This window comes from Phocaeicola sp. GP0067 (genome assembly GCF_031119655.1).
GTDB classification, from domain to species: Bacteria; Bacteroidota; Bacteroidia; order Bacteroidales; family Bacteroidaceae; genus Phocaeicola; species Phocaeicola vulgatus.
In genome coordinates, this window is sequence record NZ_JAVHZY010000019.1 from 1 (window position 1) to 88754 (window position 88754).

Annotated in this window: 99 protein-coding genes and 4 pseudogenes; 35 read left to right on the top strand and 68 right to left on the bottom strand. The window is 43.0% G+C overall.

The features are described from left to right. Nucleotides 1-334 precede the first annotated feature (334 nt). Nucleotides 335-745, top strand: coding sequence for a PcfK-like family protein (locus tag RE317_RS14060; RefSeq protein ID WP_005868911.1), 411 nt, complete (start codon nucleotides 335-337; stop codon nucleotides 743-745). A gap of 1 nt (nucleotide 746) precedes the next feature. Next, nucleotides 747-1994: a PcfJ domain-containing protein gene (locus tag RE317_RS14065; RefSeq protein WP_005868910.1), complete on the top strand. Its 1248-nt coding sequence runs from the start codon at nucleotides 747-749 to the stop codon at nucleotides 1992-1994. Between the two features lie 99 nt (nucleotides 1995-2093). Here RE317_RS14065 and RE317_RS14070 read toward each other — a convergent pair whose 3' ends face one another. From RE317_RS14070 to RE317_RS14190, 25 genes are all read right to left on the bottom strand, one after another. Next, a complete protein-coding gene (locus RE317_RS14070) occupies nucleotides 2094-2579 on the bottom strand; it encodes a hypothetical protein (protein WP_005868909.1) in 486 nt (161 codons plus the stop codon). Between the two features lie 53 nt (nucleotides 2580-2632). Further along, the gene (locus RE317_RS14075) at nucleotides 2633-3658 is read right to left on the bottom strand and encodes a toprim domain-containing protein (protein WP_005868908.1); all 1026 of its coding nucleotides are present in this window, start codon (nucleotides 3656-3658) and stop codon (nucleotides 2633-2635) included. Nucleotides 3659-3793: 135 nt separating this feature from the next. Next, nucleotides 3794-4213, bottom strand: coding sequence for a hypothetical protein (locus RE317_RS14080; protein ID WP_005868906.1), 420 nt, complete (start codon nucleotides 4211-4213; stop codon nucleotides 3794-3796). 22 nt (nucleotides 4214-4235) lie between these two features. Beyond that, complete coding sequence (locus RE317_RS14085) at nucleotides 4236-6182, bottom strand: type IV secretory system conjugative DNA transfer family protein (protein ID WP_005868904.1); 1947 nt, start codon at nucleotides 6180-6182, stop codon at nucleotides 4236-4238. An 11-nt stretch (nucleotides 6183-6193) separates the two neighbouring features. Then, on the bottom strand, nucleotides 6194-6577 hold the full coding sequence (locus RE317_RS14090; RefSeq protein WP_007564694.1) for a single-stranded DNA-binding protein: 384 nt from the start codon (nucleotides 6575-6577) through the stop codon (nucleotides 6194-6196). Next, entirely contained in the window at nucleotides 6555-7748 is a 1194-nt protein-coding gene (locus RE317_RS14095) for an ArdC family protein (RefSeq protein WP_005868899.1), read from the bottom strand. The genes RE317_RS14090 and RE317_RS14095 overlap by 23 nt, the downstream gene beginning before the upstream one ends. Before the next feature lie 3 nt (nucleotides 7749-7751). Beyond that, nucleotides 7752-7937: a hypothetical protein gene (locus tag RE317_RS14100; RefSeq protein ID WP_005868897.1), complete on the bottom strand. Its 186-nt coding sequence runs from the start codon at nucleotides 7935-7937 to the stop codon at nucleotides 7752-7754. 18 nt (nucleotides 7938-7955) lie between these two features. Further along, entirely contained in the window at nucleotides 7956-9428 is a 1473-nt protein-coding gene (locus RE317_RS14105; protein WP_005868895.1) for a DUF3945 domain-containing protein, read from the bottom strand. Further along, on the bottom strand, nucleotides 9425-10537 hold the full coding sequence (locus RE317_RS14110) for a DUF4138 domain-containing protein (protein ID WP_005868893.1): 1113 nt from the start codon (nucleotides 10535-10537) through the stop codon (nucleotides 9425-9427). Before RE317_RS14110 ends, RE317_RS14105 begins: the two co-directional genes overlap by 4 nt. A gap of 12 nt (nucleotides 10538-10549) precedes the next feature. Next, nucleotides 10550-10735, bottom strand: coding sequence for a hypothetical protein (locus RE317_RS14115; protein WP_007564699.1), 186 nt, complete (start codon nucleotides 10733-10735; stop codon nucleotides 10550-10552). Next, complete coding sequence (traM, locus tag RE317_RS14120) at nucleotides 10732-12015, bottom strand: conjugative transposon protein TraM (RefSeq protein ID WP_005868892.1); 1284 nt, start codon at nucleotides 12013-12015, stop codon at nucleotides 10732-10734. Before traM ends, RE317_RS14115 begins: the two co-directional genes overlap by 4 nt. Continuing rightward, complete coding sequence (locus RE317_RS14125) at nucleotides 12002-12700, bottom strand: hypothetical protein (RefSeq protein WP_005868891.1); 699 nt, start codon at nucleotides 12698-12700, stop codon at nucleotides 12002-12004. Before RE317_RS14125 ends, traM begins: the two co-directional genes overlap by 14 nt. Nucleotides 12701-12704: 4 nt before the next feature. Beyond that, nucleotides 12705-13760: a hypothetical protein gene (locus RE317_RS14130; RefSeq protein WP_005868890.1), complete on the bottom strand. Its 1056-nt coding sequence runs from the start codon at nucleotides 13758-13760 to the stop codon at nucleotides 12705-12707. A 6-nt stretch (nucleotides 13761-13766) separates the two neighbouring features. After that, on the bottom strand, nucleotides 13767-14363 hold the full coding sequence (locus RE317_RS14135; RefSeq protein WP_005868889.1) for a hypothetical protein: 597 nt from the start codon (nucleotides 14361-14363) through the stop codon (nucleotides 13767-13769). A gap of 5 nt (nucleotides 14364-14368) precedes the next feature. Further along, nucleotides 14369-14590 carry a hypothetical protein gene (locus RE317_RS14140; protein ID WP_005868888.1) on the bottom strand — a complete coding sequence of 74 codons (222 nt, stop codon included), beginning with the start codon at nucleotides 14588-14590 and terminating at the stop codon, nucleotides 14369-14371. Further along, nucleotides 14583-17189, bottom strand: a complete 2607-nt coding sequence (locus RE317_RS14145; RefSeq protein WP_005868887.1) for a TraG family conjugative transposon ATPase — start codon at nucleotides 17187-17189, stop codon at nucleotides 14583-14585. The genes RE317_RS14140 and RE317_RS14145 overlap by 8 nt, the downstream gene beginning before the upstream one ends. Continuing rightward, nucleotides 17186-17497, bottom strand: coding sequence for a hypothetical protein (locus tag RE317_RS14150; protein ID WP_005868885.1), 312 nt, complete (start codon nucleotides 17495-17497; stop codon nucleotides 17186-17188). The genes RE317_RS14145 and RE317_RS14150 overlap by 4 nt, the downstream gene beginning before the upstream one ends. Before the next feature lie 12 nt (nucleotides 17498-17509). After that, nucleotides 17510-17854 (bottom strand): hypothetical protein, encoded by a 345-nt coding sequence (locus RE317_RS14155; RefSeq protein WP_005868883.1) that lies wholly within the window; start codon nucleotides 17852-17854, stop codon nucleotides 17510-17512. 18 nt (nucleotides 17855-17872) lie between these two features. Continuing rightward, nucleotides 17873-18217, bottom strand: coding sequence for a hypothetical protein (locus RE317_RS14160; protein ID WP_005868881.1), 345 nt, complete (start codon nucleotides 18215-18217; stop codon nucleotides 17873-17875). Next, entirely contained in the window at nucleotides 18214-18426 is a 213-nt protein-coding gene (locus RE317_RS14165) for a hypothetical protein (protein WP_005868879.1), read from the bottom strand. The genes RE317_RS14160 and RE317_RS14165 overlap by 4 nt, the downstream gene beginning before the upstream one ends. A gap of 18 nt (nucleotides 18427-18444) precedes the next feature. Then, nucleotides 18445-19023 carry a conjugal transfer protein TraO gene (locus RE317_RS14170; RefSeq protein WP_005868877.1) on the bottom strand — a complete coding sequence of 193 codons (579 nt, stop codon included), beginning with the start codon at nucleotides 19021-19023 and terminating at the stop codon, nucleotides 18445-18447. 309 nt (nucleotides 19024-19332) lie between these two features. After that, nucleotides 19333-19926, bottom strand: coding sequence for a Crp/Fnr family transcriptional regulator (locus RE317_RS14175; protein ID WP_303266252.1), 594 nt, complete (start codon nucleotides 19924-19926; stop codon nucleotides 19333-19335). Between the two features lie 244 nt (nucleotides 19927-20170). Further along, entirely contained in the window at nucleotides 20171-21301 is a 1131-nt protein-coding gene (locus tag RE317_RS14180) for a hypothetical protein (protein WP_005868874.1), read from the bottom strand. 692 nt (nucleotides 21302-21993) lie between these two features. Next, nucleotides 21994-22476 carry a DUF3408 domain-containing protein gene (locus tag RE317_RS14185; RefSeq protein WP_005868873.1) on the bottom strand — a complete coding sequence of 161 codons (483 nt, stop codon included), beginning with the start codon at nucleotides 22474-22476 and terminating at the stop codon, nucleotides 21994-21996. A gap of 4 nt (nucleotides 22477-22480) precedes the next feature. Continuing rightward, nucleotides 22481-23179, bottom strand: a complete 699-nt coding sequence (locus tag RE317_RS14190; protein ID WP_005868872.1) for a ParA family protein — start codon at nucleotides 23177-23179, stop codon at nucleotides 22481-22483. A 403-nt stretch (nucleotides 23180-23582) separates the two neighbouring features. Here RE317_RS14190 and mobC point away from each other — a divergent pair, with 403 nt between their 5' ends. Genes mobC through RE317_RS14205 form a run of 3 tightly spaced genes read left to right on the top strand, consistent with a single transcriptional unit; the run spans nucleotide 23583 to nucleotide 26329 of the window. After that, complete coding sequence (gene mobC / locus RE317_RS14195; RefSeq protein WP_008770294.1) at nucleotides 23583-23921, top strand: plasmid mobilization relaxosome protein MobC; 339 nt, start codon at nucleotides 23583-23585, stop codon at nucleotides 23919-23921. Continuing rightward, on the top strand, nucleotides 23918-25318 hold the full coding sequence (locus tag RE317_RS14200) for a relaxase/mobilization nuclease domain-containing protein (protein ID WP_005868870.1): 1401 nt from the start codon (nucleotides 23918-23920) through the stop codon (nucleotides 25316-25318). The genes mobC and RE317_RS14200 overlap by 4 nt, the downstream gene beginning before the upstream one ends. Nucleotides 25319-25345: 27 nt before the next feature. Further along, on the top strand, nucleotides 25346-26329 hold the full coding sequence (locus tag RE317_RS14205) for a hypothetical protein (protein WP_005868869.1): 984 nt from the start codon (nucleotides 25346-25348) through the stop codon (nucleotides 26327-26329). A gap of 44 nt (nucleotides 26330-26373) precedes the next feature. On the opposite strand, the gene RE317_RS14210 is transcribed toward RE317_RS14205, so the two are convergent. From RE317_RS14210 to RE317_RS14310, 21 genes are all read right to left on the bottom strand, one after another. Further along, nucleotides 26374-26529, bottom strand: a complete 156-nt coding sequence (locus tag RE317_RS14210; RefSeq protein ID WP_005868867.1) for a hypothetical protein — start codon at nucleotides 26527-26529, stop codon at nucleotides 26374-26376. A 611-nt stretch (nucleotides 26530-27140) separates the two neighbouring features. Then, nucleotides 27141-27788 carry a hypothetical protein gene (locus RE317_RS14215; protein WP_005868866.1) on the bottom strand — a complete coding sequence of 216 codons (648 nt, stop codon included), beginning with the start codon at nucleotides 27786-27788 and terminating at the stop codon, nucleotides 27141-27143. Nucleotides 27789-28143: 355 nt separating this feature from the next. Beyond that, nucleotides 28144-29484 (bottom strand): sugar phosphate nucleotidyltransferase, encoded by a 1341-nt coding sequence (locus RE317_RS14220; protein WP_005868865.1) that lies wholly within the window; start codon nucleotides 29482-29484, stop codon nucleotides 28144-28146. A 5-nt stretch (nucleotides 29485-29489) separates the two neighbouring features. Next, a complete protein-coding gene (locus RE317_RS14225) occupies nucleotides 29490-30626 on the bottom strand; it encodes a glycosyltransferase family 4 protein (protein WP_005868864.1) in 1137 nt (378 codons plus the stop codon). Continuing rightward, entirely contained in the window at nucleotides 30623-31201 is a 579-nt protein-coding gene (locus tag RE317_RS14230; RefSeq protein ID WP_005868863.1) for an acyltransferase, read from the bottom strand. The genes RE317_RS14225 and RE317_RS14230 overlap by 4 nt, the downstream gene beginning before the upstream one ends. After that, the gene (locus RE317_RS14235) at nucleotides 31182-32096 is read right to left on the bottom strand and encodes a glycosyltransferase family 2 protein (protein ID WP_005868862.1); all 915 of its coding nucleotides are present in this window, start codon (nucleotides 32094-32096) and stop codon (nucleotides 31182-31184) included. Before RE317_RS14235 ends, RE317_RS14230 begins: the two co-directional genes overlap by 20 nt. A gap of 27 nt (nucleotides 32097-32123) precedes the next feature. Further along, complete coding sequence (locus RE317_RS14240; RefSeq protein ID WP_005868861.1) at nucleotides 32124-33212, bottom strand: EpsG family protein; 1089 nt, start codon at nucleotides 33210-33212, stop codon at nucleotides 32124-32126. After that, nucleotides 33209-34309 carry a glycosyltransferase family 4 protein gene (locus RE317_RS14245; protein ID WP_005868860.1) on the bottom strand — a complete coding sequence of 367 codons (1101 nt, stop codon included), beginning with the start codon at nucleotides 34307-34309 and terminating at the stop codon, nucleotides 33209-33211. Before RE317_RS14245 ends, RE317_RS14240 begins: the two co-directional genes overlap by 4 nt. Then, the gene (locus RE317_RS14250; protein ID WP_005868858.1) at nucleotides 34296-35198 is read right to left on the bottom strand and encodes a glycosyltransferase family 2 protein; all 903 of its coding nucleotides are present in this window, start codon (nucleotides 35196-35198) and stop codon (nucleotides 34296-34298) included. Before RE317_RS14250 ends, RE317_RS14245 begins: the two co-directional genes overlap by 14 nt. Before the next feature lie 234 nt (nucleotides 35199-35432). Further along, entirely contained in the window at nucleotides 35433-36608 is a 1176-nt protein-coding gene (locus tag RE317_RS14255; RefSeq protein WP_005868857.1) for a glycosyltransferase family 4 protein, read from the bottom strand. A gap of 2 nt (nucleotides 36609-36610) precedes the next feature. Then, on the bottom strand, nucleotides 36611-37945 hold the full coding sequence (locus RE317_RS14260; protein WP_005868855.1) for a glycosyltransferase: 1335 nt from the start codon (nucleotides 37943-37945) through the stop codon (nucleotides 36611-36613). Further along, nucleotides 37942-39474 carry a lipopolysaccharide biosynthesis protein gene (locus RE317_RS14265; RefSeq protein ID WP_005868853.1) on the bottom strand — a complete coding sequence of 511 codons (1533 nt, stop codon included), beginning with the start codon at nucleotides 39472-39474 and terminating at the stop codon, nucleotides 37942-37944. Before RE317_RS14265 ends, RE317_RS14260 begins: the two co-directional genes overlap by 4 nt. 564 nt (nucleotides 39475-40038) lie before the next feature. Further along, nucleotides 40039-40482: an acyltransferase family protein gene (locus RE317_RS14270; RefSeq protein ID WP_005868848.1), complete on the bottom strand. Its 444-nt coding sequence runs from the start codon at nucleotides 40480-40482 to the stop codon at nucleotides 40039-40041. Further along, complete coding sequence (locus tag RE317_RS14275) at nucleotides 40469-41737, bottom strand: nucleotide sugar dehydrogenase (RefSeq protein WP_005868845.1); 1269 nt, start codon at nucleotides 41735-41737, stop codon at nucleotides 40469-40471. Before RE317_RS14275 ends, RE317_RS14270 begins: the two co-directional genes overlap by 14 nt. A gap of 22 nt (nucleotides 41738-41759) precedes the next feature. Next, nucleotides 41760-42737 carry an SDR family oxidoreductase gene (locus tag RE317_RS14280; RefSeq protein WP_005868843.1) on the bottom strand — a complete coding sequence of 326 codons (978 nt, stop codon included), beginning with the start codon at nucleotides 42735-42737 and terminating at the stop codon, nucleotides 41760-41762. A gap of 238 nt (nucleotides 42738-42975) precedes the next feature. Then, the gene (locus RE317_RS14285; RefSeq protein WP_005868841.1) at nucleotides 42976-43692 is read right to left on the bottom strand and encodes a tyrosine-protein phosphatase; all 717 of its coding nucleotides are present in this window, start codon (nucleotides 43690-43692) and stop codon (nucleotides 42976-42978) included. An 87-nt stretch (nucleotides 43693-43779) separates the two neighbouring features. Further along, entirely contained in the window at nucleotides 43780-46170 is a 2391-nt protein-coding gene (locus tag RE317_RS14290; protein WP_008782414.1) for a polysaccharide biosynthesis tyrosine autokinase, read from the bottom strand. A gap of 16 nt (nucleotides 46171-46186) precedes the next feature. Beyond that, nucleotides 46187-46978 (bottom strand): polysaccharide biosynthesis/export family protein, encoded by a 792-nt coding sequence (locus RE317_RS14295; protein ID WP_005868837.1) that lies wholly within the window; start codon nucleotides 46976-46978, stop codon nucleotides 46187-46189. A 12-nt stretch (nucleotides 46979-46990) separates the two neighbouring features. Beyond that, nucleotides 46991-48112: an MraY family glycosyltransferase gene (locus tag RE317_RS14300; RefSeq protein WP_005868835.1), complete on the bottom strand. Its 1122-nt coding sequence runs from the start codon at nucleotides 48110-48112 to the stop codon at nucleotides 46991-46993. A gap of 74 nt (nucleotides 48113-48186) precedes the next feature. Next, a complete protein-coding gene (locus tag RE317_RS14305; RefSeq protein ID WP_005868833.1) occupies nucleotides 48187-48765 on the bottom strand; it encodes a UpxY family transcription antiterminator in 579 nt (192 codons plus the stop codon). Nucleotides 48766-49635: 870 nt separating this feature from the next. Then, on the bottom strand, nucleotides 49636-50856 hold the full coding sequence (locus tag RE317_RS14310; protein WP_005868829.1) for a site-specific integrase: 1221 nt from the start codon (nucleotides 50854-50856) through the stop codon (nucleotides 49636-49638). A 566-nt stretch (nucleotides 50857-51422) separates the two neighbouring features. Between RE317_RS14310 and RE317_RS14315 the strand changes: the two genes are divergently transcribed. From RE317_RS14315 to RE317_RS14335, 5 genes are all read left to right on the top strand, one after another. Next, nucleotides 51423-51734 carry a DUF2958 domain-containing protein gene (locus RE317_RS14315; RefSeq protein ID WP_005868826.1) on the top strand — a complete coding sequence of 104 codons (312 nt, stop codon included), beginning with the start codon at nucleotides 51423-51425 and terminating at the stop codon, nucleotides 51732-51734. A gap of 73 nt (nucleotides 51735-51807) precedes the next feature. Next, nucleotides 51808-52044 carry a hypothetical protein gene (locus RE317_RS14320; protein WP_005868824.1) on the top strand — a complete coding sequence of 79 codons (237 nt, stop codon included), beginning with the start codon at nucleotides 51808-51810 and terminating at the stop codon, nucleotides 52042-52044. A gap of 13 nt (nucleotides 52045-52057) precedes the next feature. Continuing rightward, complete coding sequence (locus RE317_RS14325) at nucleotides 52058-52306, top strand: hypothetical protein (RefSeq protein ID WP_005868823.1); 249 nt, start codon at nucleotides 52058-52060, stop codon at nucleotides 52304-52306. Between the two features lie 43 nt (nucleotides 52307-52349). Next, a complete protein-coding gene (locus tag RE317_RS14330) occupies nucleotides 52350-52787 on the top strand; it encodes a hypothetical protein (RefSeq protein WP_005868821.1) in 438 nt (145 codons plus the stop codon). Nucleotides 52788-53054: 267 nt separating this feature from the next. After that, nucleotides 53055-53564, top strand: a complete 510-nt coding sequence (locus tag RE317_RS14335) for a hypothetical protein (RefSeq protein WP_007569216.1) — start codon at nucleotides 53055-53057, stop codon at nucleotides 53562-53564. A gap of 415 nt (nucleotides 53565-53979) precedes the next feature. On the opposite strand, the gene RE317_RS14340 is transcribed toward RE317_RS14335, so the two are convergent. From RE317_RS14340 to RE317_RS14355, 4 genes are all read right to left on the bottom strand, one after another. After that, nucleotides 53980-55506 (bottom strand): type II toxin-antitoxin system HipA family toxin, encoded by a 1527-nt coding sequence (locus RE317_RS14340; protein ID WP_005868817.1) that lies wholly within the window; start codon nucleotides 55504-55506, stop codon nucleotides 53980-53982. Then, nucleotides 55496-55816: a helix-turn-helix transcriptional regulator gene (locus RE317_RS14345; protein ID WP_005868815.1), complete on the bottom strand. Its 321-nt coding sequence runs from the start codon at nucleotides 55814-55816 to the stop codon at nucleotides 55496-55498. Before RE317_RS14345 ends, RE317_RS14340 begins: the two co-directional genes overlap by 11 nt. Nucleotides 55817-55915: 99 nt before the next feature. Continuing rightward, nucleotides 55916-57505 carry a type II toxin-antitoxin system HipA family toxin gene (locus tag RE317_RS14350; RefSeq protein ID WP_005868813.1) on the bottom strand — a complete coding sequence of 530 codons (1590 nt, stop codon included), beginning with the start codon at nucleotides 57503-57505 and terminating at the stop codon, nucleotides 55916-55918. Next, entirely contained in the window at nucleotides 57498-57848 is a 351-nt protein-coding gene (locus RE317_RS14355; RefSeq protein WP_005868812.1) for a helix-turn-helix transcriptional regulator, read from the bottom strand. Before RE317_RS14355 ends, RE317_RS14350 begins: the two co-directional genes overlap by 8 nt. A gap of 129 nt (nucleotides 57849-57977) precedes the next feature. On the opposite strand from RE317_RS14355, the pseudogene RE317_RS14360 reads away from it, so the two are divergent. Next, nucleotides 57978-58137, top strand: a pseudogene (locus RE317_RS14360) (helix-turn-helix domain-containing protein). A 126-nt stretch (nucleotides 58138-58263) separates the two neighbouring features. Continuing rightward, the gene (locus RE317_RS14365; protein ID WP_005868811.1) at nucleotides 58264-59544 is read left to right on the top strand and encodes an ATP-binding protein; all 1281 of its coding nucleotides are present in this window, start codon (nucleotides 58264-58266) and stop codon (nucleotides 59542-59544) included. 305 nt (nucleotides 59545-59849) lie between these two features. On the opposite strand, the gene RE317_RS14370 is transcribed toward RE317_RS14365, so the two are convergent. Further along, on the bottom strand, nucleotides 59850-60911 hold the full coding sequence (locus tag RE317_RS14370) for a LuxR C-terminal-related transcriptional regulator (RefSeq protein WP_005868810.1): 1062 nt from the start codon (nucleotides 60909-60911) through the stop codon (nucleotides 59850-59852). A 296-nt stretch (nucleotides 60912-61207) separates the two neighbouring features. Between RE317_RS14370 and RE317_RS14375 the strand changes: the two genes are divergently transcribed. Genes RE317_RS14375 through RE317_RS14385 form a run of 3 tightly spaced genes read left to right on the top strand, consistent with a single transcriptional unit; the run spans nucleotide 61208 to nucleotide 64539 of the window. After that, nucleotides 61208-62440 (top strand): DUF3575 domain-containing protein, encoded by a 1233-nt coding sequence (locus RE317_RS14375; protein WP_005868809.1) that lies wholly within the window; start codon nucleotides 61208-61210, stop codon nucleotides 62438-62440. Then, nucleotides 62437-63357: a DUF5119 domain-containing protein gene (locus tag RE317_RS14380; RefSeq protein ID WP_005868808.1), complete on the top strand. Its 921-nt coding sequence runs from the start codon at nucleotides 62437-62439 to the stop codon at nucleotides 63355-63357. The genes RE317_RS14375 and RE317_RS14380 overlap by 4 nt, the downstream gene beginning before the upstream one ends. Before the next feature lie 45 nt (nucleotides 63358-63402). After that, nucleotides 63403-64539 carry a fimbrillin family protein gene (locus tag RE317_RS14385; protein WP_303266251.1) on the top strand — a complete coding sequence of 379 codons (1137 nt, stop codon included), beginning with the start codon at nucleotides 63403-63405 and terminating at the stop codon, nucleotides 64537-64539. A gap of 188 nt (nucleotides 64540-64727) precedes the next feature. On the opposite strand, the gene RE317_RS14390 is transcribed toward RE317_RS14385, so the two are convergent. Together RE317_RS14390 and RE317_RS14395 are read right to left on the bottom strand one after the other, a co-directional pair. Then, entirely contained in the window at nucleotides 64728-64985 is a 258-nt protein-coding gene (locus RE317_RS14390; RefSeq protein ID WP_005648607.1) for a hypothetical protein, read from the bottom strand. 4 nt (nucleotides 64986-64989) lie between these two features. Further along, entirely contained in the window at nucleotides 64990-65748 is a 759-nt protein-coding gene (locus RE317_RS14395; protein ID WP_005868802.1) for a ParA family protein, read from the bottom strand. Between the two features lie 286 nt (nucleotides 65749-66034). Here RE317_RS14395 and RE317_RS14400 point away from each other — a divergent pair, with 286 nt between their 5' ends. The 3 genes from RE317_RS14400 to RE317_RS14410 all read left to right on the top strand — a co-directional run bounded on the left by RE317_RS14400 (nucleotide 66035) and on the right by RE317_RS14410 (nucleotide 68084). Continuing rightward, nucleotides 66035-66364: a hypothetical protein gene (locus tag RE317_RS14400; RefSeq protein ID WP_005868799.1), complete on the top strand. Its 330-nt coding sequence runs from the start codon at nucleotides 66035-66037 to the stop codon at nucleotides 66362-66364. Nucleotides 66365-66367: 3 nt separating this feature from the next. Then, the gene (locus RE317_RS14405) at nucleotides 66368-67204 is read left to right on the top strand and encodes a virulence RhuM family protein (RefSeq protein WP_005868798.1); all 837 of its coding nucleotides are present in this window, start codon (nucleotides 66368-66370) and stop codon (nucleotides 67202-67204) included. A 241-nt stretch (nucleotides 67205-67445) separates the two neighbouring features. Beyond that, nucleotides 67446-68084, top strand: a complete 639-nt coding sequence (locus RE317_RS14410) for a recombinase family protein (protein WP_303266250.1) — start codon at nucleotides 67446-67448, stop codon at nucleotides 68082-68084. Between the two features lie 274 nt (nucleotides 68085-68358). Here RE317_RS14410 and RE317_RS14415 read toward each other — a convergent pair. The 4 genes and pseudogenes from RE317_RS14415 to RE317_RS14430 form a co-directional block, all read right to left on the bottom strand. Next, nucleotides 68359-68850 (bottom strand): annotated as a pseudogene (locus RE317_RS14415) (sensor histidine kinase); the annotation flags it as partial. Next, the gene (locus RE317_RS14420) at nucleotides 68851-69726 is read right to left on the bottom strand and encodes a radical SAM mobile pair protein B (protein WP_004329298.1); all 876 of its coding nucleotides are present in this window, start codon (nucleotides 69724-69726) and stop codon (nucleotides 68851-68853) included. It lies immediately after the preceding pseudogene. Then, nucleotides 69723-70391, bottom strand: a complete 669-nt coding sequence (locus tag RE317_RS14425; RefSeq protein WP_004329299.1) for a radical SAM mobile pair protein A — start codon at nucleotides 70389-70391, stop codon at nucleotides 69723-69725. The genes RE317_RS14420 and RE317_RS14425 overlap by 4 nt, the downstream gene beginning before the upstream one ends. After that, on the bottom strand, nucleotides 70388-71164 hold the full coding sequence (locus RE317_RS14430) for an MBL fold metallo-hydrolase (protein ID WP_004329300.1): 777 nt from the start codon (nucleotides 71162-71164) through the stop codon (nucleotides 70388-70390). Before RE317_RS14430 ends, RE317_RS14425 begins: the two co-directional genes overlap by 4 nt. 130 nt (nucleotides 71165-71294) lie before the next feature. Here RE317_RS14430 and RE317_RS14435 point away from each other — a divergent pair, with 130 nt between their 5' ends. Next, complete coding sequence (locus tag RE317_RS14435; protein ID WP_004329302.1) at nucleotides 71295-72194, top strand: AraC family transcriptional regulator; 900 nt, start codon at nucleotides 71295-71297, stop codon at nucleotides 72192-72194. A 47-nt stretch (nucleotides 72195-72241) separates the two neighbouring features. Here RE317_RS14435 and RE317_RS14440 read toward each other — a convergent pair whose 3' ends face one another. Then, complete coding sequence (locus RE317_RS14440; protein WP_005775886.1) at nucleotides 72242-72430, bottom strand: hypothetical protein; 189 nt, start codon at nucleotides 72428-72430, stop codon at nucleotides 72242-72244. A gap of 23 nt (nucleotides 72431-72453) precedes the next feature. Between RE317_RS14440 and RE317_RS14445 the strand changes: the two genes are divergently transcribed. Beyond that, entirely contained in the window at nucleotides 72454-73113 is a 660-nt protein-coding gene (locus RE317_RS14445; RefSeq protein WP_004329304.1) for an AraC family transcriptional regulator, read from the top strand. A gap of 21 nt (nucleotides 73114-73134) precedes the next feature. Here the strand turns inward: RE317_RS14445 and RE317_RS14450 are convergent, their stop codons facing one another. From RE317_RS14450 to RE317_RS14460, 3 genes and pseudogenes are all read right to left on the bottom strand, one after another. Then, nucleotides 73135-74082: a relaxase/mobilization nuclease domain-containing protein gene (locus RE317_RS14450; RefSeq protein WP_005868790.1), complete on the bottom strand. Its 948-nt coding sequence runs from the start codon at nucleotides 74080-74082 to the stop codon at nucleotides 73135-73137. After that, nucleotides 74079-74471 (bottom strand): MobC family plasmid mobilization relaxosome protein, encoded by a 393-nt coding sequence (locus tag RE317_RS14455; RefSeq protein WP_005868789.1) that lies wholly within the window; start codon nucleotides 74469-74471, stop codon nucleotides 74079-74081. The genes RE317_RS14450 and RE317_RS14455 overlap by 4 nt, the downstream gene beginning before the upstream one ends. Before the next feature lie 114 nt (nucleotides 74472-74585). After that, nucleotides 74586-75845: pseudogene (locus RE317_RS14460) on the bottom strand (IS1380 family transposase); the annotation flags it as partial. On the opposite strand from RE317_RS14460, the gene RE317_RS14465 reads away from it, so the two are divergent. The 5 genes from RE317_RS14465 to RE317_RS14485 all read left to right on the top strand — a co-directional run bounded on the left by RE317_RS14465 (nucleotide 75827) and on the right by RE317_RS14485 (nucleotide 80254). Next, nucleotides 75827-76000, top strand: coding sequence for a hypothetical protein (locus tag RE317_RS14465; RefSeq protein WP_224201638.1), 174 nt, complete (start codon nucleotides 75827-75829; stop codon nucleotides 75998-76000). The pseudogene RE317_RS14460 and the gene RE317_RS14465 sit on opposite strands and share 19 nt — an antisense overlap. Before the next feature lie 203 nt (nucleotides 76001-76203). Next, on the top strand, nucleotides 76204-77412 hold the full coding sequence (locus RE317_RS14470; RefSeq protein WP_005868786.1) for a hypothetical protein: 1209 nt from the start codon (nucleotides 76204-76206) through the stop codon (nucleotides 77410-77412). Nucleotides 77413-78293: 881 nt separating this feature from the next. Beyond that, nucleotides 78294-78920 carry a RadC family protein gene (locus tag RE317_RS14475; protein WP_005868785.1) on the top strand — a complete coding sequence of 209 codons (627 nt, stop codon included), beginning with the start codon at nucleotides 78294-78296 and terminating at the stop codon, nucleotides 78918-78920. 176 nt (nucleotides 78921-79096) lie between these two features. Beyond that, nucleotides 79097-79507, top strand: a complete 411-nt coding sequence (locus tag RE317_RS14480) for a hypothetical protein (RefSeq protein WP_005868783.1) — start codon at nucleotides 79097-79099, stop codon at nucleotides 79505-79507. 348 nt (nucleotides 79508-79855) lie between these two features. Then, nucleotides 79856-80254 carry a hypothetical protein gene (locus RE317_RS14485; RefSeq protein WP_005868782.1) on the top strand — a complete coding sequence of 133 codons (399 nt, stop codon included), beginning with the start codon at nucleotides 79856-79858 and terminating at the stop codon, nucleotides 80252-80254. 112 nt (nucleotides 80255-80366) lie between these two features. On the opposite strand, the gene RE317_RS14490 is transcribed toward RE317_RS14485, so the two are convergent. The 3 genes and pseudogenes from RE317_RS14490 to RE317_RS14500 all read right to left on the bottom strand — a co-directional run bounded on the left by RE317_RS14490 (nucleotide 80367) and on the right by RE317_RS14500 (nucleotide 82203). Continuing rightward, on the bottom strand, nucleotides 80367-80963 hold the full coding sequence (locus RE317_RS14490) for a recombinase family protein (RefSeq protein WP_005868781.1): 597 nt from the start codon (nucleotides 80961-80963) through the stop codon (nucleotides 80367-80369). A gap of 41 nt (nucleotides 80964-81004) precedes the next feature. Continuing rightward, nucleotides 81005-81334 carry a hypothetical protein gene (locus RE317_RS14495; RefSeq protein ID WP_005868780.1) on the bottom strand — a complete coding sequence of 110 codons (330 nt, stop codon included), beginning with the start codon at nucleotides 81332-81334 and terminating at the stop codon, nucleotides 81005-81007. A gap of 16 nt (nucleotides 81335-81350) precedes the next feature. Next, nucleotides 81351-82203: pseudogene (locus tag RE317_RS14500) on the bottom strand (virulence RhuM family protein). Between the two features lie 433 nt (nucleotides 82204-82636). On the opposite strand from RE317_RS14500, the gene RE317_RS14505 reads away from it, so the two are divergent. The 5 genes from RE317_RS14505 to RE317_RS14525 all read left to right on the top strand — a co-directional run bounded on the left by RE317_RS14505 (nucleotide 82637) and on the right by RE317_RS14525 (nucleotide 84316). Then, nucleotides 82637-82885, top strand: a complete 249-nt coding sequence (locus RE317_RS14505) for an AbrB/MazE/SpoVT family DNA-binding domain-containing protein (RefSeq protein WP_005868778.1) — start codon at nucleotides 82637-82639, stop codon at nucleotides 82883-82885. Beyond that, nucleotides 82879-83199 (top strand): type II toxin-antitoxin system PemK/MazF family toxin, encoded by a 321-nt coding sequence (locus RE317_RS14510; RefSeq protein WP_005868777.1) that lies wholly within the window; start codon nucleotides 82879-82881, stop codon nucleotides 83197-83199. Before RE317_RS14505 ends, RE317_RS14510 begins: the two co-directional genes overlap by 7 nt. Nucleotides 83200-83248: 49 nt before the next feature. Next, a complete protein-coding gene (locus RE317_RS14515) occupies nucleotides 83249-83647 on the top strand; it encodes a hypothetical protein (protein ID WP_005868776.1) in 399 nt (132 codons plus the stop codon). Nucleotides 83648-83746: 99 nt separating this feature from the next. Continuing rightward, complete coding sequence (locus tag RE317_RS14520) at nucleotides 83747-84031, top strand: HU family DNA-binding protein (protein ID WP_005868774.1); 285 nt, start codon at nucleotides 83747-83749, stop codon at nucleotides 84029-84031. Nucleotides 84032-84043: 12 nt separating this feature from the next. Then, entirely contained in the window at nucleotides 84044-84316 is a 273-nt protein-coding gene (locus RE317_RS14525) for a hypothetical protein (protein WP_005868772.1), read from the top strand. Nucleotides 84317-84377: 61 nt separating this feature from the next. On the opposite strand, the gene RE317_RS14530 is transcribed toward RE317_RS14525, so the two are convergent. The 4 genes from RE317_RS14530 to RE317_RS20990 all read right to left on the bottom strand — a co-directional run bounded on the left by RE317_RS14530 (nucleotide 84378) and on the right by RE317_RS20990 (nucleotide 85794). Next, nucleotides 84378-84755, bottom strand: a complete 378-nt coding sequence (locus tag RE317_RS14530) for a hypothetical protein (protein ID WP_005868770.1) — start codon at nucleotides 84753-84755, stop codon at nucleotides 84378-84380. Between the two features lie 14 nt (nucleotides 84756-84769). Further along, complete coding sequence (locus RE317_RS14535; RefSeq protein WP_005868769.1) at nucleotides 84770-85096, bottom strand: hypothetical protein; 327 nt, start codon at nucleotides 85094-85096, stop codon at nucleotides 84770-84772. Between the two features lie 45 nt (nucleotides 85097-85141). Beyond that, nucleotides 85142-85396, bottom strand: a complete 255-nt coding sequence (locus tag RE317_RS14540; RefSeq protein WP_005868768.1) for a hypothetical protein — start codon at nucleotides 85394-85396, stop codon at nucleotides 85142-85144. 197 nt (nucleotides 85397-85593) lie between these two features. Next, on the bottom strand, nucleotides 85594-85794 hold the full coding sequence (locus RE317_RS20990; protein WP_007564649.1) for a hypothetical protein: 201 nt from the start codon (nucleotides 85792-85794) through the stop codon (nucleotides 85594-85596). 410 nt (nucleotides 85795-86204) lie between these two features. On the opposite strand from RE317_RS20990, the gene RE317_RS14550 reads away from it, so the two are divergent. From RE317_RS14550 to RE317_RS14570, 5 genes are read left to right on the top strand one after another with little or no spacing between them, the layout of a single operon-like run. Then, the gene (locus tag RE317_RS14550) at nucleotides 86205-86684 is read left to right on the top strand and encodes an LPD28 domain-containing protein (RefSeq protein ID WP_005868767.1); all 480 of its coding nucleotides are present in this window, start codon (nucleotides 86205-86207) and stop codon (nucleotides 86682-86684) included. A gap of 56 nt (nucleotides 86685-86740) precedes the next feature. Next, nucleotides 86741-87004: a hypothetical protein gene (locus RE317_RS14555; protein ID WP_005868765.1), complete on the top strand. Its 264-nt coding sequence runs from the start codon at nucleotides 86741-86743 to the stop codon at nucleotides 87002-87004. Between the two features lie 15 nt (nucleotides 87005-87019). Further along, a complete protein-coding gene (locus tag RE317_RS14560; protein ID WP_005868764.1) occupies nucleotides 87020-87745 on the top strand; it encodes an N-6 DNA methylase in 726 nt (241 codons plus the stop codon). Nucleotides 87746-87774: 29 nt separating this feature from the next. Beyond that, a complete protein-coding gene (locus RE317_RS14565) occupies nucleotides 87775-88098 on the top strand; it encodes a hypothetical protein (RefSeq protein WP_005868762.1) in 324 nt (107 codons plus the stop codon). A gap of 44 nt (nucleotides 88099-88142) precedes the next feature. Continuing rightward, nucleotides 88143-88451: a hypothetical protein gene (locus RE317_RS14570; RefSeq protein WP_224263218.1), complete on the top strand. Its 309-nt coding sequence runs from the start codon at nucleotides 88143-88145 to the stop codon at nucleotides 88449-88451. Nucleotides 88452-88754 lie beyond the last annotated feature (303 nt).

Consider the following 88754-nt stretch of genomic DNA (forward strand, 5'->3'; position numbering starts at 1 on the left):
GCTCATAAACTCAGATGGGGCATGAAAGCTCAAAAAAAAAGTCGGCAGAAAGAAAAGGCCATCCCGGAAAGGGGTTTTAAAAAAAGGTCTTTAAATCTAGCTGAAGCATAAAATTAGAAGTTTAACAAACTAAGTAGCAGAAGTATATGCAAATCATTCAATTTGTTTTTTCGGTCATCATCGCTCTTTGTGCAGTGGCTATGTTTGTCGGAGCGGTAATAACGCCAAGTCCGATAAAGGTTGTGTCGGTTACGTTGTTGGCTCTTATTTGCCTATTCTCCTTGTTTCTCGTGAAATTGGCTTATTGTGAAATGAAATCTAAAAATGATATACTATGAAAGTGTCAGAACAATTTAAAAGTACCATCAAGGCATACCTTGATAATATGGCAGCGGTGGATAGTCTGTTTGCTCCAGTCTATCAAAAACCTACAAAGAATATAGATAATTGCATTACCTATATTTTAAACCAAGTGAAGAAAAGCGGTTGCTGTGGTTTTAGTGATGATGAAATTTTTGGTATGGCGTTGCACTATTATCAGGAAGATAATATTGAGGTGGGTAGCCCATTGAAATGTAATGTAGTCGTAAATCATCATGTTGAATTGTCAGAGGAAGAAAAGAAAGCGGCTCGTGAGGCTGCTATCAAAAAATTGCAGGAGGAAGAATTGGCAAAGTTGAAGAAGCGTCAACAAGCTAAACGTGAGAACAACACCGAAGTACAAACCCAGTTAACTCTTTTTTGATATGAAACCCAAGACAAAATTACAAATGGAAATCGTGAATGGGAGCAGGAAGTTAGCTCCCGTTTCAGAGGCTCAAAAGCGTTATGCCTATAAACATTGCTTTGTGCATTATTTCAAGCGTGATGCAAAGGGGAATTGCTTTTGTTTGGATTGTGGGCATACATGGCGGGATAAGGAAGATAAGAAAAACTGTAAATGTCCTCATTGCGGTATGAACCTGAAATTGGAGAATAGCAGGAAAAGGACGGCTGTATATAAAGAATATTTTTGTGTGATTACTACATACAAGCAATATCAAGTTATCCGTTTTTTTATGGTGGACTGCCGGCTGAAAAAAGGGTCTCCGGCTAATTACTTTATAATTGAGGCGGTACAGTGTTGGATGAATAAAGAGGGCAAGACAGAAACGCTGTCTTTGCTGCGGGGCATGTCTATATTTTATTACGATGCATGGATATATGGAAGTTCTTTGGAATTGCGTAAGCGGAATGTGCATCATGACCGTATTTATGATATTTGCCCGGCAGTTATCTATCCGAGAATGAAAGTGATACCCGAACTTACGAGGAATGGATTTAAGGGTGCCTTTTATGATATTTGTCCGAGTTCCTTCTTTATGACATTATTAACTGATAATCGGATGGAGATATTATATAAGGCAGGGCAAATGAATTTGTTCTTGAGATTTTTAGAGAGAAAATACGGTATAGATAAGTATTGGACGTATGTAAAAATCTGTTTAAGACATGACTATGTGATACATGATGCGGACTTGTGGCTGGACTATGTGGATATGCTGATAGAAAATAAATTGGATGCGAGAAATCCTCATTATTTGTGTCCGTTGAATGTAGAAGAAGCGCATGATTGGGTGATGGGGAAATGTAAGAAAAAATATTCTGAAAAGGATGAAAAAGACTATATTGCTGCCAAATCACGTTTCTTTAATCTTTCGTTTGCGGATGGAAATATTATGGTTCGGGTATTGGAAAGCCTTTCGGACTTTTACAAAGAGGGAAAGTTGCTGCATCATTGTGTATTCAGCAACGCCTATTATAAGAGAGAAGATTCGTTGATAATGTCGGCAACGGTGGATGGAAGGCGCATGGAAACGGTGGAGTTTTCACTTAGCAGGATGGAGGTGTGCCAGTGTCGTGGAAAGTCTAACCAATTATCAGCCTATCATGACCGGATTCTGAATTTGGTACGGGATAATATACCGTTGATAAGGGAAAGGATGGTAGTGTAATGAATAGCCCACACATCTAAATGTGTGGGAGTTCTTTTTTGGAAGACGCCCAAAAAAGAACCCCAAAAAACGTTGTCGCTACACATCGTTACGCTCGGATTATTTGCTTGTCGGCTTTAGTTTGCCGATACATTTTTCCATGTCGGGGGACAATAGGAAAGAAGCCGTCTTTTTCTGCTGCACCCCTGAGTGTGGCTGGACGATGGCATACCTGCATTTTAATATCTTGCCGATAACTTCCGTACTGTCACGGTGCAGGTACATGGCTTTCATGGCATCCGTTGCTTTCAGGCTTTTTTCGGCTTCCATATAGGCGGAAAAGGACGGTTTGAATAAGGCACGGGGACTTTCCGCTTTCTGTATGACAGCGGATAATTGTGCGCTTTTGTTGTTCAGGTAGCACAGGCTGTCCGATACGGTGACGTCTTCTGTTTCCAACACTTCCAGTAGTTCGAACTTTAAATCCGTCCAGGTGCCGTGAGAATCTGTCTGAACCCATTCCGCAATGGCCTTCTCATAGCCGGGTTTGCTGCATGAGGAAAAGGCAATGAGCAGCATACAAAAAAATAAATGCTTGATATTCATATTGATCTGATTTTATAGGTTGTCGTATTATGTGATGGAGCAAATCTATGAGGTTACTGGCCGTCCTCCGTGGAGGAACAGATGCCACACGAGATTTTCAGATCATCGTTCCAATCCTTGTTTTCCGAAAGTTCGACGTTCTTCAGTTTCCGTACCTTGTTGCGGAGTTCATCGTTACTCAGGCTCTCGACATCAGTCGTATCGCCATGAAAGTAACGATGCAGCCATAGAGTGTACTTGTGCCCTTGTTTGTCGTTGTCAAAGATGCTCCGGAGCTCCTTTACCTGGTTCTTGTCAAGAATCAGGCGTAATAGCCTCATTTGTCCTTCCGTGAATGTCCCTTCCGTAGATACATATACAAGATTGAGGTCGTTTCCGGAATGGCGTAATTGATAGTGGGAGATACAGTCTATAAATGACTCCCCAATGTAGAGAATGTCTATCGGGCGGCTTTTGTCATGGTTGCTGGTCGCCAGACAGTCGAACTTGCCACCGATAATCCCTTTGAATGTTTCATTTCGTTGAGAAATGGCTTGCACACCGTTTTCATTGTACATCTTGATGCACACGTTGCGGTAAACACTCCCTTTGTTCTTTACCTCACGGATAAAGAAAGTGTCTTTGAAGAACCGGCTTTCAATGCTTTCTTTCAGGATACCTCTTTTCTGGAGATAATTGCCCTTGTAGGGTTGTAGCTGGCTCAAGTAGAATTGAAGTTCGTCCGCTCTCATGCTTGTGTTACCTACTTCATACCGGCTTTTTTCGGGTGTCGTGATGCGGTTGGTGTTGATGTAGTTCTGAAGGATCTCCCCCACCTCGCGCAAGGACGGCATTTTTCCGGTTGTTTCAAATAGATGTTCCTGCATCAGATCCATGATACTGCGGCCACGCACGCTGTCACTATGCACGTCCCAATAGGTGTATTGGTTCTGCGAGTTCCGCTTGATGACGATGGTATGCGTTCCGTTGCTCATTTTGGGACAGGAGTTGGAAGAGCCTTCCACGATTTTCCATCCTAGTTCCAGCAGGAAATCGGGCAGAGAAATGGTTGTTTTTATCTGATTGAAATCGACTTTCATAACGTTGACTGGATTAGTTGAATCTCATTTTATCTGAGCTTAGATTATAAATGAGAAAGATTATCTTTCATAAAGATAAGAAATATCATCTAAATATGGAAGAGAAAGTATATGTTTTTTGATTCGTCTGCATTTTTATTTCAAGGTACTGTAAACCAAATCAACAGTAGTGTCTATACCGGGAACGGCCTCCAACTGTTTGCTCTGGTTGAATACGCTTTCCCCGTCTTTTTTTATCTGCATGGTGATGATAGCACTCTCTTTTGAATAGAGAATGCCTTGCACGGTAATTTGGCTGACAGGCTTTTCCGTGCTGTATTCCGCTTTATCGGTGAAACTCTCATCTACGGAAGCTGCGGAGGTACCGGTGCGTTCGTTCCTGAATCTCACGCCGTCAAGATTATATATATGCACACTGCCTTTGGGTGAGGAACCGGTTACGGCTACGGTGATGTGATACATGCCGGCTTTGTCTGTTTCCGATTGGATTTCCTCTTTGTTGCATGAAGCGGCCAATAAGCAGGCTGCCGCTAATAATGAATGAATTTTTCTCATGGTAGGATTCTTTTGTTGAATGTTATCGGATGATTTTTTGTTCTGTCTTGTGTGTCCCGGTTGGCGGAACTGCTGACTTTTCTTTTAATTTGTCCTCTATCTTTTTGAGGATGGCGTTGACATCTTCAATGATTTTGATGTAGTTCTGCTGGATAATCTCTTCCAGGATTTCCAGTTCCATCTCTTCTTTGCCGTTGCCCAGTTTGACCGGTAAGGAGAAACGGGGTATCTCCTTCTCTTCAAAACGGCACATATCCATCTGCACGCTGAAGAATGGCGGCTTGCCTCCGGCAATCTTGCCAATGAAGTGTCCGGCTGCTTGTCCGGCAATGTCCCTTGCCTTTAAGACTTTTTCTTTTTGCAGGCTCTCCGTGACACTGTTATTGCCACCGGCTTGGTGTGAATAAGATTCTTGCGCTTCTTTCTTCTCCCCAAGCAAGTTCTCGATGTCTTTGGCGGTCTTCTCATTTCCGGTCATACCGTAAGCCTGCGTTCCGCAGGAGGCTTTCAGGATGTTGGCACTTTTCTCTCCATAGTCCCTGACCGCTTGGTTGAAGTCCTGAACGGCGAGAATGGTAGCGACATTGTGCTTCCGGGCGGTTCCGATGAAAGTGTCAATGCCTTGCAACAGGATGGTCGGAAATTCATCTACCATGAATATGCTGGTCGCTTTGCCGGGATTGTTCATCTGTGACATCAAGACGCTGCCGATGCAGGAAATAGCAGGGGAAACGGCTTCCTTGATGGTGGGCGCATTGCCTACGCATAACAGCGTTGGGTGTTCCTTGTTGGTTATATCCAAAGAGAACTCTTCTTCGGGAAGTGGCGACAACACCCAGAAGATGTATTTGTTGTTCAGGAGTACCAACGGAGTCTGTGCGGATGATACGGCTCCGGCTGTCTGCTGTTGTGCACCCAGTTTCCAGGCGGTCAGCATGGAGGACATGTTCAATGCGATTTCAGGATCTTCCGACAGCCAGTGGAATACTAGGTTGCTGTCAGAAAGGGCAAGGGCTATCACATGGGGCAGCGTACAGATACCAAGCTTCCTTTCCTTGAAACATTTATAGGCGATTGAATAGACGTAGTTGATGGCATTGTTGGCCCAAAAGTCGGTCTTTTCCTTCCAGCTTGCTTCCAGATTCTTCATCAGTGTCATGATGATATTGCGGATGAATAGCGATTCGTTTCCCTTTGACATGTATTGCGGAGAAAGTACGTTCACCCTGACCGTGCGTGACATATCCACAAAGTTGATATAGGCGAAACGGGGTGTTTCCATCCCCTTGTTCCGGAAATGTTCGATGCTTCCGTATGCGATACGTGAGAGGATGGGTGACTTGTCCTTGGTGGGATCACCCTCCCAATCGTACACGAATCCGGCATAGTTGCGCTCGGCGCACTGGTAGATGATTCCCTTGATCCAGCTCTCTGATTTACCGCTTCCCGGACCGCCGTCGATATAGACATTCTGCTGCGGCTTATGGATGACCAGCGGCCCGGAGGCGGTTTCAAAGCGGAAGTAGAAAGCCGATTCTTCCCGGCTTAACCCGAAAATGCTATCATCGGATTGGGCATGACGCCGGATGAAATAAGGCAGAGTCTTGATGACAAGCAGCGTGTACGCTACGAATAGAATGGGAAATACAAATAGGTTATACCACGCTGATAACCGGCTGAATCCGACAACCAGCATGGATGCCGTAACCAGTGTCATACTGGTGTAAACCCATTTCTTGTTTTCGTCTTTCACTTTGCCAACCGGAAAGAGAAAAGCGAGGCCTCCGATCAGGATAACGTAGAGAAACCGGAATAGGATATCCTTCTCCATCAGCCTTTCCCACATGGCCGGATTACGTAGTGGAGCGTATAATCCCGTAACGATAGCCCACTGAAACAGTACGGCTGTCCCGATGAGCGTGGATAGCAGGATCAGGATGAATGACAGGTCTTTCTTCTCTCTTTCCATGGCCGTTGCTGTTATTGGGGTTGTCCGGATGCCGTTCCGTCACCGCTCTCTTTTTTCTCTGCCTTTCCCAGTAACTCAATGCGTGAGACGGTCAGGCTGACGGATGGGATGTGGCTACCGTCATCCTTCTGGAATACATCGGCATACACATCGCCGCAGACATATACCTGTGTCCCTTTTTTCAGATACTCAAAGACTTTACTCTCGTAATTCACGAAACAGCATACCCATAGGGTCTGTTCCTCGTTGTTCACGTTCTTGTACTTGGTGGATACATGGAAGTTGAATCCTTTTCCGTTCTTGTTCTGCCGGGCATCCGCACCGACATAACCGATAATTTGTCCTGTAAACATAATGATGGTTTTTAAAAGTTTATAATCCGAGCTGTGGCTCATTCATATTTTTCATGGCTGGCTCCGCTTCCATGGAAGGCAGCGAAATGCCGAAAGTGCTGTGTAGCGTTTCAAGGTTGTCGGCTGTAGGATGGTTTGCCGCAACACTTTCCAATAACCGTGATGAAGGGGTAAAACCTTCGTTTTTCATCTGCTCCAATACCGGACGGTTGTCTTGCAGGACGGCCTGCGTGAACCGTTCCTCCGGTGTGAGGTACTGTTCCATCCGTGCGGTATGTTCCTGAATCATATTGCTGGCTTTTCCTACATCGGCAAGGATGTTGTAGATGAATTTGGGATCTTCTTTCAAGGCTCCCAGCCAGTTTTTTAGATACATGGCATTTTCTTCCCGGATATGGGTGGATATTCCCAGGCTTTGCCCGACGGTAGCGGAGGTGAGTTCGGCAACCAGTTCCTCTTTGGCATATTGCTTGTCTCCGAAAATCACGCCTTTTTCCCGGTTCAGATGCTCAGGTTCTCCAGTCGAGTGCGCCATCTCATGCAGTAGTGTGGAGTAGAAATTCTCTCCGTCCTTAAACTGCCCCTTCAGGGGTACGACGATATGGTTATCTTCTCCCCTTGCATGGTAAGCACTATTTCCTTCCTTGGAATAAATGGGGCAGATCCATTGCTGTTCCCGTACCATCGCATCAATCAGAGGCACGGTGAGCATCCCTTGCTCGTCCTTGATGGCCGGTATCTTGAATTGCTCCTTCAATGCTTCCCATTTCTCCGGTTTCGTTTCCTGAAGATTGGTCTGCTGTACGTTGAACACATTGTATGTCTTCAGAAACGGCGTGACCTTATATTCCTGCTGCTCGTTTTTATCCAGGTTCTTATATACGTCGAAAGGTATTTTCTTTCCGTTCTTGTCTCTTACTGAGAAATTCCAGTAAATGACTGGGAATGACTTTTCTCCTTTCAGTATGTTAAGGCCGTTGTCTTTGGCTTGCATGAAGGTCATATAGACCGGCAGGCTGTACTGCTCTTTTTCCGAAAGTAGAAACAACATGAAGGAATTTACTCCGTTGTAGGTTCTTCCCTCGATATTTTGCGGAAGTCCCCCACCCTTTATCCCGAACCAAGGCTTTTGCCAGTTGTCTTCCACCTGCTTTATCTTTTCGATCATCAGTTCGGCGAAACGCTGTAATGCTTTATCACTTGCTGTATCCATGATTTATTGGTATAGATTTCTGTTCTCGTAATCAAGCAGCCATTCTCTGGCCGTTTGGTTGTTTGTCTCTTGCTGCTTGGCAGCCATCTCTTCTTGATAGGCTTGTGCAAGCTCTTCCTGTGCAAGTAGAAACTCTAAGTCACTGATTTCTCCTGCAATGTTTTTCTGTACTAATTCATCGTAATCCATAATTCCTGATTTTTTAGGTTATAAGTCATTGAAAGCCCGGTTGATGGTGCTGGCTATCGGACGGGCCATTTCCTTGCTGTTGTCGGGTTTGGGTGTGCTGGCCAGTTTGACATCTCCCAGTGTCTTTGTGCTGCCTTCCATCCCGAAAATCTTTTGTACGGCTATCAGTGTGTTGGCTTGCACACCCGTTTCACGCATCCGGGTAAGGTCTTCTTGAGTGAGCCGGTACCCTTCTTTCTGTATCTCTTGGATGACATGAAAGTTGTCGGTCTGTGCGGCATCCAACAGACGTGCGGCCTGCCTTTCATGTTCGCCCTGTTCTTCCGGCTTGGTGCCGAACAGCTGGATGACTTCATGGGTTTGCCTTTCATCCAGACCGTGTTCCTTACCGATTCCTTTGATAAACTCTTCACTGGGTTTATATCCTTCCTCTTTGAGCTTCCCGATTTTTTCAAAGTCATGTTTGCCCACCGCTTCCTTAAACTCGGCTTCCATATTGCGCCCCTCTTCGTGTTTTTGCTCTTTTGCAGCTTCTATGTTGGCCGCATGGGCTTCCAGTTTGGGGGTCATGGCCTTGATCAGCTCTTGTGCCTTGCCGGGAGTGATACTCTGTATGTTCTGTATCATGACTCCTTTCCTGTCATCCGTCAGTTGGATGTCGGCAATGAAGTAGCCTTCCGGACTGTGCAGCAGCTTGTTCTCCAGTGCATGGCCGTTGGCGAGCAGGTATTTGTCGGCTTTGGTTAACTTGTAGCCGCCATATTCGCTGGTCTGCCCGATGATGTCGGGAATCTTGATTTCCTGGTTGGTGCGCAGGATGACGGAGTTCAGATCCCGGTCAACTTGCAGCAGGATGTCCTTCTTATTTACGGTGATGGGTACGATGTCACCGGCAAGCAGCTGTTCTTTCTCTTTCTTGCCCAACTTCTTTCCCAGCACCTTGTCCGGGATAACCAACGCCTCTTTGCGGTAGAATACGGAGATTCCGTCATCGTTGAAACGGAGCTTCCCCGGTTTGCCGTGTATCTCCATCAAATCAGACATGACACCCTTTTCCAGCTTGGTGCCTTTCCCGTCGAGGATGTTCCCTTGCTTGTAGGCGTATTCATAGAGCGACTGTCCGGTGTAGCATACCTTCAGGCGATGGTCGATGACGGTAAAGCCGTCCTTGTCATGTCCCTTCAGGTTCTCCCACCGCTTGATGCTGATGCCATCCTTCTCCAGCTCGGCGACATATTTAGGATCATTGGCACGTTCCTTGTCAAAAAGGGCGGATACACGTTCTTTTGATTGGTCACGAAGGCTTTCATCGTACTTTGCTCCGGCTTTTTCCCTGATTTCGCTTACGCTCATGCTCAGCTCTTCCCCGTCTTTGCGGAACCGGAAATATCCGTCCCGGTATTCGGTCTGATAGCCCAGTGATTCGGCGATGCCGCCGAACTGTCCCACGTTGTCGAACATATAGGTGTCTAATGCTTCTCTCAGTTTCATGGCTGTGGCTTGTATAAGGGTTCTGCGGAAAGGATGTATTCGTTCAACACGGCCAGCTTGATGTGCCGCCCGCCGTTTCGCTCGTAAATCTCGATCTCGAATACCTTATCATCGGGTATCGTGAATTTGTCGAAACCAAGTATCAGCCGGTTCCGGCTCTTGCCCTTGATTTTCGTATCAAAATCTTTCTGATAGATAGGTTCGATGGTCGTTTCTTGCTGGATGGCGTTCTTGCTCTTCTTTTGGTCACGCTGGAAACATTTGACAAACTCGATGTCGTAGTCGATGTATGATTTGTTTTTCAGGTCAAAGATGAAAAACATGAAGTCCTCATGCACATACAGATTGGCCATTGACAACTCAAACTTGTTCTCGATGACCCCCAGGCTGTAGATGTTGCGCTTCTTGGTGCGCAGCTCTTGGATGCATCTTTCCATTTCCTCGCTGTTCACATCCACATGGGCGGTATATTTGCGCTGGTCATCAAAATTGTAGGTGAATACGGAGGTATTGCCCCGTTTGATGGTGATGTGGTAAGTGTTCATGGCCTTATCCACCACAAACAGGTTGGAATATGCCACGGCATCTTTGGCGGTTGATACTTTCAACTGGTTGTTGTAGGCGGCCAGAGTGAAGGACACCTCGTTGCCGGGCGTTCCGTAAGCGATGTCCTCCGGAAAGAAGAACTCGGCCAGATGGAGGTCGCTGACTTCTGCCTGATAGTCATGGTGCTGCCATTTCCCGTTGTCCTCGTAAATGTTCGGGTACGAATCCGTGCCGCCTTCGGGAAGGTAGCGGATGTGATAGGTGTAAACGCTTCCGTCGATGCAGACTACGGTCAGGTTGGTCTCTTCGGTGAATCCTTCCGCTTGCGCCGAGAGCCTGACGATATGGGGCGCCTCTTCTACCCGGCTGGCCATGACAAGCTCCTGTTCGCCGATGGCGATATCAGATACTTGCACAGGAAATACCAGGTGTTTCACACAGTCGAAAGAGATAAAGATGTCTTTTTGGCTGATGGCTTGTTTCCGGGGAGTGCCGTTTTCCTGAGCGAAGAGCGGCAGACTGCACACAAAGCAGTAAAACAGTAGATAAATATATTTCTTCATGTTGTCGATATGTTAAACGGTTCTTGAAAAAAAGGCGGTGAATACGGTAATGCCCCATAGAAGAAGCAGGGTAATGCCGAAAGAAACGGTCAGCGGACGGATTTCTTTAAAGGCTCGTCCGTTCCGGCGTGATACGTAGATCCGATAGCCGAAAAAGACCGCTGACAGCGCAAGCAGGTAATTGAGAATGTCTATCATAATTTGTCTATCAATGTTTGAAGGGGATGATTTTTCTTGTTCGTTTTCTCTTGTTCCATTTGCTCATAGAGCTTCTGTAACTCCGCTTGCACGGCTTGCCTACGCAACTTCGATTCCTGACTCTCTTCTTGGATATACATTTCGTAGTTGGACTTGAGATGTACCTTCACTTGTGAGAGGCTCATGTTCAAGATTTGCTTGGCTACCTGGGTGGTGGCGTTGACTACGCTGGTCACTTCGCTGGCCATCGTGCCGATGGAAGAGAGCGGCATGTCAATGTTCTGTACAAGACCTTGTTCCATACGCTTGGCTGCACTGGCTTTCAGGTTATTGGGCAGGTTCAAACCTTCCATGGCATCATTGTCGAAGACAACCACCGATACGGGATTGAGGTTGTCTCCTACCTTCAGGTTGCTGACTACCACATCGAGGCGGTTGGCTCCCAAAGTGGCGATACCGTAAAACAGCGTGTTGGCCGGTATCTTCATGCCGGATAGGGTTACGTCCTGAAGCAACCGCATCCGTACCGTACTGCCCGTGACTACGGTCTGGTCGCCGTGGATGCAAGCCCTGAAGAGGTTGCTGTTTCCCGGTGCGGAGGTCGGTTGGCGGCGTACCCGCTTGCCGTTTTCGGCATGGTAGATCGGGCCTTTTTGCATCAGGCTGTCGGCGGATGGATGGCCGGAAGGGTTGGCAGCGGCTTTCTCCGTTTTTCCCTCTTGGTCATAATTGACAATCCGTTCATACATGCGCTTGCGGTATTTGTCGGATTCTTCCAGTTCCTTGCGGATGCGTGAGTTCTTCTTGGCTTCCCGGATAATCTCGTTGAGCGCCTGCTCGTCCTCCAGTCCGTCCAGTTGGCTTTCCAGCTGATGAGAGAAGCGTCCGTTCCGGCCACCTCCGTATTCTGCCATGACTTCGCTGTACGGATCGTTCTGCATACGGCGGATGCGCTCCAGTGTGGCACGGTCATACCGCTCCTGCTGGTTTTGCAGCTCGAAGTAAAAATCAGATCCTTTGACCTGAGACTCTTTCAGGATGCGTGCCTTCTCCTGCTCTTCCAGTTTGTCCTGCTTATAGGCTTCCATCTTGTCGTTCACCTTGTCGGCCATTTCCGACTGTGGTTCCAAAAAGGCTTGCGAGGCGGCCTGTCTGTCACTCCCTGACGGCACGTTCCCGTCCTCACGGATGAAGAATACATAAAGGAAGAGGATGCCCAGGATTACCGGGATGGCCATCAACAGCTTGTTCTTGTCTTTGATAAGTTTATTCGGTTCCATGGTCGGTTGGTTTAGAGGTTTCTGACTGGTTTTCATTCTTGCCCGGAGAAGCTGCCTGCGATGTGTTGGTGCCGTTGCTTTCCACGGGTTCGGAATAGCGGACAATCCAATCTTCTATCTTGGCTCCGTGCGCATTTTCCTCGCTGCGGGACAGCATATCATAGATGGTGAACTCCGCTTCGATATTACGTGAGATGCTTCCCCGTGCCCGGTACCCGGTCTGCGTGAAGATTATCTTTCCGGAAACGGGTATCGTTTGTGTGTTAATCTCTACATCCTTGATGCGTACCCCGTAACGGATATTCTTTTGTATGAGTGAGTTCAGCATATTCACATCGTTGTACTCGTTCAACAGCTCCTTCCCCTTGTTGCCTATGAGGTTGAGCGCAAGCGAAATGTTCTTCTCGTAGCTGCTCTCGTCAAAGGCATACCAGTGGGTTACGAAGGTCTTTACATGGTTCATGTATTCGTATTGCCGCATATCGCTGGCAGACAGGCTGCTTGCCTCATAGACTTCTCCCTGCCTGTCGATGACGAGAGCCTGGCCGTATGCTTTTTCTATTTTGTTGATAAGGAAGATGATACTGCTGGCAAAAGCGATAGTCAGAATGATGCAGTACCCGGCTGAAAGCCGGATAGTCAGCTTGACCGCATCATCTGCTCCTTTGAATTTCATCAGATTCATAGTTCTATTTTTTATTGTTGTCGTTTATGAAACTTGCCCCGATAGAGGCGGCACCGCCTACGTTGGTCAGCTTGCCGCCTGCCGCTGCGCCTCCCATCAGGGCGATGGTGGCCGCCGTGGTGACGATTGACACGGTTTTCGAAATGATTTTCCCGGCATCGCTGTGTCCTACGATTTTGGAGGATAGCCAGAAACAGCTGCAATAAGCACCAATCAGGGCGAGATCCATTCCTAAATATTGTATCTGCTGCGTAGCTGCGTCCACCATGTCGGCACTTTCCGTATAGATGGCCTTGAAGGTCTGCCATATGATTTGGTTCAGAATATTGATGACGGTGAATACCATACAGGCGGAGCAGAGCGTACCGAACCAGATACTCAACTGTTTCTGAAAGACCGGCAACATGCTTACGGCAAAGACAAACGGGCCGAGAATGACCAGTAGCTTGACAATGACCACGCCGATACCCAAGATGACTACTTGTATGATTCCTACCAATAGGGCGGAAATGCCATGAAGCACAAGGGTGGCGAGGTTGGCGGGGTTGAGCAGCTGCACAATCTTCTCCACGCTGGAGCGTACACCGGTCATTTCGTCCTCTTCCATCTTTTTATCCAGTTCGTGCTGCATGGCGCCGGTGCTGTCTTCTCCGGCTGCTACCTCCGACTGGAGGCTGTGTTTGTCGTATTCGGCAATCATCTCTCCTTGTTCGATGGCTGATTGTGCCATGAACTGGGCAAATTCCTGCGCACGCTCGGAGGTCAGCGAGGTGGCTTCGTTGATTACTTCCATCGTGCCTACGATGGTTTGGGCGATGGGGGTGTATATGCTTAGGCAGAAGAACAGTACCAGGCAACGGGCGATTTCCATCATGTCGGGAAATTTGTCCTCATTCGGGCTTAACAGCTGGCTGGCTCCGTGATAGAGATAGTTGTATGCTAGGTTGCAGATAAAGCAGATGACACCAACACCGAAGGCGATGACTGTCATTTGCGAAACGAGTTCCATCGTCAGACCGTCCGTGATCTGAAGTCCCCAGAGAAAATTATCTTGATTCATAACGCTTTAATTGGTGTGTCGTGTGAAAGCGGCCAACCGTCCCTGGTAATAGGTCTTCCGGTTATGCCCCTTCATGGATTTGTAAATGACCGTGGAACGCACGGATTCGTTAAACTCACGCATCTCTTCGGCGGCTTTTTCCACCGATTCCTTCACCTGCTCGATAAAGGACATGCGCCCTTCCGAGTTCATCGAGAAGTAACTGGTCACGGTGGCCACCTTGAACAGCAGGTCGGTACTCAGGCTCAGATTGACGGTCACACGCTGAAAGTTGAGAAATTTCAGGCAGTGGTAATTCGATCCTACGTTCAGGTAAAAGCTGTAGTCGCTGCTCAGGCAGGCTACGTCGTCCAGCAGGTCGGCAAGCTCTTTCAATGATTTGAGTTCCTTCAACTGGTCGATCTTTTGCAGGCCGAGCCGCAGTTCCTGGGCATCGATCATTTCATTGATTTGTGTAACCCATTTCTTGACATTGGCGATCCATTCCGTTGAGTTCAGCAGGGTGTGGCCGGGATCATGCACGACGAACTGGGCATGAACACTGCCGGTTCCCATCAGCCCTATCGAGGCGGCAAGTCCGAGTATGAGAATGATTCTTTTCATGACGGTTATTTGTTGGTGATGAATAATAGGGTGAATATGACACATACCAGCCAGGCTGTCAGATAGCTCTTGGCATTTTCCTTTTTCGTGGCGAGTGCCCATACCACGAAAATGAGCGCAACGCCCAAAAGTGCGGCGGCAATGCTTCCGGCAAGATTGTATGCGCTGCCGTTGAAGTCGGTTGACCAGCCTAGAAGGGCGGTCAGCCCTTGGGTGGCGTCATCCATACTTTTTCCTCCTTTCCTCCAGATAGCGGTTGATGGCCGTATAGGTCGAGCCGCTTTCGTTGAACAACTGCTTCAGTCGTACTACTGTCGCCTGGCGCGAATCGAAGGCTACGGCGGCGAAGTCGGACACCTCGTTGCGGAAGATGAAGGCATCGTTCGACATCTTGATGAAAAACTCTCTCCAGCGTTCCGTGCGCTGCAACGACTCGATCATATAGGCCTCTTCGTCCGTGATGGAAAGCACGGCTTTCACTTCCGGCAGGTTCTGCCGGTGTTCTGAATGGTCGAGGATAATCTTGGTCGCGCAGTTGATGATGATGGAGTCCTTGATACTGGACGGCATGTTTTTCAAAAACAGGATGTTCTGTGCGGCCAGCGTGATGCTTCCCTCCTTTTTACGGAAGGTTCGGTACAGGTAGGCGATGAAGTCTCCGAATTTCTCGTCTTGCAGGAAGTCGAGTGCTTCGTCGATGATTAGCTCTTTGGCAAACCCCTGGCGTTTCTTGATTTTATCCACGATCATTTGCAGGGTGATGATGGCAACGAGTGGAAAGTACTCTTTCTTAGAGGCATCTTCCATATCGAAGGCTATCAGCCGGTCATGCACGATATCCACGTTCTCGGTAGCGTTCAGCAGGAATGACAGCTCTCCGTCCGTATAGGGTTCCAGTAAAAGCAACAGCTCCTCTATCTCGAATTTCTGTTTCTCAAACTCGGTCATCCGTTTGCTGAACACTTCCTTCAGATAAGCCCGGTAAGTTATCAGCGTCGGGAAGATACGCTCATGCTTCTCTCCTATTGAAGAATTGTTCACATAGTCGTAAAATCCGATGACGGATTTCCTGAGAATGGCGTTTTCGGCAGGCAGCATGGGTTCACGTACCTTCCAAATGTAGCTGATAATGGCGACGATGGTCTTTATCTGGTCATCGGCAGACTCGGCATCCGTGGTGTCGATGTACAGGTATTTGCCGTTCTTGTCACGGTCACACAAGAAGGGGTTGAACGCAAATTTCTTCTGCTCGGTAGAGTCGAAGTATTTGCCCCGGTTCAAGGCTATCATCGAGCGGTAAGAGCCGCCGATGTCAATGATCATCACATCCCGGCCCAGCTCATAGCTTTGCAGGATGTAATTGTTCAGCCAGAAAGATTTACCGGAACCGGACGGGCCGATAACGATGCGGTTCTTGTTGTTCAGCGCCGGATAATCCCAGAGGTTTATCTTGGCGGGAGTACCGAAACGGTCATGGTAGATATGCCCTTTCTCGTCCGAAAGGTACATCCCCTCTTTTTGCAGATAGCAGATGGCCTGCTTGGTCGTGTTGACGAAGCCCCGGTAATTGGCCCTGGCATTGCCGGGTATGTTGCAGAAGAACAGGTTGCACAGCTCGGCGTTCTCCACATAGCACGAACTTTGGTTCATAAAGCTGAAGCCTTGCTGTACCAGTGCGGTTTTCCGCATGAGCGAGGTGCGGTCTGTATCGTTCAGCACGACATTGAAGGCGGTATAGGCGGTCTGGTAGTCGAACTGGGTAATCTCATCGCAGAAGGCTGCCTGCTCGCGTTGCTTCTCTGCCGCCGGAGGGTAGAAGTTGGTGATGTAGTTCAGCGCGTCTTTCTCCGCACCGATGGCCGTTACGGTGGCATCTGGATCGGTTATCTCTATCACGATGTTTACGATGTGGTTGAACGGCAGGCCAAGTCCTACGGGGTACAGCATCGAGCATTTGCTCCGTATGCTGTCCGGTATCTCTATGTTTCCCCCGTATGCCTTCGACTTGCCGGTGTGCGGCACGGCCAGTTCCTGAAGATGCTCGCCTTCGTTGGTCAGCGAAAGGATGGAAACGTGCTGCTGCCCTATTTTCATGCTTCCGCTTTCACTGACAGCCATAGGGTTGACGCTCTTCTGCGTGGCATCGTTTTCCGGTGTCTCGTAAGAGAGGTTGACGTAGTCGTAGATGGCGTTGTTCAGTTCCGTATCATCCATCTTGCGTATCTCAAACTGCTGGATGGACGACAAACCGTTCTCAAAGTTCATCAGAAAGGCTTCCATTTCTGTCAGCCGTTGCTGATATTCCTTATAAGGTTGCTTGAACGGGTAGTGCAGCTTTCGCATCAGCGAGGTGCCCGATGCGCTTTTGCGTATCTTACCGTTTCGGCTGCCGTTCGTGAACGTCACATACAGGTTGGTGTAACTGTTCAGTATCTCCTTGCCGTTGAAATGACGGTTGTTCTCCGCTATCAGGGCATTGGAAGAGTATTCTGCATGATGGTATCGCCCCGTATAGTAGAAATTCTGCTGATGGATGACCGTGCCTGCCGGAAGCAGCTTCAAAAGAGCCTCCAACCGCTCATGGATGTATTGCGCCTCGCTTTCCGACAAGGTGAACACTTCGGGCAGAAGCAGCCGGTAGCCGACGGTGATGTCACCGTTCCCGTTGATGACGGCGTTCTCCGTGATGGTCTGGATAGGCAAGACACTTTCCAGATCCACGGATTTGTCCTTCACCTCTATCTCTGTCTGCCGGATATACAGCAGAGCAATCAGCAGGCACAGCGCACAGATTAGCAGGGATATGAGTATGATGATTCCTATCATGGTTGCTGTTTTAGGATGAATTTGAAAATCTGCCGTTTGTCCGTTATCTGCCGGGGGGTGGCGTTCTTGATCCGGAGGCCGGTCAGGTAGTCCGGGTTACCGGCCTTGTGTTCCTTTTTCAAGGTTTGGAACAGCAGACCGGATAGAAACAGAATGGCGGAAATGATTCCGATGATGAGTATCGGGTGCAGCTGCTTGAATATGCTCACGATGATGATGATGGCCGTCAGCAGCATGAAGATGGCGAACTGTCCCGATGACAGACCGAAGAACTTGATCGGCTTGTTGATTTTACGCATGGTTCTCATGGCTCTTCGTTTTTAGATAATCAGGAAGGCTACCATGATGACTACCACGGCGATGATCCAGCCGAGCAGGTATTCCTTGGCATGGGGATTGTTCGTGGCAAGCGAATAGATGACAAAGACCAGAGCGATGCCGAGTACCGCCGCCAAAATGTATTTGGCTACGTCCAGAATGGTGTCCGCACCCTCTTTGGCTTTGTCTGTCACTTCGGATAGGCTGTTAATCTTCAGGCCGCTTTGTGCCTCCGCCACTTGTGCCGTTCCCAACAGCGTGAAGAATATGAGAAAGGTGAAGATAACCTTTCCATAGCGGTTAATGACTTGGTTCGCTTTTTCTCTTACATTTTCGATTGCTTTCATTTTGTTCCTATTTTTTAATTAAACATGAATCGTTTTCAGTCTCTCCCATTGCACATCCTTATACTTGATGGATATGGGCTCTTCTTTCGGCTGTTCCGGCAGTGGTTTGCCTGAGTAGTAGTAGGCTCTTCCATGCAGGTACATATCGGCTATCTCGGCAGCCAATTCCTCTTCTTCCAGCTCAGGCTGAAATACCACGCAGATGACCGGACAGGCTCTCTCCTGCCCTTCCTTGCGCACCGCCTCCCTTATCGGCTTCTCTTTCTCCTTTCCGGAAGAAAGTGCTTTCTTCTTTTTCCGAAAGTAAAAGTGAAGCGTGACACAGGCGAGTATGGCAACCAGTATCAAATCCACTACGTTCATAAGAGTTGCCAGATAATGAGCCAAGTGACCAATGCCGTGATATAGGTGATGATGGCCTCTTTGGTGCGCTCGTGGTTGCTTATCAGCTTTTTAAGTACCGCTAGTCCGGCACATAGAAAGCCTACCCCTATCAGCATGGCGCCTATTTCACGGTATAAGGAGATCAGGCCGGATACATTTGTATCGGCTAACAATATGATAATAAGCATGGTGATATGATTTGTCGGTTAGTAGAGCAGTATCTTTATTCCTACGTTCCAGACAGTGTTCCACTTGTCAATGGATAGGGGATTCCAATGTTGTTGTATGCGGGCAAGCAATGCCGTTCGGGGCAGGATGAATACTTCCAGTTCCGTTTCCAGTTTCGGGCCGATGATGAAGTTGTATTCCTTATCGGGGTGGCGGACGTATTCTGTACCGATGAATCCTCCCAGGCCGATGCCCCAGTAAACGGATTTCAGGTTGCAGGCCAGGGTTCTGTAATAACCGCCGTCCACAAAAAAGTCCTTACCCTTGTCATGTATCGTTTCGGGAATCGTTTCTTCCGGGTTCAAGGTAGAGACTTGCGGTAGGTTGGCTGTATATTCGTAAGGTTTCTCAAAATAGCTAAACCCGGCTTTCCAATAGCTTGTCCGGTTGATGTATCTGGAAAAGGACAGGTTGTAATAGTTGCCTGCATTGCCGAACAGGTTAGTGCCGTAGTTCAATTCAAGTGCCGGGATGTTCTCATAATGGCGTTGCGCAAAAGCGCTTACGGTGCATAACAGCAGGCTAAGGCTGATAGCAGTCAGTCTGATGTGTTCCATGGGAATTACTCTTTAGGTTATTAATGTTATATATTTTTCTATTTGTCTCATACGGTGTTTCCAATTTACGCGGATTCCTGTCGGCAGAACCGAATCAAGGTGCTTATCGCGTTGTTTTCGCTCCAAACATATAGATTATATACGGGAGGACAAATTTTATGAAGGGCTTTTAAAGGGCCTTTCGTGTTTATTTAATGTGCATTAAAAAATACATGTGCCGTAAACCGGCAGGTGTGGAATAATTCTACAGAAAAAAGCCGGATAGGATTAGTTGTGTAAAACTGTCCTGCCCGGCTTATAGGGTTTGGTTTATATGCGCTTTCGGATGTTGCTCAATGCTTGTGGCGTGATGCCGATATAACTTGCTATGTCTTTTAAGGGTATTGAACGTAACAGCCATTTTTCATTGGCCAAAAGCGCTTTGTAACGCGCTTCGGCATCCAGTGTGTAAAACTCCTCTTCCCTTATTATTTTGCGGTTGATGGATCTTACCAAATGTATTCTGGCCAGCTTGTTGAAATTGATGGATAACTCATATAGCTGATGAAGATCTTTTTTGGGCAATCTCCAGATCTTGCATGGCTCCAATGCCTTGATATTGTAGTGGGCATGGTGTTCTTCATGTGAAAGGAAAAAATTGATGAACTCTTTGGCTTGGATAAACCGTGCTGAAATCTCTCTATTCTCTTTGTCCGGAAACCATAACCGGACGATGCCGGATTCCAGATAATAGAGGTAGCATACTTCCTCGCCCCTGGTGACGAGGTGTTCTCCCTTTTTGATATGGATAAGCTCGAAATGAACATCAAGATACGCCTTTTCTTCGTCTGTCATCCGCACGTGAAGATGGGCGCCCATTACCATGAGCGTCTCATCTATCAGGGTGGCAATTGTTTGAACCATTGAATTTGTTTTATGTTTATATAAGGGTACGGAAACGTACCCTCTAACATGGACGTGGCGTTCCAACAACAAAGGCACGCCCCGTACCAGTTTCATACTGGTACAGGCATGCGCCTGTTGTTGTTAATTCCTTAACGATAGATGCCACTCTTTTGTTAGACAGACGGACGTATGTAAAAAGCGGGCTGCCAATTTTCTGACAATCCGCTGCAAAGATACTATTTTATGGTTTTTGTTCCAACTTTTAGGGATTTAAGTTGACGGCAAGGTCTTCTGGACGAATGCCTACTACCTTTATATAGATATCCCGGTAGATGTTCTCCTTAATCTCCTTGTCCTCTTCAGAATAAAGCCATGCGGTAAATTCATGATAATATTCGCCGGTTCCCAATTTAAAGAAATCCTTATATTGATAATGTCTGCTCACGGGAATGCCTTTCTTGTTTAACAAGAAGCATGATTTAAGCGCATCGTGATATTGCGAGGTCAGTATCGCCTTTATCTTTTCGTCGAAATATTCCAATGTTTCCTGGTCAAAGAAAAACTGTACGGTGTAGGGCCACTTCTCCCCTTTTCCTTTGATGTACTGGTATTGGAATTTGGTTCTCTCCAGCTTTTTGTTGATACCGTTTAAGATGCTGGTCACCTTCTTCTTCCGGTCATGGTTGTCCTTTACCGTTACATCAAATTCCTTGGCAAGTTGGTCAACCGTAACGGTGAAATAAGGTGCTTGTCCTTGGTCAATCTTATACTTGATCAGGTAAATCATTTTCGCCAGGTTCAGATAAAACTTGCGGTAGCCTTTGCGGTTGGGCAGGTTACGGTAGTCTTTCAGTTCCAGCAGATTGTATTCGGTAAGCAAAGTATTCATCAGATCTTTGCTCAGATGCACGTTGTAATTCCGCTTGGTGCGCTTTTTCGTGCCGAAGTTATCCTTTATCTCAAAGCGGTCCAGTATTTGAATGAACTTATATTGCGTCTTGCCGTTCATGGCGTATGCTACACTGAGGTTGGATGTCCCTAAACGGTATAACGCCGCTTCAAAGGTGTTCTCTATCGGATGCTCTATCTTTTGGCCGTTCTGTTCGGTGATATATACCGGACGTTGGTTGCTGAACAGGAAATCAAGCTGCTTCTCGGTCAGTTTTCGTTGCAACTTGGTTCGTTCATACCCCATGACCTCACAAAAATCGTTGATGGAGAACCAGCAGTCGCCGAACAGATCTTTCATTTGTGAAGATGCCACGTAAATGATAATGTCAGACATGACAGTGCCGCCTGCATCAAATAGAACTTCCAATACTTTCGTGTTGGAAGACTCGCTGAGAGTCCTGGGGACTCTGCTCAACTCTTTTTGTGTATTACTTTCCTTCATAGGCGGACACTTGTTGTTTACTGATGCAAAGATACGTTTTTTTACGGAGATAGTGAATCTAACTCCCTATAAATGAAGATTCCAAAGCATTTTTTTCGTGCTGTTTCTTGATTTAGTTGTGTAAAAGTGTCCCGACTACGGCTGTTTCCGATCCCCCAGTTGTGTAAAAGTGTCCCGAATGGCCGGTTTAGTTGTGCAGAAGTGTCCCAGATTCCTGATTTAGTTGTGTAAAAGTGTCCCGAATGCAGATTCTAGTTGTGTAAAAGTATCCCGACTTTCCTGTTCAGTTGTGCAGAAGTGTCCCGAATAGTCGGTTAGTTGTGCAGAAGTGTCCCGGTTACGAGAAGATGCCAGTAAGTGCTAACTTGCAATAATATAGTTGATTATACGGAAAACCTCCCTTATTAGTTGTGTAAAAGTGTCCCACAAATACTTAAATCCCTAAAAACCTAAATAAAACGAAGAAATGATTTTGTTACCGTATTCTTACTTTCGGAAAAAATTTTGAGGTGGAAACAAGTAGAGGTTTGAATTCTTTAACATATTGTCCAGGATAATAGGCAAAGGGATTTTTCCGCAGTTGTGTAAAAGTGTCCCGGTTCAATGCCGGCCTTCACTAAAACGGTGTGCAAAAATAACGCCTGCCCGACGGATGCAGTCGAACAGGCGTATATATTTTTCCGAAAGTAGAATCAGATGCTCATATACTTCTTCAGTATCGCTTGAATCTCCTTGTTATGGCTGGTCAATATGTCTTCAAGAATGTTGTTTGCGATGTTGTGCATTCCTAATCCAGTGGCCATAGCAATCTGCTTCAGCTTTCTGTGGGTTTCGCTGGATATCCGGATTACTTCGGTGTTCTTTAATTTTCGCTCTTCCAGATATTCCGAGAATTTTTTTCCGCAGACTTTGCTTTCTTCTGTTTTTGGAGAAGACTGCACGGAAGGTTTGGATTCCGGCTTTTCCATTTGTTCCGGCTGAGGTTCTTGGACGGTTTCTTTGACTGGAGCCGATTCTTTCACCTCTTCATGGATGGGGTGCTCAATCGCAGGTTGGGGGATAGTGCTTTCCGCAACACTTCCGATCTGCTGGATTTCCTGCTCTTTCTTACTGGCGCTTTGCAGCAAGAGTTTTCTCATGGCGGCTGATGATGTCCTTTCTTTGTTGGTTGCCATAGCTTTATTCTCCTATATGGTTACAGATTAATTCCAATACCTCTTCACAGAAAGCATCACAGGGATGATGGTACGCTTTACTCAGCGTACTTAAATTGCGTTGATAGTCAACCCTTGAATCCTTGATGTAGTTTTGCATCAACTCGAAAGGCAAGGTTTTTTTATTTTTCAAAATTTCTTTGAACTCCAGCACATTCGGAAGAACACGGTTCATAACACCACGCACGGTAGTCTTTTTACCAATCTTTCGACGGCTTTCGATAATCCCTTCATAGATGTTATAGTAAAAGGTCAATGTAGGTCTTAAATCGGTCTGGTTCGGTTCGAAGGGAATGATGATCACGTCAACGAAGTGCAGCGTTTCAACTACACCGTTTTGTTTCAGGTTACCCGGAAAATCGACAAGTATAATGTCGTAATTGTCCTGAAGGAAATCCAGTTGGTTGATGAACTCTGAGGAAGAGATATTGATAACCTCATATTCTTCTTCCTTTTTCATGATTCCGTCCTCGGCTTCGTCCTCACGTAATTTTCCGATAGTGTTCTGCATGTCGTCGATATCCACCACGGCAATGGATAAGCCCCCCTCTTCGTTTGACTGCGAATGAATATAACCTGCAAACAAAGCTGTCAGCGTAGACTTCCCTACCCCGCCCTTGGGATTCTCAAAAGCTACGACTACTCCTGGTAATATTTGTCCCATAATGTACGTTTTTAAGTATGTGCGCAAATATATAAATAATAAATTAAATAATTGCATACTTTTATAATTAATTTATTATACACTTTTTTACTTAATTGTATAAGTAATTACATATATAAATATAAATATAAATATGTACATACTTAATCTTATAATTAAGTATGTATGTTCATACTTTGTAATAATATAATTAGTAATTATGTATTTTGTAACTAATGGCTTTCCGTTCGCCTGTTACAATGTGCGTAGTTACTTTGTAACAAAGTGAGCGGTTAATCTGGATTAAGAAATCAAGACTTTTGTCTGGTTTTGTTTCACAGCTGAGTATTATTGTATATCTTTGCTAATGCAAGGTATGTTTTTGTGGGTACAAAAAACCTTGCGACAGCCGAGCTGCCGACCAATGTTCGTTACACTCACATACTCTGTATATATGAAAGAGAATCGAGATATAAGTATAAAGATCCGCTTGACGGAAGCCGAGAAAGAACAGCTTCTTCAACGTTCAAAGGAAGAGGGAAAATCCCTTTCTTCCTTTATCAGAGAGTCTGCCTTGAAAGGCAGAAGCATATCGAAAACCGATGTGCAAATGATATATGAACTTCGTAAAATAGGAGCCAATATCAACCAGCTTGCCAAACATATCAATACGCTTCCGTCCGATGAAAATATATTGTATTCATTGGATCGGATTAACCAATACCTTTCGGATGTAGAAACCATTAACCGGAAATTGTTATGATAGCCGAGATACAACCTTCTTTCTCATCCCACCTGTCCATGAGCCGGAAAATTGAATACCAGCTTTCCAAGGTCAAGGAAGGAAACGGAAAAGTGCTTTACACCTCCACTGGTGACGAACTGGCCGCCATGCCAGCCTACATGAAACTTATCTCCCAGTTGAATGACCGGGTGAAACTACCTTATGCGGAATTTATTCTGAGCCTCTATCCGGGAGAAAGCCTTTCCGATGAACAGTGGCTTTCTCTTGCCGGGGAATATATCGAGAGGATGGGGTACGGAAAGTCCTGTTATGCCGTTGTCCTAAATACCGACAAGGCACACAGCCATGTGCATGTGCTGCTGACCACAATTGATGAAGAAGGCAAAAGCATTCCTTCCGGAAATAATTACAGCCGTTCCGAAAAGATCTCAAGGGAACTGGAGCAGAAGTACGGTCTGTTGCCTTTGGAAAGGGAAGGAGGCAAGAGAACCACGTTGGGAGAGGCGCAATACCGTAACTATTATTTCGATGCGGCCTTGAAGAAAGCCATGCGTAGTTATAATTACAAGGATAAGGTATCGGCTGTCCTGGAACAATCCGATACATACCGGTCTTTGAATAAACCCTTGCAAGAAATAAAATTGGCCAATGAAGAATGGCGTGTCCTATTGGGGGATGAAAGCTATGACAACCTTTTCGCATTGCTGGAAAAAGGAGGTTTTTTCAACCCCTTGTTCAAGGATGAACTGTTACAACAGCTTGACCGCATCTACTCTTTTTCCGAAAGTACATCCGATTTCCGAAGGAACCTGGAACAAGAAGGATTGTATATGCGTCTGGTCACCAAGAAGGACAAATCCTATTATGTCTATGGCATCAAGGATTCAGGCTTTTACCTGAAGGACGTTTCACTTCCTCAGAAATATCGTTTTGGTAATATTCGTTTTGATGGCCGGGGCATGAGCGCCGATGAACAGAAGCATTATCTCTATGACCATGTGTTTAAGGCATTGAACGCTTCTTTAGGCTATGAGGATTTTAAGAAAAGGTTGGCGGAAGAATCGATCCGTGTGACGGAACATGTAAACAGCAAAGGCGCATACGGGATTTCCTTTTATATGGAAAACGTGGAAAATGCTCATGTCTTTAAAGGTGCGGATCTTTCCCGTAAGCTCACTTATCAGAATATCCAGAAGCATTTCGATGGTGTGGCTGTCGGTCTCTCGCCACATATCGATAGGGTAGGGGAGTTCCGTGAGCGGGTGGATCGTGAGGCTTTCTATATGCAGGGTGGGGGAGTTATGGCCATTCCGGAACTTGACATTACCGGCAGCGGGAAGAAGTCGCAAGAGGATGATCTCATACCGTCCAAAAAGAAACGGAAACGCAAGAGTGGTCCCGATTTCTCATTATGATGAATACTAACTTAATATATTTGCTTTATGAATTATCAGACCGTTTTACAGAATTATCATCCCACTGAACAGGGGGATTTCATGTTGAGATATGAGATAGGTGGCCGGGGATATGTCGTTTACTCACCGGAGAAGGATGCGTTGTCTTGTATTGAATTACATGGCTTTTCCGAGCTTACTCCTTGGCAATTGGCTTTTGTTCTTTCCTTGGATATGCAGCAGATGAAAGAACAGGACGAGCTTTCTCTCTTCGTATGTTGTAAGCGAGAAAAGCTCTTGTCTTATCTTTTCGATGTGGAGGAAAGCGAAACCGTCTTGAAGACAAAGCACGTGTCCGGTTGGCAGGGCTATCTGATGATGGATATCCATAAGCCGGACAGGGTACGGAACGTGTTCCAGTTCCATCCGGAAACGAAAGAAGCCCGTTTGGTCTTTGATAACCGTTTATGTGTCGCTTCCCTTCGTGAGAAAGAAAAAGGAAAGCTCATCCATCTCTGTTGGAGTCCTTCTGTCTTTGCTGCCATCGATAAGGGAGGAGAGCGTACCGCACCGGCTTATCTGTTGGCTTCTGATGCTGCCTTGTTGCATGGGTATGCCATGAAACAGATTGCGGAATGCTTTGCCGGTACACCGGTTGAAGAACGGGTTATCGGTATTCATGTAGGGGATAATGTCTATGAGGCCTTGTCTTTTGTGTGCTATTACGTCCGTAACGTGCAGGATGAATATTTGGTTATTCCTGAGCGGAAAGATGGGATGGTGATTCTTGAAACCCCGAAATGGAATCCGATACGCCAGGCTAACTTCGTGGCTTCACTGAACAAGATGGCGGTTGACCAGGCGAAGAAACGCTATCCGGAAATGGAGGTTCCGAATGAACGGCCATTCACGTGCCTCTCTTTTGCCCGGAAGTCTTTCGTCTATTTCCCGGATCTGAAGGTGTATCAGGAGGTGTTCTTGAAGATGTATTTGGGGTTGGTGAGGTTACAGGAGGTGCATTTGCTGGGGTAAGGAACAATTGCAGTGCTGCTTATAAAATAGTGGCACTACTATTGTTAGAGTACTTCTATCATTCCTTTGGTTACGGCATCGGCCAGTAGTCTTTTTACAATCCTGCCACTGGGAGGATTGGTTATCCCAAGCGTTATCTCAACCCTGTTTGATAGAGGATGATAGTGCAGGTATTGGAGGATTTCATCTTCAATAGTCATGTTATAATTCTTTTATCGGGACAATTTTGCCTGATATTTATGCTTTTGTTTATTGTTCTGTCCCGATAGAGATTATTTTGGATGGACAAAGAAACGCTATCCAGAAATGGAGGTTCCGAATGAACGGCCATTCATGTGCCTTTCTTTTGCTGGAAGTCTTTCGTCTATTTCCCGAGTCTGAAGGTGTATCTGGAGATGTTTTTGAAGATGTATTGGGAATTGGTGAGGTTACAAGAGGCGCATTTGTTGGAATAAGGAAAAGGGTGCATCTAATGCCCAATTTGAAAGGATCACCTGCTACAGATAACTGTAACAGGGATATTATCCTTAAAAAAGTGAGTTAGATACACCATTTTAAAGTGCTTCTGTTATTTCTTTGTTTACGGTGTTGGGGAATAATCTTTTTATTACTCAGTTATAGGGAAAATAGGTCTGATATTTATGTTTGGATTATATACTTTGAGGATAAGTGAAGAAAGATATCTGAAGGTGGATTCTTTTATTTAGAGTTCCTTTTAGAATAAGATTTCGCCAAACAGAAATATATTTAGAATTGTTTCTCATAAACCTCAATGCTGCAACATTGAAGTCCAATCTGTAAGCTTGATATCTTATACATTTATTCTTATTTCCAACTTTTCATATAGCACAACTGCCTTTATCAGAGGCAGATTCTCCTTGCAGAACCATGGAAAATCGATACATCTGAAATCGACATGGCTCTCCTCCAGCAGATTGAGAAAACGGATGTCGTCTATCATCCCTTTTAAGGAAACGAACAGGAGAGGTATCTTTTTTCTTTGGCAAAAAAATAGCGCCTTCTGTAGTTCCGCATATGCGATGGCTTGTTCATCCTTGCTAGTGGAATCATTTCTCTTGTCAAAAAAAGACAACTGGACTTTTAATGAATTATGTTGTTGGAGGTATTCCGCCAGCTGTTGCTGTGCTTCAGGAGAGCTGGCATCTCCATACAGTATTATATCACTATATTGCTTCATATCGGGTATTTGTTCCGGTTGTACGCTCCTTTTTTCCAAAGGCACCCCTGCATATTCTTTCAATAGATGCTGCTTCGTGATCTTTCGGGGTTTCTCAACGGAGTAGAATGCATATCTGAATATAAACTGAGTCCCTTTCTTCTGTACGGATTCCTGTTCCAGGAAAAAAGAATTCAGGCGTATCTTGTTTTCTTGAAGGATATGTTTGGGAATATCTTCCTGATAGATATCGGTCATGTATTGAAGGATGGTCTTTTTCATTAGAAAAATCAATGAAAAGGTTCATTACCAGTATTTATAATAAGTTTTTCCAACCCATTAATTTTTGCGTAATGCTGTTTCTGCGGTTTAGAATCTGAAAACGAAGCTACTTTCGCAAGATCCTGTGTCCGGTATATATACTTACTTACATATGGATAGTGATATTTTATCATTTTACCGGCAAATACATTCCGAATGTTTTCCACATTGAGTACAATCTTGATCTTGTTGATAATAATCAATGCTATAGATTATCATTTCTTTTTCAATATGGATATCAGGTTGCCTAATTGAGGTTCGATAACTTTCTTGTAAACCAACTTCATTCTTTTGTCAGAGGTTTTAACGAAGGATTTTACCATTTATAGTCAAATTGTTCAATGTCTTCTTCTGCAAGTAGATTTCCGGACTGCACCTCGATGAACGTCAATTCAGAGATAGCCCTGACTGCATGTTTAACACCTTTCTTGATTGTAATCGTATCGCCTCTGCTGATAACCGACCTGATATCATCGAGTACCAGTTCTCCCTCGCCGTCGATAAACGTCCAGACTTCATCGCGATGGCGGTGTACCTGATAGCTGATACTCTTACCGGATTTGATTTTCAGTTGCTTGGTAAGTGATTTGTAACCGTCGGAAAACTCGGCGGTATCGACAACTTTGTATTCACCCCAGCGACGTTCTTCGAACATTGGCCGATGTTGTAGGCAGTCAGCGTAAGTTTTGATGTTCTCGCTTTTATCTTTGTCCGAAATTAGGATTCCATCATTTGATGCTGCGATAACTAGATTCCGTGTGCCAATGCACATGATTGGCAGTCCAAGTTCGTTGATGACGTGGGTATTTTCGGATTCTTCATCCATGACAACATTGCCCATGGTGTGTTCCGATAGTTCATCAGTCAACGTATTCCATGTACCAAGGTCTTTCCACTCTCCGGCAAAAGGTACGACGGCTACCGACTGCGCTTTTTCAGCGACTTCGTAGTCAAAACTGATTTTCGGAAATTCCCCATAGCGAGAACGAATTTCTGAAAAAGTGTCGGTTTTGATGTGTCGGGTTACAATATCTGTCATATACCCCAACCGAAAAGCGAATACGCCTCCGTTCCAGAAAGCACCCTCTGAAATAAGTTTCTCGGCAGTTATCATATCTGGCTTTTCCGTAAAGCGTGATACTTGAAATATTCCTTTGTTCTGTACATCATTGACTGGCACTACATATCCGTATTTTGCTGACGGATATGTGGGGTTAATTCCCATCAATACTAGTTCGGCTACATTGTTTTTCACTGCATCCGCTATCCTGCGAATCGTTTCAAAATAACCTGTTTCGGTATAAGGGTCGCAAGGCATGACGATTATAATCTCATCGGTGGAACATTTTCGTTTGTAGGCCAAATACGAGCTTGCGAGAGCGATAGCCGGGAATGTATCGCGACGCTCCGGTTCCGTAACTACAGGAATCTCTTCTCCAAGCTGGTTGATGATGATATCCCGTTGTGACTGGCTTGTTGCCACAGTAATCGAATCACAGATGCCGGTTTCTCGTAATTGCCGTACCACCCGCTGCACCATCGACTCTTTCGAGCCATCGGGCGCAGTCAACAGTTTGATAAATTGTTTTGACCGTGTATTATTGGAAAGCGGCCATAGGCGTTTACCAGAACCGCCGGATAACAGTATGATTTGCATAGATGTTATTTAATTCGATTTTTAATTTGCCGATAGTATTCTTCAAGCATCAATTTCCAAAATTTATTGCGTTCGTAACGTGATGTAATCATTGCCCTTGCATTCTTTGCCATTCTTTTTACCTCATTAGGATTATCCAAAAAATATTTCATGGCTTTATACAATGCGTGTTCGTCTTGTGGTGGAACAATTATTCCATTTTTGTTTTGAACAATTATTTCATTACAACCATTGATATCTGTAACGATTTGTGGTAATTCCAAGGCCCCAGCTTGCATGACAACATTAGGGAAACCTTCACGATAGGAGGGAAAAACAAAAGCCTCACACCCCATTAGATAGGGACGAACATCTTGTTGAAAGCCGACAAACTCAATGTGAGAATTTGTGCTAATCTCTTGTTTTACCCAATCATCAACCGGATAAAGGTTTTCTTCCATAAAGCCGATTAAACGTAATCCTATGTTAGGATAATCTTTCTGTAATCGAATAAAAGAAGCTACTAATTCATTGATTCCTTTCTCATAAAATATACGACCTACAAAACCAAACGTGAAATCGAAAGTTGAAATCTTAATATCTTGTGTAGCATTTCGCGAATAGAATGCCGTATCAATTCCATTTGAACCACCATTACCGATAACAAGCATTTTTTTAGGATTGCCGATCCCCATTGAACAAATAATATCACACATCTTTTGTGAATTGGGATATACATTTGTGGCACAAGCGTAAGTTAACCGTTCCGTAAAACGAAGAATTTGTTTTTTTATGCCCGTAGCCGTCGTCAATGGGAAGCCTGTTACCGTGTGCATACGGATCGGCACACGTGCTATCCATGCTGCTAACATACCCAAAAGACCAGCTTTGGGGGTGTGCGAGTGAACAATAGTCGGCTTCTCTTTGATAAAAAGTTTTACCAATTGGAAAAGAGTTATTAAATCGAAAATCGGATTTATGGCTCTTGACATTTTTACCGGAATACAACGTGCCTGTTGCTTCTGTAATTCCTCCCAACCTTCTCCTTTAGGGGCAACGGCAATGACATCGAAATATGCGGAAAAATAATTCAATTGACCTTGAAGTTGCCGGACTTGAAAATAAGCTGAATTTGTTATTTTGAATAATTTCTTTTTTTTCATTGAAAAGATTTTATTTTTTTTGCAGGAACTCCCCCATAAATAGAGAATGAGTCAACACTTTTATTAACCAAACTATTTGCGCCTATTATACATCTTGTATCAATGTGAACTCCACATAAAATCCTCACTCCACAACCAATCCATACATCATCATGGATAACTACCGTTTTTTTTAGGATTTCATTATATTTAATAGGTAAATTAAAATCAGAATAAGTGTGAGTACTTGTTAGTATTGAACTTGAATGGGCAATAGACACATTATTTCCGATCATCAATCCTCCGCTACATTCAAAATAACACATCGGATGAATACTGATATTATCTCCCAGTTCTAGTTTCTCTATGTTAGATATATATACATTTTCTTTAATTACAACATTATCACCGCATTTTTTTGCTAGATTTTTCACCAATATGTATCTAATCACAATACCAACTTTTCCTCCAATACCTCTTAAACTTACAAATAAAAAATTATTAAGTTTCCTAGGAAGATATGAATCTACTATAACGAATACCTTAATTAATGGTTTAATCCGTTTAAATAAAGTTCTACCGCTTAGATCCGACATGTCTAATATCTATATAATTGTTTTTTTTATCTTTCATATGAAACAAATAGCCAATAGGCATAAAAATAATATAACTAGAAATTCCTATTTGTTTTATTTTATTTTTCATTTTCAATTTAGAGCAAGGAGCAAAACGCCAGTAATTTATATGAGCTTTTATTTTTTTTAAATATGGAATATCTAGTGATGCCATTTCTGAATAAATTCTCATGGCATAATTAGGTGAATTCATTCTGTTTTTGATTGATGAAACAGATAAACCGTCTGATAAATACTCTGCGATGTATATTTTTTCATTAAAAAATAACATAAGGTAATTTTTTCCAATACGGTTTAGAACCAAACTTTCTGCACAAAATTTTTCTCCGGGTATATCGTCAAATAAATAATTTCTCAGGACTGATGTTTTAAAAACAAACGCAACATCCCCTTTTATATTTTTTATAATCCAATAGTTAATCCAAGAATCTTTTAAAATTTTCCATGTAACCTCTTTCCCTATACGAGAACCATCTGGAAAGCATTTCATACCACAAACTCCAGCAAATTTATCATTATTCTTTATATATTGATAATGAAAAACTATTCGTTCTATAGAGTCTTTTGTTAAATAGTCATCACTATCTACAATATAAAATAATTCTCCTTTTGCATGTAATACGCCATTGTTGATTGCTCTATGTTTTCCACCATTCTCTTGTTTGATGAAACGAATTAATATACGATCTTCATTTTGATAAGATTTTATAATTTCATCAATATCATCAGTGCTCCCATCGTCAACAATAATCCATTCAAAATTTTTATAGGTTTGAGACAACAAACTCTGATATAGATTTCCAATTAAATTCTTCCTATTATATACCGGTGTAAATACAGTAACTAAATCTTTCATAAAAATCTTTTTCTATTGTTTTGTATTTTATTTTATCCACATTACATAAGTGAACATATAATAACATAGAATAATCCATTTTATTCGTTCTCCCTGGTTATTTATTAAGTTATCTTTTAGCAAGGGATATATCAATACTATAGGATAAAGAAACCAAGATAGATAAGCAAATCTGTTATTATACGGTACATGAATGGTCAATAGCCAGAACGCATTACTTGCTATATAAGTATTAAATAAACGGATAAACAATTTGTCTTCGTAGCAATATGTATAGATATATTTCACTCCTGCGATAATGGGTATCAAACTATAAATAATGAAGTCCCAGCGAAATCCAATATTAGAGAACATTTGCTCCATGCCTTTATAAGACATATTCAAATATTCAGACATCCTTTTATCCTGTTCAAACCAAGGAATGTTTGTCAACAAAGTGGAGAAAGAATCACGTGCAACAAGCATAAGCAGGAAAAACGTTCCCCATAAGTATAAGTAGTGTTTGGGATTATTTGAAAGTCGGGTCAGCAAGAAACAGCCAATTGGCAACATGACGGATTGATGGAAAAGACATGCTATAATCCAAACAGGAATTCGTTTAATATCGTTGTTTGGAACAAGAAAAGAGAAGATAACTAACGATGTAGCTATTCCGTTACGCAGTCCATTTACTCCGTATCCCCAAAAACTCAAAGAACAAACGAACAACACTAGTGCTACAGCATATTGTTGTTTGAATCGTTTCTTTAAAGCAAAGAAAACAGGCAATATATATAATGAGCAAAGAACAAACCAATACCCTTTTAAATTGACGAGTTGTGAAAGCCAATAGGTAAGATACTCAAAACCAATATCTCTATCTCTTATAGCAACCGTACCATAGAAGGCTTTCTTTTGGAAAGCCATGGCATAAGCTGAAGTATCTCCAAAGTAGTGATAATCGGTCGGTCGGAAAGTTACATGAACATATACAATCAAGAGTAAAGCAAGGCTAAATATCTGGTTGTTGATATAAGGCTGTCTTACTGTTTCTGCCCTGACCGGTTGAATAGCGATGTAAACAACTAATAGCAGCAACAAGTTGTAATATAAGGCTATATATAGACTAATACTCATAAAATGACATCACAAATTTGGTCCACATAATGTTCCCACGTAATTTTAGCTTCTATGCGCCGACGTGCATTACGACCTTCATTTATAGCAAGAGATTTATCGTCGATTAACTTAATGAGTAAATTCTCCAATTCTTCGTGGGCGTCCTGATGTATCAACCAACCGCCATTATTCTCCTCGACAGCATCGGGAATGCCACCTGTACGAGTACCTATAACGGCGGTTCCACAAGCTTGCGCTTCGGCAAAAACAAGCCCGTATCCTTCTACATTCCTATTATCCGCTTCTTCACGTGTACAGAGAATGAATATATGCGAGGCTGAATAGAAATCGCAAAGTTTATTATCATCAATGAAACCTTCAAATGATACAATATCTGACAATCCTAAATCGGTAACCATCCGCTCAAGTGCACTCTTATATTTTCCTTTACCTCCGAGATGCAATCGCACTTGTTGCTTATACTTTGCCGGTAAAGAAGCTATCGTCCGGATAATAAAATCATGTCCTTTAAATTTTTCCAATCGAGAAATAGAACAGAGGTGTAGCAAGCCATCCTTATATTTTTCACAAGTAGGGCGAAAATGAATTGCATCAACCGCTAACGGAATAGCGATTGTTTTAGCATTTGGAGAACAATGTTTTACTAATGTCTCTGTATAATGACTGTTAGCAATCACGCAAGAGGCGTTTCTTAGTATAAAACGTCGATAAGTAGGCCAAATACAGCGTCGGAAAAAACTCTTTCCGGCAAGATATTCGGCTCCATGTGCCAATATATAGGTTTCTCTGTTTGACAATAGAGACAGCATTCCCTCTGGATGATAATTCCCGGTAATTACAATATCACCGGGAACAGTTTTTTTGCGTAAATACTTCAATGTACGCAACTCCAATATTCCTCTTCTTCCATGCAATCTCACCACATTATTATCCTCCTCTGCATCGGTAGAAGTACTTTGGGGACAAATGACTGTAACATTCAGTCCTTTTTTCTCTAAATATTTTTTCAGTTCAAAACAAAGCCTTGCAATACCACCATTACTTGGTGGATAATCATAGGTTACAATAAAAATGTGTTTGTTAGATGTTTGCATAATGAGTATATTTAGGAGTTAGTTTTCCTTTTTTATAACCTTCTTTATAAGTTTTTGCAAAAAGTCTAAACAGTCCGGGATTGCGGTAAGTAAAAGCGTATGATGCAACAAGACGCAACAAATAGATGTAAGCAGTCGGCCTATGATACCATTTGAGATGACGGCTAATCAATAAAGCCCGGTTATGTACTAATGAAGCAATATAGCGATTGATATCCAGAACCCTGCAACCGCCTGTATCAGCAGCCAAGTGCCATACATGAGCATCATAATTAAAAAAAACTTTGTATCCAAGTTCCTTTACTCGTAAACATATTTCGGTTTCTTCATATAGAGCAGCTCCATAATTCAAATATTCATCAACACCACCAACTTCTAAAAATATGTCTTTTTTTATGCTATAATTTCCACCTCCGCCATGATCTACATATTCTTTATGATTAATGTGGAATCCCCGTTCTGGAGTTGCCGTATAGAAATGGAACTTGCCTACATTTTTCGATTTGGGATTATTCTTATATTTTTCTGTAATTCCCCCTGCCACTACTGCGATATCAGGTTGTGACAAGAACTTGTAATGCTCTTTGAGCAGGTTGCAGTCACACTCGATATCATCATCTAGAAATAGGATGTAGGCGTATTGTGTGTGTTGCACACCGAAATTACGAGCTTCAGGTAGCCCTCTAAATTCAGTCACATGATAGTACTTAATCAATGTATCACTATCTTTTGCACGACTATACATAGTACTGTCAATGGCTGCCGATTGGTCTACAATAATTATTTCATACGGCTCCCCAAAATCTTGCTCTATTAAGCAATCAACTGTACTTGCCAGATAATCAGCCCGATTAAGTGTGGGCAAAATAATGCTTATCCCTTTTTGCATAAGGCGTTTATGAATAATATGAATCAAGAGTTAAGAAATTAATCACTTCGTTTAGGAATTATACTCTATCAGAAATTTCACTATAATGAAGCATTTCTATATTTTACGTAGTTGTACTGAAATGTTTGACTTTCTTCAAGATGGCAATACAAAAAAAGCCTTAACTCCCCTTCGTATGAATATGTGATTTTATAAATAAAAAGTCCGTTTAAATTTTCTAATAAAGCAGTTGAGTTAGGATTCTTCTACATGATGTTTGGAGCTATCTCTTATAACTCGATTGTAAAATTCGATGTTTTGTGCCACTATCTCGTTGGTGTTGAATCTAGCAGTTGCATTTAGATAAGCCCTGTCGGCTTGTTCACACCTATAAATGGGATTCGAGATTAGCCGTTGCAAAGCCTCTGCAAATTCATCGATACGTTTCACCCTGCATTTGCAAACACAGTTACTGTCTCCTATAATCTCTTGAAAACAATCGATATCGGAACAAACAATTGCCTTCCGCAGTAACATTGCCTCCAGTAAGACCAAACCGAAAGTTTCTGCATGGCTTGGAAATATGCAAATATCGGCACTGTTAGCGTATGACATAGTCTTGTCATAAGGTAAGCGACCTAAATACGATACACAACCGATCGATTGCTTTGAAAAGAGAGATTTGCATTTTTCCCATGTCGAAGAACCATTCACTACTGCATCCTGTCCGATGAGAATGAGTTTGACATTGTCGTTTTGCTCGCATATCCTGTTGAAAATAAGAGGCAAATCAAGTACCCCCTTTTTCTCAACAATTGTCCCCCAATAAAGTATCGTTATTGTATTTTTGTTCATGTCACTAGATGAAAGAGGGGGCATGTTTATATCCACAGGATTATATATTACACATTTTCTCTTATTCGAAGACAGACTGAATAATTTATCCGTCAGGTCGAGAGCCTGTCGGCTAACTCCTATATAGGCATCAGAATTACGCAAAGCATTATATTCCATAAGCCGTACGTTCCATGGAGTTTTGTTTCCAGACAAATGATCGAAATACACATTTGAACCATGTAATCTTGTAACTACTGGTACAGATAAACTACAAAAAGCCAAAGGTCCCTCCCAGTCGATAGATTCAACGAGGTCGATGCCAATCTTTGCCACTAATAGATTTAACTTTTTATTTAGATACCTTCTATTGATAAAAGAAGAAAATGGAGACTTATGAGGCTGGTTTATAGGTATCACAGATATACCATCGTCCCACACAGTTTCTGTAAACTTATTGCCCCAATACACAACTGATACCTTCACACCAGTCTCACTCTTAACGATAAGATGAGACAAATGTTTGATAAAAATTCCGATTCCGCCACATTTCATACCCAATATCGGATATTCTGTAGTTAAAAACGCTATATGCATCTCTATTGTATTTTTTGGAAAATATCAATGAAAGATTTTGTTTGTTGCGATGCCAAGTAACGGCGGCAATATTCTTTGTTTGCCGTCATTGGAAATTTTTCGCTAAATACTTGTTTGATGACAGTAACACCTTGCTGAGGAGTATCTATAAAAATACCTATGCCTGCTTTTATCAATTCGGTTCGTGCTTCGCTAGTCATGGGCACCATTGCTAATACAGGCACTTGTAATGCGATATAATCGACCATTTTTGCGAAATTAGTCCACCATAAAGCCGTGTGTCCGGGAATAAGTACTGCTGCTTTTGCATTAACTATCAATTCATACAATTTACGCTGCGGTACATGATTGATATATTCCACGTTGTTACAGATTCCCAAATCATTGACAAATTCTTCCGTTTGTTTTTGATTGATATTCTTATTACCCACAATTTTAAGGGTGCAACCCTTGCCTTTTAATTCCTTAGAATTGACAGCTTCGGCAAATATTTTCAAGAAATTATCTTTATATTCATGGAGGTATTCACCCACGAATATTATATAATTCTCTTTTTCTCTATTTTGAAAAGAAGGCAAATAATCATCATCTACTCCAGTTGGAATAAAATATGATTTATTTGAGTATCGTCCCTCATATAAATCATTAAATATATTCAGGTATGCTCCCGACAGACCAGTAATAGCATCAGCGTATTTAAAAGTATCTTGTTCAATTTTCTTTTGCTTGGCAAAAACAGGAAAATAATCAGAATACATTCGCTTAGCGTATGTGGTAGGATCCCTGAAATCAGCAACCCATTTTACTCCGGTTAGATGTTTAAGTCGCATACCGATTCTATTTGAGGTAAAAGGCAGGCAAGTGGTATATATGATAGATATATCATGTTCTTTAATTATTTTTCGTCCCATCCTCACGGCACTTCTTTCCCAGAATCTAAAGCGGTCGGGAACTTGAATCCATCGGTCTAGTATATATTTATAAAACTTACCGAATAAAGATTGCTTGTTAGAGGTGACTGTATCCGTGCTTTTTGACTGTGCACCAATAGTTTTTGCTTTGGCTGTAATGGCTTTGAGTGAAGTATCTTCTCCTCCAAGCAACATTCTAAGGCCGCGCAATGTCGGTTCTATATAATTGGCTTGATAAATAGGCACGTCTTGGACTTCGTCCAACAAATCAGGATCTTCTAAATATAGATAATTACGATTAACCGTCAGTACTATCGGATTCCAACCTGTACGTTTAAGATATTTTACAAGTTTAAATGCCCTAAATACCGCAGCATGAGTCTGTGGCGGAAAAAAAGGAGTAATTATAAGTATGTTTTTATTCATCGTTTTAATTTGTTTAAAATCAATGCTTTTACTTTTTTCTTATTTTCTTTGTCTAATAGCACATAATAGGACAGAACAACCAATATTATTGAAGAACTAAGAGCCACGATAATCACTCTTGTAAAGGACTCAACCAAGATATGTTGTATGAGTAGGATTGCGGTAAAAGAAGGAATACTTATGAAAAGATTCACTACCATCGTTGTGAAGAAAAAACGTATCGGTTTGAAATCTTCAACATAATGATGGAGTGTATATGAGCAAACGATATAAATCAATAATGTGCTCACTATAGGCAATCCAAAAGCCCAAGTCAAGCCGATACCTTTACTAAACAATAACCAAAGTATCGGAATGACTGATAATGATACTGTCCCCGCCATAAATGAATAAAATTTCAAACGTCCGACAGCTTGTATTCCAATATATATAATATTATTATTCAATGATATGAAGCTTGAGACTATCAATAAAATACAGAATTCAATTGTATATGGAGGAACTTCCACGAGCCATAAATTCATTACATAATGTATTTCAGAGATAAAAGGAATAGCAACCAACAGATATAACACATTTGCCAAACAAGTAGTTTGCTTTAGTAATTGTATCATGGCATTGAAATCGGTCAATGCGTATTGCTTTATAATTTGCGGCCTCGAAGCCATTACCAAATTGGTTGATACTTGTTCAATCATCAGTTGCACAGTTGTTGCCAATCCGGCTGCGGCATTAACAGCTGTACTGCCAAATATATTAAGCAACATATTTGTTCCCTGTTGACGAGTAGTAAAGCAAATATTGGAATAAAGATTCCATCCTGAAAAGCTAAACAGAGAACGGCCGATAACCTTATTCCATTCCCAATTAATCCGGCATTCGTCATAATGCCTAATGCAATAAATGCGATATGTCATTGCAATCAAGAATGAAGATAAGAGCATAAGTCCTCCATATAAAATGAGCTTATCACATACTGTAATAAGTAGAAGTGTAGCGATCAGCAACTTCAACAGTGATCCAACAATTTCCACAATAGCATACACGTCCATTTTTTCGTGCGAAATAAGAGTCGCATTGTATGGAACTTGAGTGATGCTGACCATTGAGGAAATTATTGAAAATTGATACACCCAAACAGCTGCACTCATTCTCTCATCTGGAATGTTCAATTTTTCGAATAACAGCCAAAGTCCGACCGTTTCAGCCAAAAACAAGACTATAATTGCAATTCCTATATGTAATATAAAGGCTGTATTGAATGTTTGTTGGAGTTGTCGAGGGTCATTTTTGGCAAGTTCGACTGTAAGAAAGCGTGAAGTCGCTCCACTCATCGTTACATTCAAAAAGCTAAATAGGACAACAATACCGCCGACAAGTCCATAAATGCCATAATCATCTACACCAAGTGCATTTAACACGATCCGTGATGTATATAGTGATACAATCATGGACAGCAACATACGTGCATAAAGTGCCACTGTATTCTTGAATATTTTTTTATTATTTACGGACGATGTCTTATTCATAGCAAGCTTATGATCTTCCTAATACAGACGGAATGTATCTTTTTATTAAGGTTGTCGCAAAATAGCATATTGCAACAATGAGTGCAAATTCCAATATGGTCCAACTGTAGTTTACAAGATGTAACTTATTGCGCACGATCCAGAATGTATCTACAAATAATATATGTAGCCCCAATAATGCCAAACTGTTAATTCCACACCAAATCAATATTTTATCCAATGGAATAAGTTTCAGCTTTCTCGAATTAAAATATGAATTGATAAACCAATAAAAATTCATAATAAAAACCATTGAAAGCAACAATAGATGCAATGGAAAATTGTTTGATTTTAAGTCAACGTAAGAGGGAAATAGAACGATGAAAACAATGGCGATAATAAGCAAGAATAATGAGTATATCGGTGAAACCTTCATGCCGTACCATTTGTTCCGCATGAAGCAAAAACCAAGATGGTAATAAATCAAGGTAGACATTGTTGTGTCAATAAAATATGGCAAATCAATGTTATTAGCATTTAACCAATATCCTACTCCATATAATAATATACATAATGCGCTGATTGTTAATGCTTTATTGTAGGGGTGATTTTATGTATCAATAAATAAACGAATGAAACCTCGAACAAACAAATTAAAAACCAAATTACATGAAATAAAATAAAAGAGTTTTCATCACCGAGAAAACCATCAAACATACTCGTTACAGGGAGCGAGATCGCTTTTGCCCAATTATGAGTTTCGTTAAGTTTCAAAACGAACAAATATGCGAACAACAAAAAGGCAAAAAAGGCCCAAGGAATCAGTAATTGTCTGGTCTTTTTTGCAAAAAACTCTCTCAAACTGATTGGACGAAAGAAACAGCCTGACACAAAAAAGAAAAGGGGCATGTGAAAACTGTAAATAACGGTTTTCAACATGTAAGGGATTTGTATATGACCAAGGATGACCAATAAAATTCCTCCCCCTTTCAATATGTCAAAGGAGACAATCCGATTAGAGTCTACCATCTACAACGTTTTTTTCAAAGATAGCTTTAACATCGAATATGACGTGTTGAGCATTTAGTAACGTTTTTACATCAAAGCCTATAAACTGTTCGTGTGCTACAGCTATAATTGCCGCATCGAATTTCTTATCCAAAGGATGTTGGTTCGTTACCGAGATTCCATATTCTCGCATAACTATATCAGGATTGGCCCAAGGATCATATACGGTGATATGTACGTTATACTCTCGCAAAGCATTGTAAATATCTATAACCTTTGTGTTCCGCACATCAGGACAGTTTTCTTTAAAAGTAAACCCTAATATGAGGATATGAGAGTTGAGCACCTGTATTCCTTTCTTCAGCATCAATTTCGCAACTTGGTTGGCCACATATTCCCCCATACCGTCGTTCATTCGGCGACCGGCTAAGATTATCTCAGGATTATAACCGTGACGTTGTGCACATTGAGCCAAATAATACGGATCAACTCCAATGCAATGGCCTCCAACCAGCCCAGGCTTAAATGGCAGGAAATTCCATTTGGTAGAAGCTGCTTCCAGTACATCCTGTGTATCAATGCCCATTTTAGTAAATATCTTGGATAGCTCATTCACAAATGCGATATTGATATCACGCTGTGAGTTTTCTATTACTTTGGCTGCTTCCGCTACTTTCATCGTAGGAGCGAGATGTGTACCGGCGGTAATTACAGAAGCATATACCTCATTTACTTTCTTACCTATTTCAGGCGTAGAACCGGAAGTAACCTTTTTGATTTTTTCTACTGTATGAAGTTTATCTCCCGGATTTATACGTTCAGGGCTATAGCCAGCAAAGAAATCTTCATTAAATTTCAATCCGGACACTTTTTCCACAACCGGGATACATTCGTCTTCTGTAACACCTGGATAAACAGTAGATTCATACACCACAATATCCCCTTTGGAGATTACCTTACCAACAGTTGTGCTGGCACCGTAAAGCGGAGTCAAATCCGGATTGTTGTTTTTGTCTACCGGAGTGGGAACGGCAACTACATAAAAATTGTAATCACGGATTTCCTCTATATTGGCAGTACACTTAAAACCATTGGCAAGGGCAGATTGGAGTAGTTCATCTGACACTTCGAGTGTCGCATCATGACCTGCCATCAAAGCAGTCACACGAGCTTGGTTCATGTCAAAACCTATCGTTTTATACTTTGTCGAGAAAAGACGAGCCAAAGGGAGCCCTACGTAACCAAGACCAATTACGCAAATTTTAGTTTCATTCATAATTTCATCTGTTATTATTACTTTAAATATTCTTCCAATACCATTTGACAGCCTCTTTCAAACCGTCACGCATACTGTATTGAGGATTGTAACCTAAAAGGGATTTTGCTTTATCAATACATGCCAAGGAATGGGGAATATCCCCCAAGCGGTTGGGACCATGAATTATTTTCACGTTGGCAATTTCGGGGTCAAATTCACTCAAAAATTCTTTCAAGTAACCGACCAACTGGTTTAATGTGGTGCGTTCTCCGAAAGCAGTATTGTATACTTGGTTGGTTGCATTCGGATTTGTCGTGGTCATAGCCAGCATGTTCATTTGAATCACATTGTCTATATAAGTAAAATCGCGGCTATATTCACCATCTCCGTTAATGACAGGACTCTCATGAGCCATGAATTTCTTAACGAACAAAGGAATCACCGCAGCATATGCCCCGAATGGATCTTGACGACGACCGAAAACATTGAAATATCGTAAGCCGATACATTCCATTCCATAGGTTTTGGCAAACACATCGGCGTAAAGCTCGTTTACATACTTTGTTATGGCATAAGGCGAAAGCGGTTTACCAATCACATCTTCTACTTTGGGAAGAGACTGACTGTCTCCATATGTAGAAGAACTTGCTGCATATATAAAACGCTTTACATTGGCATCGCGAGCGGCTGTCAGCATATTTAAGAATCCCGATATATTAGTTTCATTTGTAGTTATAGGATCTTTGATAGAACGTGGAACTGAGCCTAATGCTCCTTCATGCATAACGTAATCTACATTTTCTACAGCTTTCTTACAATCGTTCAGATTCCGTATATCTCCTACGATAAGTTTAAACTTATTCGGATATCGTTGTAGAAATGGAAAAATGTTTTCAGGTTTACCTGTGGAAAAATTATCCAAACAGATTACATCATAGTCGTGAGCCAATAAATACTCACATAAATTGGAGCCGATGAATCCCGCTCCACCAGTAACTAAAACTTTTGTTAATGACATATGGATTGTTGTTTTATGTTGAAGTTGCAAGCCTATTGCTTGATAGGGGTGTAATGATTTATTTTAAGACTGGTTTGGATAAAAGAGAGATTGTGTGTATCTGCTCCAAGTCGATTGTTACAATTTCCATTGAATTCCAGCCTGTTGGATTTTTTTGTATGTATTTTATGCAAATCCACCTAGAGAGAAAAAGTTAAACAGAATCTACAGGTCTTAATAACCGATAATTATAATCTATTTAAACTATAACAGTCTGACTATCAATTAAACAGTTTTGTATATTTTTTGTAATACTCGTACAAATGAACTTTTGAAATATATTGTAATTGTGAATGTCCGTTCCTATATGAGTAATAGCCTTTTCTTTTAATAGCAGCATGGCTTTTTTCTTAATCCGGTTGCCATACATACCCGCTATTGACGGAAGATTGAACTGAAACTTCACTCCCATGTCTTTTAATTGTTGATAATCCGACTCACCCATATAAACATACCGTTCCGGATGGGCAAGAATGGGATAATAGCCTTTAGCCTTGATGCGGAGCAGAATGTTGTTCAATCCCATCGGAGGGTTAAAGTAGGAGGTTTCCACCAGTAGATGGTCACCGCTTTCACCCAAGGGCAGCAGATCGTTCTTTTCCAACCGTTCCTCGAAGAGGTTGTCAAGCATGTTCTCTGAGGCCAGATGCAGTTTTATCGGACCGCTATAGGTGGCTTGAAGTTCAGCGTAACGCTCCCGGAGGTGCAGTGTGGTGTTGGGCATATCTTCCATGATATGCGGTGTAAGCCATACGGATTTTATGCCCAACTCTTCATACAGGCGCAGTATTTCCAATGCTTCTTCCATCGTCTGCACACCGTCGTCCACACCCGGCAGAATGTGCGAGTGACAGTCGGTAAAATTCTTGAATATACCGCTATCTTTCAGCGATATACGTTTCCTGAATGGCCACACAATGATACGAGTATTTTTATATAAAACATTTTATTTTTTTTAATTAATAATCATCCATTTATCCCCACCCTGTTTTCCGTCGGAACCTTAGTGGTATCCTGAGCCGTAACCGTAGTGATAACCATATCGATAGCCATAACGGTATCCATAGCGACCGCCACTTCCCTCGGTCCCGTTCAAGATCAGGGACATGTTCTTGTATTTTTTCTCCTCGTAGATTTTCTCCAATTCAGCAAGCATACTCCGTTCAAGTAATCCTGCACGAACTACGAAAACGGTACGGTCGGCCAGTTTCTCAATAATTTGCGTGTCGGCCACCAGTTCAACGGGCGGACAGTCGATCAGCACATAGTCATATTGCTCCCTTACAGTATCGATTGTCTGCTTTAACCGCTCGTCGAACAATAATTCCGTTGGGTTAGGAGGAATCGTTCCCACGGGTAGTATATCCATAGATTTATGTTTCGGATCGGGTACGATGATCTCATCCAGATTATCGATACGACCTCCCAGATAGTCGCTCAATCCCTTGTCAGGAGAGTCGATATAGGATGATGCAGAGGCGTGGCGCAGGTCTCCGTCGATTACCAGCACTTTTTTTCCTTTGATGGCAAGGCTCACGGCGATGTTCATGGTCAGAAACGATTTGCCGCTGCCCGGATTGAATGAGGTCATGATGATGACATTCGAAGTCTTGTCCTTGCCGGTCATAAATTCCAGGTTGGTACGCAATACGCGGAATGCCTCGTTGATGATGTCACGGTTGCCCTCCTTGACGATAACGGCCTTGACTTCCTGCGGTTTCTTTCCTAATATCCCTTTTTTCTTTCTTGTGAACAGCGGAATTTCACCGATGAACGGTATAGTCAGGTTTTCCAGGTCTTTCCTTCCCCGTACACGGGTATTCATATTCTCGCGCATGAAGATAATGACTATCGGAATGAGCAGCCCCAGAGCGAATGCGACCATAAAGATATTTTTATGCACAGGGGATGTCGGCAACATGCTGCCGTGTGGCGGGGTAACAATGCGGGTATTATAAGCCGTGAACGCCTGTGAGAGTTCGTTCTCTTCACGCTTTTGCAACAGGAATAGGTAAAGAGCTTCCTTTACCTTCTGTTGGCGCTCCACCGAAAGCAGGTACTTGGCCTGTGTTGGGTTGGCCGCTATACGTGATGTCGTCTGTTGCTCCGTCTGCCGCAAACTTTTTATCTGCGAATTCAAGGTCACTATCTGATTGTCGATAGATCTGATTATCGCCCCACGCATGGATGCCAGAGCCTGATCCATATCCACGACCAGCGGATTTTCCGTGCTGCTGTTCGCAACCAGACTGTTGCGCTGCAACAGTTGCTTGTTGTATTCGGCAATCTGCGATTCAATATTGGCGCTTTCAATGCCGGAGTTGGCCGGAAGCAGTTGGGTACGGTTGGCATCGTTGGCTAAATAGTTCCGGATGTAACGGGTCATATAAAGCTGGTTGTTCAGGGACAGGATCTGCGCGTTGGCCGCACTGCTTTGAGCCATATACATACTCGATGCCGCCTGCACGTCGGGCAACAGATGTTCTGACTTGTAAGAGGAGATATCCTCGTCCACATTTCCCAGTTCCCGTTCGATTACGCCCAGACGCTCGTTGATGAACATTGAGGTGCTGACAGCGATCTGGTTTTTGTCCTTCACCCAATTCTCGTTATAAACGGAAATCAACATGCTCAATACATCTTCTGCCCGCTGTGTGGAGTTATCCTTGAATGACAAGTCTATGACTGACGCTTTCTCGCTGTTCAATGAAACGGACAGATTGGACGAGCAGGAGTTGACGGCGTTATACAGACTGGATTTGCCTACATATAATGTATATGCCTCGCCTTTCACGTAATTGGGTGTTGTATGGATAATGATTTTTCCCAATGGCGTAGTGATGGAGTCGAGCAAGCTTCCCTTTACGTCCTTTTCTTCAAGATCTGTCCCGTTACGTATAAAGTCGGATAGGTATAACGTACCGTCCGGCTGTATTTCCAACGTAAAACCGGCTGATTCATTCTCAGGCAAGTCATTTATCGTTACATCCACCGGTAATGTCAGTCCATAGGCTACCTGACGGTGGAATTTTCCCCGAACGAAGTAATTCATATCCAGACGCAACCGTTTAACCACTTCGGTCATTAAAGACGGTGATCGAAAGGTGATGAGTTCGTTATTCACATTTGTACCGGATTGAAACAGCCCGAACTCCGAGAAGGATTCCAAATCCGAGGAGACCGACTTGCCTTTGGAATCCTCTTTGATCAATACCGAAGCGGTACGTGTATATACGGCAGGAGTGCGTAACAGATAGGCAGTAGCGGCACCGATCGTTACCGCTAAAGACAAGACGAACCACTTCCATCTTGCGAGGCACAGGTATAACAGGTCCTGTATTCGCAGGAAATCATCCTGCTGCCCCGGTTTTATATTCTTTTGATTTACGGTCATCATATCTGATTCTATATTATTTTACAATCAACACGGTAATGGTCGTCAGCAACGAGGCCAATGACATCCAGAAAGAGGCTGAGCGGACGTTATTGCCGTTGACGGTCGCCTGCCGTGCTTTCATTGAGTTGGGTTCCACATAAACGATATCGTTCTGCTGCAAATAATACACAGGAGAGGCATAAAGGTCATATCCCGAATTCAGGTTGACCTGATACAGGGTTTTTTTCCCGTTTTCCTCCCGTTGTACCAGCACGTTTTCCCGTTTCCCATAGACGGTAAGGTCCCCGGCCATGCTTAAGGCCTCCAAAAGTGTCAGCTTGTCCTTTTCGATATTGAAACGTCCGGGGGTGGCAACCTCGCCCAACACTGAAACGGTCAGGTTCATAAACTCCACTGTAACAACGGGGTCTTTCACGAGATTCTTTGAAACCAATTCCTCTTTTATATACGAGGCGATCTCCGCGCGTGTCATTCCTGCCACATGGATATGTCCCAGCACAGGAAAATCAATATCCCCATCCTTATTTATTGTATATCCTGATATTCCCTGACTATTGGATGTACCTGATGTCGTACCAATCTGTCGGGATATGATCGGAAGGTTGAAAAGGTTCATTAATAAGGGGTCTTTGCTGTTGACCTGTATGGAAATCTTGTCTTCTGGACGTATCCGGATTTCCAGCGGGTTCAAGACTTGCTCTGCGGTACCCCGTTTCAGGTCCGTGAAATAAGCGACTTTCGGTGTGGCACATGATCCCAATAGAAAGGCCACGGTTAATAAGGATAAAATGTATCTGATTTTCATATTTATTGATTTTTATTTGTTGGTTTTCTGTTCCGATTGAAGTTGTGCGATAGATTTTGTCAGCCTGATGTTGGCGAGAGTCCATATCAATATATCACCCAAAACGATCCAGTTCACATTGAGATAAAGGGACAGAAGAATATTGAGCAGTATGAATATAGTTGACACGGAAACAATGATGATCATGGTATTGCGCTGCTTTATTCCGAGAGCAAGCAGCTTATGGTGGATATGGTTCTTGTCCGGCAGGAACGGGTTCTTTCCGTTGCGTACCCGATGCAGGTAAACCCTGACCACGTCACAGCATGGAACCAGCAAGGGTGAGAAGGCCAGCACCATCGGATGTACATTTCCTGTATTATCGTCTAGTCCGCACATGGTCAGTTTGAGACTGAGGAAACAGAGCATCATGCCGATGGTCAAACTGCCTGTGTCGCCCATGAAGATCTTCCTTCCGTGTTTGGCGTTCCCGAAAACATTGTAATAGAAGAATGGTACCAACACTCCCAATGTGGCAAACGCCAGCATGGCATAAACATACTGATGGAGCATAAAGAAAGTCAGTCCATAAAATAGGCAGGCGATACTGCATAGCCCGGAAGCCAGCCCGTCAATGCCGTCAATCAGGTTGATGGCATTGATGATGAAGACCACGATCAGGATGGTCAGGGGATATCCTAACCATAACGGCACCGCATGGATGCCCAGAACACCGTATAGGTTGTTGATATATACCCCACCGGCAATAAGCATCACGCCGCACAGAATCTGGATGACAAACTTGGCACGATAACGGATACCGATCAGGTCATCGGCCATGCCAACCAGATATAGTACCATGATGGAGCAGAAAGCAAAAGCCAAAGAGCACACGTCGTTCCCGATTTCGGACAATATCTCCGAATGTCCCAGCACCATATTGATTCCTAGCAACAGGGCTATGGTGAAAAACACTACCGGCTTGAATGCGATACCACCCAATCGGGGCACCGCACAATGATGTACCTTCCGCTCATCGGGAAAGTCGAACAATTTCTTACGGAAAGCGATTAGCAGAATCTGGGGAATGACGATACCCGCACAGAGAACACAAAGCAAAAATGCCAGTGAACAATTTACAATCCAAAAATACATATATTCAAATATTATTTTATTTGTGTAAGGCCACGAGGAAGGGGAACTTCATCATCTCCTTTTTGTGTCATCTCTCAAAATTTGTCACAATCGGAATCATTGATGACTTCAATCAAATCGGGATGAACTTCTACCGATATACCCATAATCCCTTCAAGCATCACAACCACCCGGCGGCGACGTTTTCCTTTCACCCGCATGAATACGCCCTTTACTCCATTGAACTTGCCACCGTAAATACATATGTGGGTACCTTTCCGTATGTCAATCTCTTCCGGTTTATAATAAATAGTGTTTTCTTCATACTGCGAGGCAATCTTGATAAAGCTCTCCATTTGCTTATCCGGCACCACGATATATTTCAGTCCCGTGCTTTTCTCCCACATCATGAATTGTAAGAAATTATATTTTTTTTTGAAATCCGTGATCTGTTTTCGGGAAGCATGCACGAAGACGAGATTCGGGATGACTGGTACAAGCCTTTTGGATTTCACTCCGTGATAGACCCTTACGGCATAGTGTTTCGGTATGAAATACTCTAGACCATCCTTGCCTTTGAGCATCTCTTCCGCCTTTTTCTCGTTTTTATAAGCGCTCATGGCGAACCATTGGATTCTAGTTAGATCTTCCCTTGTGGTTATGGGAGTACTCATTCGTCGTGTGTTTTTTAGTTATTACGGCAGGTCAAGATATACCCATAGTTCATCCCAACTTATGTATTGGTCTGTATTATAGTAATTTATGTCTTTTTTGGCTGTCATATCAACCATTCATGCCGTCTTTTATCTTGCCGCATTCCTATTTTTCTCCATAAGAGAAATAGAGGACATAAATATTTAACATATATAATTGATTTACAGGGATTATTCGCTGTAAATACAATCTAGTTTACTCAACATTTGTTATGTAACCACGACATTTAACGAGGTGGCTATTAAGGTTTTTCTTTGTTTTATGCTATTATGTTCAATAATTTATGTATTTTTGCATATTCAAAACATTTCTCTTATGGAGAAAACCGTCATTTATTCAATCTTTTTCAAGCAAGAATTTTGTACTTTCACGGGGCTTTTTCCTTTCTGAATCCATCTTGTCATACAACTGAAAGTATAGGGTATATACTTGTTCATTATATTCCTATGGCATTCGTATAGGAAATTTCTCCTATTTTCGGTGTTTCTCTTTCTGAGAGAAAGATTTGTAAATGCAAAAGTACAAAAGATAACACAAAAAACACTAAAAATCAGAAGAAAAATATTAGTCATACCATAAAAAATAAGAGGTATGATTAGAAAAAACTGATTATTTGTTGAGCAAATTGATTATACCAATCTTATAAATATTTGATATACATCAAAATACCAATCACCCCATTTCTCTCAGAAAGAAAACTTCAATTTGTATAACATAATTCCAACTTATTTTTTGTCAGATAAATAAAAATAATAATTGCCATAGAATAACAGCGGGCCGATTGGGCACGTATGCTGAAACCTATGGCGTAAACTGTTTTATAATGTGAATTAAAGTGTATTTAAAATAATACTGTTCGCTTTATCCACTACGGAGGTGTCTAACGATGCAAGATAAATCCGTGTAGTGCTTTCTGAATCATGTCCCATAGCTTCGCTGATGGTAGCCAACGGAATGTTTTTGCTTCTGGCGATAGAAGCCCAGGCGTGACGTGCCACATAACTCGTCAGCGGAATAGGAAGGCCGATTTGTTTTCCCAATTTCTTTAGTTTTGAATTCACCAGCTGGGCTGCATTCTTGTATTGTTTCCGTTCATCCGTTTTTGCGTCGAGAATGATCGGCAATAGATAAGAAGAACCTATGGTATCGTATTTATCTATGATTTCTTGCATGGGCTTTTCCCATTTGATTACTAGCTGTTGGTTGGTCTTTTTTCTGCGATATGATAAAAAACCGTTTTGCAAATTACTTTTCTTTAGATAAGCCATGTCTATAAATGACATCCCTCGGGTATAAAAACTGAACATAAATAGGTCTCTTGCATATTCCAAAGAGGAGTCGTGACTTAAATCCATATCGCGTATCTGTCGGATAATTTTGGCCGGAACTGCCCGTTTTACAGTTTTATCTATGCCCGTATATACATGTTTAAACGGATATCGCTGTATAACCAATTCTTTTTCTACGGCACGATTATACATGGCTCTGAGGTTTCTCATGTAATAGGAAGTACTGTTCGGACAAATGTCATTAGATTTTAGATATTGTTCATATTCCATCATCAGGTTGGAGTCTATATTGTCGAAAGGGATGTCTCTGCCTTTCTTTCTGAAATTCATGAATCGCTTGAAGCTATTGAGCGTAGTGGTATAAGTTTCTGTGGTGCGTATTTTACCTATTTGTCTCAATTCTTCAATGAGATTCTCACAAAATGACACAAAGTACTCGTTCACAGGAGGAGCGGAATAATATTCAATGATTTCGTCTGCCGTATATTTGTATCCAAGATTCTCAAATCTTATCATAATATCTTTTAGACGTGAGGTGTCTTCCTCAATACATTTTTTTAAAGAAACCAAATACCGATGCCGGTTTTCTCCTGTCTTTGCTGGTATGATTATTTGGGAATTGAAAATATCCCACTCGTCAGGATAAATCTTGTATCCTGAATTTATCTGCCTTGCTACACGATTATGAATTACTTGATAGAACAATGTTCCCGCTTTTCCTTCTATAGAGGAATGTCGATACTTTATTTTTAATGATGCCATTTTTTTGTTTAATTAATATTATATTCTCCAAAATAAATGTTTTGGCGTATTATATGTTTAATAACCAATAAATTAGATAACTGTTTGATTTTGATTATAGTTGGATTTATATTGATATGGCGAAATACTTGGCTATTATATATCAATGTGAATAATGTTGGATTTTATTCTTCTTTTATTTCCGTACTGCCCTTTTCCTTGTTTTCTGCCTCCCCTAATGTACGTTTTTTCATAGCCCCGTCTGAGAGCCTTTGTTTTTGAACGGCAAATTTATTTCGGTGGATGGATACGAAAGAGTTCCGGTCTTCGCCCTTTGTACCGAAAAAAATAACGCCGGACGGCTTCGCTGTCCCCAACATTTTTTGTCGTCCAAAACTTTTCTCAATCCCTCCTTCCTTCTTGTTGTGTGCCGTAAAAAAAAGGCTTATAAACTCAGATGGGGCATGAAAGCTCAAAAAAAAAGTCGGCAGAAAGAAAAGGTCATCCCGGAAAGGGGTTTTAAAAAAAGGTCTTTAAATCTAGCTGAAGCATAAAATTAGAAGTTTAACCCTTTAAAAATGTGACATATGATTACAGTGACGGAACAACTAAAGAATGTGTTTGAAGCCAACCCTTTGTACTCAAAAGAGGGGCAGGGGCTTAATGCGGAAGTCATCGCAAGGTTTTTCCTTCCTTTTTCTTCGGTGGTATGGTTGGTAACGGAAGCCGAACAGCAGGAAGACGGTGACTGGCTTTTTTTCGGTTATTGCCATATTCAAGAATGGGAATGGGGTTATGTGCTTCTTTCTCAAATTCAAGAGGTGAATGTTCGTGGGTTGACCGTGCAGCTGGATAAAGGACTGAAAACCGGTATAACGGTAAAAGCTTGCCTGAATTGATTAGAGAATAAACGGAGAGGGAACAACCCCTTTCCGCTTTCCAACCGGAATATTGAACTTAAAAACGGAAGTTATGGTTTACGAGACGAATTGCACGGAAATAACACAGGACAAATGGCGTGAGCTGATGAAGTACGGTAGAAAATGCTCCTATCGGCTGCTTACGGCGAGAATCAAGCGGGAATTGCCGGAATTATACCATGCGCTGGCTCTCCAGTTCTATAATCCTTATGCGGAACAGTGCAGGCAGACACCCACACATTATATATTGGTTCATTCGGCCATTGAATATTTTATCAGAAAACAATAAAGGACAAATGGTTATGAAAACAAAAAAGGTTGATAAAAAGAAAACGCTGGCTTATGCGGTGGCATTTTACTTTACGGATGTTTCCGTAAAGTTCATGATGGGGAATGCGATGTATGAGTATGTACATACCGTTTATGACAGGCGGTATGATAACGGTGGCTTTAATACGCTTGCCGTAGTCTATAATTACAAGAGGATGAAGTACGAGGTATTGGTCGTATCGGACGAGAAGGTAGGTGATAAGGAGATTCATATATTATAAGTTTCACAAACAGGGCTTTTGCCATATAAAAACGGCTTTTGAGATGAAAAAGTTATCGGCTTATACGGTTGCATCCAACTGCACCGACTTGACGGATATACGTGACGGCATCGCTGAAATACATGAAGCGATGAAGACTTGCGTTGAATCCGGGAAACATATCCCTTCATTCTATGTTTCCCGGTTGGCCAAACTGGAAACTAAAAAGAAGAAACTGGAGAAACGGACGCAGGTACACATGACCGTCACCATCCGTTTCTTTATAGATGATGATACCCTTACAATGGCAGTCAGGCATTGCCTTTTCTTCAAGCTGGAACCGACTCGGCAGAATGTGATGAAAGCCATCCGTGATGCGGTTCTTAATAACGGACGTTCCATTCTTGACTTTCCGGAAGCATGGGGAGAAGATCTTATGGATGTGTCTTTCTTTGATGTGGAGAATGCCATGAAGAAGCTGCGTTCCTCATTCGGCCTATAAACTTCATTGCATATTTTTCCGAAAGTAAAGTAACCGTTGGATTTTTGGCCAGCGGTTCTTTTTTCAAAAAAGAACCAAAAACTTTGAATACAATCTTTTTTCATCTTCTAACTTATGTATTCGGAAAAAATTCCATGGCATTCAGAAAAGGGATGATAGCGGTTTGGGGATTATAGGGTAGATTTGTGGGGTAAGCTTACAGAGACAGTTTTTATAGGCAGGTTCCGAAAAGCCTTTGAGAGAGTAGGAGAACATGAGTTATAATATATGGCTATAAGTATAAATGATAGACAATTGATTACACAATTTATTACTAATACTCAGAATTTGAATGTTAATTTACCTACAAATGGTGGAGGGTGTGCTAATTTAGTTAGAGGAATTATAGAACAGGCAACAGGAAAAAGAATTTCAGTTAATCCTTTTGGAGCTTCTTTAGAAAGTATGATACAAAAAATAAATACCTATCATGATTTAGCTAAATGTAATAATGGAGATATATTATATTTTGTGCATCTTCCTAATGCTGCTGTAAATTTACATCAAACTATTCATTATGCAATTTTTTGTAATGTTAATAATGCTGGTGTACAGAAAAATGTTATTGGGATAAATGGATTAGCAGATCTTTCTTTTTCTCCCACAGCTTATCATGGTGTTGTAGCATCTGTAATATCTCCGGGTAATTTTAATGGAGTAGGGCAGGTGATATATGATACTGTAGCATTCCCTAATATTCTTGGTGAATTGTATGTTATTGATTATGAATTGATATAGGAATAAGTTTCTTCGTTATTTTATGGCGTACAGTAGTATAGAAATAGAAAAAAACTGAAAATTGAATAGTAAATTTGTTTGCTCCATGTTACGTTTATTACCGCTTGTAATCGGGCTTTGCGCAGACTTTATGTCCTGAAGGCTTTTTAGTACCCCTTCCATTTGGAAGATTTTGACAGCAGCGATGAAGGTGGTGGAGGATATATCCGGCTGGAGGCTTTTCAGTGTGTTCTCCGATGGCTGATATCCTCTCATCTTCAGTTCCAGAATGGTATTGAAAAGTCATCATTTCGCATAGCCTTCATGAAAGCCTCCTCTTGTTCGTTGGCAATGTCCGGATTTGGATCGTATGCAGTTGCTTGCCGAACAAGAACAGACTTTTTATTAATGTAATAGTGTCGCTATTCGTCTGTTTTTATCTTCTAGCTAAAGGCAGTAACAACCGTTCCACAAGTTCTTTCTTGTTCTCAACGGGCATCTTGTTTCTGCCTTTGGCAATGACTTCAGCAGCCAAATCGCTTTTACGCCCGGCAATGTATTTCTGTCGCTTTCCGTTTATGAAGGCCTCGATACGGAAATCATGCCGGGTGTTTTCGATGATGTTGATTTCTGATACCAAAAAGCCATCCTCTGTCTCGTAGGGTTCGACAATGGTGGGCAGGTAGTGTTTCATGGTTTTCCCTATGATCGGAGATACCAAACCGGAAAGATGCTCTTCGATGCGGTCTTTCCAATAGTCATCGATTTGATGATTGGTGGCATAATCGTAAAAATGGCTGATGGCAAGGCTGACTTCTTCGATTATCCTTTTCGCATTCTTTATTCCGTTCTGTTTGGCAAATTGCATCAGGTCATCTTCCGTGATGTCGTTATCTTTTCCTGCAATGCTCATGGAGTGTGCGTTTTCGTATGCCGCACCGTCCAAATTGGTGGTGAATGTCATGTCGTAGGCTGGGGTGATGTGCCATGTGCCGTTTCTTTCCATCAGGAAAGAGAAATTCTTGATGTGGTCATCCACATTGCCGCCCATGATATTGAATACCGTCCTACGGTAGAGTTCGGACTGTTCGCTTGCCGGGATGTTCAGTTTTCGGCAGACTTCAAACAAATCCTCATAGCTCGTTGCATCCGGATTCATGGCAGCAAGTGTCTGTGTATGTATCTTCTCTCCGTTTATCCTATCGTAACGCTCCGTCAGGAAGTGATGTTTTCCCTCAATTTGAATGAGTCGGGAAGGCATCATCGTAATCCCGGCTTCCTTTGCCATCTCATAATATACCATTTCCATTTGCGTGAACGGAAAATCGTCCCCTTCTGCAAACTTCAATATGTAGTAGGTATAGCCCTCCGGTAAAGGGACTTGGCCGGAACGTATATCATGTGTCGTTTCATTGATGGCGATGATGGCTTTCGGGTGCTGCCCTCCGGCTGATGTACCTATCTCATAGATACTTTGCAGTTGCAGTGCTTCGTCATCTTGCACGGATATTTCCTCCCGTTCCTCAAAGATACGGCGTGCCAGTTGGTATAAACTCTCTATCTGGAGAGTGGAAGAGGATTCCAATCCAGGAGTGGCCGGGATGAACTCAAAGGCTCCCATTCCCCGTTTCCCGATGAAAGACAGTTTATCTACCGGTGTGAGTTTGCGCTTGGGGATATGGTTTTGTGCCGCCCATTGGTCGAAGACCATGTTACCCCACCGATCAGGCAATGAATCTGCCAAAAACGGTGGGAGACCTTGATAAGTCTTTTCTTTGTTTCCGAGTATGGGCATACCCTTTGCCGCCGGTCCTTTGACAGAAGCGGTCAGTGGGGCGATTTCCACTCCTTTCTTGATGAAATCCGGATGATAGTTGAAGACGGCTCTTTTGTTTCTTTCGTCCCAATAGAGCTTTCCGACTTCTTCTCCCCATAACATAACACTCACAACATTATTTTCCATGTCTTATCCTTTTCGGCTTTTTATTCATTATTCGTTCCATTGTATAGGCTGAAACAGGTATTTCCGGCATCAGATCATCCATCTGTTCCAGACAGTCCACTACTCGTAACAGGGCAAGAAAGTTGCCCATATTGATGTTATAGGCCTTCCCGTTCTCAAACTGGCGTAAGGTGATAAGGCTGACACCGGCTTTCTCGGCAGCCTCTTTTTGGGTGAGCCTATAGGTTAGCCTGTATTCCTTAAATCGTCTGCCCAGTTCCACTATGATTTCCGGATTGGCCATGGCTTGGGTGATGTGATTCGTTGTCATTTTACAAAGGTAAATATATTAATTGTTAAATCAAAATATGATATATAACAATTAATATATTTACTGTTATATTGAATTGTGCGCGATGTAGTTTGTGTGCTAATCCCCCAATTCCATGCTACGTTTATTGCCGCCTGTAATCGGGCTTTGCGCGGGTTTTATGTCCTGAAGGCTTTTTAGCATCCCTTCCATTTGGAAGATTTTGGCGGCAGCGATGAAGGTGGTGGCGGATACATCCGGCTGGAGGCTTTTCAGTGTGTTCTCCGATGGCTGATATCCTCTCATCTTCAGTTTCAGAATGGTATTGAAGTCATCATTTCGCATAGCCTTCATGAAAGCCTGCTCTTGTTCGTTGGCAATGTCCGGCATATGGATCGTATGCAGTTGCTTGCCGAACAAGAGCAGGTTTTCTCCGATAAAATCGGCGTGTTCCGGCTTGACCCCGCAATCCTTGGCAGTCTCATGCCAATGCGATACGGTTTCCTGTATCTCTTCGATAATCTGTTTGTGTTTCCGGATACCCATGTTCTCACCTACCTTTTGCAGATCTTCCATCGTGAAATTGTCTTGTTTGCCGTTGAGTGACAGCTGGTGGCGGTTCGTCCATTTGCCGCCCGGTGTGTATGAGTAGCAGAGGTCGTATGCTGGGGCCAGTTTCCACTTCCCTTGTCTATCCATCAGGAAAGATAAGTTCTTGCTATGGTCGTCATGGTTCCGGCTCATGACGTTGAACACCATTCTTCGGTATAGTTCCTCCTGCTCTGGATAAGGGAGGTTCATCTGCCGCATGATACGGAATATCTCTTCGTATGAATGGCGTTGGTCACGGTCATAGTGGGCAAGCCCGGCCAATGTCTGTACATGGATCTTCTCTCCGTCTTCCATACGGTCAAAACGTCGTGTCATAAAGTGATATGACTCTTTTTCCTGAAGTAACCGGCATTCCATCATATCGATACCGCAGGCTTTTGCCATCCGGTGATAGGCATATTCGATATTTCCTATTCCTTGTGGATTGTCCGTTATCTGCGTGTGTTCGCTGTATTTGCCGCCATCAAATTTCAACAGCCAATACCCGAATCCTTCAGGAGCTTTTACCTGTCCGGAGCGTACCTCTCCGGTAATATCGTTGTAGGCGATGATGGCCTTGGGCTTGGCACCTCCGGCAGATGTTCCCACTTTCAGTATATCCAGAATGTTTCTTCCTTCCTGGCGCAGTTGGACCTGAAAAGCCATTCTGTCCGTGAATACGGATTTGGCAAGCTCAGTCAGTTCCTCGATATGGAGCACTGATGATTCGTTCATGCCGTTGATTGGCGAGGACGGCTCAAACTCCAGTGCGCCCATGCCACGTTTGCCTACATAGCAAAGCCTGTCTAAAGGGGTAATCTCTTCTCCGGACAATCCCTTGCTGGCAAACCATTCATTGATGATCTGGTTTCCGAAAGTGTCCGGCAGTGAATCGGCAAACAGGCCGGGCAACCCCTTGAAACAGTCGGTACGGTTTTCAAGGAACCGGTAGGGGGTGTTCCTGTACTGGCTGATGGGCATGATGATGGGAGAAATGTCAAGACCGGAGCGGATGAACTTCCGTTCATAGTCGAACAAGGCGGCATTGCTTTCCTTTTCCCAATAGAGAGAGCCTACGCTTTCTCCCCATAGCTTTACATCTACTATCAAATCATTCATGGTTATCTTGTTTTAAATGGCGTACACGGTAGCGTTTCTTTCCTTGCAGTTTTTTGAGCTCTATCGGGCTGACCCGGATTTCCGGTACCAGTTGCTCCAGGTTCTCCAGCAGGCCGAGCGAGCGGAGTACGCTGATGAACAACAGCAGCGATACCGATTTGCCCTTCTCGATGTTCGCAACGGTCAAGGGGCTTACACCGGAAGCCGTTGCCAGTTCTTCCTGCGTGATATGCTGCCTGATACGTGTCTCTTTGATGCGCTGGCCGATTCTCATCAGCACAGCTGGATTGCTCATTTCATTCCACATGGTTGTTCCTTTTTTGCAAATATACAAATAATCCATGTAAATATATAGATTAACTTGAATATATGATGTTAATCTATATGAATACAATGATTATAGTTGCTTTATCGGCTGTTTTTTTCTTTGAACTAGGATGAAAACTGACTAAAATCACAATGTGTTGTGAATATGAAAGAGCTAGGAAAGATGATTAAAGAGTGCAGGAAGAGTTTGAAGGTCAATCAGCTGGAACTTCTCCGAACTGGCGGGCGTGGGCATCAATACGCTGGTGGCCATCGAGCGTGGAGAAGGCAATCCTAAATTGGCTACTGCTTTCCATTGGAGTTGATTAAAGTGCGGAAAAATGTATAAGATTGCTTCTATTATCTGTTTATTTTAGTATATTTGTGCTTTAAATAAGTGCGGATAAATGTATTATACGCTGTTTTTACATGTATAAAAATGCTGTTTGTAGATGAAAAGATTTGTTTTGCAACAACTTATAGAATGGAAAAACCGTGAGGATAGAAAACCTCTGATTTTAAATGGTGCCCGACAAGTTGGGAAAACATGGCTGCTCCATGAGTTTGCCAAACTTGAATACAAAAAAGAGGCTTATGTGGTATGCCGTAAGAATAACCTTGCACGCCAGCTTTTTTCTCAGGATTTCAATGTTGACAGAATTTTACGGGGGCTGCGTGCGATGACTTCCGTTGACATTACTCCGGGTGATACGCTTATTATCCTTGATGAGATACAAGATATCCCGGAAGCACTGGAATCTTTGAAGTATTTTAAAGAGGAGGTTCCGGAGTATCATATAGCTGTGGCAGGTTCACTTTTGGGGATATCCCTTCATCAGGATGTGTCTTATCCCGTAGGGAAGGTAAATGTCATCAATATATTTCCTATGAACTTTGAAGAGTTTCTTGTCGCCAAGGGAGAAGAAGAAGCTTGTAAATTGCTTATGAGTGGGGATTTTGAAACGATAAGCCTCCTGCATGACAAATATACGGATCTCCTTCGGCAATATTATTATGTAGGTGGTATGCCGGAAGTTGTACTCAAATATGTAGAAACGGATTCCTTGCTGGAAGTCAGAAGAATACAGTCGGAGATTTTGCAAGGCTATGATCTTGACTTCTCAAAACATGCGCCCAAAGAACAGGTTCCGCGTGTCCGAATGGTATGGAACAGCATTCCTTCCCAATTATTTAAAGAAAACAAGAAATTCATTTACGGAGCTTTGCGAAAAGGTGCCAGAGCCAATGATTTTGAGATGGCCATTCAATGGCTTGTAAATGCCGGGTTGTTGTATAAAGTGCCTCGATGTACCAAACCGGAGCTTCCGCTTGATATTTATGAAGACCTGTCGGCTTTCAAACTCTATATGGTTGATTTGGGGCTTATGGGTGCTATGGTCAAGACAGATCCGGCCCAAGTCTTGATTAAAAACGACATATTTAAGGAATACAAGGGAGGAATGACTGAACAGTATGTATTGCAGCAGATGAAAAGTAAGGGCGTGTCACCGATTTATTACCATAACACAGACAATTCGCGTCTTGAGTTGGATTTTGTTATTCAACGTAATGCCCAAATGGTGCCGATAGAAGTGAAGGCCGAAGGGAATGTCCGGGCCAATTCGTTGACAGCATTACTGGGAAAAAGACCGGAATTGCATGCGGAGAGATTTTCTATGTTGCCTTATAAAGTACAGGGTAATCTTACAAATTTTCCGCTATATGCAATATAGGTGTATCCTTTTCCCATGCCGGTCATACCGTTAGAACTGATTGATAAGTATGATGCGTATGTTGGCCGGTATGTCTATCTTTGTGGCAATGAAAACAGAGAGAGGATTGATTTACGCCTTGTTTTCCGGGACGGAAAGGAGATTGGCACGGATGATCTGAATCTGTATTATAATTGATGTGACGGCTTGGATGTCCCCCGGATGAATGTTCGGGGGATTCTTTTTCTTTTGGGCGTTCCTGTGGGACGGTCGGGCTTTACGTTTCAAGTCCTCGCCTAAAGGCTGTGGGCTTTACTCTGCAATCCCTAACGCATGGCTGAAAACTCTTCTTGCCGGTGTTCTTCTTCTTCATACAGCCTCATGCGTTCTTGTAATGCTTCTTTTAAATTGTCGCTTTTTTTCAGTCCGAGTTTGGCACGTATGTTCGCTCGTTGGCTGGTTATGTTTCCGCTACTCCGATGTAATAATTCGCATATTTGGCTGACGGTCTTGTCTTGCAGTATTAAACGGCAGATGTTTAATTCGGACGGGGATAAATTGGGATATATTCTCCTGATTGTATCAAGTTTACTTTTTTCCTTTTTCTGGTATGCGGCAAGGGCTGTAAAAAGATTTTCTTTGGATTGTTCCCCTATTATGTTTAACAGGGAGCTTGTCTTTTCTTCCGGGTTATTCTCGCTTAACAACTCGGCGAACGCGAATAGTTCTTCCTTTTTCATTTGGAGACGTTTCAAAAGCATTTCCTCTTCCTCTTTTAGCAAGTTGCTACTTTTTAGCAAGCTGCTGATATTACTGTGTAAGGATCTTCCTAATAAGGGGATCATGGTGTATATGATGATGATCAAAGGCAGATAACTGTATAGGAACGGTTCGTCGGTGATAAGTGTGCAGATTGTATAGGAAGCTATGGTAAGGGAGGACAATAGGATGGAGATATTACTCATATAGGCACAGATGGAAAGCATGGTAAATAAGAGAGAGATAGTAATGTTACTCATTATCAATGCTCTTTGATAACTATATTCATATCCGCTACATATTGAGCAATAAATTATTTCGATAAAAATCTCGATATGTATGGCTATCAGTATAATGGAAAAGGTCGTGGTCAGATTTACTCTCTTTTTAAAATAAGCGAGAGTGCACATAATGATAAACAGGAATAATACGCTGTTAATATAATAAAACTGTTCATTGGGAAATGGAACTGAATATATGTATATGGGTGCGCATAAGACCAGCATGAGCAGGGATAGATGAAAGACTCGTTTTTGTTGATACGTTATTATCATTTCTCTTTCTTTTTTGTCGTAAGTTTGAGTTTTTATTGAACTTAGAAAAGAGGCGGCTTTTGTGCTGATTTTCATGTGTTTTAAGTGTTATTAAGTATAATGTTTCCTGCAAAAATAACTGTTTTTTTTTTTTTTTTTGTATGTTTAAGTACTTTTCTTTATGATGTTAAGTGTTTTTAATTGTTGTGTAAGCGTGATTGGCTGCTGTGGTAAGTGTTGTAGCTGTTGTGTGGTTGTCTTTTTAAGTATTTATAAGTTTAAAATACTTGTTTTTTGCTTTGGAGGTTGGTTTATAAGTGCATATCTTTAGCGGTTGAAATTCAGGGGGTGTAAAAGCCTGGGTTTGGATTGTCATATTAACAAATGATTAAATGACGAAAAGATGTTTTTTTTATATTAAATGTGTATTGTTCGTGCTCGTGTTGAGTATAAGCGGAGAAATATCCGCTCAGGAGAAGCGTGATTCGGTAAGGATCTATTTTCATCAAGGAAAGGTAAATATAGATACATGTTTACTTGACAATGGGAACGAGATGGAGCGGTTTGCTAAAATCTGTTCCGCATTGAACGACTCCGTCCGTCTTATCAGGAAAATTCAAATAATAGGAGGAGCTTCCCCGGAAGGAGGGGGGCTGTTGAATGGAAGGCTGTCTGAAAAACGAGCAGAGGTTTTGTGGCGGTATATATCACCTTATATAAAGATTCCGGTATTGGAGAAGGATTTTCATTTTTCGGGAAGCGACTGGAACGGACTTATAACGATGGTGAGAGCGGATGTGAATGTTCCGGAGAGAGAGGATGTCCTTCGTTTGTTGGAGAAGATCGTCCGTTTGGAAAACCAGGACAGCCCTTATTTGGGGGGAGAACTGAAAAGACTGAAAGGGGGGAGGCCATACTCATATTTGTATAAATTCCATTTTCCGAAACTTCGTTCGTCGATGGTGAAAATATGCTATGATAGTGATCCGATAAATCCCGTCAGAGATACGGTATATATACATACACGTGATACGTTGTGCATCCGTGATACCGTTACCGTCATAGCTCCGGTAAAGAAACGGCCGTTTTGCATGGCGGTGAAAACAAACTTGCTTTATGACGCTGTTTTGATACCTGACATCGGGGTTGAGTTCTGTTTGGGGAAGAACTGGTCTGTGGCCGGGAATTGGATGTATGCCTGGTGGAAAAGTGATCGGAAGCATAATTATTGGCGTATCTATGGGGGAGATGTGGAGTTGCGCCGCTGGTTCGGTCGGAGAGCGGTGGAAAAACCGTTTTCCGGGCATCATGTCGGATTGTACGGGCAGATCGTCACCTATGATTTCGAATTGGGTGGGAAAGGTTACTTGGGGGATAAATGGAGTTACGGGGGAGGCGTGGCTTACGGCTACTCGTTACCTGTGGGACATCGGTTCAATGTGGATTTCACGTTGGGAATCGGCTACCTTGGAGGATCGTACAAGGAGTACATCCCTTTGGACGGTCACTATGTATGGCAGACCACTAAAAACCGCCGCTGGTTCGGCCCGACCAAGGCGGGTATCTCTTTGGTGTGGTTGATCGGGCGGGGGAATTATAGCCGGAAGAAAGGAGGCAGGCAGTGATACGGATACGCTTTAGTCTGGTGTTCATATTTTTATGGATAGGACTGACGGCTTGTGAGCATAAGGATTTATGTTACGATCATCCGCACTTTGCCACGGTGCGGGTAATATTCGACTGGACCAAGATTTCCAATCATGACAAGCCTGAAGGCATGAGGGTCGTATTTTATCCGACCGACGATGAAAGCAACACGTGGATATTTGATTTCCCCGGAGGAGAGGATGGGGAAGTGGAGCTTCCCGAGAATGATTACCGGGTAATTTGCTTCAACTACGATACCGACGGGATGGTTTGGAAAGAAAACGGCAGTTACACGCTTTTTACTGCCGATACGCGTGATGTGCAGTCGCCGGATAACCGGACAATGGCTGTCACCCCACCTTGGCTGTGTGGCGACCATATAGACGAAGTTATCCTCAAGGACATTCCGGGAGGAAGCGCGGAGATAGTACGGCTGACTCCCGTAAACATGGTATGTCACTACACGTATGAGGTGAACGGTCTTCGGGGACTGGATAGGGTGGCGGATTTGCGGGCCGCTCTTTCCGGCATGTCCGGCTCGCTTAACATGTCCGCCGACAGTTTGCCCGCCGGTCTTTCGGAGAGCCTGCTCTTTGATGGAATGGTTTCACGGAATCAGATTATAGGCGGATTCTATACGTTTGGACATTCCGCACTTGAAGGAGAGCCCAATGTTTTCCGGTTGTATCTCAAGAACCGTTCAGGCAGCATGTCTGTATTGGAACAGGACGTGAGCGGCCAAGTGCATGATGTCCCGGTAGTGGGGCATGTCGGTGATGTGCATCTGGTGTTGAATTTTGATTATGAGGTTCCATCCGAGCCGGGAAGTGACGGTGCGGGATTTGATGTGGACGTTGATGATTGGGATGATGTGAATATGGATATAGTGTTGTAATATGAGTTTATTAATTATATGTATCAATTTGATTTATTTTTATTTATGAAAAAAAGTACAGTAATGCTTTGGGCAATCTTTGGAGCTCTACTCATGGGTTGCTCAGACGAGGAGATTGCGAATGTGGAAACCTCCTCACGGAATGCGATTGGTTTTAACGTGTTAAGTAATGCGGCGGAAACGAGGGCTACCCCTACTACCAACACCAACTTGAAGAACACCGATTTCGACGTGTTCGCTTTTACGGCGGATGGTACTGCCTTCATGGGAAAGGTAGACACGGATTTTGGACATGACGGAGTGAATATCGTGTACAATAATGGTAAGTGGGATTATAAAAATGCGAGCGACCTTCGTTATTGGCCTACCGAGGCTTTGGACTTTTACGCATTCAATCCCGGAACGGTTGATGAAGCCATGCAGTGGAGTTATATGTGGGAAGTCACCAAGGATACTCAAAAGATAACTTATTCCTGCTCCGATGAGTATGGATCTGGTATCAATGCTCATGAAAACTACGACGTGATGTATGCCATAGCCAAAGGCCAGACAAAAGACAAGAACAACGGAGTAGTGAAATTTAACTTCAAGCATATTCTGTCACAGGTCGTATTCAAAGCAAAGACCGAATACGATAACATGCAGGTGAATATAAAGGACATCAAGATTTTTAATGTAAAAATGGGCGGCGTCTACACATTGCCTGCGACAGCCGATGGAACGGGAAGTTGGGCTGTGGGTGATTGGCCTGAAAGCTCTACAGGAGGAGGTTTTATTACCGTAGTGCAAGGCAAATTCATCGAGGTCAATAGTAATACCACAGCTACCGATATTTCCGAAAAAACTCCTATGCTGAATATACCACAGAAGCTGACAGCATGGAAAGTTTCCGAAGAAGCCACCAATACCAAGATAAAAGCCGACGGTGCGCATCAATGTTACCTGTCGATCACCTGCAAAATCCAGCAGTCCGGAGGTTATCTGTTGGGTTCAGCAGATAGTTACGGAACAATTTATGTTCCGTTCGGAGATACATGGGTAGCGGGCAAGCGTCATATCTACACGTTGATTTTCGGTGGTGGTTATACTGATCAGGGAGAGGCTGTGTTGAATCCGATCCAGTTTGATGCAGAGACAACAGGCTGGGTTGATGCAAATAGCAACGTAAACGTTAAACCTTAAACAAAAAGTTTATCAATATCGTACCCGTTGGCAGGTTAAACATACGCAAGATTAATCCCGCCAACGGGTTCTTTATAGGGAATCGCATTTTCAATATACTTTTTGATGTGTAGGGGTGCTTTTTGCGTACCTTTTTCCTGGAGAATTTCTTTTGTGGAGTGTTTGCCCTGTATATTCCCGATACGCTGTTATAGCAGGGAACTGTTTTTATCCAAGTAGTCAGATATAGCCTCTTGCAATACCGATTTTAGCGAATCGCCTTTGCGGATCGCGATCAGCTTTAAGTTCTGGTGATAGGTTTCGTCCATGACAAAATTACAATGCACGGTTTTCGCTTTCTTCGGCTTTTGAGCCTCTTTTTGCCCGGCCGTGGATTGGATCAGGCTGTCTAATCCCCCGGTCAGCCCGGCCGACATACTGTTTTTTAAATCGTTCTTCTTTGCCATATGGTTACTTTATTTCTGTTAGCAGTTCGTTACATACCTTTTCGTAGTCCTCTGCCCCGGCAGATTTGGGGGCATAGTGAAAAATATCCTGCCCTTGTGTCGGGGCTTCGGCCAGCGTAATGGCGTTGCGTATATGGGTGCTGAACACTTTGCCCTGGAATGTTTCCTGTACCAGTTCCGAAACGCTCTTGTTCAGGTTCTTTCTTCCGTCGTACTGGGTTATCAGAACCCCGGCTATCGAAAGATCCGAGTTCAAACGTTGCTGCACCTTGTGGACGACCTGCATAAGTTTGGCCATTCCACGCATTGCCAGGAATTGAGCCTGAACCGGGATAATCAACCGATCCGAGGCCGTCAGTGCGTTAAGCGTGAGCAGCGACAGCGAGGGGGGACAGTCGATCAGGATATAATCGAATTTCTCCTTTTGGCCCTTGATAAGGTGGGCTAAGATAAGCTCCCGTCCGGCCTCGTTGATTAACTCCGTTTCAACGGCCGAGAGATCCAGGCAGGAGGGAACGACGCTAAGGCCGTCCTTATGCTCGTAGATCGGCAGGTCGTATTCGCCTTTCATCGCACCGTAGATCGTTTGGGGAAGCTCCGCAGAGAAGCCCAGCGATTCGGTCAGGTTGGCCTGCCCGTCAAGGTCGATCAAAAGAACCTTGTACCCTTTTTGACGTAACGCACCGCCCAGGTTGATCGTGGTTGTGGTCTTTCCTACTCCCCCCTTGTGATTCAATACGGAGATTACTTTTGCTTTGCTCATAAATTCAGTTTTTTAAATGGTTGTCATGTCCGCAACATATAGTCAAAATACTAATATACTAAAAGACTAAAAGTAGTATTTTCGTTTTTTGCGTGTTTTTTGTACCGATCGGGGAAGCGTACCGAAATAAATCCTGTTTCCGTCTTTCGGTACGTTTTGTTTCTGTACCGGAATTAATCAAAGATTAGAATAACCATAAATGTTTTTATACGTTAATCATACGTATGTATATATGTATATATTTGTTTTGAGTATCTTTGTGTGCTATGAATAAAAAATAAAAGACATGAGCACTTATTCGTATAAAAATCCGAAGTTTATAAATTCCCCTAAAGGGGTGGTTGAAGTTGTAGAAGTGATTTATGACGGCAAAGATGATCCGGCCTATTCACTGGCTATTATTAAATGGGAAAATACCTATAAATTAGGTATTCGTTGGAACATCGCTTATAGTGAATGGGACGATTACCGCAAACAGAACGGGCAAGATGAATGTATAGGTAATCCACAGTCGAGAGGTATTCCCACCTGGTTTGTTTTGCCCGATGATATGATGTTTAGTGAGAAGTTCAGCGGTGCGATGCAGAGGCTTGATGAATTAAGAAAAGGTAAATAAGTAATGGAACAGGGAGAAATCATATTATACCAGCCGGATGAAGCGGTCAGGTTGGAAGTGAGGCTGGAAGATGAAACCGTTTGGCTGACACAGGCGCAAATTGTGGATCTTTTTCAATCCAGCAAAGCAAATATAAGCGAGCATATAAAAAACATATATGATCAGAAAGAATTAGAGGAAAGTTCAACTGTTCGGGATTTCCGAACAGTTCGACAGGAAGGCAAACGGCAAGTGATGCGCAATCTGACTTATTACAATTTGGATGCGATCATATCCATTGGGTTTCGTGTCAATAGTAAAAGAGGTATTTTATTTAGGCAATGGGCGAATAAGGTTTTAAAGGACTATCTTTTAAAAGGGTATTCCATTAATAAACGTTTGTCAGAACTTGAAAGGACTGTCGCTCAACATACCGAGAAGATAGATTTTTTTGTGCGTACTGCCTTGCCCCCGGTCGAAGGCATTTTTTATAACGGCCAGATTTTCGATGCGTACAAGTTCGCTACCGATCTGGTAAAGTCGGCCAGGCGTTCGATCGTGCTTATCGACAACTATGTGGACGAAACGGTCTTGCTCATGTTGAGTAAACGCAGCGTCGGTGTCTCGGCCACCATTTACACCCAGCGTATCACGCAGCAACTCCAACTTGATCTTGACAGGCATAACAGCCAGTACCCACCTATCGACATCAGGACGTACCGGGACAGTCACGACCGTTTCCTGATCGTTGATGAAACGGACGTGTACCATATCGGAGCCTCGTTAAAGGATCTGGGGAAAAAGATGTTCGCTTTCTCAAAGCTGGATATTCCGGCGGCTGTGATTACTGACCTGTTATAATATCCTTTGTCTTATGAATGGGCTGTCGCAAAAGAAAAACCCGTTCTTGATGAACGGGTATATCCTTGACTTGGTTACGTGTTTTGATAACAGAGGCTTTACCAAGCATTACAATGCAAAGATAGTAATTATAGGTTAATTAGCGAATTTCTTTTTTGGATAGATCCGGAAATAATGCCTCCTTGAAAGAGGTGGATAAGGTGATTAAAACAATAGATAAGGAAGAACAAAAGCAAAAGGGATGAATGTGGTTATTTATTCACGTGTAAGCTCGCAGTCGGCCAGGCAATCGACCGAACGGCAGGTTGTCGATCTGGAGAGGTTCGCAGCCGGACGGGGGTACGAGGTGACGGCGGTCTTTGAGGAAAAGATAAGCGGACGAAAGGCCAATATCGAACGCCCGGTTTTAAGCCGTTGCCTGGAATACTGCACAGATCCGCAGAACCGGGTGGATATGTTGTTGCTGACCGAGATCTCACGCCTGGGGCGTTCAACCCTGGAGATCCTAAAGTCACTCGATACGCTGCACACGCATAAAATATGCGTGTATATTCAAAACCTGAACCTGGAAACGTTACGGCCGGACAAGACGGTAAACCCCTTGTCCTCTCTGATCACTACCCTGTTGGGGGAACTGGCCGCGATCGAACGCCAGGGGATCATCGACCGCCTTAATAGCGGACGGGAGTTGTACATCCAGAAAGGGGGCAGGCTGGGACGGAAGCCGGGAAGCTGGAAAACGGCCGAACAGAGGAAAGAGGAATACCGGGAGGCGATCGCCTTGTTAAAGAAAGGCTACTCGATCCGGAACGTGGCGAAGCTCACGGGAAAGGCCGTTTCGACGATACAACAAGTAAAAAAAGACTTCATTAGTAGCTGATTATCGGAACAAATATTGTATTTTTGCAACAAATACGAGTAAATGCACATAATTAAAAACGAGTATTTACACGTGTCTAAAAACGAGTATTTGCACGAAAATAATCAGAATCTAAATAAAAACGGTTATGGCAACAATGGCGGAGAAAATGGCGGCTTCACTGGAGGAATTAAGAAAGCTCCAGGAGAAAGACCGCTGTGTCGTCCTGCAAGGGACGGCCGAGATAGGGAGGACGCATTTAACCCGGCTGTTGGATAACGGCTGGTTGCAGGAAGCCTAATCCGAAGCCGTCTTTTGCGGCGGCATTTGAAAGACGTTCAAATGCACCGAATACTCGTTGTTGCTCATCTTCGGTCATGCCCGTACCGGTATCTTCAACGATAAGTTTCAGCAAACCGTTATCATAATCCGCTGCCAATGATACACTACCGTTATCCGTGAACTTGATGGCGTTTGACAACAAGTTGTTGCCGATTTGCAGGATACGTTCCTTGTCGGTCAAAACCACCGCATCGGTGTGGCTCTCCACTATCAAAGTCAGCCCCTTGTTCATGGCAATGGGCATGAACTCCGTTTCAAGAATATGCGTGATTGCGGAAATCCTGCAAGGGGAAAGGTTGGGTTGCTCCTTGCCGTTGTCCAGACGGAAGAAATCCAGCAGCGTGTTGAGCATCTCCCGCATACGCTCGGAAGATTGCCGGATATTATCCACATACATGGTGCTTTTATCCGCGCTACAACTTTTCTGCATCAGTCCGGCATAGCCTCATTTTGTCAATCGTATTTTTTCGTGGTAGAAGTAGTTTACGATGACAGGTTTGCCTTTTTCCGAGCGTCCGTATGGCAGATCGTTTATACGATACGGGAAGCCCTGCTCCTTGGCGTAATTTGAAATGTCCTGCTCCAATGCCTGCCAGTATTCAAGCCTTTTTTTATTGTAAATTTCCTCGTAAAGCGGTATGAGGTCAGGATACTTCTCACGGATATACGTCATTATCCCGCCTTTGAACTGCCCGCGTAAATTCAGGTTTTCAAGCCAGATTAAATCAGCATAATCTTTTACCTCCTCTATTATTGCCTTTACGTCTGTTATTCTGGGGAATATGGGCGAGACGAAGCATACGGTGCGGATACCTGCCTCGTATGTCTGACGCATCGCTTTCAGACGGCGTTCAATGCTTACGGCGTTGTCCATATCTGCGCAGAACTGCTCGTCGAGCGTATTGACAGACCATGACACAGTCACTTTGGGAAAACTCTTCAACAGGTCGAGATCGCGAAGGACAAGATCGGACTTTGTGCATATCATAATCTCGGCATCGCTTCCTCGCAGCTCTTCGAGCAGCCTTCGGGTACGGTGGAATTCTTCTTCATACGGATTGTAACCGTCCGTCACAGACCCTATTACAACACGTTCACCGTCGTATTTATGAGGATTCGTTATCGGCTTCCAGTTTTTTACATCTAAAAACGTACCCCACGGCTCGGTGTGCCCGGTGAACCGTTTCATGAACGATGCGTAGCAATACCTGCAGGCGTGGGGACACCCTACATAAGGGTTGACCGAATATCCTCCCACCGGCAGAGAGGATTTGGTCATTACACTCTTTACATCTATTTCCTTTATTGTATCCATATTCATTGTATTCGTCTGGTAAATTGTTCCGGCAATTCCTGAATCATTCTTTCGTCGCCCATAATCGGCAGCAAATCCTCTTTCATGAACACCGGTATGCCATGAGCCTTTGCCTGTTCTGCAATGCTAAGCACCCATTCGGGGCGCGAATATGACTTTCCTTTTCGGTTTCCGGTCTCTGTGCCTATGACAATCCAGTCAATTCCCTCGAAATCAATCTCGCCGATATCATCGAAGAGAGGTTCAAACGTGACATGGTAGTGTCGTGCTTTGATATTCTTTTTCAAATCATCAATCCTCCTTTTCTCGGAACTGCGCGTAACGGTCACGCCCATCCATACGTTCTCGTCGTCAGAGGAGAAACTGATTTTGTCAGGGCGCTTCGTCAGAAAGATATAGGCGTGCTGGGGATTGCTGCTGATCCGCTCGAAAATTTCTGCGTTCCATTCAGGCTTCCAATCGGAGAAATCGCTCATTCCTGTCATGAGCCACACATGAGGACGGGACGTATCGATGATGCGCAGTTTTCGTTCCATGTATTCAGGCACGGAAAAGTCGTCGGTAATGTGGAAACGGCGGCAGTTGTTACGGGCATAGCAGTAAGGGCATCCTATAGTGCACCCTACCACTATGTTCATGTTTTTTATCAGGGATTTAATGCAGACACTCATAACACAACTGTTTCTCCGTCCTCCGGGATAATCAGCCGGCTCATGTCGGCTTCGTGATGCGTTGCCTCATTGCGCAGAATTGCACGGGTGGTCTGGCAATGGTCGATGGCATCCATGTGTACGGCTATCAGCTTGATATGCGAAGGCAATTCGTCAAGTATCTGCATCACTTCGTTCTCGTCGGGGATGATAGGACCGTCCGTTTTGGAAAATTCGGGAAAGATTGCACCTCCGGAGTTTACCACGATATAGTCAGGATTGAACCGTTCCACGGTGTCTCGGATACATGCTTCCCATCGGCAGTCACCCATTATATAAACGGTCGGGAAGCCCTCGGCTTTTAGCACATAACCTGATACAGGTCCCATCATCTGCCCGATCTGCCCGAAACCATGATGTCCGGTCGTGCGGTAAATGGATATGCCGTCTATTGTTTTTATTTCTTCGATGGGTATCACATTTGTAAATCCGTCGTTTCTGATGGCGTCCGCGTCCTGGGGCTGAACGTAGAAAGGAATTTCTTTGGGCAAATGTGTGGGGACACTCGGCTCGTAATGGTCGATGTGATTGTGGGTCAGGAGCACCATGTCCACGCCTCCGATAATATCCTGAATAGGAATGGTGAGGTGTACCCTCGGTGTTTTATTCACACCGAGGGCCGATATCAAAGTGCCTTTGTCGGCTAAAACGGGGTCAATTAGCATGGTGTGTCCCGCATACCTGATTTTCAAGGTGGCATTGCGCACCAATTGTACTGTAGATGTCTTTTTCATGACTATATGTCTTGTTATTGATTACGGGTGCAAAGTTCGGAAGAATCCGGCGAAACATCTATGCCTGAAAAAACGGTAATTATGCCATTTTGATAAATGAAATTATTATCTTTGCAAAAACGACAAGGATATGGACGAGATAATCAACCCTGATCGACTGGTCAGCGTACCGTTCAACAAGACACGCTGCGGCGTGGATTTTTACATCAATACTGCCATAAACAAGGACATCGGACTTGTGCTGACAGAAAACAAGCGGTTTAAGACAGACTTCTTCAGCTTCTACTTTTTCCGTAAGGCAAACGGATATTTGCTACTGAACTTCCGCAAGATTGAACTGCGCGACGGCATGGTTCTCCTGCTTTCACCCCATCAGCAACAAGAGTGGCATGTAGATGAGACGGCGTTGGATTACACGTTCCTTATATTCCGCGAAGATTTCATGCGTACTTTTATCGCCGACAAGTTCTTCGTTTTTCGCCTTTTGTATTGTTACCAGACAGATACGCCGCCTTACATCAATGCCACACATGACGAAATGAAGGAATATATGCGGCTGCTCGGAAAGATTAAGTATGAGCTGATGAATCCAGTGTCCGATACGTACAATATCATTGTTTCCTTACTATATTATCTTTTGCTGATTATCAATCGTACATACGCTGCCGCCTATTGCTTGCCCGCTGAAATTGCTAAAAACAATTTCGCTTTTCGGTTCAAGGACTTGTTGGAACAGAATATCCGCACCCACCAGCGGGTGCAGGAATATGCAGACATGCTTCATGTCAGTCGCATCACACTCAATAACTCAGTAAAAGCCCAATTCGGAGTATCAGCTACCCATTTGATAAAACAACGTCTGCTTGAGGAACTGAAGAACGAATTGCTATTCTCCAACCGCACTGTCAGTGAAATGGCGGATGATTTCAATTTCTCTGATCCGAGCCATCTCATGCGCTTCTTCAAACAGCAAACAGGCAAAACATTTACTCAGTACATGACGGATTACAATAAAGGCATATACGAATAACTTCTTAATATAGTCGATAGCGGCTATCGAAATATGGTTGTTGATGTTCAGGCGTTTTTGTACTGCATGAACCATTTTACGATTTCTGGATCTTCGTGCGAGCCGAGTAAGAAAGGCTTGTCGGTATCCAGCGTCTTTATCCGTGCCATGTCGTCGGCCGACAGGGTGAAGTCTAATATGTCGAGATTCTGCTTCATGCGTTCCGGTTTCACAGACTTAGGAATAATTATGCACACTGATATTTATCGCGCCCGGACAGGTGTTCGGTGCGGAAGATGACGGCATGCAGTTCCAACCAGATGGCTACCTGCTTATGTTCCATCCCGACCTGCTGCGGAATACACCTCTCGGGCGGATAATGCGTGAATATTCGTTCTTTTCCTACGAGACAAACGAGGCATTGCACCTTAGTGTGGAAGAACGGCAAATCATCATGGATTGCTTCCACAAGATTCAATATGAATTGAACCATCCGATACACCGTCACAGCAAGAACCTCATCACAGACAGCATCAAGACGTTCCTTGATTACTGCACACGTTTCTATGACCGTCAGTTCATCACACGCGACAACCAAAACCGAGACATCCTCGCAAGATTTGAGCGGTTGCTTGACGAATACTTCCATGATGGGGCTGCTAAACGGATAGGCTTGCCCACTGTACAGTATTGTGCAGACAAGCTCTGCCTCTCGCCCAACTATTTCAGTGATTTATTGAAAAAAGAAACAGGTTCAACCGCCCTGCATTTCATTCATGACAAGTCTATTGAAATAGCCAAGACGGAACTTGCATCTACAGACGACACCGTTAATGAAATCGCCTATAATCTCGGTTTTCAGTACCCGCAACATTTTACCCGACTGTTCAAGAAAGAGGTAGGTTACACTCCGAATGAATATAGAGCGCAAGTGTCGTGAGAATTGGATTAGTACAGAATATTAGAACCCAACACCTCTCTTGCGCTTAACTTTCTTCCTTCTGCGAAGTATATCCACCATTTCCTGATTGGCTTCCGCATCAGCAGTGTTATAAGATGAGCCACTGCTTTTTAGCAATCCCCAAGAGCCGTTGAACAACTCGCTTTGTGCCGTGCCGGACGGTGCGCTTGGTGTAGCCGTTTCATATATTCCGGCTGTTATTCCCATACGTTCCCTGCATCTGTTGTGCTGCAAAGCCGCGTCAATCTTGGAATAACTGAAACGCCTGTCCACTTTGGAGCCGTTGAAATGGTAGCCATTCATGGAGAATACAACACCCTGCACCTCGCTGGTCTGCCCCTTATGCTTGAAATGTACTTCCACTCCCTGCCGTTTCAGGTTGGCGATAAGCACGTTCCAGTTGCCGCATCTGCCGACTTCCATTTTGATGATGTCGTAAAGCGCATATTTCGTCCTGTCTGGCTCTTTCAGGCGGTTGCGTTTGACATTGTCCTTTCCGCCAGCCATATGCAAGCCGTATTTCAAGGTCAATTCCTTGCAGATGCGGGTACTGCGCAGACGCTCGTGCCTGTCCGATATGGTATTGCCGTTGTTGTCTATGCGGTTGAAAGCAATATGCACGTGCGGATGCTCCTTGTCGAAATGCTGGGCGATGAAGAACTGCGTATTCTTGATTCCCATCCGTTCCATATATTCAAGCGCGATGCCTGCCATGATACGGTTCGTCAGCCGTAACTCATCCTCTTTGGAAAAACTCAACGCGATATGTCCGACAGGTTTTGTCACCTTATCGTTCATCCGTGACTGGGCATTGAAACTCATGGCGATAGTTTCCAGATTTTCCATAAACAAGCCTTCGCTTGCTACTATCTGCGTATCCTTCTTCTTGTCGATGATGTAATCCACCGCACCCTTGAAGTCGCTTCCTTTTACGATTTTCGCCATCATATCCCTATCTTGGTTATAAGTTCATGAATCCTTGCCACTGCCACCTTGCAGTCCCACCGTTCATCGTGGAAGCCTCCGGCGTTTGCCTTACGCGCAAGCTGGTTGAGATTGTTAGCCATGCCGCAGAGTTGGCGGATGTATCCGGCATGTTCCTCCGACAGCCGTTCTTTCACATGACCGTTACGGAAACATTCCCTCATGTACTCGCTTGGTGATACGCCCGCCTCATGCGATCGTGTCAGCAGGCGGAAGTAGTCGGCTGCCGTCATTTTCACTGCGATACGGTATTTCAGTTTCTCGGTTGCTGTTAATTCTTTGTATTTTCTTACCTGCCTCAAATCCGCAACTAAGCCCTTCAACGTCCTTCTTGCGTGTACACGTCCTCTCATTACTGAATTATCAGATAAATTGAGGCAGAAACACCCACTTCTGCCTACAACATCCCCTTACCCCACAATGCGACTTGAGACAATACGCAGTATCATACCCATAAGTTGTAGGCGTTATCCAAAATCAGTCTGAAAAATATCTGCGTAAGCATTGTTACAGGTATAGATATTCAGCACATACCGCCTTGATGTCCTGATCCACTTGGCTGGTACAGAGATAAACCTGAAGACAAACGCTTTTATGCGACTTGTTGCATTGAGTCCGAACCTCTTTACGTCAAGTCTTTGGATAATGGCCTTGTAGAAGTTACGGATAAGTGCTGTAAGAAGAAGGAACACAGTGTTCTCGGCCATGAAGGATTTGGGCAATCTGTCCCACCCGAAACCATTGTTCATATCATCAAAGATACGTTCCTTTCCTCCACGAAGGTTATAGAACTCGACAATTTCTCTTACGGAAGATTCATAGTCGTTAGTCAGGATACAACGGTATGTGTATTCTCCTTCCCAAAGATCCTGCACACCATCCATCCGTTTCTGTCTTTGAATCACAAGTCGGTATGCTTTACCCTTCCACTTCTCAACAAGGATAGAGTTCAATTCAAACTCAATGCCATTGATTTCCTCAGTCTTCCAGCCTCTGAGAGCAAATATGTCATTGTAGAGCGAACTGCAGCGGTTAGTGCGGATATAGAAGGACTTGCAGTGTTTCTCTATTTCCTCCACGATTTCCTCGGAACATGATCCGCAATCAGCTCTGAAACGATTGATAGTGAGCCTGTTCTGTTCAAATCTCTCAAAGAACCTCTTCAGCGTGTCCTTCTGATGAAAACGAAGGTTTTCGTTAAGCCAGATGAGCAGAGCTAAGTTTACTTAAGCTCTGCCATGGCGAGAAAACGTGCCATGAAATGGAACTTTTGTGTTACCATCGCTATTCTCAATGCCAACAATCAAGTCACCAATAACCGCCACGCCAGGGCGATAACCAGAGAACTTCTTGTATGTAGGCTTTGCATCATACTTCTCACCCTCTTTCAGTTGGTCAGATGCAAACATACAATTGAGCAGTAAAGTATTGAGAGTGTCAGCCGTGTTGAAATCGTAGTTCTTACCCGTATCTGATGTGTATGAGATGTTTTCTTGCGTCAGTTCCTTTATCGCTCTGAGGATAGTATCAGAACTACAAGTATGAAGTGTCGGATGAAGCGAGAGATGGTTCATCAAATGAGTAGTGACATCCTCAATACATGAGCCACCACAGAAGTAGATACTCATGAGAGAACGGATGATTTCGCTGTACTGATAACCTAACGATCTACACCTTAGACCGAGGGTTGAGTCGATTACAGATGACAATGTGGAGTCAAATTGCTCATCAGGTAGGGCGGAAGGATTTCGAGGAATTTGGACGACGCATAGGGTTGGGCAATAAATTGATAAAGCGTGAGCTTGATGAGTTTGTCAAAGAGAAACCATTGGTGCAAGTATTGATAGACCGTTCCTTTTTATCGGAAGAACTGAAAAAGTAATATAGGATGTCTATGGGGTACAGGTGTAAGATGCTTTCTTTCTGATGAAGGGCGGATAAAGCATTCTTCAGGAAAGTACTTCTCCTTTTCCCATACCGGTCATACCGTTAAAACTGATTGATAATTATGACGCGTATGTTGGCCGGTATGCCTATCTTTGTGGCAATGAAAACAGAGAAAGGATTGATTTTGTAAGTATTATCATGGCAAAAGAACTGATTCGTGTCCCTAGGGTGCTTGGGGAAAGCTATAATTCCGTGCTGATTGAACGGTTGTATGAGGCAGGTGGAAATGTCATGCTCGATCTGATCATATACCTGGGCAGCTATCACCTCAAAGACTTGTTCGGGACTTCCTGGTTCTCCGTAGAAGACTTCTGCCGTAAGATGGGGTATGACCGTACCAACTTGCAGCGCAAGCTGGATAGCCGGCAGCTCGCGGCCATGTTCGGAAAGAATATGCAGCCGGAATATGTATGTACCGACACGGCAGGACAGAGAATCAGCCATCCTATCGAGACGGTTTTTGAGGCGGCTCTCTATAAACTGGGATTGGAGAACCTCTGCTATCCGACCATTGGCGAGGATGGCCGTACATCCTATAATTTCGTGCAGATCTTGAAACGTTTCGACATAATGACCGATTTCAAGACGAAGAAGTCAACGAAAAGGCTGTACTCGGCAGTGGTAAGCCCGGAGATAAAGAATTTCATGTTCTCGCTCTATAACCTCTTGGAACTTCAGGATTACCGTAGCCTGCCCAGCCGTTACCGCTATTTCTATCTGGAACTTTCCAAGATGGTTTACCTGATCAAGTATAAGACCACCAAGAATGAGGCTCCTTTTTATGTGCTGACAGTCGATCAGCTGGCTAAAAAGCTCGGCATAGAGATTGCCGAACCCAAAGACCGGAAAAAGAAGGTCGCCTCGATACTGAAAAAGATGAATACTTACCTGAAATATACCAATTTCAATTTCTCTTTTGTGAAAGGCGATCATGAGAGATGGGCATATACCGTGTTGTTCTCGTTTCCTAGGCATACGCTGCACTATTTTGATGAAGGACAATATGCTGTCGTGGTGAAGAAATTCTATAAGAACCTGCTTGGGCTGTATGTCGAGATTGCCTACCCGGACACGGATATGGCTGTCAGGAGGAAGAAGATCAAAGAGGTGGAGGAAGATGCCGGACTGTATAAAGAGTTCCTTTTATGGGCAAACTCCCCGGAAAGCGTAGAAAAGAAAAAACAGATATATATCAGTGATTTCGTGGCTGTATTCGGCAGGTTTCCGGAAGGATGGGCACAGGAAGAGTTGGAGAGTGCCAATGGAACGGAAGTTGCTCCTGCTCCTGAAGAGTTCATATCTCCGGAGACGGACGGGGCGGTGAACATGGACGATCCAGCTGTGTAGAACCGTCCACGTTTCACGGTTTTTTATAGAATTAGTTGTGTAGAAGTGTCCCTATTGGGGTGATTAGATGTGTGGAGTCATCCGCTTTGCCTGTTTTAGTTGTGTAGAAGTGTCCCGTTTGTTGCTTCTAGTTGTGTAGAACCGTCCACTCCTTTTGCTTTAGTTGTGTAAAAGCGTCCGGTTTCACTTGTCAGCTGTGTAAAACCGTCCACCCGTTAATGAAGGGAATAGGTAATCCCTGTTTTTTTTATATGTCGGTATATCAGTGAAATAAAAGAGAGAAATTTTTAAATAAAAGGTATCGGCTGTGTAAAACCATCCACCAAAATACATAATAAAGACCTAAACTCCTAACCCCTTTAAATATCCCCAAAGCGATAACATAGAAATGACTGGGAAAATAAATTTTCCCTTCACATGCCCTATACGTACTTTCGGAAAAAGATTTTTCGGAAGTATGTGTTGATTTTCACGTTTTTTTATATGATTGGAAGGCGGTTCTGTTCATCTTCTGTATCCGAATTAGTTTTTCAGGGCGTTCCCTTCTGACCGGGCTATTCGTTGCAAGTCCTCGTTACCCTCCAGGCTTTTCCCTGCTATCCCTAACGCTCTACGCTCCGGCTATGCCGGAAGAGAGGTATGATGATTTTTTCCTGAACTGATAGGAACATTGCGAAGGTAGGCGTGGCCGGAACGCCCGATATTGAAAAGCCAAATCTCCATCCTCCCATTCCGGGAGGTAGTATTTACCAGTTCAATCCCGTTCTGATCCGTCTTTCCCGCTTTCTCTTCAATGCACTGTTCCCAATCAGTTGAGGAAAAATTTATGGTTGGGGCGACAAGCGATGTTTGCGAGTATTAATCTTTTAATTTTTGGCAGTATGAAAACGAAGAGAACCGTATTTGAAGTGAATGACGTTTATCGGGTGATGGAAAACAGCGAGTTGATTTATACCTTGACGAACAGTGAGAAACTGAAACGTGAAGAATATAAGTATGAACAGATGGAAATAGAAGGATTGTGCTTGTCTGATGTACTGGAAACACTAACACCCAGCCGTAAAAAAGTCGCTTATGCGGCGATTGAGCTATATAAACGGCTGAAAGAAGGGCAAGTTGAAAGTCCTGCGCTTTTATCCAGCAATAATGTTTATAAAATGATGCATCCTGTTTTGTGCGATATAGCTACTGAAGAGATGTGGGTGCTGTTGCTGAACAGTTCGTCCAAACTCATCCGTAAAGTCCGTATCTCATGCGGCGGGATAAATACCGCCCCTGTGGATATACGGGTTATCATGAAGCAGGCATTGTATTATAACGCCGTATCTTTTATCATGGTACATAACCACCCATCAGGAGCACGCAAGCCCAGCAGTGCGGATGACCGCTTGACGGAAGCAGTTAAAAAAGCCGCTGAAACATTAGACATCCGTTTGGTTGACCATGTGATTGTGGCAGGCAATAACTATTATAGCTATGCGGACGAGGGAAGATTGCAAAATAGGTAAGGTGGACGGGAGAAATCCCGTCTGCCCGGGATTTCGGCTTCGGGGTTCTTTTTTGGCAGTCACCCCAAAAAAGAACCAAAAAAATGCTTCCCGGACTATCGGATGCGACATCGTAAAATACGCAAAGACGTGGCTTTTCAGAATAAATACATATCTTCGCGCCAAAGGTGATCGGAATGAATGTATTTTCTACTTTTGATACAGGCGTTATGGTGGCTCTCTTACTGGGCATTGAGTTTCTTAGAAGTGATATCCGAACGATTCTCTATTGTAAAAGGAATGATCCCAGGATTCTTAAGAGTTGCTTATATACGCTGCTTATATTATTGACCAGCCTTTATTCTATTGTGGCCGGAGCCATGCTTCATCCGGAACCCGTACCTGTTTATGAGTTGATACCCGGTTTTCAATATGGGGTTTATGGCTTTTCTTTTTCGTTTATATTGCTCGCTGTTGCATGTCTTTATCGTAAAACATTACCTTTTGTCCTTTTGGGCTACGCTATGATATATGTGATCGGTGTATTGATACCACTACTTAGGTATGTAGTGTCTATGATGGATTATTTCACTCGCACAAGGGTATAGCAGGTTAATTTCTTGATTGTATCGGATTGCCCTTTCTGTGGGCTGCCTCCCCCGGCTTCTTTCCTCCGATCCGAGTCCGGCTTTTTGCTCGGCAAAGGTTTCGGGATTCCGCAAATGGCAAGTTACGGCCATGCGCCTTTACTGTATGGAAAATAACGATGAAGAAGTGTCTTCCCGACATTTTCCATAAGTGAAACTTGGCTTATTGCTTGCAATCCAGACCTTGATATGCCGAAAAAAGGCTCAGAACTCAGATGGGGAATGACATCAAAAAAAAGGTCGGCTGACCAAAGACCTTCCCGATACAAAAAATGAAAAGGTCTTGAATCTAGCTGAAGAATAAATCAGATGTTCAACTTAAATAATGCTAATATGGAAAATTTGATTACACAAATCAACAAAGAGAGATTGGTTAATAGCGACACAGCTCTTATGATGAAGGAATTATACTATTACGTGCCTTGTGAGTATTGGTATGACAAACAGGATAGGCTACGCACCGATATTGAGGGAAGGAATACCCCGATGTATATGTGCGAGTGCCCGACACTGGCAGCATGTATCCAATGGATGATACAGACTCGTGAATATACGTTTCAAACAGAACAAAACGTGGCGGTCTGGCATGTGGTTGTGAGGGCTGGAGATTATGTGTTGTATGACTCCGAAAGTAATGCGGACGCTTTTTGTTGTTTGGAAGAAGCATTGGAAAAAGCGGTACAGGAGTGCATGGAGTTATTGTATTAAAATTAAAAAAAATCAGTCCCCGTGAAGGGGACTTTCCTATAATCTTGCTGAGAGGTGGAATTGCAGACGATCTTTGAGAATCATCTTTGAAGGATGGGCAGAGGTTTATTCGTTATTTGTTATTTTTGTTCTCGGATTTCAGCGCAATTCCATTCCTTCTTAATAGGCGATATACTGTTCCGCTACTGCCTATGTTTAATATTTTCTGTATCTCCCTTACCGGCGTTCCGGATTCATAGAGTTGGATGCAGCTTTTCTGCTTGGCGATGTTGTTTTTGTTGATAAGTGTCTTTCTGCCGAATTTGACACCTTTTTCCTTGGCGATTCTTCTGCCTTCTTGGGTTCTCTCATAGATAAGGTCTCTTTCAAACTGAGCGAAAGCACCGAGAATGTTGTTCATCAGTTGGCCGATTGCGCCTTCCGTACTGATGTTGTCTTGCAGTGAGGTGAATTGGATGCCCCTATTCTTGAAATCTTCCAATAGCGTAAGGATATTCTTCAGCGAACGGCCAAGCCGGTCCAGCTTATATACGACAAGTGTGTCGCCTTCCCGGAGAAAGCTCAGGCAGGCATCCAGTTCCGGGCGGTTTTGTTGACGTCCGGTCATTTTCTCAGAGAAGATTTTCTCGCATCCGGCAGCCTTCAACGCTTCCAGTTGCATATCCAGATGTTGTTCCTTGGTGGAAACACGGGCATATCCTATTTTCATCCTGTTTTCGTATTTAAATGTGTAATGAAGGTTTTAATTCTTCACTTTTTCAAATATGAAGACATTAATTCTTCATATTCCTCACGGCTGTATTGGTTGAACCCCTTTTGCTTCATTGCCAAAAGAAGCCTTTCCAGTTCTCCGATAGTCACTACCTGTTTGCCGATAACGGTAAATTGTTCCCATTCTCCCTTTTCGTTGAGCAGGTATTCCCGGTGTGCAAAACAGTAAAGAGAACCATCGATGTCATTCCGTTTCTGCCATTGACGCAGGTGCTTCAAACTGGTGAAATCACGGGTGACAGTACGTGGAATGGGAACCAATACGTCAATTTCCATCTTGAATTTTATATTCTCTTCCGCTTCTCGCATGGGTGATTAGCTTATTTCATAATACATCAATTATCGTATGGGCAGGAAGTTCCAGTTTGGAGAAAGCAAACATTTTCTTGCCCAAATCCTTTAGCGATGCCCCAATATGATATACTTCCGTATTATCAATGATTAAGAAGCGGTCATGACTACTTTTGTAGGTTCTAGCTTCAATGGGAGGATATTGGTCATTGTGTTTGTTTAAATCAAGTTGGAGCTGTGCGTTTATTTTGTGTATAAATAGTAGCTGATACTCCACTGTTTCGTTTGCTCAACATGAGTAACACGGATTCATCTACATAGTTGTCGATAAGCACAAGTGAGCATTTGGCAGACTTTATTAAATCTGTAGCAAACTTATACGCATCGAATATCTGACCGTCAAAGAATATACCTTCCACCGGAGGCAATGAGGTGCGTACAAAGAAGTCTATCTTTGCATCATGTTCAGCAATGGTTTTCTCTATTTGGAAGAATCTATTGTTCATTCTATATTCCATGTCATTGAGCCGTTGGTTTATAGAATAACCTTTCAATAAATATTCTTTTAAAATTTTATTTGCCCATTGCCTGAATTGCGTACCTCTTACGCTTTTAACTCTGTATCCAACTGAAATTATTACGTCTAGACTAAAGAACTTGACAGGCTTATCGGAATTAGCAATGTGCAAAAAATGCACATTGCTTTTCTCTTCCAATTCCTTTTCCTTAAAAACATTATTTATATGTTTGGTAATAACGGTTCTGTCACGTTGAAAAAGTTCTGCTATCTGCGCTTGTGTGAGCCAAACGGTTTCATCTTCTAAACGTACTTCCAACCTTACAGCTTCATCCGGTTGGTATAGTATGATTTCTCCTTGCTTCTCCATTATATGTTTCGCTTTTATTATATTGTTGCAAATGTACGAAAAAGAAACGTTATGAAGTCTGTTTTTTCCGTAAGTATTACCTTAAAAATTTGTTCCCTTTTTATTTTAATAAAACAGAAACATTCTGCTGTTTTAAAAATCAGTTATCTGTTTGCTATTCATAGTTAGGGTATCAAATAACTAAAATTCAAATGGAAACGCAAATCTATATTTTATGCAGATTTGTTTGTTAGAAGCGGAGAAAAGGACACAAGACATGATAAGAATCATAGGTCGGGGAGCGCCGCACGGCAAGGGGGGCACTAGCCTCCCGACGAGTGCAGCCGTTGGCCGGGTTATCGGTGAAAATGGAAAAAAGTTGGCTTTTCTTTTGGTATTGTTATAACTTTGTCTATATTTGTGTTGTGATAATCAATTTTAAAGTTATAACATTATGGTAACAAACATTATTCAGATTGGAAACAGCAAGGGGATAATACTTCCTTCCGAGATATTGAAACAGTTGCGTTTGTCCTTGAAATCGGCTGTGAGCATTTCTTTGGACGGGAACAATATTGTGATAAAGGCACAACCACGGCAGGGATGGGCGGAAGCTGCCAAACGTGCCCATGAGAATGGGGATGATGAGTTGCTTATCCCTGATGTGTTTGAGGATGAAAAGTTTGAGGATTGGACATGGTAGAACAGTATGGAGTGTATTGGGTAGAGTTAGACCCTACCCGTGGGGGTGAAATGGCAAAGACACGGCCATGTGTTGTTGTAACTCCTTCAGATTTGAATATGTACCTTACAATAGTAGTCATTGCTCCGATAACCTCCACCATAAGGAACTATCCTTACCGGGTTCTGTGTTCTGTAGCCGGGCGTGATGGGGAGATAGCCACGGATCAGATTCGCACGGTGGACAAAAGCCGGCTGAAAAGAAAGATTGGAGATTTGAATTTCAGTGAGATAAAAAGACTGAAGGAAGTGTTTCATCAAATGTTCTGTGAATAATGGAAAGTGTGCAAATAACAGGTTATGTAGCGTATTCAAAAAAGATATTATGAAGCCAACTACTTATATTAATTGGGACGGTCTGAAAGACATTCCATTCTTCTACTGCGATACAAAGGAAGATGAAGAAAACAAGGATTTCGACATCTATTACCAGGGCAAGCTGGTGTTGCATGACTACAACCATTGCGGACACTACCTTTACACTGCTGCGCTGCTGTTCAGTAAAATCAGAAACATTACAGCCGACTGGGTGAACCTGCATAACCTTTGGATTCTGCGTGATTGCGTGCGCGAGAATTACAATCACGGCATAGGAGTGGACGACCTTATTTTCGGAGAGAATTTCGATGGCAAGAACCTCGATACACTCACACCGCTTACCAAGAAACGCTTTGATTATTTGTGTAAGCGGATTAAGGAACTTGACCCATACGCAACAATTTAACACTTCATTGGGCGAAGGCAGGGCTTGCTGCGGATGCCAGACTTTAAATAATCCATTGGATTAATTATCTTTGCACGCTAATTTTCAAATTATAAAGAAATGACTAAATCGGAAATCGTAAAGGAAATATCTGCCAGAACCGGCATCGACGGCAAAGCGGTGCTTGCTGTTTTGGAAGGATTCATGAACGAGGTAAAGACTTCGTTGGGTAAGGAGGAAAATGTCTATCTTCGTGGATTCGGTAGTTTCATAGTGAAGAAGAGAGCGCAAAAGACAGCTCGGAATATCTCTAAGAATACTACTATGATTATTCCGGCTCATAACATACCGGCATTTAAACCGTCTGACGAATTTTTGAAAATGGTAAAACAACAGAACGCATAATAGGTAAACACAATGAAAGATCAGTTACGATTATTGAGAGACTGTATCAATAATGATCGTCCGGCAGTTGTCTTTCAGGGAGACGATTTTTGCGCTCCTGAGATTTTGGAAGCAGCAAAAGAAATTTATCGTAAACATGGTTGTTCCGAAGAATTTCTTTTTGACTGGCAGCTGCTTATCAATGAGGTGAAGGCTTACCAGTTAGAAAGTCCGGCAACTGTCAAATTGCCGAAACTCTCCCCGACAGAAACGGAACTGGTGCGGGAAGAGATGACTAAACGCTAAAAAATATTCTCGTTTAATACGCACCTTTTATTCTTCAGGCAGCGTATTGAACGGGATGGGATTAAAATGTTGGCGAACCTGCTTTTTTCGAAAGTTCCTGCCAATAGTTGAAGTCACTCGGTGAAAGATGCTCTTGCATCCAGTCACGCATACCAATATCGTTTCTTTCGTTCACATATCTCGTAAACGGAATCATTGTCTTACATGCTTCAAATCCAAGCATTCTCATATGGCGTGAAATGTTGGGAGGAAGACCTTCCAACCACTCTTTATAATACATTATCAATCTGTTTTCTTGGATTGGAACCGCTTGTTGGTGGTAAATATAGCTGGCGTTTCCGATTCTAATATCTCTGGCCTTATTTTCCCGTTCTTCTTCAGGTAGCCGACTTAAATATTCAGCTTGTGCTATTCTGCATTTGGAGTTTGGATGTTCCATGGTATTTTATATAATTAAGACTCTTCAATGATACGGTTCATCAAATCACATATTTTTTGGCAGCTATGACGGTCTGCGCAAGCAGGATAGGGGCATTTCTCAAAGGATGCCTGATTATCCGTAACTATGAAACCTCCGGAACGACGTACATAACTTACCGGATGAAAATAAATATCTTCCTTTTTCGGCCTATAAGTACATAGTCTTATAAGGCTGTTCAGCTCTTTGCAAATTTGCTCACATTTTTCTTTGGGATAATGTGGCAAATCACTGAATGCTTCGTAGGGGACAAAGGCAAATGCTTTGTCATCCCACATGACAGGTGTGTAATTCTGTACCATTTGTTATTTGGAATAAGGATGGCTGGCAGATTCCGTATTTCTGTATCAGTTAGGTAATCCGTCACTATTTAAGTGCGCCTGGGCAAACTCCCGGAGGTTCGTTTCGGCAATGCACTTTTCATAAATCTCATCCAATACTTCTTGCATATTTTCTACTTTATTGAATTTTAAGGGGCTGCCGTTTGTTGCGGCTTGCCTTTCCAGTTGTTCGATGATACTGGGAAATATCCCACGCAATAAACCGACGGTAGCTACGGCTGTAGCTGGTTCTACCTCTATTGTAATCTTTTTCTTTTCCATATCGTTGTATTATGTTATCAAAAGTAATAATTATTAGGATATTGGTAAGCATTTCTTCTGAAAAACTTTTTAAAGATATTGTTTTAAGATGACATACTGTGTTTTTGCGTTCACGCAGTATTCTTTCCCACCCTCCCCTTCATCGGAATGACTGTTCTCATTTCCGGTTTACCCGTAGTCATCCGCTATGCGGCTGATTATGGGCAAACCAGAAAAGAGAAGTTCCAAACGTGGGCGGGATTGCAATGGTCATCATCCGGAGCTTCGGCATTGCCGAAACAACCTCCTTCTTCCGTATTGCAGCCCCGTCCTTTTACCGTTTGTCCCGGCAGTCCGTTGCTAACCCGTTCCCCCCTGCCACTTGTGGCAGGGAGATAGGAATACGGTTTTGCAGGCAAAACCGTATGGCTTGTTTTACTTTCCGTACTGCCCTTTTCCTAGTTTTCTGCCTCCCTTAATGTGCGTTTTTCATAGCCCCATCTGAGACCCTTTGTTTTTGAACGGCAAATTTATTTCGGTGGATGGATACGAAAGAGTTCCGGTCTTCGCCCTTTGTCCCGAAAAAAATAACGCCGGACGGCTTCGCTGTCCCCAACATTTTTTGTCGTCCAAAACTTTTCTTAATCCCTCCTTCCTTATTGTTGTGTGCCGTAAAAAAAAGGCTCATAAACTCAGATGGGGCATGAAAGCTCAAAAAAAAAGTCGGCAGAAAGAAAAGGCCATCCCGGAAAGGGGTTTTAAAAAAAGGTCTTTAAATCTAGCTGAAGCATAAAATTAGAAGTTTAACAATCCCAAAAAACAACGAGTTATGTCACGAGTACACTATTTAGAAGGAGATTATGAACAGTTAGTTATTAATGAAACGATAGACGGTCTTTTTTCCAGTTATCGTATAGACCGCAATTCATTGCCAAAAGGATTTTTCCTTTATGAGATTAGATGGGATGACAGCTTATCTTCATTGGCAGAGATTAGCCCCTCTGTGGTGGTGAATCATGCAGGTTCATTCATTACAAAGTCACCCCTTGAATTTGATGCAAACAATAGCATACGGATAACCTATACCAATTTTATCGAGTTCTGCCAGTTTGGTGAGTGGGCTTATGAGAAACTGGCTGTATTGGATTGTAATTCCGGTAATGTTGCGGTGATAAGCCCAGACAGGAGATTGCAGACCACTGAAGAGATTGAGATTTTTTTGAGTGGGCATTGTGGCTATCATCTGAGTGAGATTAATTGGATGGTGATGAAAGGCGATGTGCTGTTTTTGAACGAGAACGATTTTTAATGAGTATAACCGTAACTGCCTCTTGGAATGGGGCAATTACATAAAATATTATAAGTATGAAGTGGATAGATAAGATGGTAGAACGCATTACCCGAAAAGAAACTGCTTTAAATGACCACTTTTGTGTAAATCGGCATACGGTTGTATGTCAGAGTGGTATGACTGATTATGTTTCTGTAACGATTGATAATACCGATGGTTTTGATTTCGATTTTTGGACAAAACAACTTTGTTTTGAGAAGGACTGTAAATATCGCTCGGAGATAAAAGCGGCTTTTGATAAAATCTATGGCACAAGGAATATAGAATGTTGTGAATAATGAAGTCAGAAAAGTATGATACCAAAGGAGATAATGAAACTTTATGAAAAGCTTGCTTTCAGTCGGGGATATGAAGAAGCCTTTCGGGATTTTTTGGATGTTTGTCTTTACTATTTGTCTGTCGGGATGTTGGCGGAGGATTATCGTAGAGTGGAAAAAAGATATAAGCCATATGAAATGGAACTTTTTGTTCAAATGTTTTATAGGGTGTCTGAATATTCGGAAGGATTTTGCGATGTCTTGGGAGATATGTTCATGGAGTGTGTCAGTCATGGGAATAACGGACAGTTCTTTACCCCGATACACGTTGCTGATTTGATGGCATGTATGGGGGGAAATAGGCTGAAACCTAAACAGTCGGTCTGTGATTCGTGCTGTGGTTCCGGCAGGATGCTACTTTCCGCTGTAAAAAAATGTGCGGAAGAGAATGATGGAGGAAGGCTTTTTTGTTATGGCTCGGATATAGATTTGATTTGTGTAAAGATGACCGTTGTCAATCTGATGATGAATAGCGTACCCGGTGAAGTCGCATGGATGAATACATTGACAATGCAGCATTGGAGAAGTTATCATATAGATTTACAGCTGATAGCCGGAGTATGGTTGCCTATTTTAAAGATAACGGAAGCAGGTGACACTTCTTTTATTAGGAAACTTGAAAATGCAATGGAGGATAATTCTGAATTGAAGAGGTCGATTCAGAGCAACGCAAGGGCTACGCAGCTGACTTTTGATTTTTGACAAGATAAATATGTAAAAAGGATTTTGGTATGAAAGCAATAAGAACAAAAGAGGTGAATGAGAACGTCAAAGCGGCGAACAGTTGTTTGCGTAAAGCGAAATGGCAGGCTAAGGAATTGGCTGTTTTTACAGGTGAAGTAGTGCGTCTGATGGATAAGGAAGGGCATTCTCTACAAGGGTTCTTTAATCGGGTGGAGTTTGTTCTGGTGGACGGCACTATTAAATTCCGTGTAGTTATAAATCCTATTCTTGAATGTGAGAACTGTATAATGGCTTCTTGCCATGAAGACTATCTTTATGAGGTGGTCTCGGTGGAAAAGTTTACCTATAAAAATTATAGGTATCATTTGTAATGATATTGTATTTTAATGATTATAAACTGATTTATATTATAACAATGATGGGCAAAATTAATAATATTCCCGTTTTGAATGAAGATGTTATTCGTTTGGTTGTACTCAATGAGGAAATTATTGGGTATATCTATCCACGAAGGACTTCTTATGTGGTGGCATTGGAGATAAAGCCGGGACGTACTACCTCTTTGGCTACATCTGTCAATAAACAATGCATGGTTTTGTTGAGTGATAAGGTTCGTTTGGCCACGGAACAGGATTTCGATGATTTTCATATATGCTTTGATGGTTTCAGAAATAACACTATGTATTGTTATAATCAGGGAACGGAACCTATATACCTTCAATGAAGCACATTCTCCCTTCTTTTGGATTAGGGAAGGGAGGGTATTTTGCTGTCCGCTACTTTTTGGCAAGCACCCCAAAAAAGTAGCAAAAAACGCTTGGAGTTACTGGTAATCCCATTAATTTGCGTTCACGCAGTATTCTTTCCCACCCTCCCCTTCATCGGAATGACTGTTCTCATTCCCGGTTTACCCGTAATCATCCGCTATGCGGCTGATTATGGGTAAACCGGAAAAGAGAAGTTCCAAACGTGGGCGGGATTGCAATGGTCATCATCCGGAGCTTCGGCATTGCCGAAACAACCTCCT

What these genes read in the sequence shown, in the direction of transcription:
- mobC (WP_008770294.1), top strand. Translation starts at nt 23,583, where the DNA reads ATGTTCGTTACACTCACATACTCTGTATATATGAAAGAGAATCGAGAT.
- RE317_RS14070 (WP_005868909.1), bottom strand. Translation starts at nt 2,579, where the DNA reads ATGAATATCAAGCATTTATTTTTTTGTATGCTGCTCATTGCCTTTTCC.
- RE317_RS14220 (WP_005868865.1), bottom strand. Translation starts at nt 29,484, where the DNA reads ATGCAAATCATACTGTTATCCGGCGGTTCTGGTAAACGCCTATGGCCG.
- RE317_RS14105 (WP_005868895.1), bottom strand. Translation starts at nt 9,428, where the DNA reads ATGAAACTGAGAGAAGCATTAGACACCTATATGTTCGACAACGTGGGA.
- RE317_RS14080 (WP_005868906.1), bottom strand. Translation starts at nt 4,213, where the DNA reads ATGAGAAAAATTCATTCATTATTAGCGGCAGCCTGCTTATTGGCCGCT.
- RE317_RS14570 (WP_224263218.1), top strand. Translation starts at nt 88,143, where the DNA reads ATGATGGGCAAAATTAATAATATTCCCGTTTTGAATGAAGATGTTATT.
- RE317_RS14255 (WP_005868857.1), bottom strand. Translation starts at nt 36,608, where the DNA reads ATGCATATAGCGTTTTTAACTACAGAATATCCGATATTGGGTATGAAA.
- RE317_RS14205 (WP_005868869.1), top strand. Translation starts at nt 25,346, where the DNA reads ATGAATTATCAGACCGTTTTACAGAATTATCATCCCACTGAACAGGGG.
- RE317_RS14175 (WP_303266252.1), bottom strand. Translation starts at nt 19,926, where the DNA reads ATGGTTCAAACAATTGCCACCCTGATAGATGAGACGCTCATGGTAATG.
- RE317_RS14455 (WP_005868789.1), bottom strand. Translation starts at nt 74,471, where the DNA reads ATGAGAGGACGTGTACACGCAAGAAGGACGTTGAAGGGCTTAGTTGCG.
- RE317_RS14110 (WP_005868893.1), bottom strand. Translation starts at nt 10,537, where the DNA reads ATGAAGAAATATATTTATCTACTGTTTTACTGCTTTGTGTGCAGTCTG.
- RE317_RS14505 (WP_005868778.1), top strand. Translation starts at nt 82,637, where the DNA reads ATGGTAACAAACATTATTCAGATTGGAAACAGCAAGGGGATAATACTT.
- RE317_RS14075 (WP_005868908.1), bottom strand. Translation starts at nt 3,658, where the DNA reads ATGAAAGTCGATTTCAATCAGATAAAAACAACCATTTCTCTGCCCGAT.
- RE317_RS14145 (WP_005868887.1), bottom strand. Translation starts at nt 17,189, where the DNA reads ATGATAGGAATCATCATACTCATATCCCTGCTAATCTGTGCGCTGTGC.
- RE317_RS14290 (WP_008782414.1), bottom strand. Translation starts at nt 46,170, where the DNA reads ATGACCGTAAATCAAAAGAATATAAAACCGGGGCAGCAGGATGATTTC.
- RE317_RS14170 (WP_005868877.1), bottom strand. Translation starts at nt 19,023, where the DNA reads ATGGAACACATCAGACTGACTGCTATCAGCCTTAGCCTGCTGTTATGC.
- RE317_RS14420 (WP_004329298.1), bottom strand. Translation starts at nt 69,726, where the DNA reads ATGAATATGGATACAATAAAGGAAATAGATGTAAAGAGTGTAATGACC.
- RE317_RS14325 (WP_005868823.1), top strand. Translation starts at nt 52,058, where the DNA reads ATGAAAACAAAAAAGGTTGATAAAAAGAAAACGCTGGCTTATGCGGTG.
- RE317_RS14235 (WP_005868862.1), bottom strand. Translation starts at nt 32,096, where the DNA reads ATGAAAGATTTAGTTACTGTATTTACACCGGTATATAATAGGAAGAAT.
- RE317_RS14265 (WP_005868853.1), bottom strand. Translation starts at nt 39,474, where the DNA reads ATGAATAAGACATCGTCCGTAAATAATAAAAAAATATTCAAGAATACA.
- RE317_RS14275 (WP_005868845.1), bottom strand. Translation starts at nt 41,737, where the DNA reads ATGAATGAAACTAAAATTTGCGTAATTGGTCTTGGTTACGTAGGGCTC.
- RE317_RS14410 (WP_303266250.1), top strand. Translation starts at nt 67,446, where the DNA reads ATGAATGTGGTTATTTATTCACGTGTAAGCTCGCAGTCGGCCAGGCAA.
- RE317_RS14315 (WP_005868826.1), top strand. Translation starts at nt 51,423, where the DNA reads ATGATTACAGTGACGGAACAACTAAAGAATGTGTTTGAAGCCAACCCT.
- RE317_RS14130 (WP_005868890.1), bottom strand. Translation starts at nt 13,760, where the DNA reads ATGAATCAAGATAATTTTCTCTGGGGACTTCAGATCACGGACGGTCTG.
- RE317_RS14525 (WP_005868772.1), top strand. Translation starts at nt 84,044, where the DNA reads ATGAAAGATCAGTTACGATTATTGAGAGACTGTATCAATAATGATCGT.
- RE317_RS14305 (WP_005868833.1), bottom strand. Translation starts at nt 48,765, where the DNA reads ATGAGTACTCCCATAACCACAAGGGAAGATCTAACTAGAATCCAATGG.
- RE317_RS14150 (WP_005868885.1), bottom strand. Translation starts at nt 17,497, where the DNA reads ATGAGAACCATGCGTAAAATCAACAAGCCGATCAAGTTCTTCGGTCTG.
- RE317_RS14320 (WP_005868824.1), top strand. Translation starts at nt 51,808, where the DNA reads ATGGTTTACGAGACGAATTGCACGGAAATAACACAGGACAAATGGCGT.
- RE317_RS14225 (WP_005868864.1), bottom strand. Translation starts at nt 30,626, where the DNA reads ATGAAAAAAAAGAAATTATTCAAAATAACAAATTCAGCTTATTTTCAA.
- RE317_RS14270 (WP_005868848.1), bottom strand. Translation starts at nt 40,482, where the DNA reads ATGGTAGACTCTAATCGGATTGTCTCCTTTGACATATTGAAAGGGGGA.
- RE317_RS14450 (WP_005868790.1), bottom strand. Translation starts at nt 74,082, where the DNA reads ATGATGGCGAAAATCGTAAAAGGAAGCGACTTCAAGGGTGCGGTGGAT.
- RE317_RS14250 (WP_005868858.1), bottom strand. Translation starts at nt 35,198, where the DNA reads ATGCAAAAAGGGATAAGCATTATTTTGCCCACACTTAATCGGGCTGAT.
- RE317_RS14240 (WP_005868861.1), bottom strand. Translation starts at nt 33,212, where the DNA reads ATGAGTATTAGTCTATATATAGCCTTATATTACAACTTGTTGCTGCTA.
- RE317_RS14295 (WP_005868837.1), bottom strand. Translation starts at nt 46,978, where the DNA reads ATGAAAATCAGATACATTTTATCCTTATTAACCGTGGCCTTTCTATTG.
- RE317_RS14430 (WP_004329300.1), bottom strand. Translation starts at nt 71,164, where the DNA reads ATGAAAAAGACATCTACAGTACAATTGGTGCGCAATGCCACCTTGAAA.
- RE317_RS14435 (WP_004329302.1), top strand. Translation starts at nt 71,295, where the DNA reads ATGGACGAGATAATCAACCCTGATCGACTGGTCAGCGTACCGTTCAAC.
- RE317_RS14395 (WP_005868802.1), bottom strand. Translation starts at nt 65,748, where the DNA reads ATGAGCAAAGCAAAAGTAATCTCCGTATTGAATCACAAGGGGGGAGTA.
- RE317_RS14180 (WP_005868874.1), bottom strand. Translation starts at nt 21,301, where the DNA reads ATGAAGGAAAGTAATACACAAAAAGAGTTGAGCAGAGTCCCCAGGACT.
- RE317_RS14515 (WP_005868776.1), top strand. Translation starts at nt 83,249, where the DNA reads ATGAAGCCAACTACTTATATTAATTGGGACGGTCTGAAAGACATTCCA.
- RE317_RS14140 (WP_005868888.1), bottom strand. Translation starts at nt 14,590, where the DNA reads ATGGATGACGCCACCCAAGGGCTGACCGCCCTTCTAGGCTGGTCAACC.
- RE317_RS14085 (WP_005868904.1), bottom strand. Translation starts at nt 6,182, where the DNA reads ATGGAAAGAGAGAAGAAAGACCTGTCATTCATCCTGATCCTGCTATCC.
- RE317_RS14230 (WP_005868863.1), bottom strand. Translation starts at nt 31,201, where the DNA reads ATGTCGGATCTAAGCGGTAGAACTTTATTTAAACGGATTAAACCATTA.
- RE317_RS14095 (WP_005868899.1), bottom strand. Translation starts at nt 7,748, where the DNA reads ATGGATACAGCAAGTGATAAAGCATTACAGCGTTTCGCCGAACTGATG.
- RE317_RS14530 (WP_005868770.1), bottom strand. Translation starts at nt 84,755, where the DNA reads ATGGAACATCCAAACTCCAAATGCAGAATAGCACAAGCTGAATATTTA.
- RE317_RS14165 (WP_005868879.1), bottom strand. Translation starts at nt 18,426, where the DNA reads ATGCTTATTATCATATTGTTAGCCGATACAAATGTATCCGGCCTGATC.
- RE317_RS14135 (WP_005868889.1), bottom strand. Translation starts at nt 14,363, where the DNA reads ATGAAAAGAATCATTCTCATACTCGGACTTGCCGCCTCGATAGGGCTG.
- RE317_RS14280 (WP_005868843.1), bottom strand. Translation starts at nt 42,737, where the DNA reads ATGTCATTAACAAAAGTTTTAGTTACTGGTGGAGCGGGATTCATCGGC.
- RE317_RS14215 (WP_005868866.1), bottom strand. Translation starts at nt 27,788, where the DNA reads ATGAAAAAGACCATCCTTCAATACATGACCGATATCTATCAGGAAGAT.
- RE317_RS14480 (WP_005868783.1), top strand. Translation starts at nt 79,097, where the DNA reads ATGAATGTATTTTCTACTTTTGATACAGGCGTTATGGTGGCTCTCTTA.
- RE317_RS14400 (WP_005868799.1), top strand. Translation starts at nt 66,035, where the DNA reads ATGAGCACTTATTCGTATAAAAATCCGAAGTTTATAAATTCCCCTAAA.
- RE317_RS14190 (WP_005868872.1), bottom strand. Translation starts at nt 23,179, where the DNA reads ATGGGACAAATATTACCAGGAGTAGTCGTAGCTTTTGAGAATCCCAAG.
- RE317_RS14185 (WP_005868873.1), bottom strand. Translation starts at nt 22,476, where the DNA reads ATGGCAACCAACAAAGAAAGGACATCATCAGCCGCCATGAGAAAACTC.
- RE317_RS14100 (WP_005868897.1), bottom strand. Translation starts at nt 7,937, where the DNA reads ATGGATTACGATGAATTAGTACAGAAAAACATTGCAGGAGAAATCAGT.
- RE317_RS14300 (WP_005868835.1), bottom strand. Translation starts at nt 48,112, where the DNA reads ATGTATTTTTGGATTGTAAATTGTTCACTGGCATTTTTGCTTTGTGTT.
- RE317_RS14365 (WP_005868811.1), top strand. Translation starts at nt 58,264, where the DNA reads ATGAAAAGATTTGTTTTGCAACAACTTATAGAATGGAAAAACCGTGAG.
- RE317_RS14490 (WP_005868781.1), bottom strand. Translation starts at nt 80,963, where the DNA reads ATGAAAATAGGATATGCCCGTGTTTCCACCAAGGAACAACATCTGGAT.
- RE317_RS14065 (WP_005868910.1), top strand. Translation starts at nt 747, where the DNA reads ATGAAACCCAAGACAAAATTACAAATGGAAATCGTGAATGGGAGCAGG.
- RE317_RS14125 (WP_005868891.1), bottom strand. Translation starts at nt 12,700, where the DNA reads ATGAATCTGATGAAATTCAAAGGAGCAGATGATGCGGTCAAGCTGACT.
- RE317_RS14540 (WP_005868768.1), bottom strand. Translation starts at nt 85,396, where the DNA reads ATGGAAAAGAAAAAGATTACAATAGAGGTAGAACCAGCTACAGCCGTA.
- RE317_RS14335 (WP_007569216.1), top strand. Translation starts at nt 53,055, where the DNA reads ATGGCTATAAGTATAAATGATAGACAATTGATTACACAATTTATTACT.
- RE317_RS14425 (WP_004329299.1), bottom strand. Translation starts at nt 70,391, where the DNA reads ATGAGTGTCTGCATTAAATCCCTGATAAAAAACATGAACATAGTGGTA.
- RE317_RS14370 (WP_005868810.1), bottom strand. Translation starts at nt 60,911, where the DNA reads ATGAAAATCAGCACAAAAGCCGCCTCTTTTCTAAGTTCAATAAAAACT.
- RE317_RS14350 (WP_005868813.1), bottom strand. Translation starts at nt 57,505, where the DNA reads ATGAATGATTTGATAGTAGATGTAAAGCTATGGGGAGAAAGCGTAGGC.
- RE317_RS14405 (WP_005868798.1), top strand. Translation starts at nt 66,368, where the DNA reads ATGGAACAGGGAGAAATCATATTATACCAGCCGGATGAAGCGGTCAGG.
- RE317_RS14355 (WP_005868812.1), bottom strand. Translation starts at nt 57,848, where the DNA reads ATGGATTATTTGTATATTTGCAAAAAAGGAACAACCATGTGGAATGAA.
- RE317_RS14375 (WP_005868809.1), top strand. Translation starts at nt 61,208, where the DNA reads ATGACGAAAAGATGTTTTTTTTATATTAAATGTGTATTGTTCGTGCTC.
- RE317_RS14340 (WP_005868817.1), bottom strand. Translation starts at nt 55,506, where the DNA reads ATGGAAAATAATGTTGTGAGTGTTATGTTATGGGGAGAAGAAGTCGGA.
- RE317_RS14520 (WP_005868774.1), top strand. Translation starts at nt 83,747, where the DNA reads ATGACTAAATCGGAAATCGTAAAGGAAATATCTGCCAGAACCGGCATC.
- RE317_RS14475 (WP_005868785.1), top strand. Translation starts at nt 78,294, where the DNA reads ATGAAAACGAAGAGAACCGTATTTGAAGTGAATGACGTTTATCGGGTG.
- traM (WP_005868892.1), bottom strand. Translation starts at nt 12,015, where the DNA reads ATGGAACCGAATAAACTTATCAAAGACAAGAACAAGCTGTTGATGGCC.
- RE317_RS14155 (WP_005868883.1), bottom strand. Translation starts at nt 17,854, where the DNA reads ATGAAAGCAATCGAAAATGTAAGAGAAAAAGCGAACCAAGTCATTAAC.
- RE317_RS14090 (WP_007564694.1), bottom strand. Translation starts at nt 6,577, where the DNA reads ATGAGCCACAGCTCGGATTATAAACTTTTAAAAACCATCATTATGTTT.
- RE317_RS14465 (WP_224201638.1), top strand. Translation starts at nt 75,827, where the DNA reads ATGTGGAGTCAAATTGCTCATCAGGTAGGGCGGAAGGATTTCGAGGAA.
- RE317_RS14555 (WP_005868765.1), top strand. Translation starts at nt 86,741, where the DNA reads ATGAAGTGGATAGATAAGATGGTAGAACGCATTACCCGAAAAGAAACT.
- RE317_RS14390 (WP_005648607.1), bottom strand. Translation starts at nt 64,985, where the DNA reads ATGGCAAAGAAGAACGATTTAAAAAACAGTATGTCGGCCGGGCTGACC.
- RE317_RS14210 (WP_005868867.1), bottom strand. Translation starts at nt 26,529, where the DNA reads ATGACTATTGAAGATGAAATCCTCCAATACCTGCACTATCATCCTCTA.
- RE317_RS14510 (WP_005868777.1), top strand. Translation starts at nt 82,879, where the DNA reads ATGGTAGAACAGTATGGAGTGTATTGGGTAGAGTTAGACCCTACCCGT.
- RE317_RS14565 (WP_005868762.1), top strand. Translation starts at nt 87,775, where the DNA reads ATGAAAGCAATAAGAACAAAAGAGGTGAATGAGAACGTCAAAGCGGCG.
- RE317_RS14245 (WP_005868860.1), bottom strand. Translation starts at nt 34,309, where the DNA reads ATGCAAACATCTAACAAACACATTTTTATTGTAACCTATGATTATCCA.
- RE317_RS14160 (WP_005868881.1), bottom strand. Translation starts at nt 18,217, where the DNA reads ATGAACGTAGTGGATTTGATACTGGTTGCCATACTCGCCTGTGTCACG.
- RE317_RS14385 (WP_303266251.1), top strand. Translation starts at nt 63,403, where the DNA reads ATGAAAAAAAGTACAGTAATGCTTTGGGCAATCTTTGGAGCTCTACTC.
- RE317_RS14550 (WP_005868767.1), top strand. Translation starts at nt 86,205, where the DNA reads ATGTCACGAGTACACTATTTAGAAGGAGATTATGAACAGTTAGTTATT.
- RE317_RS14310 (WP_005868829.1), bottom strand. Translation starts at nt 50,856, where the DNA reads ATGGCATCATTAAAAATAAAGTATCGACATTCCTCTATAGAAGGAAAA.
- RE317_RS14485 (WP_005868782.1), top strand. Translation starts at nt 79,856, where the DNA reads ATGTTCAACTTAAATAATGCTAATATGGAAAATTTGATTACACAAATC.
- RE317_RS14535 (WP_005868769.1), bottom strand. Translation starts at nt 85,096, where the DNA reads ATGGTACAGAATTACACACCTGTCATGTGGGATGACAAAGCATTTGCC.
- RE317_RS14560 (WP_005868764.1), top strand. Translation starts at nt 87,020, where the DNA reads ATGATACCAAAGGAGATAATGAAACTTTATGAAAAGCTTGCTTTCAGT.
- RE317_RS14470 (WP_005868786.1), top strand. Translation starts at nt 76,204, where the DNA reads ATGGCAAAAGAACTGATTCGTGTCCCTAGGGTGCTTGGGGAAAGCTAT.
- RE317_RS14495 (WP_005868780.1), bottom strand. Translation starts at nt 81,334, where the DNA reads ATGCGAGAAGCGGAAGAGAATATAAAATTCAAGATGGAAATTGACGTA.
- RE317_RS14260 (WP_005868855.1), bottom strand. Translation starts at nt 37,945, where the DNA reads ATGAATAAAAACATACTTATAATTACTCCTTTTTTTCCGCCACAGACT.
- RE317_RS14060 (WP_005868911.1), top strand. Translation starts at nt 335, where the DNA reads ATGAAAGTGTCAGAACAATTTAAAAGTACCATCAAGGCATACCTTGAT.
- RE317_RS14345 (WP_005868815.1), bottom strand. Translation starts at nt 55,816, where the DNA reads ATGACAACGAATCACATCACCCAAGCCATGGCCAATCCGGAAATCATA.
- RE317_RS14200 (WP_005868870.1), top strand. Translation starts at nt 23,918, where the DNA reads ATGATAGCCGAGATACAACCTTCTTTCTCATCCCACCTGTCCATGAGC.
- RE317_RS14115 (WP_007564699.1), bottom strand. Translation starts at nt 10,735, where the DNA reads ATGATAGACATTCTCAATTACCTGCTTGCGCTGTCAGCGGTCTTTTTC.
- RE317_RS14330 (WP_005868821.1), top strand. Translation starts at nt 52,350, where the DNA reads ATGAAAAAGTTATCGGCTTATACGGTTGCATCCAACTGCACCGACTTG.